General features: G+C 64.9%; 64 protein-coding genes. 25 read left to right on the top strand and 39 right to left on the bottom strand.

From position 1 onward, the window contains the following. The 4 genes from ACPYOD_RS07110 to ACPYOD_RS07095 all read right to left on the bottom strand — a co-directional run. Nucleotides 1-1,412, bottom strand: a 1,412-nt coding sequence (locus ACPYOD_RS07110; RefSeq protein ID WP_481301036.1) for an Ig-like domain-containing protein, incomplete at its 3' end; no start/stop codon positions are given. A 175-nt stretch (nucleotides 1,413-1,587) separates the two neighbouring features. Then, the gene (locus tag ACPYOD_RS07105; protein WP_481301035.1) at nucleotides 1,588-3,084 is read right to left on the bottom strand and encodes a hypothetical protein; all 1,497 of its coding nucleotides are present in this window, start codon (nucleotides 3,082-3,084) and stop codon (nucleotides 1,588-1,590) included. Between the two features lie 230 nt (nucleotides 3,085-3,314). Next, entirely contained in the window at nucleotides 3,315-5,315 is a 2,001-nt protein-coding gene (locus ACPYOD_RS07100) for a hypothetical protein (RefSeq protein WP_481301034.1), read from the bottom strand. Nucleotides 5,316-5,386: 71 nt separating this feature from the next. Further along, a complete protein-coding gene (locus ACPYOD_RS07095) occupies nucleotides 5,387-7,480 on the bottom strand; it encodes a hypothetical protein (RefSeq protein WP_481301033.1) in 2,094 nt (697 codons plus the stop codon). 357 nt (nucleotides 7,481-7,837) lie between these two features. Between ACPYOD_RS07095 and ACPYOD_RS07090 the strand changes: the two genes are divergently transcribed. After that, nucleotides 7,838-10,336 carry an autotransporter family protein gene (locus ACPYOD_RS07090; protein ID WP_481301032.1) on the top strand — a complete coding sequence of 833 codons (2,499 nt, stop codon included), beginning with the start codon at nucleotides 7,838-7,840 and terminating at the stop codon, nucleotides 10,334-10,336. Nucleotides 10,337-10,747: 411 nt separating this feature from the next. Here ACPYOD_RS07090 and ACPYOD_RS07085 read toward each other — a convergent pair whose 3' ends face one another. Beyond that, nucleotides 10,748-11,464: a hypothetical protein gene (locus ACPYOD_RS07085; RefSeq protein WP_481301031.1), complete on the bottom strand. Its 717-nt coding sequence runs from the start codon at nucleotides 11,462-11,464 to the stop codon at nucleotides 10,748-10,750. 111 nt (nucleotides 11,465-11,575) lie between these two features. Between ACPYOD_RS07085 and ACPYOD_RS07080 the strand changes: the two genes are divergently transcribed. After that, nucleotides 11,576-12,235 (top strand): hypothetical protein, encoded by a 660-nt coding sequence (locus tag ACPYOD_RS07080; RefSeq protein ID WP_481301030.1) that lies wholly within the window; start codon nucleotides 11,576-11,578, stop codon nucleotides 12,233-12,235. Between the two features lie 13 nt (nucleotides 12,236-12,248). Here the strand turns inward: ACPYOD_RS07080 and ACPYOD_RS07075 are convergent, their stop codons facing one another. The 5 genes from ACPYOD_RS07075 to tviB all read right to left on the bottom strand — a co-directional run bounded on the left by ACPYOD_RS07075 (nucleotide 12,249) and on the right by tviB (nucleotide 18,557). Further along, a complete protein-coding gene (locus tag ACPYOD_RS07075) occupies nucleotides 12,249-13,649 on the bottom strand; it encodes a TIGR03013 family XrtA/PEP-CTERM system glycosyltransferase (protein ID WP_481301029.1) in 1,401 nt (466 codons plus the stop codon). Between the two features lie 98 nt (nucleotides 13,650-13,747). Further along, a complete protein-coding gene (locus ACPYOD_RS07070; protein ID WP_481301028.1) occupies nucleotides 13,748-14,539 on the bottom strand; it encodes a 4'-phosphopantetheinyl transferase family protein in 792 nt (263 codons plus the stop codon). Beyond that, nucleotides 14,536-16,200, bottom strand: coding sequence for a GMC oxidoreductase (locus ACPYOD_RS07065; RefSeq protein WP_481301027.1), 1,665 nt, complete (start codon nucleotides 16,198-16,200; stop codon nucleotides 14,536-14,538). Before ACPYOD_RS07065 ends, ACPYOD_RS07070 begins: the two co-directional genes overlap by 4 nt. A gap of 63 nt (nucleotides 16,201-16,263) precedes the next feature. Beyond that, nucleotides 16,264-17,274 (bottom strand): NAD-dependent epimerase, encoded by a 1,011-nt coding sequence (locus ACPYOD_RS07060; RefSeq protein WP_481301026.1) that lies wholly within the window; start codon nucleotides 17,272-17,274, stop codon nucleotides 16,264-16,266. Between the two features lie 14 nt (nucleotides 17,275-17,288). Then, nucleotides 17,289-18,557: a Vi polysaccharide biosynthesis UDP-N-acetylglucosamine C-6 dehydrogenase TviB gene (gene tviB / locus ACPYOD_RS07055; protein ID WP_481301038.1), complete on the bottom strand. Its 1,269-nt coding sequence runs from the start codon at nucleotides 18,555-18,557 to the stop codon at nucleotides 17,289-17,291. A 350-nt stretch (nucleotides 18,558-18,907) separates the two neighbouring features. Here tviB and ACPYOD_RS07050 point away from each other — a divergent pair, with 350 nt between their 5' ends. From ACPYOD_RS07050 to ACPYOD_RS07040, 3 genes are all read left to right on the top strand, one after another. Continuing rightward, on the top strand, nucleotides 18,908-19,558 hold the full coding sequence (locus tag ACPYOD_RS07050) for a response regulator (RefSeq protein WP_481301025.1): 651 nt from the start codon (nucleotides 18,908-18,910) through the stop codon (nucleotides 19,556-19,558). Next, complete coding sequence (locus ACPYOD_RS07045) at nucleotides 19,555-21,843, top strand: hybrid sensor histidine kinase/response regulator (RefSeq protein WP_481301024.1); 2,289 nt, start codon at nucleotides 19,555-19,557, stop codon at nucleotides 21,841-21,843. Before ACPYOD_RS07050 ends, ACPYOD_RS07045 begins: the two co-directional genes overlap by 4 nt. Nucleotides 21,844-21,951: 108 nt before the next feature. Further along, nucleotides 21,952-22,815 carry an aldo/keto reductase gene (locus ACPYOD_RS07040; protein WP_481301023.1) on the top strand — a complete coding sequence of 288 codons (864 nt, stop codon included), beginning with the start codon at nucleotides 21,952-21,954 and terminating at the stop codon, nucleotides 22,813-22,815. A gap of 114 nt (nucleotides 22,816-22,929) precedes the next feature. On the opposite strand, the gene ACPYOD_RS07035 is transcribed toward ACPYOD_RS07040, so the two are convergent. The 3 genes from ACPYOD_RS07035 to ACPYOD_RS07025 form a co-directional block, all read right to left on the bottom strand. Then, complete coding sequence (locus tag ACPYOD_RS07035; RefSeq protein ID WP_481301022.1) at nucleotides 22,930-24,228, bottom strand: NAD(P)/FAD-dependent oxidoreductase; 1,299 nt, start codon at nucleotides 24,226-24,228, stop codon at nucleotides 22,930-22,932. An 85-nt stretch (nucleotides 24,229-24,313) separates the two neighbouring features. Next, complete coding sequence (locus ACPYOD_RS07030; RefSeq protein WP_481301021.1) at nucleotides 24,314-24,436, bottom strand: hypothetical protein; 123 nt, start codon at nucleotides 24,434-24,436, stop codon at nucleotides 24,314-24,316. Continuing rightward, nucleotides 24,433-25,770 carry a S41 family peptidase gene (locus ACPYOD_RS07025; protein ID WP_481301020.1) on the bottom strand — a complete coding sequence of 446 codons (1,338 nt, stop codon included), beginning with the start codon at nucleotides 25,768-25,770 and terminating at the stop codon, nucleotides 24,433-24,435. Before ACPYOD_RS07025 ends, ACPYOD_RS07030 begins: the two co-directional genes overlap by 4 nt. A 161-nt stretch (nucleotides 25,771-25,931) precedes the next feature. On the opposite strand from ACPYOD_RS07025, the gene ACPYOD_RS07020 reads away from it, so the two are divergent. Next, nucleotides 25,932-26,399 carry a DUF1203 domain-containing protein gene (locus ACPYOD_RS07020; RefSeq protein WP_481301019.1) on the top strand — a complete coding sequence of 156 codons (468 nt, stop codon included), beginning with the start codon at nucleotides 25,932-25,934 and terminating at the stop codon, nucleotides 26,397-26,399. A gap of 222 nt (nucleotides 26,400-26,621) precedes the next feature. On the opposite strand, the gene ACPYOD_RS07015 is transcribed toward ACPYOD_RS07020, so the two are convergent. From ACPYOD_RS07015 to ACPYOD_RS07005, 3 genes are all read right to left on the bottom strand, one after another. Beyond that, a complete protein-coding gene (locus ACPYOD_RS07015) occupies nucleotides 26,622-29,525 on the bottom strand; it encodes a TonB-dependent receptor (protein ID WP_481301018.1) in 2,904 nt (967 codons plus the stop codon). A gap of 196 nt (nucleotides 29,526-29,721) precedes the next feature. Beyond that, nucleotides 29,722-30,543, bottom strand: coding sequence for an alpha/beta fold hydrolase (locus tag ACPYOD_RS07010; RefSeq protein ID WP_481301037.1), 822 nt, complete (start codon nucleotides 30,541-30,543; stop codon nucleotides 29,722-29,724). Between the two features lie 274 nt (nucleotides 30,544-30,817). Further along, a complete protein-coding gene (locus ACPYOD_RS07005) occupies nucleotides 30,818-31,201 on the bottom strand; it encodes a TraR/DksA family transcriptional regulator (RefSeq protein ID WP_481301017.1) in 384 nt (127 codons plus the stop codon). A gap of 162 nt (nucleotides 31,202-31,363) precedes the next feature. Between ACPYOD_RS07005 and ACPYOD_RS07000 the strand changes: the two genes are divergently transcribed. The 3 genes from ACPYOD_RS07000 (at nucleotide 31,364) to ACPYOD_RS06990 (ending at nucleotide 34,254) form a co-directional block, all read left to right on the top strand. Continuing rightward, nucleotides 31,364-31,822 carry a nuclear transport factor 2 family protein gene (locus ACPYOD_RS07000; protein WP_481301016.1) on the top strand — a complete coding sequence of 153 codons (459 nt, stop codon included), beginning with the start codon at nucleotides 31,364-31,366 and terminating at the stop codon, nucleotides 31,820-31,822. 195 nt (nucleotides 31,823-32,017) lie between these two features. Continuing rightward, complete coding sequence (locus ACPYOD_RS06995) at nucleotides 32,018-33,439, top strand: hypothetical protein (protein ID WP_481301015.1); 1,422 nt, start codon at nucleotides 32,018-32,020, stop codon at nucleotides 33,437-33,439. Nucleotides 33,440-33,627: 188 nt separating this feature from the next. Further along, nucleotides 33,628-34,254, top strand: a complete 627-nt coding sequence (locus tag ACPYOD_RS06990; RefSeq protein ID WP_481301014.1) for a histidine kinase — start codon at nucleotides 33,628-33,630, stop codon at nucleotides 34,252-34,254. A 7-nt stretch (nucleotides 34,255-34,261) separates the two neighbouring features. On the opposite strand, the gene ACPYOD_RS06985 is transcribed toward ACPYOD_RS06990, so the two are convergent. After that, nucleotides 34,262-38,434, bottom strand: a complete 4,173-nt coding sequence (locus ACPYOD_RS06985; RefSeq protein WP_481301013.1) for a CheR family methyltransferase — start codon at nucleotides 38,432-38,434, stop codon at nucleotides 34,262-34,264. Nucleotides 38,435-38,509: 75 nt separating this feature from the next. Continuing rightward, nucleotides 38,510-39,400, bottom strand: coding sequence for a manganese catalase family protein (locus tag ACPYOD_RS06980; protein ID WP_481301012.1), 891 nt, complete (start codon nucleotides 39,398-39,400; stop codon nucleotides 38,510-38,512). A 214-nt stretch (nucleotides 39,401-39,614) separates the two neighbouring features. Here ACPYOD_RS06980 and ACPYOD_RS06975 point away from each other — a divergent pair, with 214 nt between their 5' ends. After that, entirely contained in the window at nucleotides 39,615-40,124 is a 510-nt protein-coding gene (locus ACPYOD_RS06975; RefSeq protein WP_481301011.1) for a ferritin-like domain-containing protein, read from the top strand. 10 nt (nucleotides 40,125-40,134) lie between these two features. On the opposite strand, the gene ACPYOD_RS06970 is transcribed toward ACPYOD_RS06975, so the two are convergent. Beyond that, entirely contained in the window at nucleotides 40,135-40,983 is an 849-nt protein-coding gene (locus ACPYOD_RS06970) for an SDR family NAD(P)-dependent oxidoreductase (RefSeq protein WP_481301010.1), read from the bottom strand. A 203-nt stretch (nucleotides 40,984-41,186) separates the two neighbouring features. Between ACPYOD_RS06970 and ACPYOD_RS06965 the strand changes: the two genes are divergently transcribed. Next, the gene (locus ACPYOD_RS06965; protein ID WP_481301009.1) at nucleotides 41,187-42,359 is read left to right on the top strand and encodes a zinc-dependent alcohol dehydrogenase; all 1,173 of its coding nucleotides are present in this window, start codon (nucleotides 41,187-41,189) and stop codon (nucleotides 42,357-42,359) included. 10 nt (nucleotides 42,360-42,369) lie between these two features. Beyond that, on the top strand, nucleotides 42,370-42,783 hold the full coding sequence (locus ACPYOD_RS06960; protein WP_481301008.1) for a hypothetical protein: 414 nt from the start codon (nucleotides 42,370-42,372) through the stop codon (nucleotides 42,781-42,783). Here the strand turns inward: ACPYOD_RS06960 and sdhD are convergent. Beyond that, nucleotides 42,780-43,166 (bottom strand): succinate dehydrogenase, hydrophobic membrane anchor protein, encoded by a 387-nt coding sequence (gene sdhD, locus ACPYOD_RS06955; RefSeq protein WP_481301007.1) that lies wholly within the window; start codon nucleotides 43,164-43,166, stop codon nucleotides 42,780-42,782. The genes ACPYOD_RS06960 and sdhD overlap by 4 nt on opposite strands. Before the next feature lie 221 nt (nucleotides 43,167-43,387). On the opposite strand from sdhD, the gene ACPYOD_RS06950 reads away from it, so the two are divergent. From ACPYOD_RS06950 to ACPYOD_RS06940, 3 genes are all read left to right on the top strand, one after another. Next, nucleotides 43,388-43,891, top strand: coding sequence for a YciE/YciF ferroxidase family protein (locus ACPYOD_RS06950; protein WP_481301006.1), 504 nt, complete (start codon nucleotides 43,388-43,390; stop codon nucleotides 43,889-43,891). An 85-nt stretch (nucleotides 43,892-43,976) separates the two neighbouring features. Continuing rightward, nucleotides 43,977-44,285: a DUF3247 family protein gene (locus ACPYOD_RS06945; RefSeq protein WP_481301005.1), complete on the top strand. Its 309-nt coding sequence runs from the start codon at nucleotides 43,977-43,979 to the stop codon at nucleotides 44,283-44,285. A gap of 116 nt (nucleotides 44,286-44,401) precedes the next feature. Continuing rightward, nucleotides 44,402-44,866, top strand: a complete 465-nt coding sequence (locus ACPYOD_RS06940; RefSeq protein WP_481301004.1) for a cupin domain-containing protein — start codon at nucleotides 44,402-44,404, stop codon at nucleotides 44,864-44,866. A gap of 3 nt (nucleotides 44,867-44,869) precedes the next feature. Here the strand turns inward: ACPYOD_RS06940 and ACPYOD_RS06935 are convergent, their stop codons facing one another. Both ACPYOD_RS06935 and ACPYOD_RS06930 read right to left on the bottom strand, forming a co-directional pair. After that, complete coding sequence (locus ACPYOD_RS06935; RefSeq protein WP_481301003.1) at nucleotides 44,870-47,485, bottom strand: bifunctional diguanylate cyclase/phosphodiesterase; 2,616 nt, start codon at nucleotides 47,483-47,485, stop codon at nucleotides 44,870-44,872. A gap of 95 nt (nucleotides 47,486-47,580) precedes the next feature. Beyond that, the gene (locus tag ACPYOD_RS06930) at nucleotides 47,581-49,311 is read right to left on the bottom strand and encodes an MOSC domain-containing protein (protein ID WP_481301002.1); all 1,731 of its coding nucleotides are present in this window, start codon (nucleotides 49,309-49,311) and stop codon (nucleotides 47,581-47,583) included. Between the two features lie 138 nt (nucleotides 49,312-49,449). Here ACPYOD_RS06930 and ACPYOD_RS06925 point away from each other — a divergent pair, with 138 nt between their 5' ends. Beyond that, nucleotides 49,450-50,085 carry a DsbA family oxidoreductase gene (locus tag ACPYOD_RS06925; RefSeq protein ID WP_481301001.1) on the top strand — a complete coding sequence of 212 codons (636 nt, stop codon included), beginning with the start codon at nucleotides 49,450-49,452 and terminating at the stop codon, nucleotides 50,083-50,085. Here ACPYOD_RS06925 and ACPYOD_RS06920 read toward each other — a convergent pair. Further along, nucleotides 50,060-50,686: a phosphatase PAP2 family protein gene (locus ACPYOD_RS06920; RefSeq protein ID WP_481301000.1), complete on the bottom strand. Its 627-nt coding sequence runs from the start codon at nucleotides 50,684-50,686 to the stop codon at nucleotides 50,060-50,062. The genes ACPYOD_RS06925 and ACPYOD_RS06920 overlap by 26 nt on opposite strands. 38 nt (nucleotides 50,687-50,724) lie before the next feature. On the opposite strand from ACPYOD_RS06920, the gene ACPYOD_RS06915 reads away from it, so the two are divergent. Beyond that, on the top strand, nucleotides 50,725-51,162 hold the full coding sequence (locus ACPYOD_RS06915; RefSeq protein ID WP_481300999.1) for a low molecular weight protein-tyrosine-phosphatase: 438 nt from the start codon (nucleotides 50,725-50,727) through the stop codon (nucleotides 51,160-51,162). A 3-nt stretch (nucleotides 51,163-51,165) separates the two neighbouring features. Here ACPYOD_RS06915 and ACPYOD_RS06910 read toward each other — a convergent pair whose 3' ends face one another. From ACPYOD_RS06910 to ACPYOD_RS06890, 5 genes are all read right to left on the bottom strand, one after another. Continuing rightward, nucleotides 51,166-53,307, bottom strand: coding sequence for a YjbH domain-containing protein (locus tag ACPYOD_RS06910; RefSeq protein ID WP_481300998.1), 2,142 nt, complete (start codon nucleotides 53,305-53,307; stop codon nucleotides 51,166-51,168). Beyond that, on the bottom strand, nucleotides 53,307-54,668 hold the full coding sequence (locus ACPYOD_RS06905; RefSeq protein WP_481300997.1) for a YjbF family lipoprotein: 1,362 nt from the start codon (nucleotides 54,666-54,668) through the stop codon (nucleotides 53,307-53,309). The genes ACPYOD_RS06910 and ACPYOD_RS06905 overlap by 1 nt, the downstream gene beginning before the upstream one ends. A gap of 35 nt (nucleotides 54,669-54,703) precedes the next feature. After that, nucleotides 54,704-56,041: a UDP-glucose dehydrogenase family protein gene (locus ACPYOD_RS06900; protein ID WP_481300996.1), complete on the bottom strand. Its 1,338-nt coding sequence runs from the start codon at nucleotides 56,039-56,041 to the stop codon at nucleotides 54,704-54,706. A gap of 44 nt (nucleotides 56,042-56,085) precedes the next feature. Next, nucleotides 56,086-57,201: a polysaccharide biosynthesis/export family protein gene (locus tag ACPYOD_RS06895; protein ID WP_481300995.1), complete on the bottom strand. Its 1,116-nt coding sequence runs from the start codon at nucleotides 57,199-57,201 to the stop codon at nucleotides 56,086-56,088. Between the two features lie 126 nt (nucleotides 57,202-57,327). Next, the gene (locus tag ACPYOD_RS06890; RefSeq protein ID WP_481300994.1) at nucleotides 57,328-57,651 is read right to left on the bottom strand and encodes a hypothetical protein; all 324 of its coding nucleotides are present in this window, start codon (nucleotides 57,649-57,651) and stop codon (nucleotides 57,328-57,330) included. Between the two features lie 387 nt (nucleotides 57,652-58,038). Here ACPYOD_RS06890 and ACPYOD_RS06885 point away from each other — a divergent pair, with 387 nt between their 5' ends. Both ACPYOD_RS06885 and galE read left to right on the top strand, forming a co-directional pair. After that, complete coding sequence (locus ACPYOD_RS06885; protein WP_481300993.1) at nucleotides 58,039-59,463, top strand: undecaprenyl-phosphate glucose phosphotransferase; 1,425 nt, start codon at nucleotides 58,039-58,041, stop codon at nucleotides 59,461-59,463. A 32-nt stretch (nucleotides 59,464-59,495) separates the two neighbouring features. Beyond that, nucleotides 59,496-60,473: a UDP-glucose 4-epimerase GalE gene (galE, locus tag ACPYOD_RS06880; RefSeq protein ID WP_481300992.1), complete on the top strand. Its 978-nt coding sequence runs from the start codon at nucleotides 59,496-59,498 to the stop codon at nucleotides 60,471-60,473. Nucleotides 60,474-60,531: 58 nt separating this feature from the next. Here the strand turns inward: galE and ACPYOD_RS06875 are convergent, their stop codons facing one another. The 10 genes from ACPYOD_RS06875 to ACPYOD_RS06830 are packed head-to-tail and all read right to left on the bottom strand — an operon-like array spanning nucleotide 60,532 to nucleotide 71,797. Beyond that, complete coding sequence (locus tag ACPYOD_RS06875) at nucleotides 60,532-62,010, bottom strand: right-handed parallel beta-helix repeat-containing protein (protein ID WP_481300991.1); 1,479 nt, start codon at nucleotides 62,008-62,010, stop codon at nucleotides 60,532-60,534. A gap of 13 nt (nucleotides 62,011-62,023) precedes the next feature. Beyond that, nucleotides 62,024-62,845 carry a glycosyltransferase gene (locus ACPYOD_RS06870; RefSeq protein ID WP_481300990.1) on the bottom strand — a complete coding sequence of 274 codons (822 nt, stop codon included), beginning with the start codon at nucleotides 62,843-62,845 and terminating at the stop codon, nucleotides 62,024-62,026. After that, nucleotides 62,842-63,324: a serine O-acetyltransferase gene (locus ACPYOD_RS06865; RefSeq protein WP_481300989.1), complete on the bottom strand. Its 483-nt coding sequence runs from the start codon at nucleotides 63,322-63,324 to the stop codon at nucleotides 62,842-62,844. Before ACPYOD_RS06865 ends, ACPYOD_RS06870 begins: the two co-directional genes overlap by 4 nt. Beyond that, nucleotides 63,317-64,513, bottom strand: coding sequence for an O-antigen ligase family protein (locus ACPYOD_RS06860; RefSeq protein WP_481300988.1), 1,197 nt, complete (start codon nucleotides 64,511-64,513; stop codon nucleotides 63,317-63,319). Before ACPYOD_RS06860 ends, ACPYOD_RS06865 begins: the two co-directional genes overlap by 8 nt. After that, nucleotides 64,510-65,397, bottom strand: a complete 888-nt coding sequence (locus tag ACPYOD_RS06855; protein WP_481300987.1) for a glycosyltransferase — start codon at nucleotides 65,395-65,397, stop codon at nucleotides 64,510-64,512. The genes ACPYOD_RS06860 and ACPYOD_RS06855 overlap by 4 nt, the downstream gene beginning before the upstream one ends. After that, entirely contained in the window at nucleotides 65,397-66,821 is a 1,425-nt protein-coding gene (locus ACPYOD_RS06850) for a lipopolysaccharide biosynthesis protein (RefSeq protein WP_481300986.1), read from the bottom strand. Before ACPYOD_RS06850 ends, ACPYOD_RS06855 begins: the two co-directional genes overlap by 1 nt. 12 nt (nucleotides 66,822-66,833) lie before the next feature. Then, a complete protein-coding gene (locus ACPYOD_RS06845) occupies nucleotides 66,834-68,066 on the bottom strand; it encodes a glycosyltransferase (protein WP_481300985.1) in 1,233 nt (410 codons plus the stop codon). 2 nt (nucleotides 68,067-68,068) lie between these two features. Continuing rightward, entirely contained in the window at nucleotides 68,069-69,301 is a 1,233-nt protein-coding gene (wcaK, locus tag ACPYOD_RS06840) for a colanic acid biosynthesis pyruvyl transferase WcaK (protein WP_481300984.1), read from the bottom strand. 38 nt (nucleotides 69,302-69,339) lie between these two features. Next, on the bottom strand, nucleotides 69,340-71,529 hold the full coding sequence (locus ACPYOD_RS06835; RefSeq protein WP_481300983.1) for a polysaccharide biosynthesis tyrosine autokinase: 2,190 nt from the start codon (nucleotides 71,527-71,529) through the stop codon (nucleotides 69,340-69,342). Next, nucleotides 71,513-71,797, bottom strand: coding sequence for a hypothetical protein (locus tag ACPYOD_RS06830; RefSeq protein WP_481300982.1), 285 nt, complete (start codon nucleotides 71,795-71,797; stop codon nucleotides 71,513-71,515). Before ACPYOD_RS06830 ends, ACPYOD_RS06835 begins: the two co-directional genes overlap by 17 nt. Before the next feature lie 240 nt (nucleotides 71,798-72,037). Here ACPYOD_RS06830 and ACPYOD_RS06825 point away from each other — a divergent pair, with 240 nt between their 5' ends. Further along, a complete protein-coding gene (locus ACPYOD_RS06825) occupies nucleotides 72,038-74,419 on the top strand; it encodes a DNA polymerase II (RefSeq protein ID WP_481300981.1) in 2,382 nt (793 codons plus the stop codon). 71 nt (nucleotides 74,420-74,490) lie between these two features. Then, nucleotides 74,491-74,973 carry a VOC family protein gene (locus ACPYOD_RS06820; protein ID WP_481300980.1) on the top strand — a complete coding sequence of 161 codons (483 nt, stop codon included), beginning with the start codon at nucleotides 74,491-74,493 and terminating at the stop codon, nucleotides 74,971-74,973. 38 nt (nucleotides 74,974-75,011) lie between these two features. On the opposite strand, the gene ACPYOD_RS06815 is transcribed toward ACPYOD_RS06820, so the two are convergent. Continuing rightward, entirely contained in the window at nucleotides 75,012-76,739 is a 1,728-nt protein-coding gene (locus ACPYOD_RS06815) for a M1 family metallopeptidase (protein ID WP_481300979.1), read from the bottom strand. Nucleotides 76,740-76,905: 166 nt separating this feature from the next. On the opposite strand from ACPYOD_RS06815, the gene ACPYOD_RS06810 reads away from it, so the two are divergent. The 4 genes from ACPYOD_RS06810 (at nucleotide 76,906) to ACPYOD_RS06795 (ending at nucleotide 81,186) form a co-directional block, all read left to right on the top strand. Continuing rightward, complete coding sequence (locus tag ACPYOD_RS06810; protein ID WP_481300978.1) at nucleotides 76,906-77,190, top strand: BufA1 family periplasmic bufferin-type metallophore; 285 nt, start codon at nucleotides 76,906-76,908, stop codon at nucleotides 77,188-77,190. Nucleotides 77,191-77,314: 124 nt separating this feature from the next. Continuing rightward, a complete protein-coding gene (locus ACPYOD_RS06805) occupies nucleotides 77,315-77,524 on the top strand; it encodes a hypervirulence associated TUDOR domain-containing protein (protein WP_481300977.1) in 210 nt (69 codons plus the stop codon). Continuing rightward, complete coding sequence (locus ACPYOD_RS06800) at nucleotides 77,517-78,056, top strand: DUF488 domain-containing protein (RefSeq protein ID WP_481300976.1); 540 nt, start codon at nucleotides 77,517-77,519, stop codon at nucleotides 78,054-78,056. Before ACPYOD_RS06805 ends, ACPYOD_RS06800 begins: the two co-directional genes overlap by 8 nt. A 151-nt stretch (nucleotides 78,057-78,207) precedes the next feature. Then, nucleotides 78,208-81,186: a TonB-dependent receptor plug domain-containing protein gene (locus ACPYOD_RS06795; protein ID WP_481300975.1), complete on the top strand. Its 2,979-nt coding sequence runs from the start codon at nucleotides 78,208-78,210 to the stop codon at nucleotides 81,184-81,186. Nucleotides 81,187-81,463: the final 277 nt, after the last annotated feature.

The raw sequence follows: 81,463 nt of genomic DNA, 5'->3' as shown, positions 1-81,463 counted from the left end.
TTGTTCGGCACGTCGTTGCCTTGGGCATCGCGCACGGCGCTGATCACCGGGACTGTCGCGGTAGCGACGGTGACGGTGCGCACGTTGGACTCCGGCTGGCTGCCGTACTGGCCGACGGCCTTGAAGCTGTGATTGCCCACGGCCAGGCTGCTCACCGACAACGTCCACTGGCCGCTGCTGTTGACCGTAGCGGTGCCTTTGGAGGTGCTGCCGTCGAAGAGCTCGACGGTCTGGCTGGCGAGGGCGGTGCCCAAGAGAGTGAGGGTGGTGTCGAAGGTGGTGCCGTTGTTCGGCACGTCGTTGCCTTGGGCATCGCGCACCGCGCTGATCACCGGGGCAGCGATCTGGCCACGTATTTCCAGGCGACGTCGGGCCGAGGTATAGGCATCCCCTTGGCGCTCCAGGGTGTAACCGATGGCGCAGGTGCCCTGGGCCAGTGGCGGGAACAGCGCGTTGGGCAGGGGAAAGGACAAGACCTGACCGTCGGCGGTGGCTACCTTCGGCTCAGTGGTGTGCTCCACGGGTGAGCCTTCGGCGGTGGTCCCGTCGAGGCGGACGGTGACGATGTCGTCTTGCTGCAGGCCGACCACTTTGGCGGTGATGTCACCGGTGCCCAACTCAGCGAGGTCGATGACCTTGCCGGCGTCGTCGACGGTGGGGGTGACCCAGGGGGGATCCAACACGTCAGGGTCTTCGACCTCCACCAGCGTCGGTGGCGACCACAGCGACCAGTTCCTGACGAGGTCATAGACCTGGTAGTCGACGTTGACGCCGACACCGAAGCCACCCGCGTCGATGACGGCGCGGTCGACGGGAAAGGTGTAAGGCCGCGATTCCTCCCCCGCCGGCACCGTATGTTTCAGTTCGTTGCCGTCCTTGCCCCAGCGCAGGGTGAGCCGGTCGCCTGCGGCTTTGTTCTGCCAGGGTGCGATGGTGACCGTGGCCGAGGCGGTGTCCGGCGCGATGACCAGCGGCTCCACCACAGGCGCGGCGAGGTTCTCGTTCTGATAGGGCGTGTCTGCCACCGGATCCATGCCCCCGGGCACGGCAAGCTTGAGGCGGATGGACAAGGGGTCAGAGGTGACGGGAAAGCCGAGAGCATTGGTAACCCTGGCAAACACGTCGTACAGGCCATCGGCGAGGGGGGCGAAGTTGATGGCCGGAACGAAAACCTCGACGACCTTGTCCTTGTCGGCGGCCGAGGCGTCGGTCTGGCCGAAGATGTCGTCGTTGACCAGGACAGCAAGGGTATCGCCGTCTACGAAGCCGTCCCAGGGTCCGACCTGCACCAGCACGTTGCCATCTGGATTGCGAAAGATGTCGCCATAGCCGAGGCCACCGTCGGTGGTATCGGGAATGCGAGGCGTGGGCAAGTCAGCCGCGGTGGCTCGGAAGAGTGGGGTGGTATTCATGGGTGCCTTCCTTGTGCGGCTTCGTTGGAACTGTTTTACCTTTGAACTTGCACGAACCCAGCCGGATCACGTCATTTCAACCGTTAGACTCTGTTCGGCGGTGTCCTTCACGGCAACCACTGTGCACTCGTGAAGGACGCCGCCTTTTTTACTGATATCTAAAGCGTTGGATGCTTTAGAGTTGCGTCACCGTGAAAGTTCGAGCGTCGGATTCAGCCTGACTGCCGTAACGCTCGCGGGCCGTGACGCTGTGCGGGCCCACGGCCACGCCGACCATCTCCGCAACCCAATAAAAACTGTTTCGGTCAACGGTGGCAGTGCCCTTGGACGTTGTGCCATCGAAGATTTCGACAATCTGGGCCCCCGGGCCATAGCCGGTGATGCGGATGGTGGTTTCGGCGGTTGTGCCTCCTTCTGGCAATGCTACGCCTCCTCCTAAAGTTCCTGCATACACGTTCAGGATCCGCAGGGTAGGAAAGTCAGCGACATACACGCCGAGCTCAGCCGATTCCGGGTTGACGTCATAGTTTCCCCGGGCCTTGAAGCTGTGGGGGCCCACGGCCAGGTCGTCCACCAGCAGAGTCCATTGGCCGTTGGCGTCCACGGTGGCGGTGCCTTTGGACGTAGCGTCATCGAAGAGCTCGACGGCCTCATTTGCGAGGGCGGTGCCCGAGAGGGTGACGGCGGTATCCAGCGTCGTGCCATTTACCAGTTCACCCAGGGAGTCACGCACGGACTTGATCACCGGATCGGTAGTGCCGACGACAATCACCTCGTATACGGCCGATTCCGGGTGGATGCTTTGGTAGTCGCGGAGTTTGAAGCTGTGGGACTCCATGGCCAGGTCATGCAACTGAAAAGTCCATTCGCCGCCGGCGTCGGCGGTGACGTTGCGAATGACCACGGCGCCATCCAGGAATTCAACTCGCCGGTTTGGCGCGGCGGTGCCCCAGAGGGTGAGGGTGGTGTCGGTCGTGACGCCCCCGTGGCTCACTTCGCCGGTCGTGTCCTGGACGGTGACAATGGCGAGCGTCTCGAGTGCCTGCGTGTTCCGCTCGGCTCGCTCGAGTGGACGAGGGTATGTGGTAAAACGGTGATAGAGTACCCAGCCTATAGGCGTGTCACGGTCGTTAGGGTCATCTGTATCGGCAGCGGTTCCCATCTCGCCGGTCTTTGGCACGATCGTAGACAACAAACCGTCTCCTGCCGGCGTGGTGCTCCAGGCAGGGACATTACCTGCATTACCTGGGGTCGGTGGATCGCCGTTGTAAGCGCTCCGAAATACTTCCCAATCTTCCAGGGACGGGACGCGTCCTGCAAGGTCGTTTGCTATTTTCAGGGCTCGTTGATAACTATAACGAAAGGCATCGGGATCCAATTCAAAGACGTTAGATACTTGGACGACATAGCTGGCGCTGTGTCCGACGGCATCCGTCACGGTAATGGTTGCCTGTCCATTCCTGAAGGACATGATGTAGCCGGTGTCGCGATCGATCTGTACGACGTCGGATGATGCGGCATAGGTATACGGCGGAGTGCCGTCGCTGGCAGCTCGCGTCGCCGTTGTGCCAGGAGGCGGTGCCGTGGGCGTGGCTAGTTGCAATCGAACCAACTTCCCGTCCAATCTGAGTATTGACGTGTCGATCTTCACGGGTTGCTTCACGGTGTTCATGGATGATCTCCTTATCGTGGTTTTACGTTCGAACTGCTTCCACATTTGAGCGTGCATGAATCCAGCCAGACTACGTTCCTGGTCGCGGCTCCACATCAAGGCCCAGGGTGTCGCATCCCAGAGCACCGTCAAAAGCATGTGGACGAGGGGCTGGATGGTGGACTGGTTGGATTGCCGATTGAATTATTGATTGCGGGCGCCTCCCTTGCGTATCGATGCGCTTCCGTTCGCTAACGTACTGCGACATACACCCAGGCCTGCTTAGCTATACCCGTACCTGCCTTGTTCTTCACCGTGTAGTCGAAGTGCGCCCGGCCGAAGTTGATCGGCAGGATTTTCTCGGTGGGAATGAGAATGTCGACGTAAACGGCGTCCACCGGCGGCGTAACCGTGTCGTCGCGTTTGGGAACGAGATCGTCCGGGACAACAAGATGGACCACGTCATGCTCGGATTCCGGAACGGGATCGCTTTCCGGAGGGCGCTCGGTGCCATCGAAACCAAGGAACTTCGCGCTTATCTCGTCGCCGACGGCCATGTTCACATACTGATAAATACGCACCGGCGTGCCGCCACCGCTGTTCGCCTCGTTGATATCGATAGTCGGCGGACTGTCCAATCCTTCCACCCACTTTGCTGCAGCAAGCAGGTCGCCTCCGCCTGGAACGTCCTTCGCGTCCATCACCTCGACAGTTTGTGTCGGTGACAGGGCGACATTGGGGAAGGGCACGTTCGCCAATGCCCGCGCAACGGTGTAGTGCACGTTCCACGTGCCGGGGCCGTGGGCCCGGAGAACGGCCGACGGGACCGTCCGTTTGACGTCCATGCCGATAGTTTCGACAACCGCTTCTTCATCTACGGCATCGCCGTCCCAATACAACTGGATGCGATCTCCGATGCGGAAGGCAGACACCGGTGGCTCTGTGGTCGTCATGCCCTTAATCGTCGCTATCGCATCGTTTTCCAGGTCGTCTCCCGGAATGACATTGACGGGGCCGCCACCTTGCACCGAAGGAGGAAACAGGTTTTCGTGTTCCGGCGTTTCCGGTTGCGGATCCTTGCCACCGGCACCGAAGAGATTTACTGACACTTCGGTGGGGGAGGCGGGTTCGCCGATAGGGTTGCCTGCCCTTTCGACACGGTAAGTGACCTCAGCGGCAACATCCATGTCCGCGTCGTGTGCAACGGCGAACCAGCCGTCGTATACCGTGCCGTAGGGCGCGGTGACGGTCATCAGGGGATCCTTGCCCACGTGCGAAGCATCGACGGGTACCGGTTGCGATTCATGACCGTTCCATCGCCAGACGATGGTGTCGCCGGCCACGATGTCCTGGTGGCCTGGGATATGGACGGTGACGCCGGTCACCGCACCGAAGACGTCCCGCGCGTCGCCGATGGTCAACAGACCGTCGGCGGCGCCGGGGACTCTTGGCGGAAGGAGGTTTTCGATGCCCTTGAGTGCGATGCGCAAACGTACTTCTTCGGACTGCCGTGAACGGTTGCCGGCGCGATCGACAACGTCGAAGGCAAAGGCGAACTTCCCGTCCGCGGCGGAACTGGCTCCCAACTCCTCCAGCAGGAAACGAGGGAAGCGAAGTTCCTTGTCGTAGCCCGCTTCGCCGTAGGCCACGTCTGCAACCACCGCAACGGACGCATCGTCGATCCTGGCCTGGATATGATCGCCAGCCTGCATATCGAAGTACGACACCACCGTCGCGGGCAGGTATTGGTTGCCCTCGCTATCCGTTGAGAGCCGGTCCGGTGTGACGCCGCCTGTATCGATCAGGGGGTCGAATAAAAGGTGAGCGATAGTTTCTCCGCCCGGTGCCGTGTAGTCGACGATGAACTGCTGATCGTCGGGCCCCGTGACGGTGTTGCCCGCGCCGGAGCGAAAAGTCACCCGATAGTTGATCCGGTAGATGCGCTCGTCCGTGCGGTCCGCCGGGCTCACCGGTAACGGAATGCAGGTGTCCCCGAGGAAGGGATCGACGAGGATGTCCCCACCTATGGGCCGTCCGTCATCGAGGAGTTGAACTGTATCCTTCGGCTTCATGATCAGTGGCTTATGCGCAAGCAAGAGCACGAGGGTATCGTTCCGCACGGAAGCAAGGAGGAGGTTGTCTGCCGGCATCCCCGCGGGGAGTGGGGCCAAGGCGGCCTGCGGTATCTGGAGCCGCTCCGTCACTTCGGTCGGCCTGGCGGACGCGGAGGAATCATCGCGAGAGGTTGTCATATGGCCGTCCTTGGCTGAAACCCTTGCGACTGTCCCGGCGGTGCAGCCGCCGGGACAGTCCATAACCGGCTTCAGGGATTGACACCAGGAAGGGTGCGTCCGTCGAGATCGAGCACCTGATCGTTGGACGTGATCGGGCCTGCGGCATTCTCCACCGTATAAGTGACGTGCGCATGGATCGCGCTCATGTGCGTCGGATCGGGGTCGAAGCCCAACAGCTTGTAGCCATTGATCGGAACGACTGTGTCCCCGGTAGTGCTTCCGATGGTAACCGGGATGTTCAGCATGTCGCGATCGGGCAACGGGTCTTCCGAAGCTCCTTCCTCGTGGACTTCGTATCCGAACAGCCCGTAGGCCTTCACGTTGATGACGACGGCGTCAGTGGTGTTCTGATTGTCGTAGTGCGGAATGACGAAATTGACGGTGTCCGTGGGGTTCGGAGCTTGCCGGATAGAAAGTATGAGCCGATCAGGTTCCGTCGGGTCAACGCCAAGTGCCGAGGGCACCTCTATGGGGGCAAGCGTGCCACCACCAGGAAGGCCATCCCGACCCACGACGGTCACTGTCTGCGAGGGAGATGATGATACATTCGGCCCATTCTCCTGGAGTGGTCTCGTCACGGTATAGCGAAGTGTTTTGCTGCCGGAGCCCTCGGCCTGGATGGTTTCCTTGGGCAGCGTCAGCTCGATGGGCTCGGCGGCCTCGACGTCGGCCGGACTAATGGGACGAGGATCGATCGTGCCACTCGCGTCGTATTGCACGTCTATGATGTCATCCAAGAGCAGCGTGCCGCTTGCGTCGACCATCTCCCAGGGAATGGTGACGGTGGCGTCCAGTTCGAAGCCGGCGAGCGAGATCGTATTCGGTTCATCGGTCGCCTCGCCGCTCTGCAACGTCGGTAGTCCGAGGTTTTCGTTCTCGGGCGTTTCAGGATCGGGGTCCACGCCGCCCGCCTGGTACAGGTTCACTTCCACATCGGCGCCCGTTTCCGTGCGGCCGGCCAGCATGTCCTTGCAGCGCTTGACACAATAGTGGACCGTGACCGGTACTGGCGTATCGTCTTGGGTGCCGCCTTCGACCCATGCGTCGAGGATGGGAGCATACGGCACACTGACGGGCGTGGGCTGGCCCACAATGGCCGCCGTGGGCCCGACCTTCATGTCGTCGCCCCACAGCACGTATATTTCGTCGCCGTCCAGGATGCCGGAATTCGCCGGAATAATGACCTTCAGGCCACCGGCTGCGCGGGCGTCTGCCTCGTCGATGACCTTGGGCTCGACGTCGTCGTCATAACTCGGCACCAACGGCGGGGCCAGATCGCGTATGGCTTCCTTGACAAGCACCTTGAGAAGCTTGGGGCGTGACTCTTGCGACCGGTTACCGGCTCGATCCACTATTTCGTATGAAAACTCTTTGTCACCGTCGCCCTGCGATTCGATGAAGGCCTGCGTGAAGTGAATATTCAGGTCATTACCATCGTTAGTACTGTGCAGGTCCTCTTCTTTCCCGTCGATGTAGCCGATGATTTGATCACCCGGCGCCAGGCCCGTGTAGCCGTCCACAGTCGCGAGCAAGTACGGTTCGTTGTTGCCGTCATCGATGATTGAGTCGACGGTGACAAATCCATCCGGAGCGTCCGGAAACTCCAGGTCCGCGAGAGTGGGGTCGCCCGGCCGCGTCAGGTCTATAACGTACTGCTGATCCGGTCCCGGGTGGTCATCTTGGTTTCCGCTGGTCAGTTTAATGATGTACCGGATGCGGTGCTGGCCCTCGCCGCCACGGTCTTCGATCAAAAGGGGAAAGTCTACGTAACCATTATCGAGATCTACAGCCTCGAATCTCTTGAATGTAGACAACCGCACTTCGTCGATTTCGAGCCAGGCGGAGTCGCGGATCTTGACCTCGAGTTCCGTTGGCAGGGGAAGGGGAATCCTGACCTGTATTTCCCTACCATTGGCCGCCGCGAGGAGCAAGTTGTCGGGCGGCGAGGGGGGCGGAGGCAATGGAGCGAGATCCGCAGCTGCGAATGTGAGTTCGGCAGTCAGGTCAACAGGCTCTTCGGCCGCGCTGCGCAAGGTGGCCCGTGGCTTCCAGCGGCGCGGTGCCCGGGGGTCGAATATGGGAGCGAACAGCTTCTGGCGCACCGTTTTGCCGACTTTACTCATGACATCATCCTCATCCTTGATGGGTTGCCGACCAGTCCATGGCACATGCGCTCTTGCGTGAGAATTCAACGGCAAGGTCCGGCCAGCGAGAAGCCTAACCGTGATGAGAGCCGCCAGCCATATGCCAAAGAGCGTAGGGCCGACGCGCCGGGATGGCGCCAATTCGGCAGGAATTGGGGAAAGGGTATGACGAATCCTGGGTATCTCCATTGAGATGCCATCGAGCCGGTGTAAAACGGGGAAGGTAGATTAGGAGTGCTCCTATAGAGCGGATTTCTCACGCTGTGCTGAACTATGAATCTGCCGCGACCTACTTCGCAGTTTGAAACATATCGTTCCGATCGAGGATCTTTGCCCATGACTCCGCAACGAAACGCAGGCTATTGGTTCGTGTTCGCTTCCGCCTTGTGGTTTCCCTTTGACGGTGCGCACGCACGGATTCTCAACCCCGGGGAGTCCGCCACCGTGAGGCCGAGGGATGAGGCGGAAACCTGGACCGTACCCGGATCGGCAGCACTCACATTGCTCGCGGGCTCTTCGGCGTTGGGTGTTCGCGTCACCGGCGGCCGGATAAGCACCGCCAATGGCGCCAGCATCGTGGGGTCATTCGAGGGACTCTTCCTGAGTAGCGGCGCCCAGGCGACCCTCGTCAACACGGATGTGGACGGCTCCGCGGGTATCGGATTGGTTATTTCCAGGACGGGCTCGAACACCGCTATCTCGACGGCCACGGTAAAGGGAGGATCGCTGCGTGGTGACATTTTTGGGGCCAGCGTGGCGGCGGACGGCGTCCTGACGCTGGACGGCGTTAGTGTCAGTGGAACGGGAGACGGGTATGGAGTGGGGGCGCAGGTCTCGGCCGGCACGGTGAATGCGAACGATCAGTCGGAACTCCTGGGTGACCTCAATGGCGTTCTCATGATGACGGACGACCGCGGCGGCCCTGTCGGCGGCGCATTCTTGAATGTCGATGATTCCCGAGTCGAGGGCACCACGGGAAGCGGCATCTATGTCGACGTGATCGGCGCGGGCAAGACCACGGATGCCGTCATTCGCCTGTCCAACAACAGCTTGGTGCGGGGTGGCAACGGTATCGCCCTGGAAGGCGTGGCAGGCACAACCGTCGACATGTCGGTCGACCACAGCACGGTCGATGGCGACATTGTCATGGCGGACGGTGGGCGCGCCGTCGTCAATCTCTCGAATGGCGCGGTGATGAACGGGGCCGTGTCGGGCTCCGTCGCGCTTGGACTGGACACGGGCTCGGTATGGAATGTACGGAGTGATTCGGCCGTCGATTCGCTTGCCATGTCGGGCGGCACCCTGGCATTTTCCCCGGCGGCGGCTTCCCCCCTTTCGCTCGTCGTGCGAGGCGACCTTTCCGGAGAGGGTGGCGTCGTCACTCTCAGGACCACGATGAATGAAGGTGGTCCTCTCGCGAACCAGGTGACGGACCGCCTGCTGATCGAAGGAAATGTCACGACGAGCGGGCCCACCGTCATCGAAGTGGTACCGAACGGTTCGGGTGCGCTGACCGATACCAACCAGAACGGCATCATCGACGCGAACGAAGGCATTTCCCTGATCCAGGTGGCGGGTGAGTCACGCCGCGATGCGTTCGCCCTAAGCCGTGGATACGTGGCGGCCGGTCCCTGGCAGTACACGCTGCATGCGTTTGCTCCGGGAGAGGCCGATCCTTCGCAGAATGCCTTGCCATCGGGAGGCCTCAATTGGGACTACCGCCTGGGCAACAAGTTCGTTTGCGACGGCGACTGCAAGCCGCCGCCGGAAGATTGCAATACCGACGGCGAATGCGAAGAGGGTGGCGAGGGCCCAGGACCCGGACCCGGACCAGGTCCGGACGAGCCGGATCCGGACCCGGAAGTCGGCCGCGAGGCTGTCGTTCCGCAGCTGCCGTCGTACCTCTCCGCGCCCGCGGCCCTGCTCACCTATGGCGACATGATGAATGACGGTCTGCGCCAGCGCCTTGGCGACATCCGGCAGGGTACGTCGACCGATTCAGTGGGCGGCGAAATGTTCGCGCGCTACCTCGGCGGCCAGCTACGATACCAGTCGAACCTGTCGTTCCAGAAGTACGGGTATTCCTTCGACCAGCAGGTCAACGCGTTGCAACTGGGTGGCAGCCTCATCACCCTCGATGGCGACAACGGCACGCTGCGAGCGGGCTGGGCGGTGCACCACGGCACGACCCGTGTCACGCCGAAAGCAGTCGACGGCAACAGTTCGGCGAAGTATCGCGCGAACGGCGTCGCCGGATGGATCACATGGCAGCACGGCAGCGGCTTCTGGATGGACGGCGTGCTCAGCGCGACGCGTTACCACGGCGACGTGGGAACCGACCTGCGTGGCGCGGACGTCGGCCGCATTCGCGCCGATGGCTGGTCCATGTCGGTGGAGGCGGGCATGCCCTTTGCCCTGGGCAATGAATGGACGGTGGAACCGCGATTCCAGCTGAAGCACCAGTCGCTCAACTTCCGCAATTTCGTTGATGGTGACGACCTGGAAGTGAAGCTCGGCACGGCGAAGCAGACCACTGCCCGCGTGGGTGGCCGCCTCTCGCGCACGGCGAATCCGGTCTTCATGCCGTACGTGGGGCTTGATCTCACGCATACGAGCAATGGCGATCCGCGCGTTGACGTATCGAGCGAAGCATGGGACATCGCCGACCGCTTCGGATCGGGACGCGTCGGTAATGCCTATAGCGTCGCCGCGGGTGCGGTGAGCCAGTTGGGCCAGCACGTGCAGCTTTACGGCGAAGGCGCTTATCAGCATTTCGTCGGCAGCTACGGCATGCGCGGCTGGGCCGGTAACGTCGGTATCCGCGTCACCTTTTGAGTTTGCCCAAACCGGGGTGCAAGGACTGCGCCCCGGGGGCAATGGATGGCATTCAGCCACATCAGACGACACCTCGGCCGCGGGCGAGTGCGCTCCCTGCGCCTCCCTCCTGGCACGTCCCTGTGCAGTGTGCTCCTGCTTCATCCGTGGCGTCCCGACTGATGCCCGCCGCGGCTCGGGGTATCGAGAAGCTAGGCTATCCCCATGTAATGCAAAGGAAAATAGCCTATTGTCGTAGGTGTGAGTGTCCGATTGCGGACACTTCGGCACCACCGGCATGCGCGTTTTCGTCCGTCTTCGGACAAGAGCCCGGAGCGGCGCGGCTATTTGTGAGTTACATTCCCGACACAGTGTCCGGAATCGGACAGCAGCAATTTTTCCGACGTGAACGAATGCCAAACGCGGCGCTGTTCATTGGATTGCAATCAACCAGAGTGCCGCGCCCTGCACCGGTGCCGCGGTCCAATGCACGCGATACGTACCCGCGCGTTCCACCTGCCGCCAGGCGACCGCGCCCTGCACGCCGCTTTCGTCCGGTAACTCGGTAAACGCGTCGATCAAGGCGAACCCGTCGCCGGGAGTGACGGTCATGCGCTTCACGCCACCGTCGCCCCACCAGAAGGCGAGCAGGGTCGCGGGGCCATCCACATGCACCTCGTCGCTGGCTACGACCAGCGACGGCTCGGCATACGACTGCGCCATGGCCTGCACGCGCGTCGCGTTGCGCACTTCCACGAAGGGAAGCGATAGCTCGCCCGCCGGCTCGCCGCGCTTGTCGATCGACACCGTATGCGCCGACCCACCCTTGCCACCCACCGCCACGTAGCCCTGTACGGCGAAGCGGTCGCCGTAGTTCGCGTAGTTCATGGCATGGCCCAGCGAACGCCAGCGGTTGCGATAGCTGTCGGTGGGCGTCGCGCCGTTGCTGGCGTAGCCCGCGTTGAACGCGATGAAGACGCTGCCGGCCGGTTGCGTGTCCACGCCTGGGGTTACGGCCGGACTTACACCCAATCCTTCCCCCTGGCCCAGGAAGACGTGCGCTCCGAGCGCGGGCGCTGGCGTAGGTGGCTTGGCGGCCGGGGTGGCCAGGATTGCCGCGGCCATGGCGAGGAGCGGGAGGAAAGGCATGGCGATGCTCCAAAAGTGATACTTGTAAGCGCCAGCGGCGTGAGCGACGCTTGCGCAAGCGAGCCCCGGACCTGACGGTACGTCACGTGCGCCGCCGCAGGGGACATTCTGGTGACCGACGAAACCGACTTCATCGATCTGTACGGCAAGTTGCGCCTGGAGCCCGGCTGCTCGCTGGACGACTTCAAGCGTGCGTATCGCCGCCATGTGTCGATGTGGCATCCCGACCGGCGGCCGGGTACGCGCGCAGACGCGCTGGCTGCGGCACGGTTGCAGCGGTTGACCGCGCAATACGGTGCGGCCATGGATTTCCATCGCCGGCATGGCCGTCTTCCCGGTGCGCCGATCACGGCGCGCGACACGGAGAGTACGCGCCAGCAAGCGGAACCCATCGCGCCACCTTTGTCCGCTTCACCACCACCCCGTAGGGCAGCACCGCGCATACAAGCCATGCATCTGTGGGCTGCGGCACTCGTGGTCACGGGCACGATGCTGGTGTGGTCGCTTTGGCCCGAGCGGGAGGCGGTGGAGACGGAAGTGCGCCAGGTGCCTGTCCGGGTGGAGCCGAAGGTGTCAGCCACGCTTCCGATGCTTACGCTCGGCATGACGCAGGACGAGGTGCTCGCCATCGAAGGCGAGCCCACGCGCCGCGGCGAGGACCGATGGGAATACGGTCCTTCGTGGGTGCGTTTCGAGGCGGATTCGCTCGTGGACTGGCACAGTTCGCCGCTGCGCGCATTGCACACCGGCACGTCGCGTCCGCAGCCCTGAGCGGTTCCCGCCGTCACCGCGCCCCGCGACCGAACAGCACCACCTCCACCGTCTCGATGAGGATCACCATGTCGAGGAAGAGGTTGTGGTTCTTGACGTAGAAGAGGTCGTACTTGAGCTTTTCGGCCGCATCTTCCTCGGAAGCACCATACGGATAGCTCAGCTGCGCCCATCCGGCCAGACCGGGCTTGATGCTGTGGCGCAGGCTGTAGAAACGGATCTTGGCTTCCAGGTCGGTCACGAACTGCGGCCGCTCGGGACGCGGTCCCACGATGCTCATGTCGCCGCGGATCACGTTCCATAGCTGCGGCAATTCGTCGAAGCGAAGCTTGCGGCAGATGCGCCCCACGCGCGTCACCCTGTCGTCGTTGCTCGACGCCCAGCGCGCGATGCCATCTAGTTCCGCATCGGTACGCATGCTGCGGAACTTGTAGAGCCAGAAGGTCTTCCCATGCTCGCCCACGCGCTCCTGGCGGTAGAAAATGGGCTGACCGCGTCCGGATTCGATGCGTATCGCCAGGGCCACACCGAGCATGATCGGCCAGCAGAGCAGGGCGATGCACGCCGAGGCCGTGAGGTCGAAGGCGCGCTTCAGGAACACGGCCACCGGCGTCGCATTGAAACCACCGGAAAATACCAGCCAGGACGGATCGAGCATGGTGAGCTGCACGCGGCCGGCCTCGCGCTCCACGAACGTGGTGAGGTCGGTGATCTGCACGCCGAGCTGGCGACAGGCCAGCAGTTCGTCCATCGGCAGGCTTCCCCTGCGATCGTCCACGCCGACGACGATCTCGTCCAGGCGCTCCCGCCGCGCGAGGTCGGCGAGCGAGCCCGCCGGCGTCACGAGCAGGGTCTTGGGAATGGCGACGGTTTCGTTCCATCCCTGCACATAGCCGAGGAGGCAGAATCCGCGGCGGTCCGAGCGGCGGCGCATGCGGTTGTGGATCTGCGCGGCACGTTCCCCGGCGCCCAGCACGAGGACACGGCGCTTCAGCGATTCCATCTCCACGAGGCGCATGAACAACGCACGGAAGGCCGCGGTGACGATGAAGGCGATGACGAGGGCCATGCCCAGCACGCCGCGGCCGACATAGGCCTGCGGTATCACGTAGTACCCGACCACGAGGGCCAGGCCGCCAAAGGCGAAGGCAATGGCATGCCGTGCCAGCTGGCCGCGCCAGCTCATGCGCAACGTGGCCCGGTACTCGCCGAGCGCCGCCATGCTCAGGAAGATCACGACGGCGAACATCGTGGCGCGGGCGGTCAACGAGTGTGTCGAGGCGGCCAGGTCTTCGGGCGAGGGCGCGAAGCGTATCCAGGTCGCGGCATTGAGCGACGCGGCAAGCAGCAGCAGTTCGCAGGAACCCATCAGCGTGAGCCAGCGCACGATCGGCTGTCTGAACAGGCGAATCATCGGTCGTCCCCTCGAAGCACGCGTTCACGCGCGTGCGGATAGGGAGAGGCTAGGCAGGTACGCTCGCGCTGTCGATTGCACTTCCGGACGGCACACGGCTAGTCCGAATGGCCGTCTCGTACCAGATGCAGGCGGATGTCGCGGATAGCGGGCGGTGCGGCAACGGCCGCGATCCAATAGGCGTTCCCCGGCAGGTTGCGCGTGCGGCACGGGGGGTAGTGCAGGGCATTCGCGGGCGGCATCAGCACATCGCCGGCCGTTGCCGCCATGGTGGAAGGATCGGTCAGGAGGCCCACGCCGAAGGCCTTCAGCAAGGCCTCCTTGCGTGTCCACAACTCGAGCAACGCGCGCGTCCGGTGTTCCACGTCAAGCACGGCCATGGTCGCGCACTCGTCGCGCGTGCAGAACACGGGCATGAGTGCCTCGAGATCGATGCGCGCCGGCCATTGTTCGATGTCCACACCCACCGTGGCGGCGGGGCAGATGGCGAAAGCGACGCGGTCGCCGCTGTGGCTGAGGCTGGTGGACAAGGCCGTTCCGGCCAGGCGGGGCTGGCCGTCGGCCGTGCACGCCAGCGGCACTTCGCGGGCGTCGATGCCGAGGCACACGCCCAGCGCGACGCGCCACACCGCATGTGCAAGCACGTAGGTGTCGCGATCGCGGCGAAAGTGGAAGCGCAACGCCCGGGCGCGCTCGCGGCGGTCGAGCACCGCCATGGCGCGTCGCACATGTGCCGCCATGGTGCGCGCGTCGAACACGACCACGCAGGCCTGATCGGCACGCGGCGGAGAGAAACCGGCACGACGAAGTGTGTCGCCCATGTAACAGGTAAAGCTCCCGTCCGCATCCGGCAGCGGCGGCGCGGCGAGCGCAGGGCGGGCGGTCGTCACAGTAACCCGCCGCTTGCGCCGAGCAGCACGCGCAGTTGTTCGGCCAGGCGCAGGCTGAGTGCCACGATGGTGAAGGTGGGAAAAGCCCAGCCGCCGGTCGGGAAAACCGAACTGCCGGCGACGTGCAGGTTGGACATGCCATGCACCTTTCCGTCGGGATCGACAACACCGGTGGCGGGATCCGCGGACATGCGAGTGGTACCCAGGTGGTGCGCGGTTCCGTGCACTTCCGGAGGTGCTTCGCCCATGGCCCACGCCGCGGGTTCGAAGCGTCCGTTACAGGCGGCCGCGAGCCGCTCGCCCGCGATCACCGTGGTGGTGCGCCACGTGTGCCTGTCGAGGTCGTTGAGCCGCCACTCCACGCGCACCCGGCGCAGCCCGAGGGCGTCGCGCGAATCACCGAGCAGCACACGACTGTCGCGTTGTGGCGCCTGCTCGAAGAAACCGACCAGTTCGGCGCGGTCGCTCCGTACCGTGGGGCGGTCCGCGATCTTCTGTGCCACGGCTTTCACCACGTCACCCACGTGCAGCCCCACGCGCATGGCGCTCACCACGAGGTTCTGCTGCACGGCGACAGCCGCGCCTCCCGGACCGTTCTGCAATGCGGCGTTGAGGCGCGCCTCCAGGAGCGTGGCCTCGTCGCGGCTGGGTGGCCGCAGCGCGGCGCGCACGTCACGCAGCGCACGGATGCCGCGCGGTATCTGGCCTTCCACCGCAAAGGGATGGACCCGTGCGTTGAGGCTGCGTCGCGCGCGTTGCGTCTGGAACGAGAGCCCGATCTCGGGCGAAAGCGGCGCCCGCACTTTGCCGATGGTGCGCTCGTAAGGCCGTGTGAGACGGTCGGGGTCGTCGGAGCGTACGACGCCGATGGCGCCGCTGGGATGATCCATGAAGTAACGCCCGACGAGGTCGCGGTCGTTACCGAGTCCCGTTGGCGCCACGCGGTCCGAGAGCAGCAGCAGGCGTGCGTTCTCGATACCGCCGGCCGCCAGCACGTAGTGCCTCGCGCGTATGTGGCCGCGGCGCCCGTCCAACGAGCCGATGCGGGCGCCGGTGACCGTGACGGCGTCGGCGGTCGCGTCGAGTTCCATCACGTTCGCGTGCAGCAGCAGGGTCACATTGGTGGCCTGGCGCAAGGTCTCGCGATACGCGGTGCCGAAGGTGATGGGGCTGCGCGCGAAGACGAAGTTCACCAGGGCTTCCGGGTCGAGGTCCAGCGGCCGGCGCGGTGGCGGGCCGTCGAAATGGCCCGGTCCGAAGCCGTGCGCCGGGTCGATCCGGCAGAATTCGCGCGCCTTTTCATACCAGGGCGCCAGGTCGGCATAGCGCAACGGCCAGCCGCTGTCGGGTACCCAGTCGCGGGCAACGAGATCGTCGTCGGAGAAGGGAATGCAGCCGCCGCCCCACAGGGTGCAGCTGCCCCCGAGGACGCGCATGCGCGACGTTCCGGCGTCGAGATCCAGGTCGCCTCCGGACTCGCCATCGTAGAGCGACTGGCTGCGATCCTCGCCGGAGAGTCCGCCGCCCTCGACAAGACAAACGGTAAACGGCGAGCCGGCGAAAGCTCGGGCGATGGCGATGCCGGCGGGGCCGCCGCCGATGATGCACAGGTCGGCGCGGTAATCGCCGGGAGCATGCGGGTCGAGATAGTCGATGATCACCGCGGGTCTCCGGGTGGAAAGGTGCCGCCGTTCACGGCGGTCGTGTTCTTGGGGCGAAGCGTCCTATGCACGGTAATACCCGCGATACCAGTCCACGAAGCGCGGCACGCCCTCATGCACGTCCACTTTCGGCGCATGGCCGGTGGCTTGCACGAGGGCGGACACGTTGGCCTCGGTGTCCGGCACGTCCCCGGGTTGCAAGGGCAGCATCTCCAGGCGCGCGGTCTTGCCGAGGCACTTTTCCAGCACTTCGATGTAACGCAGGAGTTCCACCGGCTTCTCGTTGCCGATGTTGAAGATCCGGTAAGGCGCGACCCCGCTGGTGCCGGGGTCGGGCCGCTCGCCCGACCAATGCGGCTCCGGAGCGGGTATGCGATCGAGGATGCCGACGACGCCGTCCGCGATGTCGTCGACGTACGTGAAGCTGCGCTTGTGCCGGCCATGGTTGAACACGCGTACGGGTTCCCCGGCGAGGATGGCCCGGGTGAACAGGAATAGCGCCATGTCGGGGCGCCCCCAGGGGCCGTAGACAGTGAAGAAACGAAGCCCGGTGCAGGGCAGGCCATAAAGATGGGCATAGGCGTGCGCCATCTGCTCGTTGGCCTTCTTCGTCGCGGCGTACAGCGTCAGCGGATGTTCCGTGGGCTGGTGTTCGGAAAACGGCATGCGTGTATTCGCGCCGTAGACGGAACTGGTGGAGGCGAAGACCAGGTGCTCCACGTCGTGTCGGCGGCAGCCCTCCACCACGTGCAGGAAGCCCGTGACGTTGCTCGACACGTAGATGTGCGGGTTTTCCGCGGCGTAGCGTACGCCCGCCTGTGCGGCAAGGTGCACCACGCGCCGGGGCCGGTGGGTGGCGAAAACCTGTTCCATCGCCTCGCGGTCGGACAGGTCCGCATGCACATGCGTATATCCCGGCAGCGCCTGGAGGCGGGCCAGGCGCGCCTTCTTCAAGCCGACGTCGTAGTAGTCGGAAAGGTTGTCGAGGCCGACGACCTCGTCGCCACGCTCGAGCAGGCGGGTCGCCACATGGGAGCCGATGAAGCCCGCGGTGCCGGTGACCAGGATCTTCATGCGGCGTCCATGCGTCAGAGCCGGCCGTCCACTGCGTCGCGGGGCAGCACGTATTTCACGTCGTACACCACGGAGAGGGGCTTGCCGAAGGCGCGGATGCCCGCCGCGCCCAGCGCGACGAACTCGCGATGGCCCACGGCCACCACGATCGCGTCGTACGCGCCGTGGGCCGGTTCGGCCACCGGGTCGATGTCGTATTCGTGCCGTGCCTCGCTGGCGCGCACCCAGGGATCGTGCACGTCCACCGCCACGCCGTAGCCGCCCAGGGCGCCGACGATGTCGACGACGCGGGTGTTGCGCAGGTCGGGACAGTTTTCCTTGAACGCCAGGCCGAGCACCAGCACCCGCGCGTGCACCGGGTTGATGCCTTTGCGCACCATCAGCTTCACCAGCTCGCCGGCGATGTACGGCCCCATGCCGTCGTTCGTGCGCCGCCCGGCGAGGATCACGTCCGGATGGTGGCCCACCTGCTGCGCCTTGTGCGTGAGGTAGTAAGGATCGACGCTGATGCAGTGGCCGCCGACCAGGCCGGGGCGGAAGGGAAGGAAGTTCCACTTGGTGCCTGCGGCTTCGAGTACCTCGAGGGTGTCGATGCCCAGCTTGTTGAAAAGGATGGCCAGGTCGTTCACCAGCGCGATGTTGAGGTCGCGCTGGGTGTTCTCGATGACCTTTGCCGCTTCGGCCACCTTGAGCGAACTGGCACGATGGGTGCCCGCGCCGATCACGGACCGGTACAGGGCATCGACGAAGTCCGCGGCTTCCGGCGTGGAACCCGAGGTCACCTTCAGGATGCTGCTTACGCGATGGGTCTTGTCGCCCGGGTTGATGCGCTCAGGGCTGTAGCCCGCGAAGAAGTCGCGGTTGAAGGTGAGCCCGGAGCCGCGTTCTAGCACGGGAACGCAGACCTCTTCGGTGCAACCCGGGTAGACGGTGGATTCGTACACCACCACGTCGCCGCGCTTGAGCACTTTCGCCAGGGTCTCGCTCGCCCGCAGTAGCGGTGTCAGGTCCGGGCGGCGCGCCTCGTCGATCGGCGTGGGCACCGTCACGATGTACACATCGCAGGCCGCCAGGTCGTCCAGGCTGCATGAAAAACGCAGGCGGGAGGCCGCGGCCAGCTCGTCGGCGTCCACTTCCAGGGTGGCGTCGTGGCCGGTGCGCAGTTCGTCGATGCGCTCGGCGCGAATGTCGAAGCCGAGCGTGGCGTAGCGCTTGCCGAACTCGACCGCCAGGGGCAGTCCCACATAGCCGAGTCCGACAATGCCCAAACGAACACCGTCCAGGGGCCGGTCCAGAAGCCCGGCGGGCACATCCCACGGACGCGCGTTCGCTACGGATTCAGCCACGCCGGCGGGGCCGGCGGCTGCTGTGCGGCTTTCTGTGTCCATGCCCGCGTTTACCCCTTTCGCATCGAAAAACCCCGTCTGGCGGGGGCGATGAGAGCGTAGCAACGCGGGCCGGAATTGCCTGTATGGCTTACGGAGGTGGACGAATGGCCGATACCGTGCAGCCGGAAAGGGCGCAAGTCCTAGAATGACAACGTTTACAAGGGTTGCGCACCGATATATGGTGCGTCCGCATCGCCCACGAAAGTAGGGCATTCGACAGACAACACCGGCTATCTGGTCCACTCATGTCCGCGCGATCCTATCTCGGCTCTGTGCGCGTGGCCTTGCTGGACGACCATGCGCTCGTCCTGAAAGGGCTGGTCGCGCATCTGGAAAAAGCCCCCTCGATCACCATCGTCGGCAGCCATTCGAGCAGCCGGCCGTTCCGCGCCATGCTGGCCACCATGCCGGTCGACGTGGCCATCATCGATTACTCGCTGGCGCTCGACGACATCGACGGCATCGCGCTCATCAAGCAACTGCGTGCCGCCTATCCCCGGATGAAGATCCTCGTCGTCTCGGCGCACGACCAGGGGCTGGTGATCCACAGTCTGCGCCAGGCCGGTGCGGACGGCTTCGTGGCCAAGAGCCAGGAGCCGGACGATGTCATCCGTGCCATCGACGCCATCATGACCGGCCGCGAGTTCCTTCCCCAACGCGGCACCGAAGGCGACGATCCGCCTGCACTCGTGCCGCTGTCGCCGCGTGAATGGGAAGTGATCCGGCAGCTGCTGGAGGGCCTCACGGTGGGGCAGATCGCCACCCGTTCGGGGCGCAGCCTCAAGACCATCAGCACGCAGAAGTCGGCTGCATTCCGCAAGCTGCGGATTTCCTCAGACAACGAGTTGTACCTGCTGCGCGATTACATCCTTGCGCTGGATGGTGGGCCGGCGTGAGGCGCCTGTTCGCCGTCCTGCTCGGACTGCTCGCTTTCACCGTGACAGCGACGGAACCGCCGGACGCCGCAGCCACCGCGCGGAAGGCCTGGATCGCCGCGCATCCCACGCTGCGCATCGCTGTGGACCCGCAGCAGGGTTCGGAGGTGGGCGGCAGTTGGGGCAATCCGCTGGTAAGCCAATACCTCGAACTGGTGTCCCGGCATACCGGGCTGCGCTTCGTCACCGTGCGCACGAAGTCCTGGGAAGAATCGGTGCGAGCCTTCAACGAGGGGCGCATCGACATGCTCCCGTCGCTCAGCGACCGCCTGCTCTCGGCCGATGTCGGCGACCGGGCGCTGGTGTCGAAGCCCTTCTATGTCGGCCGCACCTTGATCATCAGCCGCACGGTCGGGCCCGCTCAACTCGACATGCGTGCCCTGGACGGCCGGGTCGTCGCCTTCAAAGGCGGTGGCGTGTACGAGTCGTGGCTGAGGCGCGAGCATCCCGCGGTGACCCGCCTGCCGCTCGCCGACATTCACCAGGTGCTGGCAGCGGTGGAAAGCGGCATCGCCGAAGCCGGCCTGGGTGTCGACGTGGCTTACCATCCGATCGTGCGGCGCGACTACGCGCTGAGCCTGCGTGTCGCGGGCAGTGTGCCGGACATGCCGATCAGCGTTCGCGTGGCCGTCCGGAAGGATGCGCCCGAACTCCTCGGCATCATCGACGACAGTCTCCGGAACATCGGTCCCGACGACAACCGCGCCGTGATCGAGCGCTGGCTCGAAACGGCCTACCTGCGGGCGCCGACGCTCTCCCAGGTGGCTTCCGCTTACCGTATCGAGATCGGCCTGGGTGTGGCCCTGATCGTCGTCCTCGTGTTCGCCCTCTGGCAGTTGCGGCGTGCACAGCTCGCCTCGCGGCGTGGCGAACGGCAGAAAACCATGCTGCTCGCGGTGATGAGCCACGAAGTGCGCAATGCGGTGAATGCCGTGGCGTCATCGGTGGACCTGCTGTCGCGCACGCCGCTGGACGGTGCGCAGCGCGACCTCATGGCCATCGCGCAGTCGAGCAGTCGCAGCCTGCAGAACCTGCTGAAGAGCGCACTCGATTACAGCCGCTCGGAGACCGAGGGCTTCATGCCCGACCTCGCGGCCTGCGACGTCGTCGCGGTGGCCCGCGAGGTGATCGAAGGCCAGCGGGCCGCCATCGAGCACAAGGGCCTGGCCGTGCGCCTGGACCTGCCCATGGGTGCCTTGCCCTGGCTGCTGCTCGACGAGACCCGGGTGCGCCAGCTGATGGAGAACCTGCTGTCGAACGCCGTGAAGTTCACCGAGCACGGCCATGTGGGTATCGCGCTCTGGCAAACGGCGAACGAGGGTACGGACGAGGTGCGCCACCTCGTGCTCGAGGTCTTCGACACCGGCATCGGTGTTCCCCCCGAGCGGCAGCGCGAACTCTTTCGCCCGTTCTCCCAGGCGCACGGCACGCACTCCCGGCGCATGGGCGGCACGGGGCTGGGCCTCGGCATTTGCGCGGAGATCGTGCGCCACCTCGGTGGGCGGCTCGAACTCAGCAGCCACGTGGGAGCCGGCACCGCCGTGCGGATCGAGCTTCCGACCAGCCGCATTCCCGTGTCGCCGCCGGAAGACTTCGATGCCGCGTCCGCGGACGCCGCCCCGGAGCCGAAGGGAACGATCCTCCTGGTCGAGGACCATCCGGCGAATCGACAGATCATCGCGGCACAGCTGAAGTTCCTGGGCTACGACACGCATGCGGTCGACCACGGACAAGCCGCCATCGACGCCTTCGTGCCCGGTGTGTTCGCCGGCGTGCTGCTCGACTGCGAGTTGCCGGACATGCAGGGCTACGATATCGCCGCCGAGCTGCGCGCGCGGGAGGCGAACGCAGGAACCACGCGCACACGCTTCATAGCCATCTCGGCGAACGATGGGGAAGCGCACGTGCGCCGCTGCGAGGAAAGCGGCATCGATACCGTGCTGGGCAAACCCCTGACGCTCGACGGCCTGAGGGATGCCGTCGCGGGCGCTCCCGGTACGTCGATCGCCGAGCAGGCCTTCCGCGACGAGGCGCGGCTCGACCTCGTGGCTATCCGCACGGCGCTCCAGGATGCCGCGCCCGAACGCGCGCTGCACATCACGCATCGGCTGAAAGGCGCGGCGCTGATGCTCGGGGAGGCGGCCGTGGCGCTGGACGTGGAACAGGTGGAAGCGCTGCTGCTGGCCCGGCCTGTCGCCCGTGGGGACATCGACGAGTTGCTCGCCAGGATCGACGAGCGTCTTTGACAAGACGGCACCGCGATTTTTTTCGAAGCTTCGCGTGGGCCCTTTAGACCGTCGTGTCCATCCCAATGTGTCCATGACACCTTTCATCCAATCCACGGGAGCGATTCCATGAGCAAGATCGACGCATCGGCCAGCGGCACGTTCAGGATCGGCGGCGACCTCGAGGTCAACCGCCTCGGATTCGGCGCCATGCGCATCACCGGAAAGGGTATCTGGGGCGACCCGTCCGACCCGAAGGCGGCGCGCCAGACGCTGGAAAAGTTGCCGGGACTCGGCGTGAACCTGATCGACACGGCGGACAGCTATGGTCCGTTCGTCAGCGAGGACCTGATTCGCGAAGTCCTGCATCCTTATAAGGGCATGGTGATCGCCACCAAGGGTGGCCTGACCCGGCACGGCCCCGACATCTGGGCTCCGGTAGGACGGCCCGAGTACCTGCGCCAGTGCGTGCTGATGAGCCTGCGCCGGCTGGGCGTGGACCGCATCGACCTGTGGCAGCTGCACCGCATCGACGCGAAGGTGCCGCGCGACGAGCAGTTCGGCGTGATCCGCGACATGCAGAACGAGGGCCTCATCCGCCACGTCGGCCTGTCCGAGGTGAACGTGGAGGAAATCCAGGCCGCGGCGAAATTCTTCAAGGTCGTCACGGTCCAGAACCTCTACAACCTGGGCAACCGCCAGAGCGAGGCGGTGCTGGACTACTGCACGGAACACGGCATCGGCTTCATCCCGTGGTTCCCGCTGGCGGCGGGCGAGCTGGCCAAGGAAGGTTCTGTGCTGTCGTCCATCGCGAAGAAACTCGGCGCGACGGACGGGCAGGTGGCCCTGGCGTGGCTGTTGAAGCGCTCACCCGTGATGCTGCCCATCCCGGGCACGGGCAGCCCGGACCACCTGGAAGAGAACATCAAGGGCGCGTCGCTGCAGCTGTCGCAGGACGACTTCGAGGCACTCGAACACGCCGTGAAGAAATAAGTTCTGAAACACGAACGACTCAAGCCCCTTGTGGGAGCCGGCTTCGCCGGCGATCCCGCGTCAGCGGGCGCGCTCGCGAGCACGCATCGCCGCTGAAGCGGCTCCCACAGGGGCTCAATGCAGCTTTACTGGCGGTAGCGTGGTGTCGCGCAGCCAGTCCGCCAACCAGAGCGCGTTCGCCTTGGTCCAGCCATGCAGAGCCACGCGGTGCATGTGCTGCAACGAGACGTAGACGAGCTTCGCCAGCCAGCCGCGCATCGGAATGGGCGCGTGCTTCTCGGCCACCGGCAACTCGCCGGTGGCCTTGTATTCGCCTAGCGATACGAGGGTGCCCTTCGAGCGATAGACGAAGGGTGGCGTCTTCTCGCCGCGAATCGCCCGGGGCAGGGTGTCCGCCAGGTAGTTTGCCTGCTGGTGCGCGGCCTGTGCGGTGGGCGGCACGGTGCCTCCGTGCGGGATGGCGGCAAACGCGCAGTCGCCGACGGCGTAGACGCCGGGCACTCCGCGTGCCATCAGGTGTTCGTCCACGACGATTCGACGGTCCTTGGAGAGTTCGAACGGCCCGAGCTTCGCGACGACGTCGTGCCCCGTGACGCCGGCTGCCCAGACACGGACGTCGCAGGGCACCGTGCCGCCATCGGAAAGATGGAATGCCTCCGGCGTGACGGCATCTACCCCGACGCCGACACGCACATGCACGCCCATGCCTTCGAGGATGTGTTGCGCGGACGCCGACGTGCGGGGATCCACGGCGGGTAGCACGCGCGGGGCCATGTCCATGAGCGTGATATCGAGCCGGGATGCCCCCGCCAGCCCGCCGTAGCGATGCATGTCGTTGAACGCGTGGTGCAACTCGGCCGCGAGTTCCACACCGGTGGCGCCCGCGCCGACGATGCCGATCCGGATGCGCCGGGACGGATCGCCGGCCGTGCGCAAGGCCAGCGCGAGAATCTTGCGCCGCAGCGCCACGGCCTGTGCGGGGCTGTCGAGCATGTCGCAGTAGTCGAGCACGCCGGGTGTGCCGAAGTCGTTCACCCGGCTCCCGATCGCGAGCACCAGCGTGTCGTAATGCAGCGAGCGCGGCGGCAGGATGAGTTCGTTCGTGACCGGCATGCGCACCTCGTCCAGCGCGATGCGGTGCGCCTCGGCTTCCACGCGTGCGAGGGCGCCCGGTTCGTAGCGGTACCCATGGGCCTGCCCGTGCGCGAGGTACGACACGGCTTCCTCGCCGTCGCCAAGCAAGCCGGCGGCCAGTTCATGCAGCCGAGGTTTCCAGAAATGGCTGGCATCCCTGTCCACCAGCACCACCTCCAGGTCGCGCCGCTTGCCGAGCTTCGTCGCCAGTTCGATCCCGGCCGCGCCGCCGCCGACGATCGCCACGGTATGCGCGCCCGGAGTTTTCGGGTTGGCCATCTGCGGGTCTCCAGGTATCTCCACGCAAGCATACCGTCCCGATCGTTTCGGAGTCGCGAAGGGCCAAGTCGCGGCTTGCAGAAACTCATCCAGGCAAAGAGGCGATCCAGCGTTCGAGCGCGGCCGTGTCCGTCAGGTCGCCGTCGTACGGATACTTCGGCAACAGCGATACGTTGTTGCCGCGGGTGCGGTCGCGATACACCTTCATGGCCGCGTTGAGATGGCCAATGCCGCTGGGCAGGGTGGTGCGCCGGATATCCATGTAGACCGTGTCCGCCGACGTCTCCGCACCGACATGGCCGCCCCGAGTTCCAGCCACAGGTCGGCCGCATCCAGGCATGCCGAGCCGCAACCGTTGTCAGTGACCATGAACACGCGTGCCTTGGGGGGTGGCAGCGATGGGTGCGCCTTCTTCGCTTCGAGTTCGGGCGGGGCGCGCCAGTATGGCTTCCCTTCGGCTACCGCTTTCTCCATGCCGGCGACGATGGCGTCCGCCCACTGCAGCATCCGCGCGGACGATCCCGGCGTCTTGCGCAACTCGTCGCCGAACTCACGGATCGAGGCGATATTGGCGGGTGAGGCACGCCAATCCACGATGTCTTCCTTGTCCGTGGCCGCCACGGCGGCATCGCCCCAGATGGCCTCCGCAATCTGCCGGCTCCAGTCGGACGAGCCGCCGTCGTTGCCACGGAGATCGAGCACGATACGTGGAGCGGACGCGATGACGTTGCGCTGGTCGCGAAGTTGGGCGATCAGCGGCTCGAGGGCTTTGGCCGCGGGGCCACCGGGGCTCCCGTCGAAATCGCTAAGCGTTACCCACACCGTACCGTCCGGCCAGGTGTGGATGCCGATCGGTTCGTGCGCGCGGCGGAATGTGGCTTGCAGGCGGGACTCGAGAGTGGCGTTGTCGATCGGCCGCCAGTCGAGCTTGACCGTCGATGAGTGGCCGCCATTGTCGAACACGCAGCGGGACGGTCGGACAATCCATGGATTGCCGCGATCGACGAAGAGGGTACCCCCGCGAATCACGCGTTGCGAATGCAGGCTCCATCGTCCGACCAGACTGCCGACGTTCTCGGCGGCGAGCCTGTCGGCTGGTTTGCCGTCACAGGAAACGAGCTTCGCTCCGAGCGGTACCGGCGCGTCGTCGACACGCGTGACGACGTGCTGTACGTCCTGGCGATCGAATGCAGTGAGGAATCCGGGCCATCGCGCGGGGAGCCGCGGTTGGTTCTCCTCCGGCACATAGAAGGCCAGGTGCCCGTCGTCGAAGCTGGCGGCGTAAGCCCGCATGGCGTACAGATAGCCGGCGAAATCGCGCGTGTGCTTCGCCCGGTCGAGGGCGAGCGCGAGTCCTCGGTCATTCGCGGTCGCGAAGGACGGGTTCAACGGATCGACCGGCCCCGGATGATTGGCCGCGATGTCGTCGTGCATCGCCTGCGCGTCCTTGCGAAGCGTCGTGGCCCAATCGACGGCCTGGGGCGGGCCCGCCATTGCGACAAACGGTACGAGGCACAGCAGGGCGGCTAGCGAACGGATCATGGAGTCCTCCTTGCGCGTCGTACCGATCTTCGAGAGGGGCGGGTGGACGGTCAAGGTACGAAGGTCATGCATGTACGTCGTCAGGCCCAGCAAGATCCGGATGGCCGGAGTTCGGGAGGCAGCGGAAGATCCGTCCATACCCCGCCCCCAAGGAGCGCGCCATGTCCTTCCGCATCACCGGTCTCGATCCCACGCCCTTTGTCCCGCTTTACGGCCTCGACGAAGCCGCCTTGCACGCCCGGCGCGTCGTACGCGTGCGCGCGTCCGACGATACCGGCTATCCGGAACGTATCGAGTTGCGCAACGCGCGGCGTGGCGAATCGCTGTTGCTGCTCAACTACACGCACCAGCCCGCGGACACGCCGTTCCGTTCGAGCCACGCGATCTTCATTCGCGAAGGCGCCATCATGGCGTACGACGCCTTCGACGAGATTCCGGAGCCGCTGCGGGTGCGCACCATTTCCCTGCGGGGATTCGATAGCAGGCACTACATCGCGGATGCGCGAGTGGTGCATGGCGAGAAGCTGGCCGATGCGATCGAACAGCTGTTCGCCCTGGACAACGTGAGCTACCTGCACGCGCACTACGCCGGCTACGGCTGTTATGCGGCGCGCGTGGACCGCGCATGATTCTTCCCGCGCGCTGAAGGTGTATAAATCTCTTCATGCCTGCCACGAACGAACCCGCCCCGTGCCCGGTCTGCCAGGGTAAAGGCTTCCTCGTCCATATAGACGAGGAAGTCTGCTGCCAGGTGGAGGTGCCTTGCTGGGCGTGTTCGCTGCCGACGGACGAGCCAGCGGCGCCGGACGAAAGCTGACCCGGCGCCAGGGAACGCACCGGGGTCCCGATCGTTAGAGCTTGTAGTTCACGCCGAACATGACCGTGCGGCCGAACTTGTCGTACTCGAGCGGCCGCGCCACCTTCACGTTGTTCGGCAACGAGGCGATCTGCTGCGTCTTCATCGGCGAGTTTGTCAGGTTGTTCACCTGGAGCAGGACGGACAAGCCATTCCACGTGCCATGGTCGAAGGCGTAGCCGAGCTGGAAGTCCGTCTGCCTGTCCGCGAGCACCTTGGTGTAGCCCAGCTGGTCGAACAGCGCGACGGCCTCGCCCGTGAACGACGAGCGGTAGCGCTCCGCGATGCGCACCGACCAGCCGTACTTTTCGTAGTACAAGGCCAGGTTGGCCACCTTGCGCGACAGGCCGGGCAGGGTGGACGGGCTGCCGGGGATGGTGGAAACCGCGCTTACCGGAAGCGTGCTGTTGGTGAGCGAGAAGTTCGCCTGCACACCGAAGCCGTCGAGCGTACGGGTGAGCAGGCCGAGTTCGAGGGCGCCGGACAATTCCAGGCCCTGCATCTTTCCGCCCGTGCCGTTCTCTGGCCGCGTGAACGAGCCCGTGGTACTTGTGGGGGTAAGGGTGGGATTGTCGTTGACGTACTTCGAGAAGTCGTAGTCGAGCGTGGTCTGGTTGTAGATGTAGTTCAACAGGTTCTTGTTGAACACGGCCGCCGCCACGTAGCTGGATGTACCGAAGTATTTCTCCCAGGACAGGTCCGCGCCCACCGCGATGTACGGCTTCAGTTTGGGATTGCCGCCGCTGCCCGACCACAGCACCTGCCCGGCGGCGGGGCCGTCGTTGACCAGTGCGACACCTGCCGACGTAGCGACTTTCTCGTCGTCGATACGACCACGCGCCATGGTCTTGGCGAGGCCGAAGCGCAGGTACTGCTTGTCGGCGATCTCGGCCACCAGGTTCAGGCTCGGCAGCACCTTGGTGTATTTCGTACCGTCGGAAATACGGCCGACGAAGGTGTCCCCATTGGTCTGGAACGCCTCGGACGACTGGTCGGTGCGCACGGCCTGCACGCCCACGTTGCCGCGCAGCGGTATGTCGCCGATCGTCGTGTCGATGTTGAATTTCAGGTAGGCGACGGGAACCTTCTCCCTCACCGTGTAGTTGCGGCTCCAGTCGGACTGCCCGTTGCGCTGGGTGAGGTAGAACTGGTTTGCCAGCGCGCCGAGCACGTCGTAGTTCACGATGCCCGGAATGCCGCCGTAGCTGAGGTCGGTGCTGCCGCGGAGGAAGGAGGGATCGATGGGCGCGGCGAAGCCGGGCACGTAAGTGTCGCTTGTCGATCCGTTCCCGTTCAGCCAGGCGAAGAAGACGTTGGCTTCCTTGGTCTTGCGGCGGTCCGAGTAGTTCACCCCGAGCGTGGCGTCGGAGAAGATCCAGCCGACGGGATGGGTGACTTCGAGACGGAAGGCTTTGATCGTGTCCTTCTGCTTGTCGAACTCTTCTCGGCCGTTGTAGCCGTACTTGTTCGGATCGGTGAAGAAGATCGCCGAGGGGTCGGCGAAGTTCACGCCAGGAGTGAAATCCGGAAAACCTTCGTGCACGGGCGTCGCGAAGTCGGTGGACGACGTGGCCTGGTCAGGCAGCCCCGCGAACAGGTAGGCATCGTGCAGTCGCTTCTTCGCGCTGGAGTACGACGCATCCGCATTGATCGTCCAACCGTTGCCGAAGTCGTACTGGTTGTTCCAGCCCGCGGAGAACAGCCGGTCCTTTTCCTTCGTGTACTCGTTCTGCAGGATCGACTTGAGGCCGTCGATATGGCCCGTGGTCACGATGGGATAAGGCAGCGCCGGTACATAGCCCACGTTCGAATACGACACGTTGTCGTACGAGCTGCTCGACCACTGCGCGCCGTTGAGGTACGTCTTCTGGTCGAACGTGGAATAGTAGAGGTCCAGCGTGGAATGGTAGTGGTCGTCGGGCGCCCATTCCAGCACCGTCATCAGGCCGTTGCGCAGCTGGTTTTCGGATTTCGCGCGCAGCTGCATGCCCTGCTGCGACAGCACGTTGTCCGGCATGCCCGGCGTATGCGGCGCGCCCCAGTGGTTTTCTGCTCCTTCCGAGCCGTTGTTGAGATTCCACCACCAGGCCTGGTACTGCTTTTCCTGCACGGGCGAGTCGAGCTGCGCGACACCGACCGCGAGGCCCAGCGTATGGTCGAGGAACTGGTCGATGTACGAGAAGCTGGCGCGGTGTCCCGTGTCGCCGACGCCGGTACCGTGGTTCAGGCTTCCGTGCGAGTTGTTCTCGCCGCGGATATTGGCCGCAATGGCGCGCTTGGGCAGGTCCAGGGGCCTGATCGTGTGCAGGTCCACCGTGCCGGACAAGCCCTGGCCGATGAGGCTCGCGTCGGGCGTCTTGTAGACAGCGGCACCGCTGATCAGCTCCGACGGATATTGGTCGAAGTCGACGCCGCGGTTCTCGCCGATGGTGGCCTGCTCGCGCCCGTTGAGCGTGGTGCCGGCGAAGTCGGGCGACAGGCCGCGGATGGAAATCTGGTTGGCGCGGCCGTCCACGCGCTGCGTGGCGAGGCCGGAGAGACGCGCAAGGCTCTCGGCGATGCTGCTGTCGGGCAGTTTGCCGATGTCTTCGGCGGAGATCGCCTCGATGATGTTGTTGGAGTTCTGCTTTGCCTTGATCGCGTTCTGGATACTTCCCTGGATGCCGGTGACGACGACGGCATCGAGGTTGCTGACGGTATCGGGATTCGGATTGTGCTTCGGTTTCGTGGCGGTGGCCGCGGGCTTGGCGGGCGCGTTCCCCGATGTGTCCTGCGGCGGCTGTTCCTGCGCCCATGCGGCACCGAAGGCGAAGGAAAATGCTGCGGCGCAGGCCACGGCAAGCGGTTTCGCACGGAAGGCGGGCACGGCGAAGCCGCGCGGCAGGTGGCGACGAATCATTCGATTTTTCCCCGCAAATTCTTACGACGCCCCCGCGGCGCCCTTGCGGCGGGAGGATGAGGGAGGGACACATAAGTGTCATCCTGCGTCGCAACAGAATGCGAGGCAGCCGTTCAGCAGCGAGGCTGCCACGGCGGCGGGACGAACGATGTGGGAAGCGCGCTTGCGCGCGCTTCCCACAGGTTCTATCGAGGCATCACGCCTTGATGAAGGCCAGCAGGTCCTTGTTGAGCTCGTCCGCGTGCACCGTCAGCATGCCGTGCGGGTAGCCCTTGTACACCTTGAGCTCGCCCTTCTTCAGCAGCTTCACCGACAAAGGCGCAGAATCGGCAAAAGGCACGATCTGGTCGTCGTCGCCGTGCATCACGAGCGTCGGCACGTCGATCTGCTTCAGGTCTTCGGTGAAGTCCGTTTCCGAGAACGCCTTGATGCAGTCGTAGTGCGCCTTGATGCCGCCGATCATGCCCTGGCGCCACCAGTTGCCCACCGTGCCCTCGTTCGGCGTGGCGCCGGGGCGATTGTAGCCGTAGAACGGAATCGGCACCTCGCGATAGAACTGCGCGCGGTTGGCCGCGAGCTGCTTGCGGAAGCCGTCGAACACCGAGATGTCGAGGCCGCCCGGATTAGAGGCGCTCTTCACCATGATCGGCGGCACGGCGCTTACCAGCACGGCCTTGGCGACGCGGCCCTTGCCGTGCTTCGCCACGTAACGGGCCACTTCGCCGCCACCGGTGGAGTGGCCGATGTGGATCGCATTCTTCAGGTCCAGGTGTTCCGTCAGTGCCGCGACGTCGGCGGCATAGGTGTCCATGTCGTTGCCGGTGTCGGTCTGGGTGGAGCGGCCGTGCCCGCGGCGATCGTGCGCGATGACACGGAAGCCCGCGTTGAGGAAGAACATCATCTGGGCATCCCAGTCGTCCGCGCTCAGCGGCCAGCCATGGTGGAACATGACGGGTTGGCCTTTGCCCCAGTCCTTGTAGAAGATCTGGGTTCCGTCTTTGGTCGTGATGAAGGGCATCGTGCTTTCCTTTTTTCCAGTGGTGTTTGAAACGGGTGCGGCAGTGGCCCCGGTGCTGGTGGCGAGGGTACCGATGCCTGCCAGTGCACCCGCGGCGAGCACGCCGGCGCCAATGACGAAGCTGCGGCGCGCCGGGTCGAGTGCCGGTTCGGGTGAGTCGGTCACGGGTTTGTCTCCTTCGGTGGCCCCCCTTTTTAGGGGTTGCCGAAGCGAGCGGATAGGACGCGCATGCCTTGGTTTTTGGAAGATTGCGGACCCCCTGGGAGCCGGATGCTTATCGCGTGCGGGCCAACCGCTCCTGGTCGACCGCTTCCTCGACGGTGTAGCAGGTCTCCGGTACAGCCTCGAGCCGCTCGCGCGGGATTTCTTCGCCATTGCCGTCGGATATGCCGTAGGTACCTTCCTCGATCTTCTCGAGCGCGCGGTCCACCGCCGTCAGGCGGCGCTCGTTATGGCCTAGCACGGCTTCGTCGTTCGCCTGCTGGGCGAAGCGTTCGCCGTCGTCGCCGGCGTCCTGCGGTTCGCCACCGGCGGCAGACTGGAGCGCCTGTTCGTCCGCGCCCGCGGCATCGCCTACCGCCACAAGCTGCCGGCGCAGGTCGAGGAGCCGCTGTTTCTGGCGGGCGAGGAAATCGTCGTCGAGTGTGGTGGCTGCCATGGGAGTCTCCTGGGAAAACACCGGTATAGCAGGCGGCCGCGACGGCGGCTTGTCGAATCGAGCGGCGTCTGCTGTGCCGCGGGGGATGCCGGAAGTCCCATGGTGCGGGCGGAGCCGGCGCGGCTAGGATGCCCGGACGCCATCACGCGCCGGGGAGCCCGCATGAACGCCCATTCTTTCGTCACCATCGCCACGGCAGCGCTGATTGGCCTCGCCGGACCCGCTTTGGCCGCCACGAACGAGGAATCCGCCGTGCTGGCGCCGGTGCAGGCGATGTTCGACGGCATGGCTAAGTACGACCAGGATGCGATGCGCGCCACCGTGCAGCCCGAGGGAAGCGTGGCCCTGCTGCGGAAGGGGAAGGTGGTCCGGATGACGCTCGGGGAGTTCATCGGCCGCATCAAGCCGGGCAAGGACACGATCGAGGAGCGCATCCACGACCCTCTGGTGCGCGTCGATGGCGACCTGGCCATGGTCTGGACGCCTTACGAGTTCCTGGTGAACGGCGAAGTGAAGCATTGCGGCACCGATCTCGTGCACTTGGTGAAGATGGATGGCCACTGGCTCATCGCCGGCATCGCGGACAATAGCCGCGACGAGTGCGCGCCAGCCAGGAAATAGGTTCTTCGCGCCCTCAAGTTTCCGAACCGAAGGCCGTCAAGGAACGACAGGGACGGCCAGGGATCGACGGGACTTCAGGGCATGATCGGCAACGTAACCTCACTGACGGCGGACGCTCAGGCTCCCAGCGTGTCGCCACGGGCGCTAGCGGAAGCATCTCCGCCCCAGGCCAATGCCCGACCGGGCACAGCCAACATGCCACCTTCGGTCGTGGTCACGTTGAGCGGGCTGGCCGAGCCCGGGCAGCCGCCGACCTACGCGTTCCCGCCCGCCCCGGTTCCCGTATGGCAGGCACCCGCACACGACGAGGCGTCGGCCATCATGGCGCGGCAGTACACGGCTGCCTCGCTGCAAAGGCGATTCGATGGCCTCGGCAAGTCGCTCCTGGAACGTTTCGCGGCGGAGGGCGGCGATTTCTCCCAATCCGTGCGTCTCGGCGGCGTTTCGGGGCCATCGGGGAGCGGCGCGACTGCCACGACCACGCTGACCGTCAGGACAGCCAGCGGGAAGTCGGTCGTGCTGGATATGACGGCGGAAGATGGCAGCCTGGCGGTCGATGTCCACGGCAGCGCCGCACTCGACGATGCGGAGCGCGCCGCCGTGGGGAAACTCGCCGGTGCGTTCCAGCAGGCGCTCGATGGTGCGGTTGCGACGCCGCCGGGCATCGACATTGAAGGCCTGGCCGGCTTCGATCCCGCGGTGCTGTCCTCGGTCGACTTTACGGCACGCTCGGCCGAAGCCGGCCGAACGCCCACGAACATGGCATTCCATGCCGATGCGGCGACACGCACGCTCAAGCTCACCAACGCCAGCGGAACCATCGATATCGGTGTCGATGCGCATACGGCGGCGATCCTGGGTAGCCCGGCGCAGCGAGCCGAGTCCGTCGCCAACTATTTGCGGCAGTTCGACGCCGCGGCGGCGCGCGGGCAGGGCGACAGGGCGTTCATGGCGATGTTCAAGGACGCGTTCAGCCAGCTCGTCGCCGCGCCCGATATATCGTCCTCGGGTGTCGTGCCGATGGGCGGATCGCTTTCTGACGTACAAAAAGCGGTGCTGACGGGGCTGCCGGATTTTGAAGCGTCGGTCTCGCAGGCTGTCGGCGCGCCGAATCCTCTGAAGCCGGGTGAGAAGGACGGATTCTCCTATAGCGTGTCGCAGCAGACCCAGGTGAGTGGCGGCGACGCACTGAATCGCGGCGTCTCCCAGCATCTGCATTCGCAGCTGAGTGCCAGTTACCATTCGCCGCTCGGCGCGGGCGGGACGTTGATGCTGACTTTGGACCCGAAGTCGCAGAACTATTACTACACGCGTGTCGATGATGTGGCCGACAGCCAGACCGATATCGCTTACGAGAAAGGCCGGCTTACACAGGCCTCCATCACTCGTTCCGCCAGCCAGACGACGGATCGCTCGAAGTACGTCATGGCACGGCTCACCGAACAGATCGCCACACCGTACAGCGCGTCGAACACCCGTGACCTGCTGACGCTGCTGCGTCCGTTGGAAGACGATGTGAGCGCGCCGACGCGATTGAAGCAGGCCCAGCGCGACCAGGCGCTGGCATCCATCCACGCCACCGTTGGCCTGGAAGCCGATCCCGGCATGCTCGACTAGCGGTTACTCGTCTACGACGGTCTGTCTATGCGTACGCCGCCACTGACACAGGCCTTACGGACTGTGTTCGCGCCGCGCATGGTACAGGTGCCGGTTCTTTCACGTTCATGGTCCTAACCTCCCGACGTTCCCGCAGCAACGGAGCCTCGATGTGAAAGCCAGCCTGCCCAATCCGACGGAGAAAAACGGTGGATGAGGCACGAGCCCGCGCTACGGGCGACGCGGCCTTTCGGCGGGAAGCCGCGCATGCGCTCAGTACGCCCTTGGGAAGCCTGCTGTTGCAAGCGGAGTTGATCGAGCACTACCTCGCGCAGGGCAGGACAGATCGGGCGCGCGAGGCGGTGGCGACCTTGTTGGCCGATTTCGAGACGTATGGGGAGCGCTTTCGTTCGGTGTTCGCCGCGATGGAGGACATCGCGGAGGATGGGGCCGGTGGAAGCGACCCTCGCACGTGTCTCGCCGAAGCCCTGGGCGAGGTCTCCGCGGAAATCGATTATCGCGGCCCGTCCCCGCGGGTGGCCTTGCCGCCGCCGGCGCTGACCGCGTTGTTGCGGCGCCTGGCGATGCTTGCCGTGACTTCCGGCGATGGGACGACTGCCACCGTGGACGCCGTGACAACGGGCACGCAGTGCCGGCTCTCGCTGACCGTGGAAGGTGGCGGGTCACAAGCTTCCTTCGTGCCGCCGTTCGATTCACCGCGCGGGCTCGATTTCCGCGTGGCTTCGGAGATCGCCGCACGCCACGGTGGAAGCGTCACGGCCGGAGCCACGCCGGGCGTGGTCGTCGTGGTAGCCCTGCCGCTGGAAGCGGACTGATTCCGGCTCATGATTCCGGCGGCGGTGGCCTCCGGTTGACGCTGGGGGCCTCCAGTGCGAGGCGCGACAGTACATCCAGGAGCGAATTGAGCGATACGGGCTTGCTGAGACGGGCGTCGAATCCCGCTTCCAACGCCATCCTCTCATCCTTCTGTCGCCCGAAGCCCGTGAGTGCCACGGCCAGCAGTCCCGTCGCCTGGTCGGACGCACGCACCTGCCGGATGAGTTCGAAGCCGTCCATGCCGGGCATGCCGATGTCGGAAAGCAGGATGTCGTATGTACCGCCGTGCAACCGTTCCAATGCCTCCGCGCCGGATCGTGCGGCGTCCACGTGCGCGCCTTCCAACCTCAGCAACGCGGTGAACGGACCCAGCAATTCCTCCGAGTCGTCCACCAGGAGGATCCGGCGTCCGTCCAACCGCTGTCGTTGCTCATCGTCCACAAGGAACGAAGGCGCATCCTCACGGGCGAGCAAGCCATCGAGGGGAAGGTTGACGGTGAAGCAGGCTCCCTTGCCCGGTCCGTCCGAGCTGGCGGTGACCGTCCCGCCATGCAACTGCACGAGCTGCCGCACCAAGGCAAGGCCGATGCCCAGGCCGCTCGTGGCGCGGTTGCGGCTGGTGGAACCCTGTTCGAACATGTCGAACGCGCGCTCCAGCAGTTCCGGTGTCATGCCCACGCCGTCGTCTTCGACGCGTAGCACGGCCTCGTCGTCCGTGCGTTCGAGCCTGACCTCGATTTGGCCACCCTCGCGCGAAAACTTCGCCGCGTTGCTCAAGAGGTTCCACACGATCTGCTCGACACGCAGGCTGTCCGCGAGCAGCACCATGTCGCCGTTATCCAACCTCGCTTCGAGCGAGATGCCACGCCGCTCGAGTTCCTGGCCCATGCCGGAAACCACCCGTTTAATGCATTCGCCGATGTCGACGGGCGCCAGGTTCAGCGTGAGCTTGCCGGTGTTGAGGCGGGAGAGGTCGAGCAGGTCGTCGATGATCTGCGCCTGGCCTTCGACGGTCTTGCGAATGGCGTCGGCAGCGCGCCGCATGGCGGTTCCGTCGCCCGTGGACGCGCCTCGCGCCACGAGCTCCGCATTCATGAGGATGAGGTTGAGCGGGTGCTTCAGTTCGTGAGACATCACCGCCAGGAACTCGTCTTTCATCTCGACGGCGCTCTGCGCTTCCTTCCGCGACGCCTTTTCGAGGCTCAGCAACTCTTCGCGTTTGCGCTCGCGCTCCTTGTCCAGGGTGACGTCCCGGGCGATCTTCGCGAAGCCCTGGAACTCGCCACGGCGCAGCGGGGTGGTGATGCCGCTGCAGAATATCCGCTGGCCATCGGAACGCAGGTGCCAGCGATCGTCATGGGCGCGGCCGTCCTGCAGCGCCTGGTCCATTTCGTGGCGGAACGCGCCGCGGGCACGATCCTCGGGGGTGAAGATGAGATCGCCGCTCCGGCCGATCGCCTCGTCGGCCGAAAATCCGAAGATCCGCTCGGCGCCCTTGCTCCATGACGTGATGCAGCCGTCGGCATCGGTGGTGATGATGGCGTAATCCTGGGCGCTGTCGGCCACCAGCCGCATGCGTTCGTCGCTGCTGCGCGCGGATTCCTCCGCGGCGCGGCGTCGGGTGATGTCGATGAAGGTGAGCACCGCGCCTTCGATCCTGTCCTCCGCCGTGCGGTACGGAAGGATGCGCACGATGTACCAGCGGCCGTCCTGGCTGCCGACCTCGCGTTCGATCGTGCGCAGCGACTGGAAGGCCTGTTCGGCATCCGCCGCAAGTTCGGGAAAGGCGAGGCTGTGATTGAGGTCGAGCAGGGAGCGGCCCACGTCGGAGGCGATGAGGCGGAAGACGTCGGCAGCGCGCGGGGTAAAACGTTTGATGCACATGCTTCGATCGACGAAAACGGTGGCAATGTCGGTCGAGGCGATGAGGTTCTGCAGGTCGTCGTTGACCTTGGCCGTTTCTTCCACCTTCAGCTTGAGCTCGTGGTTGACGGTGATCAGTTCCTCGTTGATGGACTGGAGTTCCTCCTTGCTGGTTTCCAGTTCCTCCGTGGCAGAGCGCAGCTCTTCGTTGATCGACTGCAGCTCTTCGTTCGATGCCTTCAGTTCCTCGCTGGAGCTCTCCGATTCCTCCACCGTGATCTGCAGTTGTTCCTTCGTGCGCTTCAGTTCTTCCTCTAGCTGAAGCAGCAGCGGTGCCTGCTCCGCCTGCGTGTCGTCCGCCGGCGCGGCTTCCTGGGGCGAGCCTTCGCGGAACACGACGAGCTGGTACCCGGCGTCGGTGTCCTGGTCGCGCACCGGCCAGACCTCCACGCTCGCGGAGATGACGGCGCCATCGCGCTCCAGTGTCACGGCGCGCGAGTGCACGGGCTTGCGTTCCTGAGACGCCTGGAAGAGCGATGTGCGCAGTTCGAGGCGCAGTTCCGGAACGATCATGGAAACCAGGTGGTACGACGGCAATCCGCCCGTGAGCCGCAAGTAGGGTCCCGCGCTTTCCGACATATGGGCGATCGACCCCTCGCGGTCGACCAGGATGCTGGGCGGGGCGTGCTCCTCCACCGCGCGGCGGTGGATGTCGGCCAGCGAGTTCGCGCGGCGCAGTTGCGCGGGAGCCGCGGCTTTCGTCACGGGTTGCGAACGGCCCTCCCACGTCGTCGGTGTCTTCAGGTACAGGCTCGGGGGTCGCGTGGGGGTGGCCCTGTAGATGCGATTCTTCTTGTCGACAGGCGTGAAGTACCGCGCGGCGACGTCAGCCGATTCCGAACTGCCCAGGAACAGGAAGCCGCCCGGGCGCAGCGCGAAGTGGAACATCTCGAGCACGTGCGCCTGGACGTCGCGGTTGAGGTAGATGAGGAGGTTGCGGCAGGTAATGAGGTCCAGCCGCGAGAACGGCGGGTCTTGCAGCACGTTGTGGCGTGCGAAGAGCACCTTCTCGCGAAGCTGCTTCGTCACCTGATAGACGTTGTCGTCGCGGACCATGAACCGTGACAGGCGGGCAGGGGCGATGTCGGCGGCCACGGCAGCGGGGTAGGTTCCCTGGCGTGCATGCGCGACAGCGTCGTCGTCGATGTCCGTGGCGAACACCTGGATGGCGGCTTCCGGCGGTGCGGCCTCCGACAGCAGCATGGCCAGCGAATAAGCTTCCTCGCCGGTGGCGCAGCCCGCCGCCCACGCCCGCACGCGGGAGTCTTCCGTGGCGTTCTCGAACAGCTGGGGAATGACGAGCCGTTCCAGCGATTCGAAGGCCTCCCTGTCACGGAAGAAGTTCGTCACGCTGATGAGCATGTCCTTCAGCAGCGCCGGGCGCTCGGGCGGATGGTCATGCAGGAAGTGCCGGTAGTCCTCGAGCGTGGACAGACCATTGACCTGCATGCGGCGCTCGATGCGGCGCAGGACCGTGGCGCGTTTATAGGCCCTGAAGTCGTGGCCTATCTTCACGCGGAGGATGGACATGATGTCGCGAAGCGCATCCTCGTCGACACCCGGCACGGCCTTCTTGTCTTCCTCGGCTTCCTGCCGGACATCGTCCGTCAGTTCCGGCAGCGCGATCCTCGGCACCTCGCGCACGAGTGCGACGATACGTCCGGGCATGTCCGCCACCGGCAGCACGATGTCGACGGCCCCGGTCGCTATGGCGGCGCGGGGCATCTGGTCGTACTCGGCATCGTCGGGTTGCTGCGCCAGGGTAATGCCGCCCCTTTCGCGGATGCGTGCGATGCCGACCGACCCGTCGGCACCGGTTCCCGTCAGAACCACGGCGACGGCGCGCTCGCGGTGCGCCTCGGCCAGGGTGCGGAAGAAATAGTCGATGGCCACGTGCTGGCCGCGGGACTTGCGCAGCTCGACCAGGCGAAGGTAGCCGTCGTCCATCGAGAGCGCCTTGCGCGGCGAGATGACATACACCTCGTTCTGGCGCAACGGCACCGGTTCGACGACCTGGACGACCTTCATGGACGTCGAGCGCTGGAGGATGCGGTCGGCCGCGCTGTCGTGCTTTGGCGACAGGTGCATCACCACCACGAACGCCATGCCCGGCTCCGCGGGCATGCGTTCGAAGAAACGTGCCAGCGCCGCGAGGCCTCCAGCGGACGTGCCGATCCCCACGACCGGAAAGTCCAGGTGGCTCCTGCGGACTTCGGGATCGCTTTCGGGATCGGGCGGTGGTGGCACTGTCGACATCGCGGGACCTTTGAGAGCGAGTGTCCGATTATTCCCCATATGTCGTCGAATGGGGATGCGGGCCGGACTGGCTTCCTAGCCTGTCGCTTCCTGTTGCAACGTACCGAGGTCCGCCCCCGTCACCGGATCCCGTGTCGGATCCGACTTGCCGCGGACTGCGAACGCGTCCACCGCGGCCTGCTCCTCGGCCGACAGGCCGACGTCGGCATGGCCGTCGCCCCCATCCACGGGGAGACTGTCTTCGGTCGGGGTGATTACCTTGCTGAAGCCCTTGCCCTCGCACCAGGGGCCGGTACGGTCGCCTTCGCCCCGCGATGTGTTGACGTAGGTGTCGGTAAAGCGCGGATCGCCCGGAAGCTTGCCGGGCGGGAAGCTCTTGTCCATGGAATACAGCGCCTTCTCGAAGGACTTCTGGTGGGCGATCTCGCGGGTCATCAAGAATGTAAGCGCGTCGCGCACGCCCGGATCTTCGGTCACGTTGATCAGCCGCTCGTACACGATCTTCGCGCGCGCCTCGGCGGCAATGTTGGAGCGCAGGTCGGCCGTCGGCTCGCCGATGGTGTCGACGTACCCCGCGTGCCAAGGCACACCCGCGGAGTTGATGAGCGCCGGCCCGCCGCCGAACAGTACCTGCGTCACGTGGCTGTCGTTGCCCGCCCCCTGCAAGGCTCGATACATCTCGGCCTGCTGGTCGACGGTCTCGGCAAGCATGCCCTTCGCACCGCGGTTCAGCATGGCGATGATGGAGCCGATGACTTCGAGGTGGCTGAGTTCCTCGGTGGCGATGTCCAGGAGCATGTCCTTCCGGCCCGGATCTTCCTCGGCCAGCGCCTGCGTGAAATAGCGCATAGCCGCCGCAAGCTCGCCCTGCGGACCGCCGAACTGCTCGAGCATGAGATTGGCGAGCCCGGGATTGGATTCACTGACGCGAACGGTGTACTGGAGTCGTTTGTTGTGGTTGAACATGGCTGGCTGCGCTCCTGGTGGCTGGCTTGCTTCGGTCCGCCATCCTTTCCAAAGCCAGGTGCAGGCGGAGGGCAGCCTTGGTGAGGAACGGCTTTACGGTGCTGAATAAGTCAGGCGCGGCGTCATCGCATCCTCACGTGGCCTCGCTGCACGCTGCACGTGGCACTGGCCAGCATGGCGGCTTCCAACCAACCGAAAACAAAGGAGCACATCCATGGCCGACATGCGCGAAAACCTCCTCGACTGGCTTCGCGATGCCCACGCGATGGAACAACAGGCGGAGCAGATGCTGAAGGCGCAAGTCCATCGCATCGAGCATTACCCCGTCGTGAAGCAGCGTATCGAGGAACACCTGCAGGAAACCCTAGGCCAGCAGGAGCTGCTGAGGCAGTGCATCGAACGACTTGGCGGCAAGCCTTCGACGATGAAAGACATCATGGGCAGGGTGGCCGCGTTCGGCCAGGCAGCCGGCGGCATGGTGAATTCCGACGAGATCGTGAAGGGCGCGATGGCAAGCTTTGTGTTCGAGAACCTGGAGATCGCCATGTACACCGCACTCATTGCCGCCGCCGAGACCGTGGGCGACCAGGAGACGAAGCGTGTGTGCGAGCAGATCCTTCCTCAGGAACAGGCCATGGCGCAATGGGTGCTGGAGCACCTGCCGCAGTTGACCGAGGAGTTCCTCGTTCGCGACGCCACGCCGGACGTCGAGGCAAAGCGCTGAGGCGCGAACCTCAGTGGCGCGGCGGCGACTCCTTGTCGCCCCGCGCCCGCTTCGGCGAGTCCACGTTTTCGTACATCTTCTCGTTCATGCGCGCCTGCATGTGCTCCGACATGAACCGGCGCGAGAACACCATGGCCTTGTTCACGGCGCCCGCAACGACCACGCGGTCGCCACCCATGCACGCGCCATAGCCGATTTCGGCCACTTCTTCCGGGTCCATGAGATTCGCCTTCTGGAAGGCGAAACTGTCCTCCAGGTCGCCCTTGGGGAAAAAGTCGGTGTCGGTCGGGCCGGGGCAGAGCGCGGTAACGGAGACGCCGGAACCCTCGAGTTCCGTCGCAATGGCTTCACTCCAGGAGAGGATGAACGCCTTGCTGGCGTGATAGACGGCCATCGTCGGGCCCGGTTCGAAACCGGCGATCGATGCCGTGTTCAGTATCCGACCATGTCCGCGCTGCACCATGCGTGGGAGGAACAGGGACGTGAGGCGCAGCACGGCCTCCACATTCAGGCGAAGGACCGACAGGTGGGTGGCGACGGGAACTTCCGCGTAGTTTCCCTTGAAGCCGTGTCCGGCGTTGTTGACCAGGACGTCCACCTCCCAGCCGGCGCCATCCACCGCCGAGGCGATCGCCTCGAACGATTCCTTCCGTTCCAGGTCCACGGCGATGCGCAGGGTTTCTACCCCATGACGCTGCTCGATGTCACGTGCCAGGACGTCGAGTTCGGCGGCGTCGGGCGCGACAAGACACACCGGATGGCCGTGCATCGCGAAACGGTGCGCCAGGTGCATGCCGATGCCGCTGCTGGCTCCGGTAACGAGGACGCGATTGTTGGCACTGGCATGGGTGGTGTTCATACGCTGCTCCGGTCGTCGCCGCGGCACGAGCGGCACCGCTCGACGCTATCCGCGGCGGCTTCAAGCACACGTGCGGAAGGGATGAAGGGGCGGCACACAGGCGTGAAGGCGTTCGCGAATGTCGTTCCAGGTGCCACGTCGCCTTGGCATGCCGGATACACGACACGGCAAAGGATGCGGAACGCCTTTGAAGGGAGACCGCAATGCTAGCTACCACCTACCGGCGACCCTACCGGGTCAGTGCGCGTCAGGTACCCGACCCCGTTATCGAACACCCCCTCGACGCGATCGTGAAAGTGCTCCGCTCGTGCATCTGCGGCTCGGACCTGCACCTCTACCACGGGCTCGTTCCCGATACGCGAGTGGGCTCGATCTTCGGCCACGAGTTCGTCGGCGAGGTGGTGGACGTCGGTTCCGAGATTCGCAATCTCAAGGTGGGGGACCGGGTGCTCGTACCGTTCAATATCTTCTGCGGCACGTGCTACTTCTGCCAGCGTGAACTCTACAGCAACTGCCACAACGTGAATCCCGCGGCCACGGCGGTGGGCGGCATCTACGGCTACTCGCATACCACGGGCGGTTACGATGGCGGCCAGGCGGAATACGTCCGCGTGCCGTTCGCGGATATTGGGCCGACGGTGATTCCCCAGGGGATGCATATCGAGGACGCCGTCCTGCTGACGGACGTGGTTCCCACCGGGTACCAGGCGGCCGAGATGGGCGACATCCGGGAGAACGACACCGTGGTGATCTTCGGCGCCGGACCCATCGGTATCATTGCCGCCCGTTCCGCCTGGCTCATGGGTGCGGGGCGGGTCATCGTGGTCGACCACGTGGACTATCGGCTGGACTTCGTCCGCCGCTACGCACAATGCGAAACGGTGGATTTCCGTTCGGTCGGCGACATGGCCATCCATATCAAGAAGATGACGGACGGCCTGGGTGCCGACGTGTGCATCGATGCCGTGGGCTGCGAAGCGACCGGCAATATCATGCAGCACATCACCGGAGTGAAGATGAAACTGCAGGCGGGCGCCGCCACCGTGTTGCACTGGGCCATCAACTCGGTGCGCAAGGGCGGGAATGTGTCCATCGTGGGCGTCTATGGGCCAACCTTCAATGCCGTTCCCATCGGCAACGCACTCAACAAGGGCCTGACCTTGCGGATGAACCAGGCGAGCGTCAAGCGGCACCTCCCGCGCCTGATCGAGCACATTCAGGAGGGACGGCTCGATCCGAAGGCGATCATCACGCACCGCGTGCCGTTGGAAGAGGTGAGCGATGCCTACGAGATGTTCTCGCGCAAGAACGACCATTGCATCAAGACCGTGCTCATACCGCCCGGCGCGGAAAGCGCACCGACCACCGTAGCCTGAGGTATCCGCCATGAACCGACCGCAAGACCGCATTCCCGGATGGGGAGCCGACCTCGACCGCGCCAATCGCCCCGGCGTGCCCATGGAGCGCACGCCGCCGCGGCTGGAGGGCGTGCACTGGAGCCAGCCGACGCCGCAGTACTCCGAGGTGGAGATCCTCCAGTCGACCGAACACTTCAAGCGACCGCCCGTATTCGGCACCAGCGTGCCGCCGCGGGGCCTCAGCGGATGGATTCGCCGGCGTGCGTTCCGTCACAGCGAGAACGACCTGCGTCACTGGCTGATGCTGCTGTTCGCGGACCGCGTGGATGTGGTGGAGAGCGTGGTCGCCGACGCACGACGCTCGCCGCGCACGCGGTCGGCGGTGGTGATCGCGGGTGCGACGCTCGCCGCGGCCTGGCTGCTTCGCCGCTCGGGTTCTTAGCCCGCCAGTGCGATGCGGACGATGGACAGCAATGAAAGCACGGCCATCAACAGCAGGGCGAGCCGGGTGAGGATGGCGCTCCAGAATCCGAGCCAGCGCGTGTGGATGTAATCCTCGTAGATATTGCGCAGCCCCAGTTCGGTGTGCCAGCAAACGAGCACGATGAAGGTGGCCATCAACGTGGCGTTCGCAGGGTGGGCGAGGGCATGGCGGACGGTTGCGTAATCCGCATGCATGAGGGTCAGTACCAGCACCACGAACCACACCGACAGGCCTACGAGCACCAGCGACGTGAATTGCATCCCCATCCAGGCCCCGGCGCCCGACTTGGCGGAGCCGATGTTACGTGCACGTTTCAGCGGGTTGCGCAGGTCGCCGGTCATGGGCTGTCTCGTCGAATTGCAGCAAGGATGGGGTAAGAGGGTGCGACCAGTCCAGGTGCGGCGTCAATAGCGCTGCCGTCGTGCCAGCCGGGCGCGTGCCTGAATGAGACGCCGCGTACGAAGATGTCGTCGCCTCATTCACATGGCGAAGCTGGGCGCATGACGCACGTACGCCTAGCATCAGTGCTTCGACGTAACACAGCCCGAAGCGGAGACTACCCATGGCAGTAAAGACGATCGAAGACCTCTTCATCCACGAGCTTTCGGACATCTACAGTGCCGAAAAGCAGCTGACCAAGGCATTGCCGAAGCTGGCCCGCGCAGCCGAGGCACCGGAACTCAAGCAGGCCTTCGAAACCCACCTGGAGGAAACCCAGGGCCAGGTCGAGCGCATCGACCAGATCGTGGAGGCGCTCGGCATCCGCCTGAAGCGCATGAAATGCGCCGCGATGGAGGGCTTGGTGGAGGAGGGCAAGGAAGTCATCGACGAAATCCCGGCCGGCCCCCTGCGCGACGCTGCACTGATCGGCGGCGCCCAGAAGGTCGAGCATTACGAGATCGCGTCCTACGGCACGCTCTCGGCCATCGCGAAGCAGCTCGGCTACAAGGACGCCATCCCTCTACTCCAGGCCACCCTGAAGGAAGAGAAAGCGACCGACGAAAAGCTCACGATACTGGCCGAGCAGGCAGGCAACCAGCGCGCCGCGCAGAAATCGGCGGCTTGAGCCTAACCGGCATCGCTGGACAGGTTTGCACACCGGAGGGCGTCATGCCCTCCGGTTTTGTTGCTATTGCGAAAGGAGCCGATCGATGGGACGTACGGCGAGAACGGTCTTCACCGAGCGCGAGGACATTGCCCGTATGGAGCGCTGGGTGGAAGAGCTTGCGATCAACGCGCGCGTGCGTGTGCATGTCGCGGGAGGCCCGCCCGTGGAGGGCGTGGTAATGGTCACGCCCACCGTCCAGGTATTCAAGGATGCGGACGACGTCGAGGGCATCAACGGCATGGTGAAACTCGAGGATCCGCAGCAGCCGGGATGGAGCGGGCTGGTATGGCTGGGCGATATCGTGAGTGTCGAACACCTTGACTCGGTAACGATGGGCTCGACCAAGGCATAGCGGCTGGCGGCGCGGTATCGGAAAACACCTACGCAGTAGGATGTCAGTGGCCGCTTTCGCCATGTAAGGCGCGGGCCGACACTCCGTGAGGATCAGATACCTCAAGGAGCAAGGCCATGACCATTCTCTCCCTGGCGAACTACGTGCTGGCCGCCAGCCTCTTCCTCGCCCCGCTGGATGCCACAGCGGGTGCTGATAGTCATGCGGCCACACGCACGAGCGTGTCGTCGTTCCCGGCTAAGGAACTCAAGTGGGTGGAGATCGCCGGCACCGGCGGCATCAAGTATGCCAACGTCAGTGGCGACCTCACCGGCAAGGACCCTTACGAAGCGTTCGTCGTCTTCCCCGCCGGCAAGGCGAACCCGTTCCATCATCACACGCAGGCCCTTCCGACGGTCGTCATGAAGGGCACCTTCTATGCCGTGATCGACGGAAAGCGTACGGAGTATCCCGCCGGCTCGTTCTACCGGTTGCCGGCGCGCCTGCCGCATTTCAGTGGGTGCGCCGCAGGTGAGGATTGCCTGCTCTTCCAGTACCAGGCGGACCATTTCGACCTGGTGCCGCTCGACCAGCCGATGTGACGCTCAGCCGGCACCGGCTATGTGGGCGCGCAACGGTTGCGGCGGCACGGGCCGCGTGGCGAGGTACGCAACGAGCGCCGGCAGCGGCATCGGCTCGGCCACGTAGTAACCCTGGATCTGATCGCATCCGTTCTCGCGCAGCCAGGCGTACTGACTCGCGCTTTCCACCCCCTCGGCCACCACGGTCATGCCGAGGGTGTGCGCGAGGGCAATGATCGAGCGGCAGATCGATGCCGCACGGTCGTCGGTATCGACCCCGACCACGAACGACCTGTCGATCTTCAGCGAGTCGATCGGCAGGTCGCGGAGGTAGGCCATGCTGGAGAAGCCGGTTCCGAAATCGTCCAGAGATACCTGGGTCCCTTGCGCGCGCAGGGCTTGTAGCGACGGTACCGCCCGTTCCTGTTCCATGAGGCTGCTTTCGGTCAGTTCCACTTGCAACGCATCGGGCGACAGATGGTGCGCAGCGATGACGGCACGCACCTGGCTGGCCACGTCACTGCGCTGGAACTGCACCGCCGATACATTCACGGCCACCGGCAGGTCGCCGTGACCGGCGGCCGCCAGTTCGAGGCATGCCCGCGCCGCGGCGTCGAGCGTCCAGCTTCCGAGCGGAACGATCAGGCCGGTCTTTTCGCAAAGTGGAATGAACACGCTGGGCGGCACGTAGGAGCCGTCGGACTGGCGCCAGCGGACCAGCGCTTCCAGCTTGCATATCGCGCCGGTCGAGGCGTCCACGATGGGCTGGAAGTGCATCGCGAGTTCGCCCGAATCGATAGCCTGACGCATGCGCGAGGCCATCGTGAGGCGTGCCACGGAACGCTCGGCCATCGCGGGCTGGAAGACCTGGAGCGGCTCCGGCGAGTCCCGTCGGGCGTGCGCCGCCAGCGCGGCGCTGGCGATGACCTGCCCGGCGCGGCGACCATCCGCGGGATGCGACGCCGTGCCGAGTTGCGGGTCGAGTGTGTGGAACGTGTCGTTGACCGCCACCGGTTCGTTCAGGGCCGCCAGCAACTTCGCCGCGATCTCGTCGCGCCGCTGCGGGTCGACGATCGCCACCATGAAACGTTCTCCCGGGCGATGGGCGACCATGCCGTGCGCGCTGCCGATCGCGGCGAACCTCGCCGCCACCTGCCGCAGTACGTTGCGTCCGACCTCCAGCCCGAAGGTGTCGCTGACGCGATCGATGCTGCGAAGGTGGATGTAGATGAGTTCATACCACGCGTGTTCGCCAAGCCCGTGGTCGAGGTATTCGACCAGGGCTTCGGTGTTGGGCAGGCCGGTGAGGACGTCGTGGGTGGCGCGATAGGTAAGGGCACGCTCCGAACGCAGCCGCTCGGTAATGTCCTCGGCCAACACGAGCCTTGCGTCGTGTCCCGCGAAATCGAGGTTCGCCGCGTGGACGCGCACATCGAGCGTCGTGCCATCCTTGCGACGGTGCACCCAGACCTTGTCCGGCTCGACATCGTCGGGTCGGTCTGGCGTTCGAAAGAGGTTCTCCAGGATTCTCGCGTCCTGCAGCGACCGGATGTCGGTGATGCGCATGGTGAGGAACTCGTCGCGCGAGTACCCGTAGTTGCGCACGGCGGCTTCGTTGACCTCGAGAAAGGCCAGGGTCTTCGTGTCGAATACCCAATAGGGCAAGGGGTTCTTGTCGAAGGCGAGCCGGAAGCGCTGCTCGGCATCGGCAAGTCGCGACTGGATCCGCATGCGTTCTTTCATGTCGCGTACCTGCTCGCGCTCCCCGGCCGCCAGCCGGCGATACAGGTACACGAATCCCACGCAGTAGGCGAGATAGAGAAAAACGCCGAAGAACGCGAAGCGGTACCACGGCCCGAGCACGCTGGGCGCGGCTACGCCGACACCGACCCACAGGGGGAACTCGCCGGGGCCGCTTACGGCCACCAGCCGGTCCACGCCGTCGATGCGGCTGATCCTGCGGTCGTCACCCGGATCGAAAGGCTCGAACAGTCTCTCGACGGAGTCGCCGACGACGCCTGGGGAATTCCCCGTGCGCGCGACGATCTTGCCGTAGCGATCGGTGATGGCCGCGACGCCCCCCGTACCCGCGCGCAGGTGCTCCACGATGTCCTGGAACTGTTCGTGCCTGAGGCGCGCGAGCACCCAGCGATTGTCTCCGGCCGAAACTGCAAGCGGCAGCAGCCATTCGCCCTGCCGTGACTCCAGGGGACCCATGCGAAGGCCTCCCTTCGCGGAGGCGTCGTGCACCCAGGCTGGCAAGCCGGGTTCGCCGTCGCCCCGGGTGATGGCCTTGCCGCTTCCGTCGACGAGGAGGAGGTCGGCGATCTCTCCCTGCCGCCTGGCGACACCCGCCATGTTTTCCGAGATGAGCAATGCTGCCCGGTCGGGCACCGTCTTGAGCAACTCGCTGCTGTCGAAAGCGACGCCTTCCATCGCCCTTTGCAGGTTGCGGAGCTGGGCACTCAACAGGCGCTGGCCGCTATCGGCAAACGCCTGGTTCTGCACGCGCGCCGTCTCGACGCGTCGCGTGTAGTCGGTCCTGAGGACGAGAGCCAGCCCGATGCCGAGGACCAGTGCGAGCACACCACCGACCATGCGGACCAGCCGCGCGGAACGATAATGTGCTGTTTCGGGCATGGACGCTCGCCGGCGGCGGTGAGGCATTCACCTCGGGCGAAACTAGCAACCTGCCTGCTCCACGGCAAGTCGCGGTTCGTCACGGAGGCGTGACGTCAAAGATCGACCGAAAGCGGCCCAAGTGGTGTCGCGCAGCAGATCAGCACGTCGCCTTCGGGCGGCGGCGTGAGCGGATCGGGCGCATAGGCGACCGAGCCTTCCACCAGCCCGGACCGGCATGTGTGGCAGACGCCGGTGCGGCACGACCAGCGAACCGGTACGTCGCACGCCTCCGCGAGTTCGAGCAACGACCCGTAACGGGAATCCCAGGCCACGCTCAGGCCACTGCGGTTGAACGTGACGGTCGGCCCCGTGCCGGCCTCCGCGGGCGGGTGCGGCGCCCGGCTTCCCGGCCCTGTCGTGCCCGGAGTGATGGAGGCTTCCACGCCGAAGGTCTCGCTGTGGATATGAGCGTCGTCCGCGCCGAGCGCATGTAGTTCCGCCATCATCTGCCGCATGAAGGCCTGCGGCCCGCAAAGGTAATAGTGCGCATCGGGAGGAAGGTGCATGGCCGCAAGGCGAGGGCCATCGATCCTGCCGCCCACCTCGTAGTCGCGGCCTTCGACGTCGGTAGCGCCGGGTCGGCTGTAGAACAGCATTTCGCGTGAGCCGGGCAGCCTGGCCAGGGCGGCGCGCGCCTCTTGCCGGAACACGTCCTCGCCACCGCTGCGGGCACTGTGGATCCACCAGACCGTGCGGGCCGTGGATTCCGCCGCCAGTGCCTGGAGCATCGGAAGTAGCGGGGTGATGCCGATACCCGCACTGATCAGAACGATCGGCGCGCCATCCGCCACCAGGGTGAAGTCGCCGCGCGGCGCGCTGACTTCCACGTGCCGGCCGGCATCCACCTGCTCGTGCAGGAACCGGCTGCCTTCGCCGTCCGCCCGCTTGACGCTGATGCGGTAGCTCCGGCCCGGAACACCGCCGGATATGGAGTAGCTGCGCAGGATCGGCGAGCCGGCGGGGCCCCGGTCGATGCGCAATGCGAGGAACTGTCCCGGCAGCGCCGGCGGCAACGCCGATCCATCGGCAGCGACGAGCACGAAGGACCGCACGGTATCGCTTTCGCGGTGGACGCTCTCCACGAGGAAGGGCCGATAGCCGCTCCAGGCCGGCCGGGCAGGTGCGGCGTTCGGTGGCCGGCCTTCGTCTTCCAGCATCTTCGCGAACGACTGCTTCCAGCCGGGACTCAGCGCGGGGATGCGCAGCGCCCGCTCGAGTGTGTCGCGCGACTGGCCGGGAAGGTAAAGCAGGGCGTCCACGTCGGCCACCGTGAGGTCTTCCGGACCCTGCGAGATCCGCTCGATGGTGTCGCCTGCGCCGATTTCGCCTTCCTCGATCACCCTGAAGTAGAACCCGGGACGGCGATGCGCCACCAGCAGCGAGGCCATCTGCGGGTTTTCCATCCGGATGCCCACCCGATAGCAGGTGACCCGAGGCTGGGTGACCTCGAAGACCGCGCCGCCGATCCGGTAGCGGTCGCCGACGCGCACCTCATTGTCCGGCAAGCCTTCGATGGTGAGGTTCTCGCCGAAGCGGCCGTATTCCAGGGGTGGGCGACCCAGGAAGGATTCCCAGTAACGATAGGACTCCAACTGGTAGACCATGACGGCGCGATTGGGGCCACCGTGACCCGCGGTGTCGGCCTGGCCGTCGCCGTCGATGTTGAGCGTGCGGACCATGGCACGGCCTTCGACCGGATACTTGAAGATGCCCGTGCGGACGACGCGCCCTTCCCACTCCACGTCCCGGGGCAGTCCAACGTTGACCGAAAGCACGCTCGCCATGTCGTCTCTCCGTTGCGGCGGAAGTATGCGCCGCTCGCGGCGCAGCCGTCGCGTGCCGGGCCGAATGTGAACGCCGTGCATGATCGTCCTGCGATCGTTTCACTTCCGGAAGGGCGCGGCCACACCGATGATCCCGCAATGATCACGTTCAAAGAATCGCTGAAGCTGGGCAACCCATACACGGCGCTGCACTGGTACGACTTCGTCTGCCCGTTCTGCTACGTCAGCCAGAATCGCAACGCGGTTCTCGAGGCCTACGGCATGCACGTGGTCGAATTGCCCTTCCAGGTGCATCCCGAGATCCCCCCGGAAGGGCTGGTCGTCGGCCCTCGCGAGGGGGAGATGTACGAAAGGCTCGAACGCGAGGCCAGGAGCGCCGGTCTTCCGCTGGCGTGGCCGGCAAAACTGCCGAACACCCGCATGGCACTCGCGACCGCCGGATGGGTGCGACTGCATCGTCCCGAGGTTTCCGCGCACTTCAACAAGGATCTGTTCGCGGCTCACTTTGCACTTGGCGAAGACCTGGGCGATATCGCGGTCGTCGACCGTTACGCGGAGCGGCACGGCGTGGACCTCGGCGCCCTCGACCTGGCGCGGGCGGACGGGAGCGCGATGCAGGCGCTGGCTTGCTCGCAGACCATGGCGCATGACCTCGGCGTTCGCGGCACGCCCGCATGGCTGGTGTCGCAGCGGCTGGTGTCCGGCCTGCGGCCGCAGGAAGAGTTCCGACAGCTGGCGGAGCAGGCGGTCAGCGCGCCCGTTCGGGACGCGTGAATACATCGGGATGGCCGCTAAGCCACACGGCCATGTCCTGCAGCAGGTGCTGGGAAGGAAACACCCGTCCGTAGCACAGGACCAGGATGGCCAGCGCGCCACAGCCCAGTACGGCCCTTCGCCAGCCGGTCGCATCCCCCGGTAGTGCCTGCTGCGGAGACAGGCCGCGCAGGAACCAGACCACCACGGCGGCACCGAGAATGGCGCCCAGCCACACTTCCGACGGACTGTGGAACTTCAACGCCAGTCGGGACAGTCCCACGGCGATGCCCACAAGGCAGCCGAAGGCAATGGCCGTCCAGCGCTGGGTGCGCGGCCGGCCACGAACAAGCAGGGCTGCCAGTGAAGGCCACACCAGAATGGCCAGGGCCGTGTGGCCGCTGAAACCCGTGTAGTCGAGCGCCGGCGGCCGGATGCCCCATGCCATGAACAGCAGCTTGGAAAGCGCGACGCAGCCGCCGCATGCGATGGCGGCCAGCAACCAACGCCAGGCGTCGCGCCGCGGAAGTGGAGGTAGCCATAGGCAGATTGCCATCCAGGCGATCATCGGCAGCAGCACCGCGCTGTCACCCATGGCGGTGATGGCCATCCAAATCGTCACGTGCGGCTCTCCTGTCGGTCGTCTATTATGGCCACGCCATGTTCCAACGCATATTGATCGTCTGTATCGGCAACATCTGCCGAAGTCCCACTGCGGAATACCTGCTTCGGGATCGCCTCGGTCCCGGCCACGGCACCATTGTGTCGAGCGCGGGCCTCAGTGCCATGACCGGGCATCCCATGGATCCATCCGCCCTCGACCTGTTGCGCGAGCACGGCGTGGACGGCGACGGACATGTCGCCCGTCAGCTCGACGCGACATTGCTGCGGCAATCCGACCTGATCCTCGCCATGGAACGAAGCCACGTGGATGCCATCCGGCGGATGGCCCCCGAGGCTAGCGGCAAGGTCTTCCTCGTGGACAAATGGCTTGGCAGCCGTGACATACCGGATCCGTACCGCCAACGCCGGCCCGCGTACGAACAGGCGTACGCGTTGATCGAGCAGGGCGTGAACAGCTGGTTGCGCTACCTGTAGGTTCTACTCGCGGATCTTCTCCAGGTTCTTGTCGAACAGGTCGCCGTCCAGGTCGTTGGTGAGGGTGTAGAGGGTGTAGCGCTTGTTGAGGCGCGCGCCGCCGTCACGTATGAGCGGCTCCCAGAGCAGGGTGGCGCGGCTGCGCGAGGAGTGGGGCAGCAACATGTCGAAGGGAATGGACACGTAGATGCCCTTGTCGAAGCTGCCTTCGCCGTATCCGGCGCTGCCGGACTTGTTCGTTATCGTGGCATAGGCGCCCATCCGCGCGCCGTTGGCGAACTCGCGCGACACGTCCACCGTGCTGCCCCAGTCGCCGGCAAGGTAGCGGCCGACGCTCACAGCCACCGTCACGTCGTGGAAGCCCGTGTCGAAATAGGCCGTGGCCTGGCCGGTAATGACGTGGTACCGGCGCAACGAGAAGTCCTGCTCGAAGCCTCGCTGCTTCACCCAGTTGATGTCCGCGCCCACGGCCCAGCGCTCGCCGAACGGCCGATAGAGCACTTCGCCGCCCACGCCGCCATACATGCTTTCCAGCATGCCCGCATACGCAAGGCCATAGAGATCCTGGCCGAGGCGCCGCGTACCCGTGAGCTGGAAGTTCGGCAGGGTGACGTCCGAACTTGTCAGGTACTGGCGCATGTCGGTACGCACGCGGGGCAGGTTGCTCGGAGCGTCGTACTTGAACTTGTCGTAGTTGTTCGCGAGGTTGACGGAGAGCACGCCATCGAGCCACAGGTTCCGGCTGAAGTTGAAGGTGCCCGACGCCGCACCGTAAACCTGGTAGAGCACGAAGGCGTCCGGACCACCCAGGTTCTGTTGGTAGCCGAGCGACACACCGCCGGTGAAACGCTTGAGGGGCGCGCGGTACAACACTTCTTCGTCGCGCGCGGTCACCGGGTCTTGCTCCACGCTGCGGCGGAAGTCGGCCAGGGCGAGACGATCGTCCAGCAACTCGACGAACCGCGGACGGTGCACGCTGGTTTCCACCATGGGCAGTCCGTTGCGTTCGCTGGCCACGGTCAGCCAGCCGATGCTGTCGTCCACGCGACGATCGATGATGCGAGTGGCGCGACCGACGCCCTCGGCTGGGTAGAAGAAACGTTCCTGTTCGCCATGGATGACCAGCTCGGAACCACGCCTGCCGATGCGCGACACGTCGATACCCGCGTTTTCGTGCAGCCTCTCGGCCACCGCTTTCCAGTCGACCTCGGCCGGCGCCTTCCTTTGCGGAAGCGGAACGTCCGAAGGAGTCGCATCCGTGGTGGCTATAGGCTCCGGCTTGGGATCGAAGACCTTCGGTGGGTCGACGTGCGTTGCAAGATTGCTGTGCAGGTTGAGTCCCGCCGTCACCACGTTGCCGCGTTCGTAGCCCACGGTGAGGTCGACATTGCGATTGAGACGGAACACCGCGCCGAGGTTCACCGGCCAGCGCTGCGGCTGGTTGTTCTTCTGGGGCTGGTGCTTGTAATCGTTGCCGTCGAGCTCGGCCTTGAGGATCAGCCAGTCCCATGGCGAGCGGTATTCCACGCCGCCGAAGAACCCGGGGCGTCCGCGCAGGAACTTGTTGATGCTGAACTTGCCCGTGCCCGTGCCGCCGGTGGGCCGCGTGCTGAAGCGGTCGCTGAGGATGTCGAGCGGATTGGCGATGTCGCCGCGCGCGCCCATGTATCCCCAGGCCAGGCCAAGGCTGAAGTCGAACGGCCCCGCACGCTTGCTCGCCACCACGTATTCGCTGGAAAAGAGGCCCGTGCCGCCGACGTCGCGTGCGCCGACCGCCACCGCGGGCAGCCAGCGGCTTTCCTGCCACAGGCGCACCTTGGCGTCGATGGACTTGTCCTTATAGGTCTGGCTGCCACTGAGCGAACGCGGACCGTAGAGACGGTTGCTCACATTCGTATAGCGGAACGACCCTTCCAGCCAGGGCAACGGCTGCATGGAAACGTTGTAGTTCGTATACGGCGTGGTGCGGCTGAGCACGAAACTGAACTCGCCTTCGTCCGCCATGCGTGCGGTCGGCGTCTGCAGCAGTCCCACGCCGCCGAAGTCACTCTGCGTATAAGTCTCTTGCGCATGCGCCAGGGACACCCCTCCGGTGAGCAAGGCGAGTGCGGTGCGGCAGCAGCGATGCAATGCACTGCGCCGCATCAGGGTCCCCCGCCGTCGCCCGGCACCTGGGTGGCCAGGAAGTCCGCCACGTCCCGATTGAACGTGTCGTCCGCCGCACCAACGATGCTGCGCCGGTCGAACGGAACATAGATCCAGGCCCCGGGTGCGAGTGGCCGCGGTGGGTCCCTGTTCCATAGGGCGACGCCCTGCTCGAAGACGGCGCCGTCGGGTTGCACCACGAAGATCACGTTGGGATCGGCCGCTGCCGACGCGGGGCACGCGGCAAGGTAGCGGCGCGCGTCCTGCATGGGTACGTGCGGCACGTGGCATGCCTTGTCGACGGCGCCGACCACGCGTACGTCGGCGGGGCGATCCGGATACACCAGGGTATCCCCGGCCGCCATGGGCCAGTCTGGCGATCGCCCGGCCTCGAGGCGGGCAGGGTCCAGCGAAACACCCGTTCGCCGCCCGGTAATGGGAAGGCTGGACAGCCAGGACTGGAACGACTTGCCGGCCTCGGACAGGGTCAGGTTGCCGTTGCCGAGCGCCTTGTTGCGAATGGCGCCAAGCTCGTAGACCAGGCCGGCCCGGAGACGAAGCTGCTCGCGCCGCTGGCCCGGTTGCAGCCATGCGGCACCGGCAGTGTATGCGTGCGGAGGCGCCTGGCGAGCCGTGGCGGTGGAGAGCCGTTCGCCCTCGGCGGTGGCCGTTGCGGCGGGCAGCCCTCTGTCCGTGGCGGAAGCGGACTCCCTGTACGGCTGCAACTGGATCAGTTCGAGGGGCAGCCCGGGCGCGACATACTGCCGGCTCTTCCAGATGAAGCCGTCGGCCGGGTCGACCCAGTACCGGTTGGTCATGCTGGTGCCGAGCGAGGGCGCCGTGACGTGCTCGTCGACCCGGCGAAGCCGGTGGACCGTGCCGAGGATGTCGACGTCTTCGATCGATTTCGGCTCCAGCGTAGCGCGCAGCTCGATGCCGTAGCGATACCCCGGAGACCAGTCGACACGGCGCGTATAGGTGACTGGCGCAGTCAGGTGCTGCAATCCGTCATGGAACGGATCGCTGCCGGGGAAGGCTGTACTTTCCAGGTCCTGCGGCAGGCCGACGGTCTTGACCACGAGCCCATCGCGGGTGAACAAGGCATCGCGACCCGCGCCGTACCAGCCCAGTTTCCCGTTGGCGACATGGGTGAGGATGAGGATGGCCTCGCCGTCGGGACCGTTGGCCTGCAACTGGAAGTACGGCGTGGCCGCGACGGACGCGGCCGTGGGGTGCACCGTCTCGCGCCGCGTTGCCAGCCGCAGCGACTCGAGGCTGCCGCGCGACACCGACGAACATGCCGTCAGCGCGGCCAACACCAGCGCCAGGACGCCGATGGCGACACGTCGCGACAGACGCATGGAAGGGCCGCGACGGCGCACGATCGCCTGTGCTCTCAGCGTCGCAACGAACGGCCGCGACCAATGCCGTAGTAAGCAATACCGGCGTCTTCCACGGTCCTGGGATCGTAGAGGTTACGACCGTCGAACAAGGCCGGGCTTTTCAACGCGGCCTTGATCCGTGCGAAGTCCGGACTGCGGAAGGCTTTCCATTCGGTGACCAGGGCCATGACATCGGCGCCATCAAGCGCGTCGTAGGGATCGTCGCAAAGCACCAGGTCGTCGCGTTCGCCGTAGATGCGGCGTGTTTCCGCACGCGCTTCGGGATCGTAGGCACGTACGCGGGCCCCGGCGGCCCAGAGAGCCTCCATGAGTTTCCGGCTGGGCGCCTCGCGCATGTCGTCGGTGTTCGGCTTGAATGCCAGTCCCCACAGGGCCACCGTCTTGCCCTTCACGTTGCCGTCGAAATACTCGGAGATCTGCGCATGGATGCGCGTCTTCTGGTCGGTGTTCACGGCCTCGACCATGGCAAGCAGCCGCGCGTCGTAGTCGTGGCCGCGGGCGATGCGTTCCAGCGCCTGCACGTCCTTCGGGAAGCACGAGCCGCCGTATCCTACGCCGGGATAAATGAAGTGGTAGCCGATGCGCGGATCGGCGCCGATGCCCTGGCGCACCAGTTCCACGTCCGCACCGACGCGCTCCGCGATGTTCGCGATTTCATTCATGAAGCTGATCTTGGTCGCGAGCATGGCGTTGGCGGCGTACTTGGTCAGTTCGGCGGAACGCTCGTCCATGACCACCATGCGGTCGTGATTGCGGTTGAATGGCGCGTAGAGCTTGCGCAGGCGTGCAATGGCGCGATCGCTCGACGACCCGACCACGATGCGGTCGGGACGCAGGCAATCTTCCACCGCGTCGCCTTCCTTCAGGAACTCCGGGTTGGATACCACGTCGAAGTCGGCCGCCGCCCCGCGCTCCACCAACACGTCGTTTACCGCCTGGCGCACGCGACCCGCCGTGCCCACCGGCACGGTGGACTTGTTCACGATGACGGCATAGCGATCGAGGTGTTCGCCGATGGTACGCGCCACGCCGAGAACGTACTTCATGTCGGCGCTGCCGTCTTCGTCGGGCGGCGTACCTACCGCGATGAAGATCAACTCGCCATGCGCGATGGCCGGGCCGGGATCGGTGGTGAAATCCAGCCGCCCGGAAGCATGGTTGCGCTTGACGATGGGCTCGAGACCCGGCTCGAAAATGGGGACTATGCCCCGGCGCAGCCCTTCGACCTTCGCCTCGTCCACGTCCACACATACTACGTGATTGCCCATTTCCGCGAGGCAGGCACCGGTGACCAGACCCACGTAGCCGGTGCCGAAGATGGTGACCTTCATTTATGTCGCCCGTACAGTTTCGATAGGGGGAGGAACGGACGCGCTCAGAGCTGGCTGTCGCGATCCAGGTTGTATTGCGCGGTAGCCGCGTTGCTGATCAATCCAGAGAAGGGCAGCAACTGGCTGATGAAACGGTTCCAGCGGGTGATGCCGGCCGGACCGACGAACACGACGTCGCCGGGCTTGACGGCGAACTGCGAGGCCACCGCGAATGCGGATGGCGAAGTGCCGTCGAGCTGATAGATGGTGGCCGGTGCCTTCTCGAAGTCTTCGACCCCACGAATCACGTAAACGGATTTACCGCGCGCGCTGGTCTGGTTGAGGCCGCCCGCACGCCCCAGTGCCTGGGTGAGCGAAAGGTCGCTGGTCTTGAACGCGATGGCCTGGGGCCGAAGCACTTCGCCGATGACGTAGGCTTCGTGGCGATCGTTATAGGGCAGGTAGATGCTGTCGCCGCCCTTGAGGTAGATGTCCTGGCCACCCTCGGAAGAATGCGAAAGCGCATCGAAATCGAGGTGGTATTCGTGGTTGTCCCGCCGCAGGACCACATTCGAAAGATCGGCAAGCTGCGCGTTGACACCGGCCGAGCCGATGGCCTGGCCCAACGTGAGTGGCGTCACGGTGATGTCCTGCGGGTCAGTCTTCACGAACGCGCCGGACAGCGTGACCTTCTGGCTGGCGAAGTTGACGATGCTGATGTCGACCTGTGGCTTCTCGATGTACTTCGTCAGTTTATCGGTGATGGCCGTGCGCAGTTCCTCCACCGTGAGGCCGGAGGCGTGCAACAGGCCGACATACGGATAGAACAAGGTGCCATCGGGACGGACGAGGCGGCCGTTCGCGGCGGTCTGTTGCTGCGAACCGGCGGGGGAAGTGAGTTCCGGATGCTCCCACACCGTGATGTAGAGGGAGTCGCCGGGGCCAATCCGGTAGGAGTCGGGCTTGTAGGCGGTGAGGGCAGGGTCGATGCCGGGCGCGACCGCGCTGGCGCGATCCATGGCGATCAGCTTGGGAGTGATGGGAACAAGCTGGTAGCGGCTGCCAGTTGCGCTTTCCTTGTCGTTCAACTCGCCGGTTTTCATGTGCTGGCCGGGTGCGAGGATGCATGCTTGCAACAAGAGGCAGCACCCGGCCAGACCGAGAGTCGGCAGGAACTTCATCGTTTACGGGGTCCTTCGATCGTGGCGCCTTCCTGGAGGAGGCCATCGATGTACTTAAACCGATCCAACATTAACCGATCGGGAATATGAACGGCCATCTAGACGTCCAGACGCCTGACCAAGCGATCAGTGCGTGCCACCGGTGCCGCCGGTTCCTCCCGTGCCACCTGTGCCGCCCGTACCACCCGTTCCACCGGTGCCGTCGTTACCCGTACCGTTGGCGTCGTTGGCCGTGGCACCCGACGCGGCGGCCACCGCAGCCGTGCCGCGCCCCATGCGCGCGGGGGAAATGGCGCCTTGGGCGGCCTGCTTGGCCTGGTTGGGCGTGGCGACACGGGGCTTTTGCGTGTTGTTCGGCGACGCGTTATCTGCATTCGCCGGTCGCTGGCTCTGCGCGAGAAGCGGCGCTGCCACAGCCAGCAGGATGCACGCTACAAATAGACGTCTCATTGGCTTTGTCTCCGAGGGGGAAGGGGTGAAGCGCACCGCGTTCATGAACGCGTTTTCACACACGCGGTGCGCACTGCATTCACCGCCAACTATGTTCCCTGGTCAAGGCAATCAGCTGAACGCACGCTTCGGGCCACTCTTTTTGTGACACCACTCCCAAATTTCGGGATGCTGGATTGCGCGATGTTTTGCGTGCGATGCAGCATGGGCCGTCGGACTGGATAAGTACGACATTTCTGAGATCGCGCCTTCTGTGCTGGAGGCGCGATCCGAAACGTGTTGGTCCGGCTGCTGTCCATCGACAGGAAGGCCGGGCCTACAGTGGGGACACGTACCTAGGGAATCCCGCCATCCCGGCGCCTCCCGCTCCGGCAGAAGGTACTTGTCATGCAATTGTCTAAATTCAACGCGTTACTCGATCTCGAGATTCGTGCGAGCGATCCGATCTGCGCGATCCTGGCGGCGTACCTCGCCTATTTCATCCGCTTCGACACGTTGCGGATGAGCAGCTTCTATGTCGTCGCGCTGATCATCCTCATGCTGGCGACGCTTGCGGCGTCCATATTTTTCCGGGCGTACGAGCAGCCGTTGGGGGAGCGTTCATTCGAGCAGTATTGCCGCATTGCAGCATCGTGGGCGGCCGGCTTCGCGGCGCTGCTTGCGCTGGGCTACCTGCTGAAAGTGGGCGAGCTGTACTCACGTGGCTGGGTGACGCTCACCTTCTTCCTTGGCCTTGCATTGATGGCTGCCGTACGGCAGCTGGCGGTCGCCGCGCTGTGGTACCTGCGCCGCCGCGGCGTTGGCATGCGACGTTGCCTGCTCATCGGCGCAACGGACTCCGGCCTGCACATGGTTCGCCAGGCAAGGGCCAATCCCGCGCTCGGCATGTCCATTACCGCTTACGTCACCACGAACTACGATCAGGGCGTTCCCGACGCCGTTCCCTGCGCGGGCTCGCTGCTGCACATCGACGAGATTCTCGACCGGGGCCAGTGGGACGAAGTGCTCGTGGCGCTTCCCGTAAGCGCCCACCGTGCGATCGGCTATGCGTTGGATCGCATGGAAGAGCGCGTGGTCACGGTCAAGTTCGTGCCCGACATGCTGGGCCGGCAGCTCATCAATCATCGCATGGTGGATTGTGGCGGCGTGCCCATGGTGACGTTGCGTGACAGCCCGCTCCTGGGTCACGCGTGGCTGCTCAAGGCGATCGAGGATCGCACGATAGCGGCCGTCATCCTGCTCATGATCAGTCCGCTGATGCTCGCGCTGGCGATCGGCGTGAAGCTCTCGAGTCCGGGTCCCGTGCTTTATCGGCAGCGCCGCGTGGGCCTGGATGGCAAGGAGTTCGAGATGCTGAAGTTCCGCTCCATGCCCGTGGACATGGAGAAGAACAAGGCGGTGCAGTGGGGTAACGCCCAGGCCAAGACCACCACGCGCTTCGGTCGCTTCATTCGGCAGACCAGCCTCGATGAACTGCCGCAGTTCATCAACGTGCTTCGCGGCGACATGTCCATCGTCGGGCCCCGGCCGGAACGGCCGATGTTCGTCGAGAAGTTCAAGGGCGAGATCGCCGGCTACATGCACAAACACCTGGTCAAGGCCGGTATCACCGGTTGGGCCCAGATCAATGGCTGGCGCGGCGATACGGACCTGGTCAAGCGAATCGAATACGACCTCTACTACATCAACCACTGGTCGCTGGCGTTCGACCTGCGCATCATTTTCCTCACCATCTTCAAGGGTTTCGTGCACAGCGAGGCACCGTCGGCCGTTGCGCCGAGGGTGGAGGTGCGGGTCGAGGAAGCAGGATAGGCACCTTTGTTCACTTTACTGCGGGGTATCGATTGAAGTTTCTCATCTGTGGCGGTGCGGGCTATGTGGGCTCGCACATGGTGCGTTACCTGGTCGAGAACCAGCATGATGTCGTCGTCTACGACGACCTGTCGACAGGGCACCGCGAGGCGGTGCCCGACGACGTGCCCTTCGTTCACGGCGACATCGGCGACGCGGTGACGCTCTGGCGGCTGTTTGCCACCCACCAGTTCGACGCGGTGATGCACTTCTGCGCGCGCTCTCTGGTCGGGGAGTCGGTCGTGGATCCCTACCAGTACTACCGCAACAACGTGGCCAATACGCTGATGCTCCTGTCGGCGATGCGCGAGGCGGGTATCCAGCGCCTGATCTTCTCCTCCACGGCGGCCGTATTCGGCAATCCGATCAGCGACACCATCGACGAAACGCATCCGACCGAACCCATCAACCCCTACGGCCAGAGCAAGCTGATGATCGAACGCGTGCTGGCGGACGCGTATCGCGCCTATGGCCTGCGTTCCGTGGCCTTGCGTTATTTCAACGCCGCCGGTGCGGACCCTTCCGGCACGATCGGCGAATCGCACCACCCTGAAACCCACCTCATCCCGAACCTCCTGCGGGCGGTGCTGGGCAATGGTCCGGGGCTCAAGGTATTCGGCGACGACTACGACACCCGCGACGGCACCTGCGTGCGCGACTATGTGCATGTCAACGACCTCGCGGCAGCGCATCTCCTGGCCGTGGAATACATCGAGGAGAACGAGGGCGCGTTCACATTCAACCTCGGCAATGGCGAAGGCTTCAGCGTCCGTGAGGTCATTGCGGCGGCCCAGCGCGTCACGGGCCGGGACGTGCCGCACGCGATCGCCGCGCGCCGTCCGGGCGACCCGCCCACGCTGGTGGCGTCGAGCCAGCAGGCGCGCCAGATGCTCGGCTGGCAGCCGCGAATCGGCATGTTGGACGACATCCTGGACAGCGCATGGCGCTGGCACCTGGAACCGCGCTACTGAACGCACGGCCGAAGCGGCTCCTCCGGGAGCCGCTGTAGCGGCAGGTAAGGCTCGCGCCTCAGCCCAGCCTGGCGATGCGCTCCAGGGCGTCCGGCACCGGCTTGCCGTCGGCGAAGCACGCCTTCACCAGCGCGTTTACTTCCGCCAGCGTGGGCCGGTGGGTGCGGAAGCGGTCGAGCACCTGCTTGTTGTCCGCCGGCGTGCCGCGCATGCCGGCGGCGAAAACATGGTTTTCCGCCATCCGCGTCTGCGTTGCCAGGTTCATCTCCACGCCGGGTGACCGGGGCGCGATCACGATGTTGTCGTGGATCGCCGTGCCGCTGGGAACGCCCTTCCAGCTTGTCGCCTTGAAGACCGTCACCTGGGATTCGGCATCGGGCTTCTCGGGAATGATGATGATGTTGTTGTAGATCTGGGTGCCGTCGACCGGTCCGGAGATGCGCAATGATGCGCTTCCGGTCTTGCGCAGTGCGTCGTTGATGCTGACGTTGTAGCGCACGATCGTGCCGCTGTTGCCGATGCCTTGCGCGTCCTTGCCGTCGTTGCAGACCAGGGCCATGCCACCGACGTTGTCGTGGCTGTAGTTGTACTGGATGATCGTGCCGCGGCAATGGAAGTCCGCGTCGTACGCCTGTCCGTCAGCGGTGGCGCGGTGACCGCTGACCTCGTTGTACTGGATCAGCGTGTCGTCGCAATCGAATGGCCAGATGCCGGCGGCGGCCTCCCCGCGGGGCAGGTCGCCGCATTCGCTGACCGTGTTGCGCTCCACGAGCGCGCCACGGCAACCTTTCACCAGGATGCAATCCCCCGGAACGCCGCGAAGGCGGTTGCCGCGAACGACGACACCTGTCGCGAGCCCGCCGTCGCGGGTGCCCGCCCGCAGGAAGAGAATGCCGTCGCGTTGGCATCGCTCGATCGTATTGTTTTCGATCGTGAGGCCATCGTGGCGCGTGGGACGCGTCTTGCCCTTGACCTCGACCAGCACGGCGCTGCCTCCGCCGTCCTTCTTGACGGGCGAGCCGTTGACGTCGTGAATATGCAGGCTTTGCAGGACGATGCCGTGGACGACGCCGGCGTCTTCGTGCAGCAGGTGCACGGCCGTGCGCCGTGGGGCGGCTTGGGCGCCGTGGTTGGAGATCGCCAGGTTGCGTAACGTCCAGTACTCGACGTTGCGCAGGAGGACGGTCGACGCGGCGCTTCCGTCCGCGTGCAGGTGCGGGGCGTCGCCGTCGCCGTACGCATCCACGACGATGGGCGCACCCGCGCGACCGGAGCCCTTGGGCGCGAATACACCGGGATAGTCTCCGCCGCGCTTGAAGAAGACCTGGTCGCCCGGACCGAACGAGGCTTTATTGAGCTTGTCGAGGCTGCGCCAGGCCAGCGCGGCACTGCTTCCGTCGCGCGCGTCGTCGCCCGCGGTGCTGTCCACGTAATAGCGTTTTCCGGCCGCGGGTGCGGCGGCAAGGGCATCGACGGGCAGCGTGGATGCCAGGACCAGCGTGCAAGCCGTTTGCTTTAGGAACGTGCGACGATCCATGGCGGCCTCCGGGTCAGCGCCGTTCGCTGAGCGAGTACCGATAGACGCCGCCATGCTTTTTCAGCATGTAGGCGAAACCGGCCAGGTGCTTCAACGTGAGCTTCGAGAACTTGCGCGTGCGCCGCTTGTAGTCGTGGATGACGGAGATTTGGCGGCTGTAGTAGTTGCGCAGGCCCATCTTCCGCGTGCGCACGCAGAATTCGGCGTCCTCGGGCCCGAAGAAGATGCGGTCGTCGTATCCCATCAGCAGTGCGGCCACTTCCTTGGTGAAGGTCTGGTTGGCACCCAGCACGTAGTCGACTTCCATCGGGTCGTTCCCGTCGTCGAAGCGCGTGTCCAGCATGAGGTGCCGCTCCAGCTCGCGGCGCACGAATCCCAGCCGGCGGCTCAGCGGGACGCGCGCCGCGATGGGCTGGTAGAAACGCGGGAACCGCCGTGTCGAATCCTGGCGGCTGCGATCGATGTTGAGCAGTTCGAAGCCCACCACGCCAGCATCGGGATGCGCCTGGAAAAACTCGTCGACGATGCTGCCGGGGTCGTCGGTCAGGAAGATGGTGTCGTTGTCGAGTGTCATGCAGTACTTGCCGCGGGCGAGGAACAGGCCGCGGTTGCGTGCAGGCCCCACGCCGAAATTGCGCTCCAGCGGGAAGTAACGGATTTGCGGCAGGGTGGCGACGAACTCGGCGCTTCCGTCGGCGGAGCCGTTGTCGACGACGATGACTTCGTCGCGGGAAAAATCTACCTTGTCCAGCAGCGAGCGCAGGCAGCGCTCGAGGTTGCCCCGCTCGTTCCAGGTGATGATGACGATGGACAATCGCACGGCGGCCTCGCTCATGACGGCGCTCCAACAGGGGTCGTGGGTAGGGAGGAGGGAGTGATGACGGCATTGGCCTTCACCACGAAATTATCCGGAATGACCACCGGGCCGAAGATGCATGCACCGGTGCCGATGGTCACGTTGTCGCCGATGATCGGCGTGCCATCGCCCGGCCATCGGTTCCCGATGCATACGCGGGCATACAGCGTGCAGTTCGCGCCGATGGTGGTCTTGCCGTTCACGATGACGCCGAACGCGTGATAGATCACGAGCCCGGGGCCGATCGTGGCCGTGGTCGGCAGGTAGCACTTGTGGACGAACTCGGCCAGTTTCTCGAAGACGCGCAGTGGCGCGTGCAGCCGGCTTCCGCGAGCAGTCGCGATCAGGCGGTAGCACAGGATGACCCAGAACGACTGGTCCAGCATCCACCACAGCATGCCCCGGTAGCCGGGCATGGACTTGTAGCGGCGAACGTCCGCGCGGAAATCGTCAAGCATGGTGCGCCACCGCCGGGAATGCTTCTTCGCGTCTGCTTCTCGATGCTTGTCGCAGCCGGGCGCGACGCAGGTCGTCCCGTGCGTAGAACATGCCCACGAAGAACCAGAAATACGCCTCGTAGCCGCTGAATTCGATGAAGGCGAGCATCAGGTACAGGAGAAGGAAAGCCTTGAGATTGCGCTGCTGTCCCTCGGCCGGGCGGAACAGGATGTGCCCCACCATGAGCAGGAAGAGAAGCAGCGACTGTATGCCGCCTTCGAGCAGGAACTGGAGGTAGATATTGTGGACGTTGTTCTCGACGAAGGTGAGCCCGGAAATCTGCTCCATGAGCGGAACGCCGTTGCCCACGCCGTAGCCGAACAGGTTGTGTTCCAGCGCGAGGGTGGCGCTGTTCCAGAGGGCCAGGCGTCCCACGTTCTTGTGCTCGAGCTGGGTTTCCGCCTGCAGGTTGAAGCGGTCGAGGACAGGAATGTCCACAACCGACGACAGGACGAGGCCCCCGACGAGCACGACCATCGCCACGCCGATGAAGGTGTAGAAGTAGTACGACCGTGTCTTCCTCGCGCGATAGGCGGCGATGCCGATCGACACGGCCGCACCGACGAGGCCGGCGCGCGAGAGCATGGTTGCGCTGGTGAGGAAGGCGATGCCCGCCGCTATGGGATAGGCGCGTGTGCCGAGCAGCAGGATGGACAGGAGGGCGAGCAGGCTGGCTTCGATATTGCGGCCGCCAGTGGACATGTAGAGAATGCTGGAGGCGCCTTCCGTGCGGGCATACACGGCGCCGAGCTGGCCTGCGTATACCGCGTCGCGCACCAGGATGAACGCGATGCAGCAGCCGAGAATCCACACGAAGATGCGGCGCAAGTCGAGGTCCGGAAGCTTTCGTCCGAACACCGTGCCGAGAAAATAGGAAGCGGCCACGAACACCACCAGCGTGGACCGCATGCCGCCCCCGTACACCGCCGCCGCACCGATCGACGTGGCGGCCAGGGTGGCAATGAAGGCGGTGGCCGGATTCAGCTTGAGGTAGCGCAGTGCCGGAAAGTAGAGCATCGGCATCAGCAGGAGGAGGATATGGTAGACGTTCACGTGCGACTTGCTGGCCGAGCTGTGCGTCAGGGGCACCTGCACGAACAGCATGGCCATCAGCGCCACGGCGGCGGCACGGGTCTTGTTGATCTTCATCCGATCGCCACGCCGAAGAACTTGTGCAGCAGCAGCTTCACGGTCGATTTGTAGCCGCCCAGGGAGACATTGCGCACGATCTCGGCCAGGGGCGGCCGCTCCCGATTCATCACGTACTGGATGTTGCGGTGGTTGCGCCGCTGGTCGGCGTTCATCAGCCGCTCGTGCTTGGCGATGAAGCGCCCACTACCCTCGGCACGCTTGCTGGAGTTGCGGATGCGTGCGCGCGAGCGGTCGTCGTCCACGAAGGAGAGCAGCGTACGCGCCCGTACCGCGGGTCCGAAACGCTCCGCCAGCCGGATCCACATGTCGTAGTCCTGCCAGGCGGGCATGTCTTCGTCGAAGCCGCCGAGCTCGCGCATCCGCGACAGCTCGGTCAGCACCTGGTTGCCCGCGAGGTTCGCGTACAGCAGGGCCTGGAGGTCCAGCGGGTCCGCCTTGGCGAGTTCCGCCTCGTCATGGACGCGGTCGCGCAGCGCCGCCACGTCGGACACCGACTGGAAGTACCGGAACCGGCTGCACGCGAACGACGGCCGATGCCGGCGGTAAAGGTCCACCAGGCATTCGATGCGCTGCGGATGGAAGAAGTCGTCGTCGTCCAGGCCGGTGACATAGGTACCGGAGGCGTGCTCGATGCATCGGTTGCGCGCGCGGCAGGCACCTTGCGGCGTGTCGTTGCGCAGCACGGTGAACTTGCCCGGGTAGCAGCGGGCGTACCATGCGAGCACCTCGGGCGTGTCGTCCGTCGAGGCCTCGTCGCATACGAGGATCTCGATTCTCGGCCAGGTCTGTTCCAGCACGGAGTCCAGCGCCCGCCGCAACAGGGCGGACCGGTTTCGCGTGGGAACGTAGACGCTTACCAGGGGTACGGTCGTGTCGATCATCAGGCACCTGCCGGCTGCGCGATTCGGGAGAGCCACGCGTCCCTGTTGCGCCAGACCACCCATAGCAGGGACGGCGTCACCAGGAGGAAGCGGACCACGCTCGCCTTCCAGTCTTCACCGGGATAGAGGGCCACGGCGAGCATGAGGAAGGCATAGGGCACGAAACTCTCGACGGTCCACGAACCGAAGAACTCGCGTGCCGTGATCTGGATGATCTTCGAGGAAAAGAAGTAATAGGAGAGGACGGTTGCCAGCACCTGGCTGACGGCCAGCGCCACCGCCATGACTTGCAGGGAGCCCGAGTACGCGCCGATGACCGTCACCAGAAGAGCCACGCCGCAGATCTTCAGGTTCCAGCCGAATTCGATGTCCGACCGCCCGAGGCTCTGGCTCAGCGCGCCGATCAGCGAGCCGAGCGGACGCAGCATGCCGAAGAGCAGCATGAGCGGAATGAGCTGCGACACACCCGCATAGCGCTGCCCGTACAGGATGGTCACCGCCGCGGGCGCGAAGACCGCCAGCATGATGAACACGCCGGCGGCGGCCACAGACACCACGCGCAGGCCGGCGAGGTAGAGGTTGCGGAGTGCGAGCGGATCGTTCTGTCGCGTGGCCAGCCTGGGGAGCGCCAGGCGCTGGACCACCGGCATGATCAGCTTGGTGGGTTGCAGTACCAGTTCCTTGGCCAGCGAATACACGCCCAGGGCGGCCAGGCCGAGGAATTTGCCCAGCACGATCTGGTCGGCCTGGCTGCGCAACTGGTTGATCACCTGCGAGCCCAACTGGAACGCGCCGTACCGCAGCGCCTGCCGCACGATGGCGCGGTCGAACCCGCCACCCGGATGCCAGTCGCGATCGGCGGTGACCACGAAGCAGACGAGCCGGACCAGGCTGTTCACGATCATCGCGTACACCGCCGCCTCGATGGACGCGCCGAACGCGAGCACCAGCACCAGCAGGGTGGCCAGTCCGCTCAGGCGGCCAAGCACTTCGATCCGGGCCAGGCGGGGAAGCCGGAACGACTTGATCAGGCTGGCCTGGTATTGCGCGGCCAGGCCGAGCAGCACGAAGTTCACGGTGGACAGCCGCAGCAGGTCGCCCAGTTGCGAAGACCCGTAGAAATCCGCGATGGGGTAGGAGATGCCGAACAGCACCAGGGCGGACGACGCTCCCAGCCCCGCACTGATCACGAACAGCGAGGTGCGCTCCCGGCGGGTGATGTCTTGGCGATGCACGAGATAGCTGCTGAGGCCCATGTCCTGCAGCAACGTAGCGATGGCATTGACCACGTTGACGATGGCGAGGGCGCCAAGCAGGTGGGCGTCGACGTGGTGGGCGAGCACGGCGATCTGGAGCAGCTGGCTCGCAGCGCTGACGATGGTGGAACCGGCGGTCCAGAGGGCATCGCGTCTGGCGGAAGGCATGGCGCGGATCTCCTAGACCAGGCGAGCGGCGAGCTGGTCGTGCAACCGGCTCTGGTTGAAATGCGTTTCGACGGTGTGGCGCGCGTAGCGCGCGATGGCGGGAAGGTCGTAGTCGCCGCGCTGGATGCTTTCCAGCCGGTCGGCCAGTGCATCCACGTCGCGCTCCGGCACCAGCCAGCCGGACCGGCCGTCCTCGATCAGTTCCGGAATGCCGCTGTGTATCGTGGATAGGCATGGCACGCCGCTGGCCATCGCTTCCATCAGCGAGACCGGGATGCCTTCCTGGTCGCCGTCCTGCGCCGTGACACTCGGCAGCGCGAACACGTCGGCGCGGGCGAGGGCAGCCTGTACATAGGCCTTGTCGCGGCGTCCGCGGATGTGGATGCAGCTCTCCAAAGACTTTGCCGCGACGAAGCGTTCGAGATCGGCCTGCAGGGGACCGTCCCCGATCACTTCCAGTTCCACCGGCACCCGGCGCCATGCAAGCTGGCCCACGGCGTCGCAGAGGTATGCGATGCCCTTCTTCTCGACGAGGCGGGCCACGCACAGCACGCGCAGCGGGCGCGTCTGTTCGGGCACCCTGTCCTCAGGCGGTGCGAAGCGGAAGCTGTCGAGATCCACGCCCATGCGGTGCACGTGGATCTTTTCCGGCGCGCAGCCGAGCGCCATCAACTTCTGACTCCACAAGGCGCTGATGGGCAACATGTGCTCGCCGGTGTCGAACAGGCGCTGGTAGTCGCGCAGGTGGCGTTCGAGCACGCTGTGCTGCGACAGGTCGTACCCATGGAATACGGTGTACAGCGGGCCGTCGAGCAGGCCCAGGCTGCGCAGGTGCGCCGCCAGCACACCGGTGGGGCCGAAATGCGCGATGATCGCGTTGGCCTTCAGCGGTTCGCGCAGGCGCCTCGCCGCCCCGGCGAGTGCGAGACTTTTCGCCGCATGTCCGTAACGCCGTACCGAAAGCGCACGGCGAACGCGGGCCCGCGGCAGGCCGGGCAACACCTCTTGCGCCCGTCGCAGGGCCACCTGCCAACCGGTGGCACCCCGTGTTCCGCGCGGGAAGATGAACGTGGCGCGGTCCATCAGGCCGCGCGTGGCGACGGTGTCGCCCGGCATCGGCTCCGCGCCGCGGTTGACCGCGAGTATGCGCACGTCGAAGCCGCGGTCGAGCAGGCCCACGATCTGGTCGATGACGAAGGTTTCCGAATATTTCGGGAATTCGGGAAGGACGAAAAGCACCGTCATGGTCAGGACCCTATGGCGAGCGTGGCGAGAAGCGATTCGCGCGCGAAGGCCTTTTCACGGGCCACCGCGGCGGCGACGCGCGCGCGGAGGCCGGTATCGGCAAGCAGCGCAAGCACCTTCTCGCGCAGCGTGCCATCCAACAGCGAGTGCACCGGCACCGCAAGTTCGTCGATGCCGAGGCGTTTCATGATCCCCTCGGACTTGTGCTCGTAGTTCAGCGCCACGGAGGGGGTGCCGAAATTCATCGAGATGATCGCGCTGTGCAGGCGCGTGCCGATGGTGAGCACGCATGCACCGAGCTGCCTGCCGAGCTGGACATCGTTCAATTCGTCCATCTCGACCTCGAAGGCCTCGGGATGGCGCAGGCGCGCGCGCACCTTCAGCGCGATCATCCGGTCGTCCTTGGGATAGCCGTCGATCGCGGTACAGGTGGAGAAGGCGCGCACATGGAAACCGGCCTCGATGACCGCATCGAGGAGTTCGGCGAACGCGGCCTCGTACTGTGCCTGGCTGACACCCAGCCGCTTGTCGAAGGGGGCGAGTTCGCGGAAGGTCACCGCTACCGTGGGCCTTGCCGTGTCCGGCGCGACAGGTTCGCCCGGGTGCACGAGCCATGCGGTGTCCGACGTCCAGCGCAGTTTTTCCTCGGGAATGCCGGCCTCCTGCATGTAGCGCGCGCTGACTTCCTCGCGGAGCGCAAGCGCTTCGACCCGACCCATCACATCGCGCGATACCTTGCGGAAGAACGTGTGCTGGAACGGTCCCACGCTATGGCCCAGCATGTATACGGGCTTCCCGGCGAGGAGTGCGCAGCTTGCCTGGTCATATTGGGTGGCGCCGTAGAGGTCGACGAAGAACGAACCGCCGACCTGGATCACCACGTCGTATTCCGCCAGGGAGGCGATGAGGTCCCGATGGAGCCTGGGCAACGGAATCCAGCGCGCCCACCACCGCTTGCGCACGTGGGCATGCAGAAGCCTCGGCACCCAACGGCGCAGAACCTTCGCGCGCACTGCGCCGAGCGGCTTCCTGGCAGCCTCCTGGTAATACCGGTTGAGGGTATCGGGTAGGAGCGGGCGGCCCAGCAGATATTCGGAGCTGACCGGGAAGCGGCTGGTCACATCGATGCGGGAACCGGGCAGGGCTTCTTCCAGGCATTCCAGGAGGCCGCGGAGGATGGCGCAGTCCCCACGATTCCCGCAGGTGTGGTTTCCGACGATCAGGATGCGCGTCATGGTCTTCGCTTCATGCGGTGGCCGGGTGCTCATGGGGGTCAGGCCGGATCGGCCTTGTACGTGTAGTAGGCGTAGGTGGAATAACCGGAAGTGCGGCGCTCGACGGCATTGAAGATGGCACCCTTCAGTTCCACGCCGTTCTGTTCGAAGCGCTGTTTCGCCAGGGCCAGCTCACGCGCCTTGTTCAGGCCGAAGCGCGCGACCAGCAGGCTCGTTCCCGCGTGGTGGCCGATCACCGCCGCATCGGTCACGGCGAGGATGGGGGGCGTATCGATGATGATGAGGTCATACGACGGCACCACGTTCGCGATGAACCGGGTGAAGTTCTCGTGCATCAGCAGTTCGGAGGGATTGGGCGGTACCCGGCCGCGGCTGACGAACGAAACATTGGGAAGCGGACCCGGCTTCACCACGTCGGCCAGTTCCGCACCGCCGACAAGGAGGTCCGACAAGCCCAGCGCGGGCTTGATGCCCAGCACCTGGTGAAGGGTGCCGCGGCGCATGTCGCCGTCCACCAGCAATACGCGCTGGCCGGCCTGTGCGATGACGGCGGCCAGGTTCGCGGAGACGAAGGTCTTGCCGGCGAAAGGACTGGAACCGGTGATCATGAGCACGTTGTTCTTCGCTTCCAGCCGGGCGAAATGCAGGCTGGTACGCAGGCTGCGTATGGCCTCCACGGCAAGGTCGGACGGTTGCGCAATGGCGAGCAAGGGGCCGCGCGGCGGCTTGCCGTGCCGGTTCCTCGGGGCCCTGACGCCGGGCCCTGTGCCAAGCGGTACCGATGCGTATACCGGAAGGCCCAGGTCCTCGATGGCCGCCGGGTCCTCGATGCCGCGGTTGAGCACCTGACGGAGGAACACGAAGGCGAGCGCGAGGAAACCGCCCAGGAAGGTCGCCACGACCACCACCAGCGCCTTGCGCGGCTGCACGGGCTGGGTCTTGTCCACCGCCGAGGTGTCCACGATACGGACGTTTCCGACGGTACCCGCGCGCGCAATGTCCAGCTGCTGGGCCTGGTTGAGCAGGCTCGTGTAGGTATTGCTGCTTACCTGGACGTCGCGGTTGAGCTTGAGCAATTGCTGCTGCGTGTCGGGAAGGTCGCCCACTTCCTTCTGCATCTTGTCCTTCTGCGCCTGCAGCTGGCCCATCTGCTGTTGCAGGGCCTTGTACGCCGGATGGTCGTGTGTGAAGCGCCGATCGATGTCCGCTTCCTGCAGGTGCAGCTGCTGGATGTTGTTCTCGACGGCGACGATCTGGTCGAGCAGGCCCTTGGTCTGCATGCTCAGGTCGATCGAATGCGCCTTCGTCTGGAATTCGTTCATCGCCGCCTGGGCGCGGTCGAGTTCCTGGCGAACCTTGGGCAACTGGTCCTTCACGAACTGGAGCTGGCTGGCGGCTTCCGCGGAATTGCGTTCCACGTTCTGGCGCACATAGGCGGACGTGATGTGCGCAAGCACCTGTTGCGCCAGATCCGGATCGGCATTGTTGTAGGTGAGTCCGATGATGCCGGAGTCGTTACCTTGTTCCAGGGCGACGACGTCGCCTTGCAGTTTTCCTATGGTCGTCAACGCCGGCTGCACCACCACGTCGAATCGCGTGCCCGGATTGGCCGTGAGCCGCTTCAGTTGCATCGTCACGCCGCCGCCGTGCAACAGCTGGCCCGCCGCCCCTTCGAGGATGCGCTTCCCGTTGTCGTCGTACAGACCGTACCTTCCGCTGTCTTCCGCCCTGAGCTCGAGCTTCTTCCCCATCAACGTGTCGGGCACGTCGAGCTTGAAGATGTCCACCACTTCACCGCCCCAGCCATAGCGGCTGAGGCCGAAGCGCGGCTTGCCGAGATCACCCGGCTTGTGGCCTCGCGACAGGTAGTCGCCCAGGAGGGGAAGGCGCTGCGGTTGTACCTGCACGTCCAGGCGCAGGTCGTTCACCGCCGTGCCTACCACCAGGCGGGAGGTGATGAGCGCGATCTCCGTGGTGGCCTGCGACCCTGTGGTGCCCAGCGACTGGGTAAGGTCGCTCAGCCCCGGAAGGGTGGGAGTTTTCTGCTCTACCTGAACGACCGCCGTCGCCTGGTAGATCGGCGTGGCGAGCATCGTGTAAAGCACGCCGGCCACGAGGAAGGTGCCGGTAATGGCGGCGATGATCCACTTGTGGTCGAGCAACGTGCCGAACAACGCGTTCAGATCGATAGTGTCTTCGTCATGAACCGGCTCAATCTTGGTCGTCATGCGGCTTGATGTTTCCCGAATCTGAATGGACGTCTAAACGTTTATATCGCCGATAGTCTGAATGAGTCGGGAAGATGTGTTCTGCAAGCCACTGATAACATTCGAATTCCGGGCAAGACTCAGCGCGCCGGTCCTGAAGGGCCGAACGCTTCGTCGCACCACCTTGGGGCACGATTTCGGGGTCATGAGGCGGACGCAATTCGGAGGGCGACTGACTGTCCCGCCCATGCCGACGCCATTCGTGGTCGATCACGATGTCCTTCGCCATGCCGATGCCTACATGCAAGGGGAGTAGGGAACCGGCTTACGACCCCGAGAATAGTTGGCGCTCCGGACCGGTCAAAGTGACGAACGTCGTTTTTGCGACGCGCGTCAAGTAAACGTCGCCATTGTGTCGGCATTAAGGCAAAATTGTCATGACGATGCTAATGCCAACGGCCTGGCGCGTATCATTGCCGCTTGCGATAACTTGCTCAGAGCTTCCTGGGGCGCGTGCCTCATCCCATTAATGACGAGTCCCCCCAAGCTGCCGGGCTTCATCCTCACCCGCCGCTGGCGGGACACGGGGCACGGCACCGACCTCGAATTCTGGCTGGCCACCGACGAGGGGTCCAGGCAGGTCGTGATTTCGGCGCAGACGTCCGTGGCATTCGTGCCGGCGTCCCGGCGAGCGGACGTGGAAAAGGCCGCCCGTGGGGGCGCCAATGCGGAACTGCGCCCTCTGCCGCTGAAGACGTTCGCCCAGGAGCCGGTGCTGGGCGTCTATACGCGCAGCCATAAACAGATGGTGACGCTGGAACGGCGCCTGAGAGACCGCGGCATCGCCTTGTTCGAGGCGGACATCCGGCCACACGACCGGTTCATGATGGAACGCTTCATCACGGCCGCGGTGCAGGTCGAAGGCGGGGCGGTGGAGGGCAATCGCATCCTGGACCCGAAACTGGCGCCGCATGCGGATTATCGTCCGGCGCTGCGATCCGTATCGCTGGACATTGAGACCAGCGCACGCGGCGAGCTGTATTCCGTGGCGCTCGAGGGGTGTGGCCAGCGACAGGTCTACATGCTCGGCAGCGCCGCGCCCGATGCCGAGGTGCCAGGCGACTTCGACCTGGAATACCTGGCCGAACCTGCGCAGATCGTGCATCGACTGAACGACTGGTTTCGGGAACACGATCCGGACGCCATCATCGGCTGGAACCTGATCCAGTTCGACCTCAACCTCCTGCAGAAGCATGCCGACGCCCACGGCGTGCCCCTGCTGCTCGGGCGGGGTGGCCTGCCCATCGAATGGCGCGCCCATGGCACCCGCGAGGGTTACCTGTTCGCGCCGATGCCTGGACGGCTGGTGATCGACGGCATCGAGGCACTGCGCGCCGCGCAATGGAGTTCGCCGTCCTTCAGCCTGGAACACATCGCCCAGACGATGCTTGGCGAAGGCAAGGCGATCGACGATCCCTACCATCGCATGGCCGAGATCGAGCGCCGCTTCCGCGAGGACAAGGTCGCCCTTGCGCGCTACAACCTGAAGGACTGCGAGCTCGTCACGCGGATTTTCGCGAAGGCGAACCTCTTCGGGTTCCTGCTGGAACGCGCGCATGTGACCGGTCTTGCCGCCGACCATTTCGGCGGCTCCATCGCCGCTTTCAGCCACCAGTACCTGCCACGCATGCACCGCGCGGGCTACGTGGCCCCCAACGTCGGTGACGTGCCCGACGCTGCGTTTCCCGGCGGGTTCGTGATGAACTCGCGGCCGGGGATCTACGATTCCGTGCTGGTGCTGGACTACAAGAGCCTGTATCCGTCGATCATCCGCACCTATCTGGTGGATCCGGTGGGGATGGTGGAAGGGGAACTGGATCCGTCGCCGGAGGCATCGGTGCCGGGTTTCGACGGCGTCCGTTTTTCCCGCCGGAAGCACTGCCTCCCGGCCATCGTCAACCAGCTATGGGAGCGCCGCGACGACGCCAAGCGCCAGGGAAACCAGCCCTTGTCGCAAGCGCTGAAGCTCCTGATGAATTCGTTCGTCGGCGTCCTCGGCGCACGGAACTGCCGCTTCTTCGATCCCCGGCTCGTGTCGGCGGTGACCCTGCGCGGTCATGAAATCATGCGATGCACGCGCGAGCTGGTCGAGGCGGAAGGCTACGAGGCGATCTATGGCGACACCGACTCCATCTTCATCTGGCTGAAGCAGCGTCGCAGCAACGCGGAAGCCGAAGCCATAGCGGTGGCTCTGGTAGAGAAGATGAATCGATGGTGGCGCGAACACCTTGCGGCCACCATGGGGCTGGAGAGCGCCCTCGAGATCGAGTTCGACACCCACTACAGCCGGTTCTTCATGCCCACCATCCGCGGCAGCGAGGAGGGCAGCAAGAAGCGATATGCGGGCCTCGTCAGGAACGACGACGGTAGCGAAGAAGTCGTTTATCGCGGCCTCGAGACGGTGCGCACGGACTGGACGCCCTTGGCTCAGCAGTTCCAGCAGGCGCTGTACCTGCTCGTGTTCAAGGAGCAGCCGTACGCGGAATTCATCAAGGACTATGCGCGCCGGCTTCTCGCCGGCGACATGGATGAGCTTCTGGTTTATCGGAAGCGCCTTCGCGGAAGGCTCGACGAATACCAGCGCAACACGCCACCGCAGGTACGCGCGGCTCGCGTCGCGGACGAGTTCAACGCGCGGCACGATCGACCGCTGCGTTACCAGAGCGGTGGGTGGATCAGTTACGTGATGACCGTGAACGGTCCGGAACCCGTCGAGGCGCGCAGCTCGCGCATCGACTATGAGCATTACCTGTCGAGTCAGCTACGACCTGTCGCCGATGCGATCCTCGTGCCGTTGAACGAGAGTTTCGCCAATCTCACCAGCGACCAGTTCGGCCTGTTCGAGGCGTGAGCCACTTCCGCGGGCGTGCGCTTCTGGTTTAGTGTGCCGCGATCTGCGCTTCTGACGAGGGAGATGCCGCCATGACCGCTCCAGCCAAGATCACGCCGTGCCTGTGGTTCGACTTCAACGCCGAAGAAGCGGTGAGTTACTACCTGTCCATCTTCAAGAGTGGCCGTGTGCTGGAGGTGTCGCATTACGGCGACGCGGTGCCTTCCCAGAAGGGCAAGGTACTTACGATGCGCTTCGAGATCGAAGGCCAGCCCCTGCTCGCGCTGAACGGGGGCCCGCAGTTCCCGTTCACCGAAGCCATCTCCCTCATGGTCGACTGCGAGACACAAGAGGAAGTTGACGAGCTCTGGGCGAAGTTGGGCGCCGGTGGCAGCGAAGGCATGTGCGGCTGGCTGAAGGACAAGTTCGGCCTGTCGTGGCAGATCGTGCCGCGGCAGATGATCCCGATGTTCAACAGCCCCGACAGTGCCGCGGCGGCACGCGCCATGCAGGCGATGATGTCGATGCGGAAGATCGACCTCGCGAAGATCAAGGCGGCCTTCGACGGGCGGTAGCGGCGGGACAGCCGCCGCTACCGGTGCTTCGCCGGGGGTCAGGAAGCCTTCTTCCTGGCCTTGCGCTGCTGCTCCACGTAGCCGCGATAGGCATCCATCGCGGCGTCGCGGCGCAGAAGCTTCGATTCCGGATCGACGACGTACAACGCGTTCGCGGTGGGCAGCGCGACATCGCCGCGGCCATCGGCCATCGGTAGGGTCACGATGCGGTCACCGACCTTGACCTCCACCGGCAGCGGGAAGGGGCCGTTGCCGGGTACCGACCAGGCAAGGTGTAGAACCTGGCCTTCCTGCTTCACCTGAAGGTCCGGGAGCGCCGCCTGGTAGAGGTACACATTGAAGAACCAATGCATGTCCTTGCCGGTGACCTTGTCGACGTTGTCGATGAATTCCTTCGTCGTGCCATATCTCGGCGCGAAGTTGCCGGGTGCCGGGTTCTCTGTGCCATAGACCATGAGGCGTACCGAGCGGTAGAACGCGTCGTCACCGATGAGGTTGCGCAGGGTATGCAGCATCAGCGCACCCTTGTTGTAGATGTCCTGACCAGGACCGCCGCGCTCGTCGTTGTAGACATCTTCCTCGCGTCGTGGCGTGCCCGACACGATCGGATGATGGTTGGCGACGATCGTGCGCAGGCGCATCAACGTGGAGAAATAGGCCTGCTTGCCACCGATGGCCTCCGCGTACAGCGGCTGCATGTACGTCGCGAACGCCTCGTGGATCCACATGTCGTCCCAGTTGGCATTGGTGACCTGGTTGCCGAACCACTCGTGCGAGAGCTCGTGTTGCAGCAGGTCGTCGTAGCCGTACGGCGTCTTGGCGTACTCGTTGCCGTAGGCATTCACCGTCTGGTGTTCCATGCCCTTGTATGGGGTTTCCACCACGCCCATCTTCTCCGAGCGGAACGGGTACGGACCGATGGTCCCCTCAAGGAAGTCGAGCATGTGCGGGAACTCGGCGAACAACGCGCGAGCCTTGGCATCGTCATCCACATACCAGTAATGCATGGGGTAGGTGTCGCCGAAACGGCTCGTATAAGTGCCCGACAGCTCCCGGTAGGGGCCGATGTTCAGGGAGATGCCGTACGTACTCACTTCATGCGCGCGCCAATGGTAGGTACGCATGCCGTCCTTCTCTTCCATACCCACGGCAACGCCATTGCCCACCGCTACCAGCGGCGCCGGCACCGTCACGTGTTCGTCCACGAGTTTCGGACGGCCGGTGGGATGGTCGATGCAGGGCCAGAAAAGGTCGCAGCCTTCACCTTCCACCGCAGTGGCGATCCACGGCTGGCCGTCGGGTGTCGTCGACCAGACCATGCCGCCGTCCCACGGTGGCTTGACCGCCGTGTGCGGGCGGCCGTGGTAGATCACCCGCACCGCTGTGGTGGCACCGGCAGCCAGCGGACGCGGAAGGTCGACCTCGAGATGGCCGTCGGCATTCCGATAGGACGACCCGGCAAGCCGCTGGCCGTCAACTTCGACCGCGTCGATCGGCAGGTTGCGATCGAGGTCGAGCACCATGCGCTTCAGCGGTGACTTCAACTGGAAGGTGAGGGTGGCATCGCCTTCGAGGCGGCGGGCCTGCGGGTCCACACGGAAATGCAGATCCGCGTGCTCGAAGCTGACAGCCTGTTGTTCGGGCGTGAGCGGGGCGCCGGAGTTGATGGTGAAGTCCGTGAGCGGTGGCGGCTCCGGCGGCGCGGAAGGCGAGCACGCAGCGGCGCTCAGCGCGAGGCAGATGCCCAGCGGAAGGGTATGTCGCATGGTCGGGACGGTCCTGGGAGGGATAGCGAACACCCGACCATAGGAAGCCGGAAGACGGTCGCGCATGTGCCGGTAGTCAGGGCAGCCCGCGCCTGTAACCAAGGTGGCCACCGCAGCGAACTCGCAGGTGCCGGCATCTGGCCGGCGTCGAACCTGCAGGGGAACCATGAGTAACCGTCACATCGCCGCTCTCGCGCTCACGCTGGTCGCCGCGGCCGGCATCGCCCATGCCGAGGACCAGTCCGGGAAACCCGAGGTGAAGGCCTCCGTCGAGAAATGCTGGGGTGTCGCGAAAGCCGGTCAGAACGATTGCTCGGCGGGCCCGGGCACGATCTGCGCGGGCACCGCGAAGGCCGATTACCAGAAGAACGCATGGGTCAACGTTCCCGGCGGTACGTGCACCTCGATCAAGACCCCAAAGGGGCACGGCACGCTTACCCAGACCGGCTAAGCTTTGGCCTTCCGCGCCGAGCACCATCGCCGCTCCTGTGAATGCAGGAGTCGTGCGACGGGTTTCACTCGGCGTTGGCCCCGTCCATGGCAGGTTGGCAAGGAACAGCAAGAGGCAAGCGAGCATGGCGACGACATTCAAGGTTGGCGACCACGTGCGCTGGAACAGCGAGGCGGGCTATGTCACGGGCACGATCATTCGGATCCACACCCGCGATTTCGACTACAAGGGACACCCTCGGCGAGCGAGTCAGGACGATCCGCAGTACGAGATCAAGAGCGACAAGACCGATCACATCGCCGCGCACAAAGGCTCCGCGCTCAAGCATGAGTGACACACCGCCGCTTTATACGATCGGCCACTCCAATCGCCCGATCGAGGAATTCCTCGCCGTCCTGAGCGATGCCCGCATCGAGTGCGTGGTGGACGTACGCACCTTCCCCCGGTCGCGTACGAACCCGCAGTTCAACATCGAGGTGCTGCCAACATCGTTGGCGGAGGAGGGCATCGGCTATGAGTACCTCCCCGACCTGGGCGGCCGTCGCCCCAAGTCGAAGGACATCCCGCCGGAAGTCAACGCATTCTGGCGGGTATCCAGCTTCCACAACTACGCCGACCATGCCATGTCGGAACGCTTCCAATCCTCGCTTGCCGCCCTGCTTCGCCTCAGCGAGGAACGGCGCTGCGCGATGATGTGTTCCGAAGTGCTCTGGTGGCGCTGCCATCGGCGGATCATCGCCGACTACGCGATGGCTGCCGGGCGCGAGGTCCGGCATCTATTCGACGTGGGGCACGTGGAGGACGCCCACCTCACGCCCGGCGCGGTGGTCGGCGATGGCATGGTGGCCTACCCAGCTTCCCCCTGAAGGCAGACCCCCCCCCACACATCGCAAGTTCTTGCGGTAAGCAAACGGAAAGGTCGGCGAAAGTGAGACGCCGTATTCGTTTGAACGTAGGGTTTGTATATGAACATGTGGCGGGGAATCGCAACTTCATCTCCCGGGGGGGAGGATCAACGTGAATACACTTTGTTTGCGGCGCGGCGTGCTCGCCAGCGCACTGGCCGTGGCGCTGTTCGCGCCCCACGCGTTCGCGCAGTCGGCGCCTTCCGATAGCGAGGCCTCGGCGGGGAAGCAGGACAAGGCCGTCCAGTTGAAAGAGATCACCGTCACGGGCTCGATGATCCCGCGAGTGGAAGTGGAGGGCCCCGCTCCGGTGGTCACCATCACCGCTGAACAGATCAAGCAGCAGGGCTACACCACGCTGTGGGAGTTCCTCGACTCGTTGCCGCAGGTGGGCCAGCAGATCTCCGATTCCGCCGCCTGGGGTTCCAGTTCGGTCAATGCGCGGTCGGTGAACCTGCGTGGGCTGGGCCCCGGGTTCAGCCTGTTGATGATCGACGGTCATCGCGTAGTGGATTACCCGCAGCCGTTGAACAAGCAGAGCAATTTCCAGAATTACAACAACATTCCCACGGGCATGATCGACCATATCGAAGTCCTCGCCTCGGGGGCTTCGTCGATCTACGGCTCGGACGCGGTGGCTGGCGTGGTCAACGTCATCCTGAAGAAGAATTACCAGGGAGACGACCTGCAGGTGACCGGTGGCGGCGCCACGCGCGGCGGGCGGGCCTACGGCGACATCAACTTCTTCGGCGGCAAGTCCGGCGAGAACTGGCACATCGTCTACAACCTCGAGAAATCCAACCGCACGGCGCTTTGGGGTATGGATCGCCCCTACCAGGATTCGGTGGCCGATGCCGGCTATGGCTCCTGGGGCCCCGCATCGCGGATGTTCGGCTACCAGTACGACGCAGCCGGCGCCATCGCCCTGTCGGCGATGACGGGGAGCGGCCAGTACATCACGCCGCCGGCAGGCACCTGCGGCAAGTTCACCAACTCCCAGTTGAGCCAGTCGCACACCGTCACCACCAACGGAACGCAGATCTCGGGGGTGACGAACAACGGCTACTACTGCTCGCAGCCGGCATTGTTCCAGAACTGGGTGCTGACGCCGGGCAGCCGCAGCAACAATGGCTACATCGCAGGCGAGTACGACTTCAAGAACGGCCTGCAGCTCTATGGTTCGGCCGCCCTGTACAGGACGGTGGGCATCTCCAATACCCAGTTGAACGCCTACGGCACGGGTGAGTTCTACGACCAGACCACGGGGCAGGTCATCAAGCAGGCGGTTCGCCAGCTGACCGCGCAGGAAATGGGCACCACCGCCAACACCCACGACCGCGAGCAGAACTGGAACCTGCAGACCGGCTTGCGTGGCACGCTGTTCGACGGCGACTACCACTGGGACCTGAACCTCAACAGCCAGAAGTACACCGTGCGCGAGGACTTCACGGGTTACAACAGCCAGGGCATGAACGACTTCTTCCTCGGCAGGCAGCTCGGCAGCACCGGCGACGGCCTGCCCATCTACGCGATGAACTGGCAGCAGTGGTGGAACCCGATCACGCCGCAGCAGTACAGCCAGTTCGCGGTGAATGGCGAGAACACGTCGTCGTCGTGGCTGGACCAGGCGCAGCTTCGCGTCAACGGCGATCTTTTCAAGTTCCCCTGGGTAGACGAGCCGGTGGGCTGGGCAACGGTACTGGAGGCCGCGCACAACGGGTTCAAGCTCTCGCCCGATCGCCGCGCTGAAGATCCGGAAACCTTCCAGAACCCGTTCGGGGCGTACCTCACCGGCGGCGGCACGCGCCAGCGTTACTCACTGGGCACCGAGTTCCGCGTGCCGGTGTTCAACTCGCTGACCTGGACTATCTCGGGCCGGCTCGACAAATACAACGACGCCAGCAGTGCCGACGTGGCGCGTACCTGGGGCTCGGGACTCGAATGGCGGCCGTATGACGGCCTGCTGCTCCGCGGCAGCTACGGCACCAATTTCAAGGCGCCGGACATGCAGGCCATCTACCTGACCGGCTCCACGTCGCCGGTAGGCGATTACATCGACCCCTTGCAGTGCATCGCGGCCATCAAGGCGGGCCAGACGAACAACACCTGGTGCAACCAGGTACAGCGCCCGACCTCGCAGTACTACACCTTGTACACCAACGGCAGCCGTCTCCTGCTGCCGCAGACCGGCCACTCCTGGACCTATGGTTTCGTGTGGCAGGTGCCGGGGGTGCAAGGCCTCTCGGTGTCGGCCGACTACTGGCACATGGGCGTGGACAATGCGATCCAGTACCTCGACCAGAACACCGTCCTGAACGACGAGGCGGGCTGCCTGACCGGCGTGAAGCCGAACGGCACCTCCGGTTTATCGCCGTACACGGCCCACGTGCCCAATTCCGCGTATTGCCAGATGGTGACGCAGATGGTGACGCGTAACGCCACCGGGCAGGTGGTGACGGTGCAGTCCGGTCCGATCAACGAGGCGTCGCTTTACGTGAGCGGCATCGATGCCTCGCTGGACTACAAGCTGCACACGGAAGACCATGGCGACTTCCGCGCCGGCATCAACTACACCGACAACCTGTCGTACAAGCAGCGCGTGTTGGCGTCCGATGAGTTGCAGAACACCCGGTACCAGAACGTGGCGAGCAGGGTCACGTGGATCGCCGACTGGAACAAGGGTGCGTGGAACGTCTCCATCTCCGGTGTGCGCGAGGGCAGCATGCGTGCCCCCAACTACGACGGCTGCAACGTGCTCCCGAACGGCATCCAGCCGGGCATGGTCACGGTGCCGGACGGCAACCAGTCGATCGCCACCGGCATCTGCCAGGTCACCCTGGACGGCAATCCGGTCAACGTCGCCGACACGACCTACAAGGGCAGGACGCCGGTGTGGATCACCTGGAACACGTCGGTGGGTTGGCAGATCAACCCGGATACACGCCTGAAACTTACCGTGGCGAACATCTTCGACAAGGTGGGAGCGATTCCGTACTACGCGGGCGGCTTCGAGTTCGTGACGACAGGCCAGACGGCCAGCGAATACAACGGCCGCGAGGTGTTCCTGACGTTCGACTACAAGCTGAAATGAGGTTCTTCGCGGAAGTCTGGGGATGCGCGCTGTCTTCGTTACGGAATGAACCTTGGCATTTTGTCTTTGAAGGGCGCGCTGTCGTTTTCGGTTGCGGTGATCGTTCGCGCTTCAGTCGTCGTCCGCGCTTGAGTCGCTGGGTGCTGCCTGCGCAGACACGAGGGTAAGGCAGTCACGGGGAGCGCGTGCCGCTCCCTGTAGGAGCCGCCATGGCGGCGAGGAAAGCTCGCGAGAACCTTGCAAGATAGACAGGACCCTGTGGCAAGTGTGGGAAGCG

It is taken from the genome of Luteibacter sp. HAY1-4A, assembly GCF_056755355.1.
This window is presented reverse-complemented; position numbering and strand designations above follow the sequence as displayed.

Bases quoted from the DNA above. Each gene is read 5' to 3' on its own strand.
- ACPYOD_RS07075 (WP_481301029.1), bottom strand. From the start codon at position 13,649: ATGATTCGCCTGTTCAGACAGCCGATCGTGCGCTGGCTCACGCTGATG.
- ACPYOD_RS06870 (WP_481300990.1), bottom strand. From the start codon at position 62,845: ATGAGCGAGGCCGCCGTGCGATTGTCCATCGTCATCATCACCTGGAAC.
- ACPYOD_RS07035 (WP_481301022.1), bottom strand. From the start codon at position 24,228: ATGGCCAACCCGAAAACTCCGGGCGCGCATACCGTGGCGATCGTCGGC.
- ACPYOD_RS06860 (WP_481300988.1), bottom strand. From the start codon at position 64,513: ATGAAGATCAACAAGACCCGTGCCGCCGCCGTGGCGCTGATGGCCATG.
- ACPYOD_RS07090 (WP_481301032.1), top strand. From the start codon at position 7,838: ATGACTCCGCAACGAAACGCAGGCTATTGGTTCGTGTTCGCTTCCGCC.
- ACPYOD_RS07040 (WP_481301023.1), top strand. From the start codon at position 21,952: ATGAGCAAGATCGACGCATCGGCCAGCGGCACGTTCAGGATCGGCGGC.
- ACPYOD_RS06845 (WP_481300985.1), bottom strand. From the start codon at position 68,066: ATGACGGTGCTTTTCGTCCTTCCCGAATTCCCGAAATATTCGGAAACC.
- ACPYOD_RS06850 (WP_481300986.1), bottom strand. From the start codon at position 66,821: ATGCCTTCCGCCAGACGCGATGCCCTCTGGACCGCCGGTTCCACCATC.
- ACPYOD_RS06895 (WP_481300995.1), bottom strand. From the start codon at position 57,201: ATGAAGTTCCTGCCGACTCTCGGTCTGGCCGGGTGCTGCCTCTTGTTG.
- ACPYOD_RS07060 (WP_481301026.1), bottom strand. From the start codon at position 17,274: ATGAAGATCCTGGTCACCGGCACCGCGGGCTTCATCGGCTCCCATGTG.
- ACPYOD_RS06970 (WP_481301010.1), bottom strand. From the start codon at position 40,983: ATGAACACCACCCATGCCAGTGCCAACAATCGCGTCCTCGTTACCGGA.
- ACPYOD_RS06825 (WP_481300981.1), top strand. From the start codon at position 72,038: ATGACGAGTCCCCCCAAGCTGCCGGGCTTCATCCTCACCCGCCGCTGG.
- ACPYOD_RS06815 (WP_481300979.1), bottom strand. From the start codon at position 76,739: ATGCGACATACCCTTCCGCTGGGCATCTGCCTCGCGCTGAGCGCCGCT.
- ACPYOD_RS06975 (WP_481301011.1), top strand. From the start codon at position 39,615: ATGGCCGACATGCGCGAAAACCTCCTCGACTGGCTTCGCGATGCCCAC.
- ACPYOD_RS06805 (WP_481300977.1), top strand. From the start codon at position 77,315: ATGGCGACGACATTCAAGGTTGGCGACCACGTGCGCTGGAACAGCGAG.
- ACPYOD_RS06820 (WP_481300980.1), top strand. From the start codon at position 74,491: ATGACCGCTCCAGCCAAGATCACGCCGTGCCTGTGGTTCGACTTCAAC.
- ACPYOD_RS06930 (WP_481301002.1), bottom strand. From the start codon at position 49,311: ATGGCGAGCGTGCTTTCGGTCAACGTTGGACTGCCCCGGGACGTGGAG.
- sdhD (WP_481301007.1), bottom strand. From the start codon at position 43,166: ATGACCGGCGACCTGCGCAACCCGCTGAAACGTGCACGTAACATCGGC.
- ACPYOD_RS06960 (WP_481301008.1), top strand. From the start codon at position 42,370: ATGAACCGACCGCAAGACCGCATTCCCGGATGGGGAGCCGACCTCGAC.
- ACPYOD_RS07010 (WP_481301037.1), bottom strand. From the start codon at position 30,543: ATGCCCTTCATCACGACCAAAGACGGAACCCAGATCTTCTACAAGGAC.
- ACPYOD_RS07100 (WP_481301034.1), bottom strand. From the start codon at position 5,315: ATGACAACCTCTCGCGATGATTCCTCCGCGTCCGCCAGGCCGACCGAA.
- ACPYOD_RS06810 (WP_481300978.1), top strand. From the start codon at position 76,906: ATGAGTAACCGTCACATCGCCGCTCTCGCGCTCACGCTGGTCGCCGCG.
- ACPYOD_RS07015 (WP_481301018.1), bottom strand. From the start codon at position 29,525: ATGATTCGTCGCCACCTGCCGCGCGGCTTCGCCGTGCCCGCCTTCCGT.
- ACPYOD_RS06800 (WP_481300976.1), top strand. From the start codon at position 77,517: ATGAGTGACACACCGCCGCTTTATACGATCGGCCACTCCAATCGCCCG.
- ACPYOD_RS07085 (WP_481301031.1), bottom strand. From the start codon at position 11,464: ATGCCTTTCCTCCCGCTCCTCGCCATGGCCGCGGCAATCCTGGCCACC.
- ACPYOD_RS07000 (WP_481301016.1), top strand. From the start codon at position 31,364: ATGAACGCCCATTCTTTCGTCACCATCGCCACGGCAGCGCTGATTGGC.
- ACPYOD_RS06965 (WP_481301009.1), top strand. From the start codon at position 41,187: ATGCTAGCTACCACCTACCGGCGACCCTACCGGGTCAGTGCGCGTCAG.
- ACPYOD_RS06885 (WP_481300993.1), top strand. From the start codon at position 58,039: ATGCAATTGTCTAAATTCAACGCGTTACTCGATCTCGAGATTCGTGCG.
- ACPYOD_RS06890 (WP_481300994.1), bottom strand. From the start codon at position 57,651: ATGAGACGTCTATTTGTAGCGTGCATCCTGCTGGCTGTGGCAGCGCCG.
- ACPYOD_RS07030 (WP_481301021.1), bottom strand. From the start codon at position 24,436: ATGAAGGTGTATCGCGACCGCACCCGCGGCAACAACGTATCGCTGTTG.
- ACPYOD_RS06910 (WP_481300998.1), bottom strand. From the start codon at position 53,307: ATGCGGCGCAGTGCATTGCATCGCTGCTGCCGCACCGCACTCGCCTTG.
- ACPYOD_RS06925 (WP_481301001.1), top strand. From the start codon at position 49,450: ATGATCACGTTCAAAGAATCGCTGAAGCTGGGCAACCCATACACGGCG.
- ACPYOD_RS07050 (WP_481301025.1), top strand. From the start codon at position 18,908: ATGTCCGCGCGATCCTATCTCGGCTCTGTGCGCGTGGCCTTGCTGGAC.
- ACPYOD_RS06865 (WP_481300989.1), bottom strand. From the start codon at position 63,324: ATGCTTGACGATTTCCGCGCGGACGTTCGCCGCTACAAGTCCATGCCC.
- ACPYOD_RS06830 (WP_481300982.1), bottom strand. From the start codon at position 71,797: ATGGCGAAGGACATCGTGATCGACCACGAATGGCGTCGGCATGGGCGG.
- ACPYOD_RS07020 (WP_481301019.1), top strand. From the start codon at position 25,932: ATGTCCTTCCGCATCACCGGTCTCGATCCCACGCCCTTTGTCCCGCTT.
- ACPYOD_RS06985 (WP_481301013.1), bottom strand. From the start codon at position 38,434: ATGTCGACAGTGCCACCACCGCCCGATCCCGAAAGCGATCCCGAAGTC.
- ACPYOD_RS06935 (WP_481301003.1), bottom strand. From the start codon at position 47,485: ATGCCCGAAACAGCACATTATCGTTCCGCGCGGCTGGTCCGCATGGTC.
- ACPYOD_RS06915 (WP_481300999.1), top strand. From the start codon at position 50,725: ATGTTCCAACGCATATTGATCGTCTGTATCGGCAACATCTGCCGAAGT.
- ACPYOD_RS06945 (WP_481301005.1), top strand. From the start codon at position 43,977: ATGGGACGTACGGCGAGAACGGTCTTCACCGAGCGCGAGGACATTGCC.
- ACPYOD_RS06980 (WP_481301012.1), bottom strand. From the start codon at position 39,400: ATGTTCAACCACAACAAACGACTCCAGTACACCGTTCGCGTCAGTGAA.
- ACPYOD_RS07005 (WP_481301017.1), bottom strand. From the start codon at position 31,201: ATGGCAGCCACCACACTCGACGACGATTTCCTCGCCCGCCAGAAACAG.
- ACPYOD_RS07105 (WP_481301035.1), bottom strand. From the start codon at position 3,084: ATGAACACCGTGAAGCAACCCGTGAAGATCGACACGTCAATACTCAGA.
- ACPYOD_RS06995 (WP_481301015.1), top strand. From the start codon at position 32,018: ATGCCACCTTCGGTCGTGGTCACGTTGAGCGGGCTGGCCGAGCCCGGG.
- ACPYOD_RS06875 (WP_481300991.1), bottom strand. From the start codon at position 62,010: ATGGATCGTCGCACGTTCCTAAAGCAAACGGCTTGCACGCTGGTCCTG.
- ACPYOD_RS06835 (WP_481300983.1), bottom strand. From the start codon at position 71,529: ATGACGACCAAGATTGAGCCGGTTCATGACGAAGACACTATCGATCTG.
- ACPYOD_RS06900 (WP_481300996.1), bottom strand. From the start codon at position 56,041: ATGAAGGTCACCATCTTCGGCACCGGCTACGTGGGTCTGGTCACCGGT.
- ACPYOD_RS06950 (WP_481301006.1), top strand. From the start codon at position 43,388: ATGGCAGTAAAGACGATCGAAGACCTCTTCATCCACGAGCTTTCGGAC.
- wcaK (WP_481300984.1), bottom strand. From the start codon at position 69,301: ATGACGCGCATCCTGATCGTCGGAAACCACACCTGCGGGAATCGTGGG.
- ACPYOD_RS06940 (WP_481301004.1), top strand. From the start codon at position 44,402: ATGACCATTCTCTCCCTGGCGAACTACGTGCTGGCCGCCAGCCTCTTC.
- ACPYOD_RS06905 (WP_481300997.1), bottom strand. From the start codon at position 54,668: ATGCGTCTGTCGCGACGTGTCGCCATCGGCGTCCTGGCGCTGGTGTTG.
- ACPYOD_RS07095 (WP_481301033.1), bottom strand. From the start codon at position 7,480: ATGAGTAAAGTCGGCAAAACGGTGCGCCAGAAGCTGTTCGCTCCCATA.
- ACPYOD_RS07025 (WP_481301020.1), bottom strand. From the start codon at position 25,770: ATGATCCGTTCGCTAGCCGCCCTGCTGTGCCTCGTACCGTTTGTCGCA.
- ACPYOD_RS06855 (WP_481300987.1), bottom strand. From the start codon at position 65,397: ATGATCGACACGACCGTACCCCTGGTAAGCGTCTACGTTCCCACGCGA.